General features: G+C 43.1%; 75 protein-coding genes, 1 tRNA gene and 1 riboswitch (1 of these 77 only partly in view). Of the genes, 56 read left to right on the forward strand and 20 right to left on the reverse strand.

Translation table 11 applies throughout. From position 1 onward, the window contains the following. The 4 genes in view from KHM83_RS05860 to KHM83_RS05875 are tightly spaced (at most 56 nt apart) and all read left to right on the forward strand, a layout consistent with a single transcriptional unit that may run on beyond the window. Positions 1 to 186 carry the 3' portion of an acetaldehyde dehydrogenase (acetylating) gene (locus KHM83_RS05860; protein ID WP_213235978.1) on the forward strand. It extends 699 nt beyond the left edge of the window, so only the last 186 of its 885 coding nucleotides appear in the window; its start codon lies beyond the left edge, outside the window; its stop codon occupies positions 184 to 186. After that, positions 186 to 1,187 (forward strand): 4-hydroxy-2-oxovalerate aldolase, encoded by a 1,002-nt coding sequence (dmpG, locus tag KHM83_RS05865; RefSeq protein ID WP_425513867.1) that lies wholly within the window; start codon positions 186 to 188, stop codon positions 1,185 to 1,187. The genes KHM83_RS05860 and dmpG overlap by 1 nt, the downstream gene beginning before the upstream one ends. A gap of 19 nt (positions 1,188 to 1,206) precedes the next feature. Further along, positions 1,207 to 1,992, forward strand: coding sequence for a 2-keto-4-pentenoate hydratase (locus KHM83_RS05870; RefSeq protein WP_213235980.1), 786 nt, complete (start codon positions 1,207 to 1,209; stop codon positions 1,990 to 1,992). A 56-nt stretch (positions 1,993 to 2,048) separates the two neighbouring features. Next, positions 2,049 to 2,825: an IclR family transcriptional regulator gene (locus KHM83_RS05875; RefSeq protein ID WP_213235981.1), complete on the forward strand. Its 777-nt coding sequence runs from the start codon at positions 2,049 to 2,051 to the stop codon at positions 2,823 to 2,825. 242 nt (positions 2,826 to 3,067) lie between these two features. On the opposite strand, the gene KHM83_RS05880 is transcribed toward KHM83_RS05875, so the two are convergent. The 3 genes from KHM83_RS05880 to KHM83_RS05890 form a co-directional block, all read right to left on the reverse strand. After that, the gene (locus KHM83_RS05880; protein ID WP_213235982.1) at positions 3,068 to 3,745 is read right to left on the reverse strand and encodes a GntR family transcriptional regulator; all 678 of its coding nucleotides are present in this window, start codon (positions 3,743 to 3,745) and stop codon (positions 3,068 to 3,070) included. Positions 3,746 to 4,175: 430 nt separating this feature from the next. After that, entirely contained in the window at positions 4,176 to 5,573 is a 1,398-nt protein-coding gene (gene gltA, locus KHM83_RS05885) for an NADPH-dependent glutamate synthase (protein WP_213235983.1), read from the reverse strand. Further along, positions 5,561 to 6,409: a sulfide/dihydroorotate dehydrogenase-like FAD/NAD-binding protein gene (locus KHM83_RS05890; RefSeq protein ID WP_213235984.1), complete on the reverse strand. Its 849-nt coding sequence runs from the start codon at positions 6,407 to 6,409 to the stop codon at positions 5,561 to 5,563. Before KHM83_RS05890 ends, gltA begins: the two co-directional genes overlap by 13 nt. Before the next feature lie 543 nt (positions 6,410 to 6,952). Between KHM83_RS05890 and KHM83_RS05895 the strand changes: the two genes are divergently transcribed. Together KHM83_RS05895 and KHM83_RS05900 are read left to right on the forward strand one after the other, a co-directional pair. Continuing rightward, a complete protein-coding gene (locus KHM83_RS05895) occupies positions 6,953 to 7,585 on the forward strand; it encodes a flavodoxin family protein (protein ID WP_213235985.1) in 633 nt (210 codons plus the stop codon). A 62-nt stretch (positions 7,586 to 7,647) separates the two neighbouring features. Beyond that, the gene (locus KHM83_RS05900) at positions 7,648 to 8,169 is read left to right on the forward strand and encodes a GNAT family N-acetyltransferase (RefSeq protein WP_213235986.1); all 522 of its coding nucleotides are present in this window, start codon (positions 7,648 to 7,650) and stop codon (positions 8,167 to 8,169) included. 72 nt (positions 8,170 to 8,241) lie between these two features. Here KHM83_RS05900 and KHM83_RS05905 read toward each other — a convergent pair whose 3' ends face one another. Further along, positions 8,242 to 8,637: a pyridoxamine 5'-phosphate oxidase family protein gene (locus KHM83_RS05905; protein ID WP_213235987.1), complete on the reverse strand. Its 396-nt coding sequence runs from the start codon at positions 8,635 to 8,637 to the stop codon at positions 8,242 to 8,244. 202 nt (positions 8,638 to 8,839) lie between these two features. Here KHM83_RS05905 and KHM83_RS05910 point away from each other — a divergent pair, with 202 nt between their 5' ends. Beyond that, the gene (locus KHM83_RS05910; RefSeq protein ID WP_213235988.1) at positions 8,840 to 9,175 is read left to right on the forward strand and encodes a winged helix-turn-helix transcriptional regulator; all 336 of its coding nucleotides are present in this window, start codon (positions 8,840 to 8,842) and stop codon (positions 9,173 to 9,175) included. Between the two features lie 48 nt (positions 9,176 to 9,223). Here KHM83_RS05910 and KHM83_RS05915 read toward each other — a convergent pair whose 3' ends face one another. The 3 genes from KHM83_RS05915 to KHM83_RS05925 all read right to left on the reverse strand — a co-directional run bounded on the left by KHM83_RS05915 (position 9,224) and on the right by KHM83_RS05925 (position 12,701). Next, a complete protein-coding gene (locus tag KHM83_RS05915; protein WP_213235989.1) occupies positions 9,224 to 10,414 on the reverse strand; it encodes a M20 metallopeptidase family protein in 1,191 nt (396 codons plus the stop codon). A gap of 9 nt (positions 10,415 to 10,423) precedes the next feature. Beyond that, complete coding sequence (locus tag KHM83_RS05920) at positions 10,424 to 11,122, reverse strand: cysteine hydrolase family protein (RefSeq protein ID WP_246542886.1); 699 nt, start codon at positions 11,120 to 11,122, stop codon at positions 10,424 to 10,426. Positions 11,123 to 11,459: 337 nt separating this feature from the next. Beyond that, on the reverse strand, positions 11,460 to 12,701 hold the full coding sequence (locus KHM83_RS05925) for a sigma-54 interaction domain-containing protein (RefSeq protein ID WP_213235990.1): 1,242 nt from the start codon (positions 12,699 to 12,701) through the stop codon (positions 11,460 to 11,462). Between the two features lie 451 nt (positions 12,702 to 13,152). On the opposite strand from KHM83_RS05925, the gene KHM83_RS05930 reads away from it, so the two are divergent. From KHM83_RS05930 to hprK, 5 genes are all read left to right on the forward strand, one after another. Beyond that, positions 13,153 to 14,154 (forward strand): MBL fold metallo-hydrolase, encoded by a 1,002-nt coding sequence (locus KHM83_RS05930; RefSeq protein ID WP_213235991.1) that lies wholly within the window; start codon positions 13,153 to 13,155, stop codon positions 14,152 to 14,154. A gap of 249 nt (positions 14,155 to 14,403) precedes the next feature. Then, the gene (locus KHM83_RS05935; RefSeq protein WP_213235992.1) at positions 14,404 to 15,420 is read left to right on the forward strand and encodes a zinc ribbon domain-containing protein; all 1,017 of its coding nucleotides are present in this window, start codon (positions 14,404 to 14,406) and stop codon (positions 15,418 to 15,420) included. Between the two features lie 354 nt (positions 15,421 to 15,774). Further along, the gene (locus tag KHM83_RS05940; protein ID WP_213235993.1) at positions 15,775 to 16,977 is read left to right on the forward strand and encodes a PAS domain-containing protein; all 1,203 of its coding nucleotides are present in this window, start codon (positions 15,775 to 15,777) and stop codon (positions 16,975 to 16,977) included. A gap of 156 nt (positions 16,978 to 17,133) precedes the next feature. Beyond that, the gene (locus KHM83_RS05945; RefSeq protein WP_213235994.1) at positions 17,134 to 18,522 is read left to right on the forward strand and encodes a serine hydrolase domain-containing protein; all 1,389 of its coding nucleotides are present in this window, start codon (positions 17,134 to 17,136) and stop codon (positions 18,520 to 18,522) included. Positions 18,523 to 18,547: 25 nt separating this feature from the next. Further along, positions 18,548 to 19,591: an HPr(Ser) kinase/phosphatase gene (hprK, locus tag KHM83_RS05950; RefSeq protein WP_213235995.1), complete on the forward strand. Its 1,044-nt coding sequence runs from the start codon at positions 18,548 to 18,550 to the stop codon at positions 19,589 to 19,591. A gap of 84 nt (positions 19,592 to 19,675) precedes the next feature. On the opposite strand, the gene KHM83_RS05955 is transcribed toward hprK, so the two are convergent. After that, complete coding sequence (locus KHM83_RS05955; protein WP_213235996.1) at positions 19,676 to 20,356, reverse strand: nucleotidyltransferase domain-containing protein; 681 nt, start codon at positions 20,354 to 20,356, stop codon at positions 19,676 to 19,678. A 203-nt stretch (positions 20,357 to 20,559) separates the two neighbouring features. Here KHM83_RS05955 and KHM83_RS05960 point away from each other — a divergent pair, with 203 nt between their 5' ends. From KHM83_RS05960 to KHM83_RS05995, 8 genes are all read left to right on the forward strand, one after another. Then, positions 20,560 to 21,837: a bifunctional folylpolyglutamate synthase/dihydrofolate synthase gene (locus KHM83_RS05960; protein ID WP_213235997.1), complete on the forward strand. Its 1,278-nt coding sequence runs from the start codon at positions 20,560 to 20,562 to the stop codon at positions 21,835 to 21,837. A 386-nt stretch (positions 21,838 to 22,223) separates the two neighbouring features. After that, a complete protein-coding gene (locus tag KHM83_RS05965; protein ID WP_213235998.1) occupies positions 22,224 to 22,898 on the forward strand; it encodes a response regulator transcription factor in 675 nt (224 codons plus the stop codon). A gap of 173 nt (positions 22,899 to 23,071) precedes the next feature. Then, positions 23,072 to 24,067, forward strand: a complete 996-nt coding sequence (locus KHM83_RS05970) for a HAMP domain-containing sensor histidine kinase (RefSeq protein WP_213235999.1) — start codon at positions 23,072 to 23,074, stop codon at positions 24,065 to 24,067. A 79-nt stretch (positions 24,068 to 24,146) separates the two neighbouring features. After that, positions 24,147 to 24,830 (forward strand): ABC transporter ATP-binding protein, encoded by a 684-nt coding sequence (locus KHM83_RS05975; protein ID WP_213236000.1) that lies wholly within the window; start codon positions 24,147 to 24,149, stop codon positions 24,828 to 24,830. 12 nt (positions 24,831 to 24,842) lie between these two features. Then, on the forward strand, positions 24,843 to 27,332 hold the full coding sequence (locus tag KHM83_RS05980) for an ABC transporter permease (RefSeq protein WP_213236001.1): 2,490 nt from the start codon (positions 24,843 to 24,845) through the stop codon (positions 27,330 to 27,332). 400 nt (positions 27,333 to 27,732) lie between these two features. Continuing rightward, entirely contained in the window at positions 27,733 to 28,002 is a 270-nt protein-coding gene (locus KHM83_RS05985) for a FeoA family protein (RefSeq protein ID WP_213236002.1), read from the forward strand. A 113-nt stretch (positions 28,003 to 28,115) separates the two neighbouring features. Continuing rightward, complete coding sequence (gene feoB / locus KHM83_RS05990) at positions 28,116 to 30,131, forward strand: ferrous iron transport protein B (protein WP_213236003.1); 2,016 nt, start codon at positions 28,116 to 28,118, stop codon at positions 30,129 to 30,131. A gap of 8 nt (positions 30,132 to 30,139) precedes the next feature. Beyond that, entirely contained in the window at positions 30,140 to 30,301 is a 162-nt protein-coding gene (locus KHM83_RS05995; protein WP_213236004.1) for a FeoB-associated Cys-rich membrane protein, read from the forward strand. 147 nt (positions 30,302 to 30,448) lie between these two features. Here KHM83_RS05995 and KHM83_RS06000 read toward each other — a convergent pair whose 3' ends face one another. Then, positions 30,449 to 30,646 (reverse strand): hypothetical protein, encoded by a 198-nt coding sequence (locus KHM83_RS06000; RefSeq protein ID WP_213236005.1) that lies wholly within the window; start codon positions 30,644 to 30,646, stop codon positions 30,449 to 30,451. A gap of 241 nt (positions 30,647 to 30,887) precedes the next feature. Here KHM83_RS06000 and KHM83_RS06005 point away from each other — a divergent pair, with 241 nt between their 5' ends. Beyond that, on the forward strand, positions 30,888 to 31,598 hold the full coding sequence (locus KHM83_RS06005; RefSeq protein WP_213236006.1) for a PrpR N-terminal domain-containing protein: 711 nt from the start codon (positions 30,888 to 30,890) through the stop codon (positions 31,596 to 31,598). Here KHM83_RS06005 and KHM83_RS06010 read toward each other — a convergent pair. Further along, a complete protein-coding gene (locus KHM83_RS06010; RefSeq protein ID WP_213236007.1) occupies positions 31,583 to 33,091 on the reverse strand; it encodes an amidase in 1,509 nt (502 codons plus the stop codon). The genes KHM83_RS06005 and KHM83_RS06010 overlap by 16 nt on opposite strands. Before the next feature lie 228 nt (positions 33,092 to 33,319). Here KHM83_RS06010 and KHM83_RS06015 point away from each other — a divergent pair, with 228 nt between their 5' ends. From KHM83_RS06015 to KHM83_RS06075, 13 genes are all read left to right on the forward strand, one after another. Further along, the gene (locus KHM83_RS06015) at positions 33,320 to 34,765 is read left to right on the forward strand and encodes a sigma-54 interaction domain-containing protein (protein ID WP_246542888.1); all 1,446 of its coding nucleotides are present in this window, start codon (positions 33,320 to 33,322) and stop codon (positions 34,763 to 34,765) included. 286 nt (positions 34,766 to 35,051) lie between these two features. After that, positions 35,052 to 36,506 carry a 4-hydroxyphenylacetate 3-hydroxylase family protein gene (locus tag KHM83_RS06020; protein WP_213236008.1) on the forward strand — a complete coding sequence of 485 codons (1,455 nt, stop codon included), beginning with the start codon at positions 35,052 to 35,054 and terminating at the stop codon, positions 36,504 to 36,506. A gap of 643 nt (positions 36,507 to 37,149) precedes the next feature. After that, on the forward strand, positions 37,150 to 38,346 hold the full coding sequence (locus KHM83_RS06025) for a quaternary amine ABC transporter ATP-binding protein (protein WP_213236009.1): 1,197 nt from the start codon (positions 37,150 to 37,152) through the stop codon (positions 38,344 to 38,346). After that, positions 38,339 to 39,178 (forward strand): ABC transporter permease, encoded by an 840-nt coding sequence (locus tag KHM83_RS06030; RefSeq protein WP_281415027.1) that lies wholly within the window; start codon positions 38,339 to 38,341, stop codon positions 39,176 to 39,178. The genes KHM83_RS06025 and KHM83_RS06030 overlap by 8 nt, the downstream gene beginning before the upstream one ends. A 126-nt stretch (positions 39,179 to 39,304) precedes the next feature. Then, entirely contained in the window at positions 39,305 to 40,258 is a 954-nt protein-coding gene (locus tag KHM83_RS06035) for a glycine betaine ABC transporter substrate-binding protein (protein ID WP_246542889.1), read from the forward strand. Positions 40,259 to 40,489: 231 nt separating this feature from the next. Continuing rightward, positions 40,490 to 42,394 carry a sigma 54-interacting transcriptional regulator gene (locus KHM83_RS06040; protein ID WP_213236010.1) on the forward strand — a complete coding sequence of 635 codons (1,905 nt, stop codon included), beginning with the start codon at positions 40,490 to 40,492 and terminating at the stop codon, positions 42,392 to 42,394. Positions 42,395 to 42,574: 180 nt separating this feature from the next. Further along, positions 42,575 to 43,693, forward strand: a complete 1,119-nt coding sequence (locus KHM83_RS06045) for a TRAP transporter substrate-binding protein (RefSeq protein WP_213236011.1) — start codon at positions 42,575 to 42,577, stop codon at positions 43,691 to 43,693. A gap of 10 nt (positions 43,694 to 43,703) precedes the next feature. Continuing rightward, positions 43,704 to 44,195: a TRAP transporter small permease gene (locus tag KHM83_RS06050; protein ID WP_213236012.1), complete on the forward strand. Its 492-nt coding sequence runs from the start codon at positions 43,704 to 43,706 to the stop codon at positions 44,193 to 44,195. Next, complete coding sequence (locus KHM83_RS06055) at positions 44,192 to 45,472, forward strand: TRAP transporter large permease (RefSeq protein WP_213236013.1); 1,281 nt, start codon at positions 44,192 to 44,194, stop codon at positions 45,470 to 45,472. The genes KHM83_RS06050 and KHM83_RS06055 overlap by 4 nt, the downstream gene beginning before the upstream one ends. Before the next feature lie 20 nt (positions 45,473 to 45,492). Then, entirely contained in the window at positions 45,493 to 45,966 is a 474-nt protein-coding gene (locus tag KHM83_RS06060; protein ID WP_213236014.1) for a VOC family protein, read from the forward strand. Beyond that, complete coding sequence (locus KHM83_RS06065) at positions 45,959 to 48,070, forward strand: acetate--CoA ligase family protein (protein WP_213236015.1); 2,112 nt, start codon at positions 45,959 to 45,961, stop codon at positions 48,068 to 48,070. Before KHM83_RS06060 ends, KHM83_RS06065 begins: the two co-directional genes overlap by 8 nt. Position 48,071: 1 nt before the next feature. Then, positions 48,072 to 48,842: a DUF169 domain-containing protein gene (locus tag KHM83_RS06070; RefSeq protein WP_213236016.1), complete on the forward strand. Its 771-nt coding sequence runs from the start codon at positions 48,072 to 48,074 to the stop codon at positions 48,840 to 48,842. Then, entirely contained in the window at positions 48,829 to 50,151 is a 1,323-nt protein-coding gene (locus KHM83_RS06075) for an acetyl-CoA hydrolase/transferase family protein (RefSeq protein ID WP_213236017.1), read from the forward strand. Before KHM83_RS06070 ends, KHM83_RS06075 begins: the two co-directional genes overlap by 14 nt. A gap of 171 nt (positions 50,152 to 50,322) precedes the next feature. Here KHM83_RS06075 and KHM83_RS06080 read toward each other — a convergent pair whose 3' ends face one another. From KHM83_RS06080 to KHM83_RS06095, 4 genes are all read right to left on the reverse strand, one after another. Further along, positions 50,323 to 50,550 carry a thioredoxin family protein gene (locus tag KHM83_RS06080; RefSeq protein WP_213236018.1) on the reverse strand — a complete coding sequence of 76 codons (228 nt, stop codon included), beginning with the start codon at positions 50,548 to 50,550 and terminating at the stop codon, positions 50,323 to 50,325. Between the two features lie 120 nt (positions 50,551 to 50,670). Next, on the reverse strand, positions 50,671 to 51,678 hold the full coding sequence (locus tag KHM83_RS06085) for a permease (RefSeq protein ID WP_213236019.1): 1,008 nt from the start codon (positions 51,676 to 51,678) through the stop codon (positions 50,671 to 50,673). A gap of 40 nt (positions 51,679 to 51,718) precedes the next feature. Then, positions 51,719 to 52,075, reverse strand: coding sequence for an ArsR/SmtB family transcription factor (locus KHM83_RS06090; RefSeq protein WP_213236020.1), 357 nt, complete (start codon positions 52,073 to 52,075; stop codon positions 51,719 to 51,721). A gap of 139 nt (positions 52,076 to 52,214) precedes the next feature. Further along, positions 52,215 to 53,114: a LysR family transcriptional regulator gene (locus tag KHM83_RS06095; protein WP_213236021.1), complete on the reverse strand. Its 900-nt coding sequence runs from the start codon at positions 53,112 to 53,114 to the stop codon at positions 52,215 to 52,217. Between the two features lie 259 nt (positions 53,115 to 53,373). Here KHM83_RS06095 and KHM83_RS06100 point away from each other — a divergent pair, with 259 nt between their 5' ends. Further along, a complete protein-coding gene (locus tag KHM83_RS06100) occupies positions 53,374 to 54,411 on the forward strand; it encodes a YeiH family protein (RefSeq protein WP_246542891.1) in 1,038 nt (345 codons plus the stop codon). A gap of 83 nt (positions 54,412 to 54,494) precedes the next feature. Here the strand turns inward: KHM83_RS06100 and KHM83_RS06105 are convergent, their stop codons facing one another. Together KHM83_RS06105 and KHM83_RS06110 are read right to left on the reverse strand one after the other, a co-directional pair. Then, a complete protein-coding gene (locus KHM83_RS06105; protein ID WP_213236023.1) occupies positions 54,495 to 55,811 on the reverse strand; it encodes a YibE/F family protein in 1,317 nt (438 codons plus the stop codon). A 237-nt stretch (positions 55,812 to 56,048) separates the two neighbouring features. Then, entirely contained in the window at positions 56,049 to 57,560 is a 1,512-nt protein-coding gene (locus tag KHM83_RS06110) for an alkaline phosphatase (protein ID WP_213236024.1), read from the reverse strand. Between the two features lie 248 nt (positions 57,561 to 57,808). Between KHM83_RS06110 and KHM83_RS06115 the strand changes: the two genes are divergently transcribed. After that, positions 57,809 to 58,282: a flavodoxin family protein gene (locus KHM83_RS06115; protein WP_213236025.1), complete on the forward strand. Its 474-nt coding sequence runs from the start codon at positions 57,809 to 57,811 to the stop codon at positions 58,280 to 58,282. Between the two features lie 199 nt (positions 58,283 to 58,481). Here the strand turns inward: KHM83_RS06115 and KHM83_RS06120 are convergent, their stop codons facing one another. From KHM83_RS06120 to KHM83_RS06130, 3 genes are all read right to left on the reverse strand, one after another. After that, on the reverse strand, positions 58,482 to 59,927 hold the full coding sequence (locus tag KHM83_RS06120; protein ID WP_213236026.1) for a CoA-acylating methylmalonate-semialdehyde dehydrogenase: 1,446 nt from the start codon (positions 59,925 to 59,927) through the stop codon (positions 58,482 to 58,484). Between the two features lie 44 nt (positions 59,928 to 59,971). Further along, positions 59,972 to 61,156, reverse strand: a complete 1,185-nt coding sequence (locus KHM83_RS06125) for an iron-containing alcohol dehydrogenase (RefSeq protein WP_213236027.1) — start codon at positions 61,154 to 61,156, stop codon at positions 59,972 to 59,974. A 448-nt stretch (positions 61,157 to 61,604) separates the two neighbouring features. After that, on the reverse strand, positions 61,605 to 63,401 hold the full coding sequence (locus KHM83_RS06130) for a sigma 54-interacting transcriptional regulator (RefSeq protein ID WP_213236028.1): 1,797 nt from the start codon (positions 63,399 to 63,401) through the stop codon (positions 61,605 to 61,607). Between the two features lie 356 nt (positions 63,402 to 63,757). Between KHM83_RS06130 and KHM83_RS06135 the strand changes: the two genes are divergently transcribed. The 16 genes from KHM83_RS06135 (at position 63,758) to KHM83_RS06210 (ending at position 82,717) form a co-directional block, all read left to right on the forward strand. Next, positions 63,758 to 64,645: a LysR family transcriptional regulator gene (locus KHM83_RS06135; protein WP_213236029.1), complete on the forward strand. Its 888-nt coding sequence runs from the start codon at positions 63,758 to 63,760 to the stop codon at positions 64,643 to 64,645. A gap of 120 nt (positions 64,646 to 64,765) precedes the next feature. Next, entirely contained in the window at positions 64,766 to 65,956 is a 1,191-nt protein-coding gene (locus tag KHM83_RS06140; RefSeq protein ID WP_213236030.1) for an aminotransferase-like domain-containing protein, read from the forward strand. A 234-nt stretch (positions 65,957 to 66,190) separates the two neighbouring features. Continuing rightward, a complete protein-coding gene (gene gloA / locus KHM83_RS06145; RefSeq protein ID WP_213236031.1) occupies positions 66,191 to 66,568 on the forward strand; it encodes a lactoylglutathione lyase in 378 nt (125 codons plus the stop codon). Between the two features lie 233 nt (positions 66,569 to 66,801). After that, on the forward strand, positions 66,802 to 67,380 hold the full coding sequence (locus KHM83_RS06150; RefSeq protein WP_213236032.1) for a TetR/AcrR family transcriptional regulator: 579 nt from the start codon (positions 66,802 to 66,804) through the stop codon (positions 67,378 to 67,380). Next, on the forward strand, positions 67,377 to 68,231 hold the full coding sequence (locus tag KHM83_RS06155) for a hypothetical protein (RefSeq protein ID WP_213236033.1): 855 nt from the start codon (positions 67,377 to 67,379) through the stop codon (positions 68,229 to 68,231). Before KHM83_RS06150 ends, KHM83_RS06155 begins: the two co-directional genes overlap by 4 nt. A 264-nt stretch (positions 68,232 to 68,495) precedes the next feature. Further along, positions 68,496 to 69,446 (forward strand): hypothetical protein, encoded by a 951-nt coding sequence (locus KHM83_RS06160; protein WP_213236034.1) that lies wholly within the window; start codon positions 68,496 to 68,498, stop codon positions 69,444 to 69,446. 702 nt (positions 69,447 to 70,148) lie between these two features. Then, positions 70,149 to 71,579 carry a nitrogenase iron-molybdenum cofactor biosynthesis protein NifE gene (gene nifE / locus KHM83_RS06165; RefSeq protein WP_213236035.1) on the forward strand — a complete coding sequence of 477 codons (1,431 nt, stop codon included), beginning with the start codon at positions 70,149 to 70,151 and terminating at the stop codon, positions 71,577 to 71,579. Positions 71,580 to 71,672: 93 nt separating this feature from the next. Beyond that, positions 71,673 to 73,070, forward strand: coding sequence for a nitrogenase component 1 (locus tag KHM83_RS06170; protein ID WP_246542893.1), 1,398 nt, complete (start codon positions 71,673 to 71,675; stop codon positions 73,068 to 73,070). Then, the gene (nifB, locus tag KHM83_RS06175; protein ID WP_213236037.1) at positions 73,060 to 73,986 is read left to right on the forward strand and encodes a nitrogenase cofactor biosynthesis protein NifB; all 927 of its coding nucleotides are present in this window, start codon (positions 73,060 to 73,062) and stop codon (positions 73,984 to 73,986) included. Before KHM83_RS06170 ends, nifB begins: the two co-directional genes overlap by 11 nt. A 31-nt stretch (positions 73,987 to 74,017) precedes the next feature. Continuing rightward, positions 74,018 to 74,965 carry a molybdate ABC transporter substrate-binding protein gene (gene modA / locus KHM83_RS06180; protein ID WP_213236038.1) on the forward strand — a complete coding sequence of 316 codons (948 nt, stop codon included), beginning with the start codon at positions 74,018 to 74,020 and terminating at the stop codon, positions 74,963 to 74,965. Positions 74,966 to 75,054: 89 nt separating this feature from the next. After that, entirely contained in the window at positions 75,055 to 75,879 is an 825-nt protein-coding gene (locus KHM83_RS06185) for a molybdate ABC transporter permease subunit (protein ID WP_213236039.1), read from the forward strand. A gap of 88 nt (positions 75,880 to 75,967) precedes the next feature. Further along, positions 75,968 to 77,089: a homocitrate synthase/isopropylmalate synthase family protein gene (locus KHM83_RS06190; protein ID WP_213236041.1), complete on the forward strand. Its 1,122-nt coding sequence runs from the start codon at positions 75,968 to 75,970 to the stop codon at positions 77,087 to 77,089. Between the two features lie 169 nt (positions 77,090 to 77,258). Next, positions 77,259 to 77,332: transfer RNA gene (locus KHM83_RS06195), tRNA-Gly, on the forward strand. A 79-nt stretch (positions 77,333 to 77,411) separates the two neighbouring features. Next, a complete protein-coding gene (locus tag KHM83_RS06200) occupies positions 77,412 to 79,049 on the forward strand; it encodes a histidine kinase N-terminal 7TM domain-containing diguanylate cyclase (RefSeq protein ID WP_213236043.1) in 1,638 nt (545 codons plus the stop codon). 152 nt (positions 79,050 to 79,201) lie between these two features. Then, entirely contained in the window at positions 79,202 to 80,074 is an 873-nt protein-coding gene (locus tag KHM83_RS06205) for a radical SAM protein (RefSeq protein ID WP_213236069.1), read from the forward strand. Between the two features lie 141 nt (positions 80,075 to 80,215). Beyond that, positions 80,216 to 82,717: a sensor histidine kinase gene (locus tag KHM83_RS06210; protein ID WP_213236044.1), complete on the forward strand. Its 2,502-nt coding sequence runs from the start codon at positions 80,216 to 80,218 to the stop codon at positions 82,715 to 82,717. A gap of 125 nt (positions 82,718 to 82,842) precedes the next feature. Here the strand turns inward: KHM83_RS06210 and KHM83_RS06215 are convergent, their stop codons facing one another. Then, the gene (locus KHM83_RS06215; protein ID WP_213236045.1) at positions 82,843 to 84,246 is read right to left on the reverse strand and encodes an NAD(P)/FAD-dependent oxidoreductase; all 1,404 of its coding nucleotides are present in this window, start codon (positions 84,244 to 84,246) and stop codon (positions 82,843 to 82,845) included. Positions 84,247 to 84,261: 15 nt separating this feature from the next. Further along, positions 84,262 to 84,360, reverse strand: a riboswitch (purine riboswitch). Positions 84,361 to 84,496: 136 nt separating this feature from the next. Between KHM83_RS06215 and KHM83_RS06220 the strand changes: the two genes are divergently transcribed. The 4 genes from KHM83_RS06220 (at position 84,497) to KHM83_RS06235 (ending at position 87,029) form a co-directional block, all read left to right on the forward strand. Continuing rightward, complete coding sequence (locus tag KHM83_RS06220) at positions 84,497 to 84,901, forward strand: fluoride efflux transporter FluC (RefSeq protein ID WP_213236047.1); 405 nt, start codon at positions 84,497 to 84,499, stop codon at positions 84,899 to 84,901. Then, positions 84,898 to 85,251, forward strand: coding sequence for a fluoride efflux transporter CrcB (gene crcB, locus KHM83_RS06225; protein WP_213236049.1), 354 nt, complete (start codon positions 84,898 to 84,900; stop codon positions 85,249 to 85,251). Before KHM83_RS06220 ends, crcB begins: the two co-directional genes overlap by 4 nt. Positions 85,252 to 85,307: 56 nt before the next feature. Continuing rightward, positions 85,308 to 85,658 (forward strand): DUF190 domain-containing protein, encoded by a 351-nt coding sequence (locus tag KHM83_RS06230; protein ID WP_213236052.1) that lies wholly within the window; start codon positions 85,308 to 85,310, stop codon positions 85,656 to 85,658. Between the two features lie 183 nt (positions 85,659 to 85,841). Beyond that, complete coding sequence (locus KHM83_RS06235; protein WP_213236053.1) at positions 85,842 to 87,029, forward strand: pyridoxal phosphate-dependent aminotransferase; 1,188 nt, start codon at positions 85,842 to 85,844, stop codon at positions 87,027 to 87,029. The last annotated feature ends 222 nt before the right edge of the window (positions 87,030 to 87,251 follow it).

The raw sequence follows: 87,251 nt of genomic DNA on the forward strand, positions 1-87,251 counted from the left end.
CCGGGATACCGAGTGAAAACCGGACCGATTTTCGATGGCGACCGCGTGACGGTTATGCTTGAAATTGAAGGCGCCGGTATGTATTTACCGAAGTATTCGGGCAATTTGGACATTATGACAGCGGCTGCAAAAGCGGTCGGTGAAAAAATAGCCCTTAATTTATTGAAAGAAAGAGGTGAGAGATGATGAAAAAGATTCGTTTAATTGACACAACCCTTAGAGATGGCATGCATGCCGTCAGTCATCAGTTCTCTACCGAAGATGTATCGGCAGTTGTAAAAGCACTGGACGATGCCGGTGTTGATACCATTGAAGTAAGCCATGGCGATGGCCTCGGCGGCTCTTCATTCCAATACGGTTTTTCAAAAGCAACGGAAGAAGCTTATCTGAAAGCGGCTGCCGGTGCCATGACAAACGCAAAACTCTGTGTATTGCTGCTCCCCGGTATCGGAACGCATAAAGAACTTGAGATGGCTGCAAACGCCGGTGCTAAAGTCGTGCGCGTTGCAACGCATGTGACGGAAGCGGACATTGGCGAGCAGCACATTAAAATTGCAAAATCACTTGGCATGGAGGCAATTGGCTTCTTGATGATGTCGCACATGGTAGACGTTGACAAGATCGTTGAACAGGCAAAATTGTTTGAGAGCTATGGTGCTGATGCCGTTTACGTTACAGACTCTGCCGGCGCGATGATCCCAACGCAAATCACAGAGCGCATTGCGGCGGTTAAAAAAGCCGTTAGCATCCCCGTTGGACACCATGCCCACGACAACATGGGACTTGCTATTGGCAACAGTATTGCCGCCATTCAAGCGGGGGCGGATATTGTGGACGGTACCTGTAGAGGTGCCGGCGCAGGTGCTGGCAATGCCATGACGGAAGTGCTCGTAGGTGTTCTCGATAAAATGGGTTATGCAACCGGCATCGATCTTTACAAAATAATGGATGCGGCAGACGATATTGTTATGCCAAGACTCCATCGACCGCCGATGATTACAAAAGAATCACTCAGCATTGGCTATGCGGGTGTTTATGGCAGCTTTCTGCTGCACGCTCTCAGAGCGGCTGATAAATTCAATGTCGATGCACGCGACATTCTCATTGAAATGGGACGCCGTAAAACTGTCGGCGGACAGGAAGATATGATTATCGATGTCGCATACGAACTGGCGAATCGTAAATAGACAAAGTGAGGAGTTCCTTATGGAGAGAGAGACGATTATCAAACTCGCAGCACTTTTAAAAGAAGCGGCTGAGACAAAATCACCCACCAAGGCCTTAACAGAATTGTATCCAAAAATCACCATTGAAGACGCCTACAAGATTCAATATGAAAATATTCAAAGTGCTGTGTTGGCCGGTCGGCAAATCGTCGGCAAAAAGATTGGTTTAACAAGCAAGGCAATGCAGAACATGCTGGGTGTCGGCAGCCCTGACTACGGCGTCTTAACCGACGATATGATTTTGGATGAAGAAACACCGGTCAGCCTTGACGGTTTTTTACAGCCAAAGATTGAAGCGGAGCTCGCCTTTATTCTCAAAGAAGATTTAAAAGGACCGGGTGTGACGCTTTCACGTGTATTGCAGGCGACAGAAGGTGTTATGGCGTCGTTTGAAATTATAGACAGCCGCATTGAGAACTGGAAAATAAAATTGCCGGATACCATTGCAGACAATGCTTCAAGCGGTGCGATAGTTCTGGGCAGCAAAATAGCGTCACTTGAAAATTTAGATTTAAAATATACGGGCCTCGTGTTTGAGAAAAATGGCGAAATTGTGGATACTGCTGCCGGCGCAGCTGTATTGGGACACCCGGCATATGCAGTTGCATGGCTGGCAAATGAGCTTGCGAAATATGATATTACACTGAAAAAAGGTGAAATCATCCTTGCAGGCGCTTTTACAAAAGCACTTGAAGCCAAAGCCGGCGACATCTTTGAAGCAACTTTTGACGGTATTGGCAAAGTTCGCGTTAAGTTTACGGCTTAAAAAGCGGTAAAGGCGAATAATCTGGAAGCTGCATCATGCAACCAAAGGGGGAGGCTATGGAGAAACGGCAAGGTACGATACAATCCGTTGACAGGGCATTGAGCATTATAGAACTGCTTTATGAACAGGATATGGAACTGGGCGTTACAGAAATCGCCGCGAGGAGCGGACTTCATAAGAGTACGGCATTTGGCTTGATTAGTACGCTGGATGCAAGAGGCTATATTACACAAAATCCTCAAACCGGCAAATATAAATTAGGGCTGAAATTTCTTGAGATCAGTTCAAAAATCGTTGACAGCATTGATGAAAGGCAGATAATCAGACCTTATTTGGAAGAACTTTCGAGGAAGTTTGGCGAGACTGTTCATTATGCTGTCGTCGATAATGACATGGTGGTTTATGTTGATAAAGTTGAGAGTCCGCGATCTCTCGTGATGAAATCCTATATTGGCAAACGAAATCCGCTTCACTGTACAGGGGTTGGCAAATGCATGCTAGCTTATATGGATGATGCTGTGCGAGACGAGATTATTGAAAGAGGGCTTGACAAGTATACGGAAAATACCATTACAGATCCGACACTATTGAGACGTGAACTGGATTTCATTAGACGCAACGGCTACAGCATTGATGATGAAGAAATAGAATTGGGGCTGAGATGTGTTGCGGCGCCGATACTGGATTTACGAGGAAATTTGATTGGTGGGATCAGTATTTCGGGTCCTGAAATGAGAATGAGCGAAGATCGCGTTCAGGCATTAATTGAAGCATTAAAACAGACGACAAAACGCGTTTCGAAAAATGTCGGCAAATTTCTAAATGTTCGTTAAATACGTTACCATCTCTTAAAATATTATTTCGGTTCATGCGAAATGATCCTAGCATGAACACGACAAAAATAGCGCTGTTTCCTTCGGCGCTATTTTTGTCGTTTACAAAATGTGATAGGCTGTTTTTTTGAGTGCAGCGTATATTTGCTTAGAGGCTCGATTGAAATATTTGCGCATGTGAAACATACTGCATCAACGATGTTGGCGATCTTTTAATGATGATGCCAATGTCGCTGATGCCGCTACCTGATGAAAATATGATCCGTATCATTGGCGATAAGCCATTCAACAGCTTCGATTGGTGATGCCATGTGATTTTCCAGCAATTTTCGAATGCCGTTTTCATCGCGTTCTGCCAGCAATTCGACTAATTTTAAATGATCATTACTGATTTTTTGATGTCTAGTCATTGGCGCTTTAACGAGGCTGTACATATAATAGGTAGCGCCAACGCTCCAATTGGACTGGTACATTTTTGTCAACTGTTCATTGTTCGCCAGCATGACGAAGAGTGTGTGAAATTTTGAATCGATTTCACTGGCTCGAGCGTACTCTGTTTCGCCAATGCTTGGAAATTCTTCCGCGAGCGCTCGCATTTTTGTGAGTGTGTCGGGAAAATAATCGAGGTTTTTAATCGCAAGCTTGATGGTAAACATCTCGATCATATAGCGAATCTCTAAGATGTTTTTGATTTTCTTAGGGCTGAGCTGTGCAACAAAAGTGCCTCTTCTTGGTGCAGATTCTGCCATACCTTCTGCAATCAGACGGTTGATGGCTTGTACAACAGGCGTTCTGCTGATGCCGAGAGAATCTGAGATTTCCTGTGTCACGAGTTTGTGACCAGGTGGATATGTACCGTTTTGAATTCTGGATCTTATTTCATCCAGTGCATAATCGAGTAAAGACGCCGGTTGTGACAAACGAATAACCTCCTTGGATTTTGAATTTATTGTGAATTCAAGCGTGCAGACACTTCGGCTTTGCGTAAAGCGCTGTCTGAACGCCTATATGCGGCTACAGACTATGTGTGAAAATAGGCTGTCTGTAGGACTGCTTTTTGATGAAATGCTTTTTTGCAATCGCATGATTGCACCGTTCGATAGATTAAACCTTTTATAAAGTCAGTAATTGATAAACAGGTTCATAAAACTAGGCGATCAGTAAAATCGTTTCATAAGTAAAAAGACACATAAATAAAAAGATACATAAGTAAAAGCATATATGAGTAAATAAGGAAACGATCAGTAATCAATCAGTAAATGAGCAAGCACATCGTTGTGTGTAAGCAATGGATCCTCATGAAGCGTAACGACAATTTAGGTGTTGATCGCTTCATGAGGTTTCCTCTTTTTATAATGATGACAAATTGCTGAGAAAAGCGTCAATCGCTTCGGCGCTTTTCTTTCCCGCCCCCATCGCTAAGATAACGGTTGCAGCGCCTGTAACGATATCACCGCCGGCAAAGACGCCGGGTCTCGATGTTTGACCAGTATTTTCATCTGCAACGATATTGCCTTTGGGCGTTAGATCAAGTCCGCTTGTCGACTGAGGGACGAGTGGATTAGGGCCTTGTCCGATTGCGACGACAACTGTATCGATTGGCATGGTAACAGTGTCACCGTGGATGGCAATCGGCTTGCGTCGGCCGGAAGCATCAGCTTCACCAAGTTCGTAGCGCTGAAGGATCATTTGGTTTAAATTGCCTGCTGCATCACCTTCATAGGCGATGGGACTGTTGAGCAACAGGAATTTTACCCCTTCTTCTGCAGCGTGTTCTATTTCTTCATGTCTGGCAGGCATTTCTGCCTCAGAACGTCTATAAACGATATAACTCTCTTCGGCACCAAGCCTTAGTGCGGTTCGTGCTGCATCCATCGCCACGTTGCCTGCACCGATGACGGCAACGCGTTTGCCGATTTTTATCGGGGTATGATAATTGACGTCGTATGCTTTCATCAAATTTGTTCGCGTTAGAAATTCGTTGGCGGCGTAGATTCCATTCAAGTTCTCGCCATCTATGCCCATGAAATTCGGCAGTCCTGCACCTGTGCCAATAAAGACAGCATCGAATCCGTCGTCGAGGAGTTCATCAACGCTGGATGATTTGCCAATAACGGCATTGACTTCAATTTTGACACCAAGGGATTTGATCATGTCAATTTCTTTTTGAACGATTGCTTTTGGCAGTCTAAACTCGGGGATCCCGTACATAAGGACGCCCCCCGGTGCATGGAGTGCTTCAAAAACAGTGACGTCATGTCCTCTTTTAGCGAGATCGGCAGCGGCTGTTAAGCCGGCAGGGCCTGCGCCAACGACGGCAACGCGTTTATGACTGACTGTTTCAGCGGTCCACGTCTTGGCTGGCTGCTTAAGATTCCAATCAGCGGTGTAACGTTCCAATCGACCGATGGCAACGGGTTCGCCTTTAATGCCAAGAATACATTGCGCCTCACATTGTGATTCCTGAGGGCAGACGCGTCCGCAAATAGCGGGTAAGTTATTCTTTCGCATCAGAACTTCAATTGCCGAAGACATGTCATCGGCGACAATTGCTTTTATAAAGCCCGGTATATCAACGCCGACAGGACAACCGCTCACACATTTTGGATTTTTACAGTCCAAACAGCGTGAGGCCTCTTCCTTTGCCATTTCTGCTGTATAGCCTAAAGCGACTTCGCTAAAATTGCTGCGTCTTCTTTCGGGATCTTGAACGGGCATTGCCATGCGGGTGCGTTTTAATGCTGACATAATCCGGCACCTCCGCACTTGCATTCATGCTGTTCAACCGCTTTTTTTTCATCCTCTTTATAAACAGCGGCACGGCGCATCGCCAAATCGAAATCGACGAGGTGACCATCAAATTCCGGCCCATCAACACATGCAAATTTCGTGTCAGTGCCAATTTGAACGCGACATCCACCGCACATGCCGGTACCGTCTACCATGATGGGATTTAAGCTGACCGTTGTTTTAATGTTAAAAGGGCGTGTTGTTTCTGAAACGGCTTTCATCATGACCATCGGGCCAATTGCCCAAAGATGATCAATGGATTCTTTTTGGATCACCTCTTGAAGAAGGTCGGTAACAAAGCCTTTGACACCGACACTGCCGTCGTCAGTGGCAATATAACAGACATCGCTGACAGACGCCATTTCTTTTTCCAAAAAAAGCAACTCTTCGTTTCGTGCACCAATGATGGCGATAACACGATTGCCGGCAGCTTTAAGCGCCTTTGCAATAGGATAAACAGGTGCGATACCAACACCGCCGCCGATACAGACAACCGTACCATACTGTTCAATTTCGGTTGGCATGCCAAGCGGTCCGACAACATCCAAAATTGTATTGCCTTCAGAAAGTGTCATCAGCGCCTGTGTTGAAAATCCCACAGCTTGAAAGACCAGTGTAATTGTACCTTTCTCTCGGTTATAATCGGCAATGGTCAGTGGAATGCGCTCAGCGAACTCATCCTGACGAACAATGATGAACTGTCCAGCGAGTGCTTTTGACGCGATTGAAGGTGCGTGAACGTCAATTTGAATGATTTGATTGCCTAAATTTTTTTTCTCGGTAATCTTATACAATAATTGCCTCCCTGATTATAAAATAGTTAGGCACCCATAGCAGTGATCATTGCTTAAATAAAGCAAGACCGGGTGCCAAACGATTGTAATTCAACACGGCAGGTTTTGTTATAAACTGTAATGCCGGCAAAGGGCAGAAATACTGCCGGTACAACAGACGGGACCGCTAGGGAACAACACAAGATTACAATTGAATTTTATCCAAAATAATGATATTATGCAATACAAAAATGGATTTGAAAAGTTCGTTAAAAACGTGACGAAAGCCTTTGGTTGCAATGGTTTGAAGGAGAAACTGCAGCAAAAATGTCCGATAATACCGCACGCCAATATCATCAGATGGATGTCTGCTGCATTTTATCGTCAAAAATGTATCCTCGCAGGGATCATATGACGAGGCAAATCGTTGATATTGATTGCCCGGCATTCACATTTTGCTTTGAATGACGTATACTGGTGGAAAGCATAGTGGCTTTATAAAAAACGTTATAACAGTAAATCAACAATGTGATGACATTATATGATGAGGAGAGAGAGGCGAAAATGAAAGTACTATTGGTGAATGGCAGTCCAAATGAAAAGGGATGTACTTACACGGCACTTACTGAGATTCAAGAGACTTTGACATCTGAAGGGATTGACAGCGAGATCTTTCAGCTTGGTAAAAAGCCGATTGCAGGTTGTATTGCATGCGGCAAGTGTTCGGGTACAGGGCAGTGTGTCTTTAATGACAAGGTTAACCAGTTTTTGGATTTGGCAGAGACGGCAGATGGATTCATATTCGGTTCACCTGTTCACTATGCAGCGGCGACAGGTGCGATTACTTCGTTTTTAGATCGTGTCTTTAGGACGGATTCCAGCGGTGGGAGAAATGCATTTTATCTGAAGCCGGGGGCGGCGATACTATCGGCCAGACGTGCGGGGACAGTCGCAGCACTAGATCAACTCAATAAATATTTTCTCATTTCTCAAATGCCCATCGTTTCTTCGCGATATTGGAACATGGTATACGGGAATAACCCTGAAGAAGTGAAACAAGATCTTGAAGGACTTCAAATGATGCGGATTCTCGCCAGAAATATGGCTTATATGTTAAAGTGTAAAGCAGCCGGTGAAGCGGCAGGCGTCAAAGTGCCAGAAGCAGAAGGGCGTGTTCGAACGAACTTTATAAAATAAGGCGAGGCGCACACTAAAGCAGGTTTATTCTGTAAATGCTGATATAGTATTCAGGAGGGATAATGGAAGATTATCAGTTTGTTCGCGGAACCGCATCTCTGGTGAGTGTTATTCAAATGCTTTCCATTGAGACATTTAGTGAAACGTTTGGCGATCAAAACCATGCAGCAGATTTGGCGCTGTTCTTAAAGAAAGCTTATGCAACTGAAAAACTGCTTCGCGAGCTTGCAGATTCAGATACGTTTTTTTACCTGCTTTACGTTGGCGAAGAAGCAGTCGGTTATTTGAAACTCAATGTGGATTCTGCACAGTCAGACATTCATGATCCTGCGGCTTTGGAGGTAGAACGCATTTATATGAAGCGTGCGTATCAAGGGCGTGGACTAGGACATTTGCTGATGAATAAAGCGATTGAAATTGCGAACGATCTTGAGAAATGTTACCTTTGGCTAGGTGTGTGGGAAAAGAATGAACATGCACTTGGTTATTATCGACATTATGATTTTTACCAGATTGGTATGCATGACTTTGTCGTCGGCAATGATGTACAGACAGATTTGCTCATGCGGAAAGATTTAGCATAGAATTTTTTAAAAGATGAATATGAGACAAGCCGCCGCAATCGTTTTGAATGATGTTGTGACGGCTTGAAACATTTAAAATGTCATGCGCTTTGTTTCGCCGGAAAAGGCACAAAAGTCAGCAGTTGCATTTTGAAGGTAGAATACTTCCATGAGCTGATCATCCACGTGATACATACTGCTGAGGACCTTTTCATTTGCCGTCATCATGGCAACACGTGCTTCGCGGCGCTCATCATGAATGGCTTCTGCTTCGAGACGAATCCAGGTGCCTTGGTACATACCGCTGATTTCAACCTTGGGGTGATGCTTCATTTGAGCAAAGACTTTCTTTTGATTATTGGTGACAATGTAAAGCTTACCGTCATATTCGGCGACGGCGCCAAACGGTCTGACGCGAGGTGTCTCACCATCCATCGTCGCCAAGTAAAAAGTGCCGCAGTTTTGCAGATACGTCAATACTTCTTTCATAAGCTTGTTCCCTTCTATATGTCATGATATAATAATTCACGTGTTTATTATAATTGGTAAGAACGATTATTCAAGTACGATATTTGACGATACTAGTATCGCAAATGATACTGTTGGGAATTGGTGGCTTGAGGATGCATGTTGGGATGCTTCTAGTAGCTGAAGGATCATGTGAAAAAATATTAAGAGGGAGGCTTATAAGGTGACGCCGATAGATTTATATGGGATATGTCCATTTGTAACGTCTCAAAAAGTATTGACGGGAAAATGGTCCATGTACATTATGTATTTGCTTCAGGACGGGCCAATACGGTTTAATGCGTTAAAGCGGAAAATGCCGGAAGAAATGACGCATACGACACTGTCGAGACAATTGAAATCCCTTGAACAAGAGGGGCTGGTTGTGAGAACAGCCTATACGCAGGTACCGCCAAAGGTAGAGTATGAACTCAGTGATATTGGCAGACAGTTTGAACCCGTTCTCAAGGCATTGGGCAATTGGGGCGAAGCGTATATTGAATACTTAAAAAAACAGTAGATCTAAGATCTGCTGTTTTTTAATAAAGGATACCATTTCCTTAAAGGATTAGCGTTTGTTTAACTTTAATGCTGTGTTGACAAAAACTTTGACGCCGCAGGCCAAGGCATCTTCATTTAAATTTAGAATGGGGCTGTGGAGTTCGCCACGGTCTTCACCCTCGGCGCCAACGCCGAGGAGAAAGATGACCCCCGGGATGACTTCCTGATAGTAAGAAAAATCTTCCGAACCGAGGTGCGGCATTTGAAGTTCTACAATGTGTTGTTCGCCGCCTAAAATTTCTGAGGCGGCATTTTTCAGCAGCTCGTTATAAGTGGGATCATTGTATACAGCCGGAAATCCTTCAATAAAATCGACATCCGCACTGCCGCCGAGTGCCATTGCCGCATGACTGCAAATGCGTTCAATGCGTTCACGATAAAGCAGTTTGTTTTGCCGATCAATGCAGCGTATCATCCCGGACATCTCCACTGTATCAGCGATGACGTTGTCTGCTTCGCCCCCCCTGATCTTGCAGATATCAAAGGTGGTGATGTCAAAAGGGCTGATACTGCTGGCCTTTATGGATTGTAGAGCCATCAGCATATTGGCAGCAATCATAATGGCATTGACGCCTTTTTCCGGTTCCGAAGAATGGGCGGCAATGCCGTGAACGTTGATGACGACAATATCATCCGTTGCAGAGAGGTAACCGCTTTTTATGCCGATGTTGCCAGCGGGAATTGCGGGCATAATGTGAAGCGCAAAAATAGCTTCGGCTTTTGGGTTTTCAAGGACATCGCCATCAATCATGCATTTGGCGCCGCCGTTGGCTTCTTCACCGGGCTGAAAAATGATTTTGATGATTCCCTTTAGTTCGTCTTTCATATCAGCCAGTATTTTAGCAGTACCGAGTAGAACGGCCATATGGGCATCGTGTCCGCAGGCGTGCATAATGCCGCAGCGCTTTGATTCGAATGAAAGGCCGGTCGCTTCAACCACGGGCAAAGCGTCCATGTCGGCGCGAAAAGCAATACAGGGTCCGCAATTGCCGGTATCAAGTGTTCCCAAAACACCGGTGCCGCCAATGCGCGTCTGCACATGATAACCGAATGATTCCAGCATTTCTGCAATATAGGCTGAGGTTTCGAATTCTTCAAAACTCAGTTCTGGATTTTCATGTAAATGTCTTCGCCATTTAATCATATCCGACTGTAAAGCTTCAATGCGATGGCTTAAATCACTTAATTGGTCCTTCATGAGATCTCCTTATAACATATTGTCCAGTCTGTTTAACAGGGCTTCAGTATTCTCTGAAGCGGCATATATTTTTCGAATGCCTTGAAGTGCGTATTCATGACGTTCTTTGCTGAGAGCGCCGATGGCATCGTCAATAATTTCTGTTGCATAGCCTAAGTCGGCGAGATCACGAACGGAAGAACTAACGCATTGGTCTGTATAAAAACCGACGACCAATACATTTTTCACGCCAAGATTTCTCAAGATTCGATCAATTGGTGTACCGACGTGTATACCTGAGCAGGTTTTTTTCAGAATGATTTCATCATCCAGCGGCTGCGCGACAGGTAGAAAGTTGCCTTCGCGCATACCGGGTGGATATTTCATACCAGCACAGGCGTGAAGTCTGCCGGTATCTGCTGCATCAGGAAGGTAAGCTTCGATTTTGATGTGTATTGGTCGAATACCTTTTTCGCGGCATTTTGTCAAGATTTTACCGATATTTTCAAGGGTGCCGCTGATATAGCTGTCGAGTTCTTCGAGAATTGGCTTTAGCATTTCTGGGTCAAAACCAAACTTTGGCCATGCTTCTTCATAATAATCCTTGGTTAAACAGTCTTGCACATCAATGAGTACCAATGCTGTCTCTTTAGCATCAAGTGGTACGGGTTTGTGAACCATGTCGCCGTAAGCGCCGTAATATTGTGCGGCAAATTCATTTAAATTCATAAATACCTCCATAATTAAGATGATACTTTTAATTAACGCAAATTGTGTGCCAACCCGATTGCGATCGCGGTCAATGATAAACGATAATTGCAATTGCAACTATTTGGGCTGTAGCATGCAATGGCGATGCGAAGAGTTCACTGTTTGAGGGTATCTCTTTTGCAAAAAATTGCAGCAATTTACCGCATGAAAGTGATATTAAGTCATTTGCTTTATTACATGAGAAAATATCATCACTCATTTTTTTATCCCTTCACCATGATATAGTCGGCCTTTGTGAGATGGCAACTCAAGAGATGCTGGTGAAGGATCAACGGAAGGCTATGATGCAATTGCCTTAAATACCTAATTTCTTACATTTGTAATAGAGTGTCCTAAGGGGGATGTCGAGGTCGTGAGCAGCACGGTTTTTATCGCCGCGGTGGCGTGCCAGAGCAGAAGAAATGCATTGTCGCTCAACATTTTCAATCGCATCGGAAAGCTTCGTTGGCACTGTGCCGGTCACAATGCTCGGATATGTTACAAGCGCTTGCGACGTTTGGACAAGATAGCGTTTTTCGAGGATTGTTGTTTCTTCCGGGAGGCGAATAAGCGCACGGGTCAGCACATTTTCAAGTTCTCTGACGTTTCCTCGCCAAGATTGCTTTTGCAGGTATTCAATTGCGGCAGGCGCAATTATTTTGACTTTTTTGGCATAAAGATCATTATATTGGTTAAGTAGATAGAGCAGCAGCGGTTCAATATCTTCAGGGCGTTCTCGAAGCGGCGGCAAATGGATAGGGATAACATTGAGGCGATAATATAAGTCTTCTCTGAAAAGGCCGTTTTCTACCATTGTTTCCAGTGGTTTGTTGGTAGCACTGATAATGCGAACGTCAACGGGTTCTGTTTCGGCACTGCCGACGCGCATGACTTCTTTTTCCTGCAGGACACGCAATAACTTGACTTGCATATTCGCGGAGATGTCGCCAATCTCATCTAAAAAGAGTGTGCCGCGGTGTGCTTCCTGAAACAAGCCTTTTCTGCCGCGTTTAAGTGCTCCGGTAAAAGCCCCTTCACTATAGCCGAAGAGTTCACTCTCCATTAAAGCTTCCGGAATTGAAGCGCAATTGACTTTGATGAATTTTTCATGTCGACGCATACTAGCGTTATGAATGGCATTGGCAAAGATTTCTTTTCCGGTACCGCTTTCACCGCGAATTAGAATAGTTGCGGTTGTCTTTGCAGCGCCTTGTGCAATTTTTTTGGTGTGCTGCAATGCAGGGCTGTTGCCAACGAAATCTTTAAAAGTGTATTTGGCTTGAATTTTACGTAATTTTTGATCGAGTTTATCCAATTCGCGTTTAAGGCGTGCAACATCTGAAACGTCATGGAAGACAGTGATACAGCCAAGCGACTGATCGTTGATAATGATATTTGAGGTGTCGGCAACGACATCGCTGCCCGAACGCCTTTGCATTATTTCAAATGCATTGTTTGTGTAGACTGTTTTTTGGTGATTGGATTCAATTTTAATGGCGAAGGACATCCCGTCGAGAACGGGGCGGATTTGATCGATAAGGGACTTAAGCGTGTGCAAGCGAACCTCCTTTCATAAGCGTTATAATCCACATCATAAGCATTCTTGTTTTCAAATGAAGTATTAGAATGCTAAATGCTAGTAAGATTGTGTTTTGCAATATATTGCAAAATGATCAAGGTGATCAAACGGAATGCAAAATATTGCAAAGCAATGGATGTTATCTATCATATCGCATTATTGCCATTCTGTCTGCATAAAATTCTAAATTTTCCGATAATTTCGTTTTTGTTTGGCGATGATTGCAATGTATGTTTTTTATTGCTATACTCATAAGCAACGTCGCCTTTTATTGACGGATGAACAACCAATATATGTTAAGGGAATAGAACAAAAGATCAAGCATAGCAAAAGCAGATTAATGATCGAACAGCAACACATTGATTCATACATAACTTAGATAGAAAGAATAAATTAAATAGAAAGAATAAATTAAAAAGAGGATAAAGACATGACCGCATTTGAAATGCCGATGGAAGTTATGCAGGATGTTTATCTCATCAAAATTCCATTGCCGGGCAATCCATTAAAAAATACAAATAGCTACTTTATTAAAGGCGAGCAGCGCAATCTGCTCATTGATACAGCATTTAACCGCAAAGAATGCTTGGAAGCGCTAAAGAGTGCCCTAGAAGTGCTTCAAGTGGATTTTAATAAAACGGATATTTTTTTAACGCATCTTCACAGTGATCACACGGGGCTGGCAGGTTCGATTGGCACACCTGAGACCGTTCGCTATATTGGTGCCAAGGATAAGGTTATTATGGACAAGCTCTTTAATGAAGATTATTGGGAAGAACTTGATGCACGCTATTACACATTGGGGTTTACCATGGAACAGCTTCATGACAACAGACAGAATAACCCCGCCGGTATTTATAATCCGGCCCCTATGAAGCTGACATCTGTCAATGATGGCGATCTTATTGATTTAGGTGATAAAGTGCTACAGTGCATTGAAACGCCGGGTCATACGCCAGGACATATGTGTCTGTATATGCAGACGGAGCAGGTGCTCTTTAGCGGCGATCATATTATCTTTGACATTACGCCCAATATCGCCATGTGGTCGCTAGAGGATCATTCGTTAGAGGACTATATGAAAAGTTTAGAAAAAATTCAAAACTTGTCAATTCGGCAAACATTCTCGGGTCACCGTAATGCACTGGGCGATTGTCATGCGCGCATTGATGCCCTGATGTCACATCACGCCGAAAGACTCGCTGAGGTACTTGCAATTTTAAAAACAGCATCCTCTGCAACGGTATATGAGGTTGCATCGCAAATGACGTGGTCAATACGTGCTAAAGACTGGTTGGATTTTCCAATGGCTCAGAAGTGGTTTGCCGTTAGCGAAGCGGGCAGTCATCTTGAGTTTCTGAGAGGCAGAGGGGTTGTAAGGCGAAAGATAATAGACGGATGGTATTACTACCAGCTGATAGAACGGAAATGACAATGATTAAGCAATATGTGCAATAAACTGAAAAAGCCGCCGTTGTTGATACGGCGGCTTTTTTATGGCGACTTAACGATTTATAGTTAAGTGATATGAATGTGGAGAAACTTTTGTGGAATAAAATTGATAACGGCTTCAAATTCCTGTAAAATATGAGTATGAATACGAATTGGTTTAAAGATGATTATTTCAACATTGCGTATAACCGCAGTCCATTATTGAGACTGTGCAGAGAAAGGACACCATATGAACTGTCATCGTTGCGGTCAGGAAATAAGCCGTTTTGCCAAGACTTGTAAATACTGCGGCGCTCCCGTTGTTAGGGCGGCAAATACGAGCGCTGATTATTATGCAACAAACACTGAGAATAACCGTTCGTCATCATTAGGCCGTCAAAGAGAGGCTGTTGATGCAGAAGAACGAGAACCAGAGCGATCAAGATCGCAGCAAACAAGACCGCAAACGCAAACAAAACCGCAAAGACAATCGAGACATACGAGGTCATCTGCGACAGATGTTTATAAAGTTCAGCGCAAGTGGAGCTGGGGCGCCTTTACATTCACTTGGATTTGGGGTCTATTCAATGGAACTTACATTGCGTTCTTGACACTGCTTCCGATGTTTGGCATTCTTTTTAAGATTTTTTTGGGTGTTAAGGGAAACACTTGGGCTTATCAAAATCGAAAATGGGAAAGCGATCAGCATTATGTTGATACGATGCATAAGTGGAACTTATTCGGTTTTATAGGATTCCTAGTGTGGTGTCTGATTATTGCAGGCTATGCTTTAATGATGTTTAATGGCGTCAGCGAAATACATCATTTTGAAACGACGGCGGTCACAGAAGTGCCTGCATATGAGGAAGCGTATGAAGATTGGGATTTATATGACGAAGGCAGCATGCGCAATGAAGATGCTTTTTTTGACAGTTACACCACTGAGGGGGTATTGATTAGCGATATCCTCATCTGGGGCTTTGATAACACGGCAATTAGTTTTATTGAGCCGGATTCTCTAGACGGAGGGACGGCGACGGTTCGCAGTGATATTGTCTATATGAATGTTCCAGCAGAGGCAACACTCGTCTTTGAACGCGAATCTGAAGATGTCTACCGTTGTACCGCTGTCTACTTAGATGATCTGCGATTGGATGAGGAAGCGCAAAAAACTTTTTTATCGGAGCTTTATGATGCCGTTCAATGGGATTATCCGGATACAGAATATGATTTGGATGAAGATGTGATGATTGAAAAGACACTGTGAGCATACGGTGTCGAGAGTATTTTAATAGAAATTGTGCATGGGCATGGTGTTGCGCTGTGCTAACGGTACGAACCAAAGGTGTCTGAGCAGTACAGATATTGCCGAACGATTTGTACAATGCTTTTAGATGATATAAAAAGGTATAGGCTGATATTGGCTAAGTTACATGCGGGTGTTTGTCAGATTGATGACTGCACCCGTTTTTTGATGTGAATTAGGGAATCATTTTGTAGGTATTATAGATAAACTTGTCGGTAAATAAAACAGAAAAATGGGTATATTTAAGAAATCATTGCAATTTGTCGATAGCAGTCTTATATTACTGTCCCAAGCAATGGATGAGAGGAGGATGAGATGTCATCACACAAGGAGAATCTAACCCAGTTTGTCGAGGGGTTAATCAATAAAGAGGACGTACAAAAGCTTTATCAAACCTATGAAGCCGATATTCAGGTTATTACGCCTATGGAAGTCTTTGAAATGATGTCGGCACGAATGCGTGCCGGAGAGACGCCGCAGGCATTGCTGCCTTTTGTTGATAAACTAATCAACGTTTTTTACATGCCGTTAAAGGGTTTCCAGTGGCAGAGGCCGGCGCCGGATACATTTTTAAATTATCTCATGTTGGAAAATGATGCGTTGATCGGTATTTTAGAAGCCTTTAAAAATGTGATTAAGTCTAGTCATCTCATTGATGAAAAGCCGGCGATTGCAAAATTGCTGAAACAATGTTTTGCCTATGAAAGTCATCTTCAGAAATTGGAGAATATTTTATTTCCCTATTTAGAAAAGCGCAATAACCATTTTGAAGGTCTTAAAATTATGTGGACGCTGCACGATGAGACGCGTCGCATTATGAAGACGATGGATGCCAACGTTTCGAGGCTGGATACAAATGAGGCGCTGCTGAAAGTTCAGCTTGGACAGCTCTATTTTAAACTTTACGGTTTGGTTCAAAAGCAGGATTTGCTGCTTTTTCCGGCAGCGACCAGCTGCTTGAGTGACGCTGATTTTCTGGCAATGCACATGCAGAGTTTTGACTATGTTTTCCCATATATTTCACGTCCTGAAAAACCTGATATAGCACTTGAAACGCTTCTTTATGAGCATGGCGGCGTCGCTTATGAGTATCAAGAAATGCTGGGAGATGAAAAATTAATTCAGACCGAGACCGGTATTATGACGATAACGCAAATGATTCAAATGCTCAATCATTTACCGGTCGATATTACTTTTGTCGATGCAGAGGACAAGGTTGCTTTTTTTACAAAGCCGAAGAAGCGCATTTTCCCAAGATCCCCTGCGGTTATTGGAAGAGATGTTCGCAACTGTCATCCTGCCGAAAGTGTCCATGTCGTTGAGCGCATATTGGAGGACTTTAGAAATGGGGTGCGAGATCAGGAGACCTTTTGGATTCAAATGAAGGAAATGTTCATACTCATTCAGTATTTTGCTGTCCGCGATGAATCCGGGCAATATATGGGGACTTTGGAAGTCAGTCAAGAAATAGGTGAGATCCGTCGACTGACGGGTGAAAAGCGTTTATTGTCTTCATAATCATTCGCTTTTAGACATTATTCGCGCTATAATGGTTTGTATATAAGGTAATGACACAATTTACCCAGATCATTTCAATCTAAAGGTATTTGCAAACCTTTTTAAAAGAGCTTACAAAAATTGAAGACGTTAGCGTGAAAACGGGAGGTCGAAGACGTGACAGCAATTAATCGTGAATATCAATTGGTCTTTGAGACATTCGTCTCGGAGATGATGACGGCATACAATGTGCAGGGGATTGGCATTGTTGGATTTGACAGAGAAAACGTCCTGTACGAGTATATAAATGGCTACCGAGATGTTGAACAAAAATTGCCGATTACACGTGATACGATCTTTGGCATTGCCTCAATTTCAAAATCATTCACGACGCTTGCACTGATGCAGCTCGTTTCAAAAGGCGTTATTGATTTAGATGCCAAAATAAATCAGTATTTGCCTGAAATTGAATTATCCGCAGCGCACATGCCGACAATCCGACAGCTTTTGAGCCATGCCGGCGGTTTTTTGCCGCAGGAGCGTTTCTTGATGTGTGATGTCCTTAAAACGCTGGCAGCCAGCGACAGTGAAGAACCCGCCTTTCATCAGACGCTTGCAGATGAGGGACTCGCGATGATTGTTAAGCGGATTAATGCGATGCAGGATTTTACCGGAGCACCTGGTCAATACCACAGTTACAGCAATTATAGTTTTGGCCTTATTACGGGTTTAATCCAGCGATATGGCGGCGAAAAGCACTATTCAACCTATATGATGGAACATATTTTTAAACCGTTGGGTCTTGAACGCACATTTTTAGCATTTAATGAAACTAAAAAATGCAATAATATTACAAAGCTTTACGAAAATGTATTAGGGCATCTTAATGCCTTGACGGATTACCGTGACCAAGGGTTTGTTCTGTTAGGCGGCGGTGCGATTAAATCGACTTTGAATGATCTGATGACGTATACGCGCTTATATCTTAATGACGGTAAAATAAATGGACAGCCAATAATTGATTCAGCGCTTATTAAGGCAATGGCCCTACCGCATGTTTCGGTTAAACCTTATGAGGGCTATGGTTATGGCCTAGTATCCGGCAGGTTTTCTGAGATTGATTATGCCGGACATAGTGGCGGACTGACAGGTGTGTCAAGTTTTTTTGGTTTTTCAAAAACAACTGGGAAGGGGATCGTCGTCTTGTGCAACACGAGTGATGTTCCTGCCTCAGCGATTGGTATTGCGGCACTTAAACTGATTAACGATGTGATACCGGATTGGCAGCTGGCGCATTTTGACGGCATGCTGTGGACGCCGGCGATAATTGATGCCACGGTAGGTGTTTACAAAAGTGAGGAAGGTGCGCACATAGAGCTTCACCCAGGTGATGGCACCGTAATTTGGCATCAAGGTGATGACGTTTTACGTGTATTGCCGGTTTCAACAGACGCTGCCATAGTATACCATAAAAAAACATGGTCCTATGCCCCGATTATTCGAGATGCTGACGGCAGGGCAATTGCTCTATACAGCGGTTCTCGAATGGTTCGCAGGCAGGCGTAACAATGGTGGTGAAAAGGGGGAGCCCATGGAAAATTATTATGTAACGATGAAAGATATTGCAGATAAAATGCATTTGGTACATTTGACGCCAAGTATTGATCTGTCTGATATACGTGTTTTTCAAACAGATATCAACCGCCCAGCGCTGCAATTAACAGGTTTCTTTGACTATTTTGATTCGGAGCGCGTTCAGGTCATTGGCAAAGTGGAGTATACGTATTTGATGTCTTTGACGGAGACAAAACGAAAAGCGGTGCTTCAAAAACTGTTTGAATGCAAAATTCCGTGTCTGATATTAACGCGAACCCAGCTCCCTTTTCCTGAAATGCTGCAAGATGCGACGCGATTTGGTGTTCCAATTTTGCAGACGAGCCGAGCAACCTCCTATTTTAATTCAGAGCTCAATCGCTATTTAAAAGTAGAATTGGCACCGAGGGTTACCAAGCACGGTGTCCTTGTCGATGTCTATGGTGAGGGTGTTTTAATCATGGGTGAGAGCGGCATTGGTAAATCTGAAGTTGCACTGGAATTGATTAAGCGCGGTCATCGATTAGTTGCCGATGATGCAGTCGATATCAAAAAGGTTTCTGACGAAACGCTGCTGGGTTCATCACCTCAAATGATACGTCATTTCATTGAAGTGCGCGGCATTGGTATTGTAGATTGCAAAATGCTCTTTGGTGTTGAATCCGTCAAAGATATTCATCCGATTGATTTGTGCATTCAGCTTGAAGAGTGGCAGTCGAAGAAAGATTACGATAGACTTGGTTTAGAAGATCACACCATTGAAATTTTGGGCAATCAAGTTGTTAATCACATACTACCGGTGCGGCCGGGACGTAATATTGCAATTATCGTTGAAGCGACGGCACTGAATTCCAGACAGAAAAAGATGGGTTACAATGCGGCTGTAGAACTGGACAATCGCTTGAAAGATCATTTGTTGAAAGTAGCTGCTTCCCGAAAGACGGCATCTGAACCGGATCGAGCTATGATTCACGCAGGTGATACAGCCGATCAGGGACAGATTACGCAGGCGCAAATCAATTATCGTGATGAAGACAATTAAATGAATCAACTGATTAATGGGGCGTGCTTTTATCACTAGGTTGAAAAATGAAGCTGAAAATAATAGTGAAGAGATCGGCGCTCATCAGATATCATTGCTATAAATCACAAGGGTATCTTTTGCCCAATTGAAGAGTAAGCCGGCATAATAATCAAATGATGTTTCAGCTAAGTTAGGATTTTCTTTAAATGCCAAGTCCGTTTTAAGGATAAATAGATCTGCTGCATCGACCTGCGTACACAGTTCGGCCTTGTGGCGGATATAGGTGGAGGTGCGATTATAATAAATGGCCTGCAAGATGAAAATCGCAGACTTGTATTGCGATTGCAATGCGGCAGCTTTTTTTTGGTGTACCATATTGTGTCCGCATAAATGATATAAGTTGCAAACACCGATTTGGATTGCACGTTGAACATCCGCGCGCTTGATAAGCGGTTTTAAAAAATCCAGATCACCGTACAAAGGGGTCGTATCGTGATAGAACTGGAATAAGTCAGAGCGATCCCAGTTCAATAATGATTTTTGATCGGCAATAAAACCGCAGGCCTTTTCGGGATAGGACAGACAGGCTACCATGTCGTGATAGGCGCTTAAGTCAACGGGAGATACATCGTCAAGAATGACGACGATATCGACATCGCTCGCTTCTGTTGCCTCATTTCTGGCATAACTTCCCTGTAAGCCGACAAAACGGATTCGTTTATTAAAAAGTGCCTTTAAGTTATGTAAAAAAGCTTCTAGCCAAAGGTGGATATCAAATGTCATTTGTGCCTCCTTTTATAATAAACAGCCTCGTGCCTCGTACTATTTTATGATGCGTAAGATAACCTGTCAATGCCAATATAAATCTTGTTGGTGTTTCGTGAAGACGTCTGTTATAATGTTTAAAGCATGATTGGCAACTGACTGTGGCTAACAGAATGACTTGTCAAAAACATTGTAACGGATAATGAATACGAGGTAGACACATGACACTTGAAGCGGCAATGGCTTATATTAACCAATGGAACTATACACAGATGCCAAGGGGGCTGATGCGCATTGAGCGCCTTTTAGAAGCGCTTGGTAATCCTCATAGAGCGTTGAAATTTATACATGTCGCCGGTACGAACGGCAAGGGATCAACAGTGGCGTTTATCAGTCATATATTACAAGAAGCGGATTACTGTGTCGGCATGTATACATCACCGGGGTTAATGCGCTACCACGAAAGAATCAGCGTCAATGGGGAAGAAATTGGCGATGATGCGCTGATCGGCTATGTTGAAATAATTAAGCAGGCAATCGGATCGGCATTTGAAAATGAACCGTATGAACCGAATTTTTTTGAAATAACGCTGGCCATTGCAATGCTTCACTATCAGGCCTGCGGCTGTGATTTTGTCGTCCTTGAGGTAGGGCTTGGCGGCACGCTTGATGCAACGAATGTTATTGACGCACCGGAAGTCGCTGTGATCATGACCATCGATTTTGATCATATGGCACAATTGGGGAATACGCTTGGTGAAATAGCAAGGGAAAAGGCGGGGATTATTAAAATGGGATCTGCTGTTGTCGTCTATCCGCAGCAGGACGAGGCGGCGGCTGTTATTGATGCTAAATGCCGTGAACAACAGGTGGTAAAACATACTGTAGATTTACAGAGTCTGAAGCCTTTAGGGCATACCCTCACGGCTCAATCTTTCAACTATAAAGCCTATCAAGCCCTCAACATTACCATGCTCGGGAACCATCAAATAAAGAATGCGGCGACGGCGATTGAAGTGACAGAGGCTCTGCGGCAAAAGGGATACAGTATTTCTGATGCCGCAATGCGCGACGGATTGATGAGAACCAAATGGCCTGCACGTTTTGAATGTGTGCACACTGAACCAACCGTTATTGTAGATGCAGCTCACAACCCCGAAGGTGCGGCACTTTTGGCAGCAAATATAGAACAATATTTTCCGAAGCGCCGCGTCTTTTTTATTATGGGTGTTATGGCAGATAAAGCATATGAAGAACTTGTACAGCGTGTTCTGGGCGTGGCGACAACTTTTTACTGTATAACGACTTATAGCGATCGAGCGCTGCATGCAGAAGAACTTGCCGACTGCATTCGGTCTGCCGGCGGCAATGCCGTTGTTTGCAAGTCGCCTGTTGAAGCGCTGGAACGCGCTATGACAGATGCTGATAATGAAACTGTTATCTGTGCCTTTGGTTCATTTTATTATATCGGGCATATTCGTGCTTATTTCGGAAGGTAATTGACATGACGGCACACGAAGCGCTGATTGATATGTATAACCGTGGCAAGGTGCTTATCAGAATGTGATCGGCTAAGTTGTATGTTGTAAGAGATGTATTTCAAGTGCATCAAGTACGAGAAAATAGTCGGTCATTCTGTATAACAACCTGTTACTGAACGAAAAACAATACTGCATTTACTTGAAACCGACGAAACGACAAATTGCAAGCCGAAGAAATGATTATTACGGAATTAATCTGCGGATGACGAATAGCGGGGGTACTTATAAGGTTCCCTCGCTATTTAACTTTTGATGTGTTTTGAAATTACCTATATAATAAACTTAAAAGCGTTGATAAAAAATAGAAAATTAAGCGATAGAATGAGGGAATGGAGGTGTGACGGATGCCCTTTAAGATATTAGTTGTCGACGATGAGGCGGATATTGTTGGCTTGCTTAGAGATTATTTTGAAATAAACGGTTATGAAGTCCTAACAGCTTTTAACGGCTTGGAAGCGTTGAAGCAAGTCGAAAAACTTCCCGATTTGATATTGCTGGATATTAATTTGCCTGATATAGATGGGCTGCAAATCTGCACGAAAATACGGCGTTTTGTTTCCTGCCCAATTCTGTTCTTGACTGCCAGAGTAGAGGATGCCGATAAAATCACCGGTTTTGGGGTTGGTGGCGACGATTATATTGTGAAGCCGTTTTCCATCGAAGAGCTTGGGGCGCGGGTATCGGCGCACCTTCGCCGTGAAAGAAGGCAGCATGAAGCTTCTAGAAAGAAATTTACAGGCGATTTGGTGATTGATTACAATGCGAGATCCGTGTATTTTGAGAATGAGCGGATTCAGTTCGCCAAAAAGGAATTTGATATTACCGAATTACTTTCTATAAACAGCGGTCAGGTCTTTGATAAGGAACGCATTTACGAACGCGTGTGGGGGTGGGACTGTGAAGGCGACAGTGGCGTAGTTGCAGAGCATATCCGAAGAATCCGCGTAAAGCTATCGGCGGTTAGCAATAAAAAATATATTGAAACGGTTTGGGGAATAGGTTATAAATGGGTAGGTTAAAAAGAGCGTTTCAGAATCTGTCGCTTAAAAAGTCCTTTATGCTATACATGCTGCTATTCTTACTGCTGGCAACGGCACTCAGTTCCATCAGCATCAATTTGGCAGACAGTGTACGGAATCAAATCAATTCTACGTATGTGGACACGGATAATCAATATCTGTTGCAGAACAGTATGCGCAATGTTGTGATATTTGCATCTCCACCTGAGTACACGCCAAAAGATCAGACCATCGTCAAGATTTGCAATGCTATTCAGATCGGTTCAATCCCTGTGTTCTTTGGCGTTTGCATTGTCTTGGCGGCTTTGCTTTTCTATCGTAATAAGCTGAAGAAGCCCATTGAACTGCTGAATGAAGCCTCTGATAAAATAGCGGCGGCCGACTTGGATTTTCACCTTTTCTATGACAGTAATGATGAAATGGGCCAGCTTTGCGCCTCTTTTGAAACCATGCGTGGCGCACTGGACGAAAATAACCGTACGATGTGGCGCGCCATGGAGGAGCGTAAGCGGCTTAACGCCACCTTTTCCCACGATTTGCGAACGCCGCTTACAGTACTGCGTGGATATACTGACTTTTTAAAAAACTATCTGCCTCAGGGAAAGGTTTCCAAAGAAAAACTGTTGTCCACGATTTCTACCATGTCCGGGCACATTGACAGATTGGAAAAATACACATGTCAGATGAGTGAAATTCAAAAGCTGGAGGATATCACATTCAATCCGCAGAATGTGGAAATCCATACTCTTGTCCGCCAGTTTAAAAGCACAGCAGAGCTTCTTTCTCAGAATACTGAGCTGATCCTGAGCTTTGCAGATGAAACTAAAGGGAGCCACATGATGCTGGATACAGCCCTTATCATGCGAGTTTATGAAAATTTAATTTCCAATGCCATCCGGTACGCAAAAAGTACCGTCAGCGTTGACATAAAGAGTGCGGATAGAATGCTTCTCATTGACATTGCTGATGATGGGCAGGGCTTTTCGGAGGAAGATTTGCAAATGGCGCTGAAACCCTATTATCAGCGAAAGTCCGGTGGCGCTGAACTTCATTTTGGACTTGGTCTGTATATCAGTAAGATACTGTGTGAAAAACATGGAGGAATAATAATCATTGGAAACACACAAAGCCGCGGCGCTACGGTGGCGGCAAGTTTTATGGCTAAATGAAAATTGAGATAAAGTTGAAAGAAAATAGAAGTTTGCGTTTTACACTCTCCTTGTTATCAAAAATAAGGAGGGTGTTTTTATGTTATCTAAAGAAAGTGAGATTGTCCTCCGGGCAAACGGATTAATGAAATACTATGGGGCTGAGCCAAACCTTGTAAAAGCTCTGGACGGGATTGATTTAACTGTCTCTAAGGGTGAATTTGTGTCGGTTGTGGGAACATCCGGCAGCGGGAAAACGACGCTGCTGCATATGCTTGGTGGCCTCGACGCTCCAACTGCCGGCAGCGTTGAAGTTGGTGGTAAAGAACTGTCAAAGATGAATGACGAGGCGCTCGCTGTATTCCGGCGCAGAAACGTCGGCTTCATCTTCCAGAATTATAATTTGGTGCCCGTACTCAATGTCTATGAAAATATTACGCTTCCTGTTGAATTGGATGGTAAGACACCGGACCGGGCGTTTATAGACGAGGTTATACAAATGCTTGGCCTCACCAAAAAACTTCAAAATCTTCCAAACAACTTATCCGGCGGTCAGCAGCAGCGTGTTGCCATTGCTAGAGCGCTTTCGGCTAAACCAGCCGTCATTCTCGCGGATGAACCCACCGGAAATCTGGACAGCGGAACCAGCCGCGACGTTATGGCACTTCTGAAATCCACCAGCGAAAAATTCAATCAGACAATTGTGATGATTACCCACAATCAGGAGATTGCTCGGCTTGCAGACCGGAGCATCCATATCGAGGACGGCAGAATTGTCGCGTAGGAGATGAACTTGATGAAGCAGAAAAACAACATTGTAAAAAAACTGACTCGGCGCACGCTGGTGGCTAACCGCCCACGAAATAGAACGATCATAGCGGCCATTGTACTGACAACCCTGTTGCTTTCCTCCGTGTTCAGTGTCGGCATGAGTTATCTAGAATCTGTTCAGGCGCAGCAGGTGCGCTTAATGGGCACGACGGCACAGGTCGCGGTAACCCATGCCACGACGGAACAGGTGGAAAAGTTGCAAAATCTGTCTTATGTTCAATCCGTCGGTCTTCAGCACAATGTCGGTGCGTTGAAAATAACATCCGACATGAAAGATATGACAATCTCTCTGCACTGGTACGATCAGACGGAGTGGGAAACGTTTCGTAAGCCAGCTTATGCTAACGTCATGGGAAACTATCCGGAGCAGGAAAATGAAATCATGGTTCCGCTGTGGATTCTTCAGAACATGGGAATTGACAATCCGCAGATCGGCATGGAAATGCCACTGGCGTTTTACCTTGGCGATGAAAGAGGCGTTTCTCAAACAAAGACCTTTGTGCTGTCCGGATATTGCACGGATTATTCCCATATTCGCACAGGGAACATTGGTTCCATTTTGGTTTCAGAAACATTCGCAGAGCAAAGCGGAAATACTGTCGAAAAGGACGGAGCCGCTTCTGTTACTTATAACGACAGTAAAAATATTGATCGATACAACGAGCGGTTAAAGCAGGATTTGGTCATTACAGAAGATCAGCAGGTGAGGACTGTTCCGATGTATGACGCCTCCGGCAAGAGTGGCTTCATAACAGCACTTGCCTTTACGGCTGTGATTTTATTCCTGATGCTGACCGGCTATCTGCTGATCTATAATGTTTTTTATATTTCCGTATCAAAGGACATCCGTTTCTATGGCCTTCTAAAAATAGTTGGTACAGCTCCGCGGCAGCTGCGAAAAATGGTCATTGGGCAGGCACTTTTACTGGCAGCGATCGGAATCCCTGCTGGACTTGCTGTGGGGGCAGCCATGTCTTTTGCCGCTGTCCCCATGGCGCTCAACATGGCCAATCTCGAAACGGGCGTTATTGTTTCCTTTCATCCTGCTATTTTTATAGGCGCCGCCCTTTTTGCACTGATCACGACGGTGTTGGGAGCGGCCAAGTCCGCTCGGACTGCTGCAAAAATCTCTCCTGTGGAGGCTCTGCGCTACACGGGCGCACATAGCCGCAGGATACGGCAACACGGGACGAGCGGCGGAAGTCCTTTATGGATGGCATGGCGTAATATTTTTCGGGATCGCAAGCGCACGGCAATCGTTCTCCTGTCCCTCTTCTTGGGGATTACGACGTTTATGGTGGTGACCACTCTGGTTTCTAGCATGAACACGGATCATTATATTGCATCTTATGTTCAAAACGACTTTATTCTGAAGAACAATACGCTGGAATCCATCGCAACGGCTTACGGAAAAGCTGAAAAGCAAAAATTTGATGCGCCACTTCTTGCTAAGCTGAAGAATATAAGCGGGATCACCAACTTTCATACCACCAGTATAGAAAAGATGTGTATGACCTATGACTCTGCGAAATTATCCAAGCATATAAACTGGTTCTGTAAAAAATTCAATGTTGAGGAAGAACTAACGGATCAGCAAATTCAGGATAATTTCTGGGGCTATCTCATTGGGCTGGATAGCTCCTATATAGAAGCATTTAACCAGACCAGCGACATGACGATTGATGTCGATGCCTTCGAGGATGGCGATATCGCCCTGATCGGAACGAATGATCCGGAGCTTTATACAGATGTGACGGAAATGGATATTTTTATTTCTTCCGCAGGGACCAGCAAGCAATTTGCGCTTGGCGGCTTTGCACCGTTTGGATTTCAATATGCCGGAGGCGGCATGGCGCCGAACATTTACGTATCCGAAGCCGCGCTCCAGGCGCTTGTGTCCGTTCCAAAGATCTACAAAGTCAATATTGACGTGGAGGACGGACAGGAAGAACAGGCGCTCGAAGAAATTAAAACGCTTATGGATGGCGACAATGAGATTTCAAGAACGTCTAAGCTGGAACAGCAGGAAGCGATGATGGACGTCAAGCTGATGTTGTACATTCTGGGTGGTGGGATTGCACTGGTTCTTGCTTTCATAGGCGTTCTGAATTTTACCAACGTTATGGTGACGGGTGTCATGGCCCGTAAGCGGGAGCTTGCCATGCTGGAGAGCGTTGGTATGACGAAGCGGCAGATACGACAAATGCTGATCGCAGAGGGAGTGGGATACGGCGTTATTTCGATGCTGTCGATTGGAACGCTGGGAAGCGCTTTGACCTACGGGATTTTTACACTGTTTCGACAGCAGGCGGATTACGCCGTTTTCACCTTTCCGATTATACAGATGCTTGTTGCAGTTACGGTAGTACTGATCATGTGCATTGTCACACCTTGGCTAGCTTATCTTTTTCTTCATCACGATAGCCTTGTTGAAAGACTCCACAAAGCTGAGTGAATAAATTTTTTATGGAAGTATTCCGCACATTAGGTAAAAGGCAATATTCACATTCCTCCAGACTTGCGGGTTTGGAGGGATTTTCTATGCACATTCAAAATGCTAGGAGTCTCAGGCGACCGCGTACCGGATGGGCTAAAATATGCGGCGGTTAGAAAGCGCGGCAAACACTCCCCGTTTCGCAGTTATCGGAGGTACGAAAGTTGCGGTTGTTAAATAGAGTCTCTGATCACAGATGCTGCGGCATTGATTATAGATAAAACTTGTCAATAATGTAGACAATAATAGAATTGATTGCTATAATCAATTGACAATGATTATCATTCGTGATAATATTTTTGTGTAATTATTATCAATTAGTGCATAATACGGCATGTTCAATATCGAATGGGAGGCGACAATGGTAGGATTGTTTGCAAATGCATTTGGACTTAAAACGAGGTCAGAAAGACCGACATCATTGGAGAGCGCAGCTATTGGCGAAACCTATACAATCAATTCAATTGAGACGACAGATAGCGAAATGAAGCATTTTTTGTTCACACTTGGCTGTTTTGAAGGCGAGCGTGTAACGCTGGTATCTGTTTTATCTGATTTATATGTGATTTCAGTGAAAGATGCACGCTACAGCATCGATCGAGAACTGGCAAGTGCAATCGGTATTGATTAAGTCGGCAGGATTATTTTTTTAAATTATTAATGAGAATGATTATCGAAATCATCAAATCGCTTATTTTTTAAATCATTCTATGAGAACACTTGAAATGGAACTAGGAGGAAATTATGAAAATTGCATTGGCGGGAAATCCGAACAGTGGGAAAACGACGCTTTTCAATGCGTTGACTGGGAGCCAAGAGAAAGTAGGCAACTGGGCGGGGGTGACCATTGAGAAGAAATTTGGCACACTAAAATCGAAGTACAATCCGACGAAAGAAGCGATTGAAATTGTCGATTTGCCGGGTGCGTATTCAATGTCGCCTTTTACATCAGAAGAAAGTATTACACGTGCTTTTGTCGTGGATGAACATCCTGATGTCATTATCAATATTGTCGATGCAACCAATCTGAGCCGATCGCTCTTTTTTACAACGCAGTTATTGGACTTGGGCATTCCCGTTGTCGTCGCATTAAATAAAACGGATTTGCTGACGCGTGATCAGACGGTATTGGATATCAAAGGATTGACTAATCGCATGAAGTGTACATTTGTCAAGACGATTGCAACCAAGACACAGGAAAATGGGCTGGACGCGCTTATTAAAGAAGCAATGGCCAAAGGCGGCCAAAAGCAAGCAACGCCTTTTCAAGTGCCGGATGAAGCACTGAAAGCAGCTCAATATGATGCGAAGATTGCAGAAACGCAGGATCGCGCGCGTTATGATTTTGTTAAAGAAGTTGTTAGGAGTGTTGAAAAGAGACAGGTCGAAAACAGACGTGAAACAATGCAGGACAAAGTGGATCGAATCGTTGCGCATCGGTGGCTGGGCATTCCGATATTTGGCGCAGTCATGTGGCTGGTCTTTTCAGTTTCTCAAACCCATTTAGGACCATTCCTAGCAGATACATTTGTTGGTTGGATAGATGCTTTTTACGGTGTTGTTGAAGGCGCGATGGGAGACAGTGTTTCACCACTCTTATCATCGCTGCTGCTCGATGGCGTCATCGGTGGTGTTGGCGCAGTCGTCGGTTTCTTGCCGCTGATTATGGTGCTGTTCTTTATGCTGGCATTGCTTGAAGACTGTGGCTATATGGCACGTGTTGCCGTGGTCATGGATCGCTTTTTAAAACGCGTTGGCCTATCAGGTAAATCGATCATCCCAATGGTGATTGGAACAGGATGTGCGATTCCCGGTATTATGGCGACGCGTACCATTAAAAATGAAAGACAGCGTCGAACGACGGCGATGCTCACGCCATTTATGCCATGCGGCGCAAAACTGCCGGTAATCGCATTGTTCTCAGGTGCTTTTTTCAGTGATGCGGCATGGGTGGGGACAACCATGTACTTTATGGGTATTGCACTTATTATTTTCGGTGCAATGATCGTCGTGAGAATTACAGGTGAGAAGAACAAACGGACTTATTTTATCATGGAATTACCGGAATATCGTTTTCCGAGTATAAAACGTGCAACACTGTCAATGCTGGATCGCGGAAAAGCGTTTATTATTAAAGCAGGAACGATTATTTTACTCTGTAACGCGCTTGTGCAGGTTATGCAGACGTTCAACTGGCAATTCCAAGTTGTTGAAGAAGGCATGGAAAGCACCAGTATTTTAGCATCAATTGCTTCACCGTTTGCGGTACTTTTGATTCCGCTTGGATTTGGTGCATGGCAGCTTGCAGCAGCTGCTATAACCGGCTTTATTGCAAAAGAGAATGTCGTTGGAACACTTGCAGTCGTCTACGGGATTACAAACTTTATTGATACCGATGCACTGGAACTCGTCAGCGGCAGCAGCAGTGTTGCTGAAATCATGGGATTGACATCGGCAGCTGCATTAGCGTATCTTGTCTTTAATCTGTTTACACCGCCTTGTTTTGCAGCAATTGGTGCAATGAATGCCGAAATGGAAAATAAAAAGTGGCTCTTTGGCGGCATTGCCTTTCAATTAGGAACGGGTTATGTGACTGCATTTATTGTTTATCAAGTAGGAACCTTGTTGACAACAGGTTCTGTTGGAACCGGTTTTATACCTGGCATCATTGTTGTCGGTGTCATGATCGTGGCTGTCATTGCAATGATGCGCCGCGGTGATCGCATGGCGGTGCCAAAACCGGAGGCTCATTTGGCCTAGGAGATAAAATGGCAAATATAATTGTCTTTGGTATTCTGGTTTTATTGTTTGGTTCGGCAATTGTCTATATTGTCAAAGCTAAGCGAAGCGGTGTAAAATGCATTGGCTGTCCGCACAGCGGCAAAAGCCAGTGCAGCTGTGACGACCAGGTTGTCAATTTTAAACTTTAAGGGTGTCCTGGCGAACCTCAATGTATTGGACACACATTGTATACAAAAATGTGTATGCAAAAATGTAAAAGGCCGTATGCAACGAAGAAATCGTTAGCATACGGCCTTCTTAATGCTTTAATATGAATGTCGTTATCAATATTATGTTTAATCATAAATCGCACACTGCGGACAATACCACCGTTCGACCATTTCCGTTTCAGCGCCTTCGATTTCCGTATGGTTTGTTGGATCTTCTCCTGGACAAGGTGCATCCGGAAATTCTGCTGTATTGACACAGTAATTGATCGGAACGACTCTGGTTATCATGGCTTCGCCGCATTCTGGACATTTGTGAGTTGACATGTCAAAGTCTCCTTTCTTTTATCGTTTTAAGGAATAACATTTAAATGATCGACTTGTATACAAGTAGAAAAACAAGTATATGCAAAATTTAAATGAAAAACGTTATCATTTACTTGGATATCTGATGACTATATACCCCTTTTCATGTATAGCAAACAGACATGTGTCAGAATGTTCATTGCATCTCAAAAGCGCTTACAGTAAAATGAGAGAAGGTAAGTCTACGAAAGGATATATGGAAATGATGAATGATATTGTATTGATTTCTCCGTTTGACGGGTTAAATGCAATGGCGAAAAAGTTAATCGAAACTGTACCCTATCAAGACGTTGAAGTCGTTGGCGGCGATTTGATGCAAGGTGTTCACGAGGCGCGAAAAGCTGTGTCACGAGGCGCGGAAGTGATTATTTCAAGGGGTGGCACATACTCAAAAATTCTTGAAATTGTGAATATTCCCGTTGTCGAAATAAAACTTACGGCTTTTGATGTATTTAACAGCTTTAAAGAAATAAGACATATTTCAGCCCCTATAGCCATCGTCGGTTATGAAAATGTCATTCAGGGATATGATATTATTGAAGACTTACTGACGGTGCAAAATATTGTTAAGCTAACCCTTGATGACACCGAATCGGTTGATTCGCAGATTAAAAAGCTAATGGCGCAAGGGATTGAAGTCTTTGTTGGTGATACAATTGTCAATTCGGTTGCTAAGAAGTATGGCTGTAAAAGCTATATGATCGAATCGGGCGAAACGGCTATTGCCAATGCCATTGACGAAGCGATACGCATTTTAAATGCTATAAAATCCGATCGAGAGCGCATGAAGCGCTATATGGCTGTTATTGATAATACCAGTATTGTAATAAACCTCACAAGTGAAATAACCGCGGCCCACTCCCTAAGGCTGCGGTTGTTTCTTTTTTGTCAGTGTATTTATTTCGCTTCTTGAGGCGCACGACGGTAATGCGTCAATTGTTCAAAGGCATAGGCGATAGCGATGAGTTCAGCTTCATCATAAGGCCTGCCTAAAAATTCAACGCCGATTGGAACGCCAATTGGTGCTTCTAAAGAAGGTGAAGAAAAACCTGCGGGGACAGTGACGGCAGGAAATCCGGAAATAGCACTCAAAACACCATTGCGATCCAGTTGACGTTCACCGACTTTACAGACGAGCCTTTGCTGATGGGGATAGACGAGTGCATCCAGTTTTAGCCGATCAAAAAGAGCCGTGAGCGATAAACGCAGCGCCTCTGATGTTGCTTTTCGTCGTGCAAAAGCTGCGGAATGCTGGTCGTAGCGAAGCGCTTCTTTAAGATGTGACTCTATATTGGGATGATATAGTTTCTTCTCAATAATTTCCGATAAGCTTTGAACGGTAGTGGCATCGCAATGTGCCTTTAAAAATGAATTGAGATCATCTTTGAATGCATAGAGATGAAGACTTACATTTTCAACAAGCCAATGAGCGTCAAACGGCATGGTGATTTCATTGTTCGTCGAAAGCTCATTTGAATGCACATCAACGGTTGATGCTGCCGACAATGAAGTGACGTCAATGCAAGTAACGCCGTTTATTTTTAGTAGTTCTAAGACAGATGCCATTTGAGCGTTGACGGCATCATGAATGGGTGCAGTCCCCCAAAAAGGTGTTAGAATGCCTATGCGTTTCCCGCTGAGACTAGCATGATGGATGGCGTTTTGGTAGACGGAAACACGCGACTGCATTCCACGAAAATCATCGGCGTTTCCGGCGATAATTGCCAATGTAACGGCGGCATCTGTGACTGTCCTGCAAATGGGACCGGCTGTATCCTGACAGCGTGCATAAGGAACAATACCTGCGTCATTGATAAGGCCGTGCGTTGGTCGAATGCCTACCAGCGCATTTGCGGAGGCGGGAGATCGGACAGAATTTACAGTATCCGTGCCAATGCCTAAGACGGCAAAATTAGAGGCAATCGCGGCGCCTGTTCCACCAGATGAACCGCCCGGTGTTCGGGAAAAGTCATAGGGATTATATGTTTGGCCTTTGATTGAACTGATGGTTTCACCCCATATTGCGAATTCGTGAAGATTGGTCTTGCCGAGTATAATGGCACCGGCACGCCGCAGTGCACGAATCAGTGGCGCATCTTCAGCAGGACGATAATTCTGAAGTGCGATAGAGCCGGCAGTTGTTGGCATACCGGCGGTTTCAATATTATCCTTAACGAGGACGGGAATGCCCATTAAAGGCGCTGTGATACCATTTTGACGTATTTTGGCATCACAGGCATCTGCTTCGGCAAGCGCCTGAGGGTTGATGGTGATGATGCTGTTAATAATGGCGTCATATTTGTCAATGCGATTAAGATACCACTGGATCAATGTACGGCAAGTGCAGAGACCGTCTTGGTAAGCGTTATGTATACGATCAATGGTTGCTTCTTCAAAAGAATGCATTGATTACCTCCTTTCATATTTTTATCTTATAGGATCAATACCGACAATGCAATGACTGTCTTTTCAAGGGCCAACATGGTATAATGACAAAAATGACCACGCTTTGAATAATATGCGAACACAGCTATAATCATACTGGATGAGGACATTGAGCTTCGATGAGGCATACCAATGTATCTCAGATGATGCGTGATGTGGATGAAATAATCATGAAAGCGAGGCACGCGTATGATGTACAGTGTGCGGCCACTGATAGAAAAGTATATCAATATTGAACCGGAAGCATACCTCGATATCGTTATTGAGCATTCTTATGATGGCATTTTTATTACCGATGGTGATGCCAATACGTTGACGATCAACGAAGCTTATGAGCGTATCACTGGTCTTTCCAGAAGTGAGATGCTAAATAGGAATATGCGCGATCTCGTTGCAGAAGGGTATATTTCTGAATCGGGGTCACTCAAAGCTATTGAAGCAAAACAAACCATATCGCTGAGCCAAACTTTTCGTACTGGCAAGAAGGCGCTGATTACCAGTAAGCCCGTTATGAATGAAACGGGTGATGTTATCGTCGTCATAACAAATGTCAGGGATATTACCGAATTGACAGAGGTCAAAGATCGCCTAGAAATGCAGGAACGATTGGCAGAAAAGTATTTGGCAGAAGCTGATGCACTTAAAAAGCAGCTGCTGGATACCTCTGATCTGATCGTCGAAGACAAAAAGATGATTGATGTGCTCTATACGGCGCAAAAAGTGGCCATGACGGATTTTACGGTGATGATTACCGGCGAAAGCGGTGTTGGCAAGGAAGTGTTGGCAAAGTTTCTGCATAACAACAGCCATCGAAGTGACGGTAATTTTATTAAAGTCAATTGTGGCGCCATTCCAGAAAACCTCATTGAATCAGAACTCTTCGGCTATGAAGGCGGCGCTTTTACAGGTGCCAGCACTGGCGGCAAACCAGGTCTTTTTGAAATTGCACACGGCGGGACGATTTTTTTGGATGAAATTGGCGAACTGCCTTATAATATGCAGGTTAAACTGCTAAGAGTGCTCCAAGAAGGCGAATTCACGAGAGTCGGCGGTGTTCTCCCTAAAAAGACGGATATACGCGTTGTGGCTGCAACGCATCGCAATCTTGAACAAATGGTGCAGTCGCATGTATTTCGAGAGGATTTGTATTATCGCCTCAATGTTATTCCGATTCTCGTACCGCCGCTTAGGGAACGACCAGAGGATATTCTGGCGCTGATCCGCTATTTTCTTGAAGCGATCAATACGAAGTATCACTGGCAGAAACGGTTTGGACGTGATGCATTGGATGCGATGCATGACTATTACTGGCCGGGGAATATTAGAGAATTAAAGAATGTCGTGGAACGCGTCGTTGCCATGAGTCGGGATGATGTGATTGCCTGTGATGATTTGCCCAATAAAATTGTCACGGCTAATCGCGAAAATGTCATGCGTTATTTAACCGATATCGTACCATTGGAAGAAGCCGTCATCGGCGTTGAAGAAGCATTGCTGTCGAAGGCGTTTGAAAAGTACGGCAATGTGAGAGGTGCTGCAAAAGCGCTGGGGATTGATGCGTCAACATTTGTTCGCAAACGTCAGCGCATTCAAAAATATCGGGCGACATCCGAAGGGGAGAAGGCCAGTCGTTAAGATGACTAACAAACGCTTGGTGCAATAATGCACCGATGTTTCGTGTTTGCAACAATACTTGAGTTGACTTGTTTTAAAGGAAAAAGTTCATATGGATAAATTGAAAATCAAATTTTGTTGCATAAGTGCAATCGAATTTGATTTTTTATATTTTTGAAGAAACGCTTAAAAGGAACTTATTTGAAGGGCTAATAGTGTTTGATAGTTTTGGCACGTGAATTGCATTAAAATTAAGCAGACAGAAGAAAGATTCAAATGTTTTCAGGATAAGTATAAGGAGGCCGTTATGGCAATTAAAACAAAGGAAGATTACATTGAAAGCTTAAGAAAGCTCAACACGAAGGTTTATATGTTTGGCGAGCTGGTTGAGAATCCAGTTGACCATCCGATTATCAGACCGTCGATCAACTCGGTGGCTATGACTTATGAGCTGGCAAATAACCCGGAATACGAGGATTTAATGACCGTAACGTCGCACTTGACGGGTGAAAAAATCAATCGTTTTTGCCATATTCACCAGAGTACCGAAGACCTTGTTAAAAAAGTGAAGATGCAGCGCCTCTTAGGACAGAAGACCGGTGCTTGTTTTCAAAGATGTGTTGGCATGGATGCGTTTAATGCCATCTACAGTACAACTTTTGAAGTCGATGAAAAATATGGTACAAAGTATCATGAACAGTTTAAAGCCTATATGAAAATGGTACAGGAGAACGATTGGACGGTTGATGGTGCGATGACAGATCCTAAAGGTGATCGGAGTTTATCGCCGAGCAAACAGGAAGATCCCGATTTGTTTATGCATGTTGTGGAGAGACGTCCTGATGGGATCGTCGTACGCGGTGCAAAAGCACATCAGACTGGATGCATCAACTCGCATGAGCATTTGATTATGCCGACGATTGCCATGGGGCCGGAAGACAAAGACTATGCGATTTCTTTTGCCGTTCCGACTGATACGGAAGGCGTTTTCATGATTTACGGCAGACAGTCATGCGATACGCGAAAACTCGAAGAAAATGCTTCACTGGATCTCGGGAACAGTGAGTTTGGGGGTCAGGAAGCACTCGTGGTATTCAACGATGTATTTGTACCAAATGATCGTATATTCTTAAATGGTGAGACCGATTTTGCTGGAATGCTGGTTGAAAGGTTTGCCGGTTATCACAGACAGAGTTACGGCGGCTGCAAGGTCGGGGTGGGCGATGTGCTCATTGGCGCGGCAGCTGTTGCGGCAGAATTTAATGGCGTACCAAAAGCTTCACATATTAAAGATAAACTTATTGAAATGATCCATCTAAATGAAACCCTTTACTGCAGCGGCATTGCCTGTTCATCAGAGGGGTATCCAACGGCATCGGGGAATTACCAGATTGACTTGCTGCTGGCAAATGTCTGTAAACAGAATGTTACGCGTTTTCCATATGAGATTACACGCCTTGCGGAAGATATTGCCGGGGGGCTTATGGTGACCATGCCATCTGAAAAAGATTTCAATGCGCCGGAGATCGGAGACATCTGTAAAAAATACTTTAAAGGCGTTGCCAGTGTTCCGACGATGGACCGTATGAAAATACTGAGACTGGTTGAAAATTTAACACTTGGTACAGCAGCGGTGGGATATCGTACAGAATCGCTCCACGGTGCGGGATCACCTCAAGCACAGCGTGTGATGATTTGGCGACAAGGCAATATCGAGCATAAAAAAGCATTGGCTAAAAAAATTGCGAAAGTTGAATCGTAAACGACAATATTTTCACTTGTAAAACTATGTTTTACAATGATTTTACAAAAGGTTGCAGCGCCGTGCGATGTGCTAAAATTGACATAAGTATACAAATCATGGTATAATGTCCCATACAATTAAATGTTGAAGTAAGGAATATGAGTAGTTTTGTCGTCGAGCAGGGATATGTTCTCGTGAATAGATCAATGTGAGGCGACATTGAGCGTCAAGTGCCTTTAACCACACAACAGGTGTATTATTGACGAAAGTATGACTGAAAAAACAAGGTTTTAGAACTGGGGTCTGCACAGGCTCAAATGGGAATGTGCTATACTATCATATGGTGGTATAATGTGAGTCATTTACGGCGAAGCTTAGACACTCTAACTCTATTGAAAAATAGGGTTGGGGTGTCTTTTTATTTAAATTAAAGACTTGAATGTCAAGTGCCTTTACGGATGGTCCAACCGTGAAAATATGAATGAGAAAATCTTATTAAAAATTGACCTCAGTGTACGGTATATCTTAAAACGAAAAAAACGCTAAGCTGACTGTGATTCACGTCGAATGGGCGACGCGAATCTTTTTGCATGTCAAGAATTGTTATTTGTCCCCATATAAAAAATACAGTAAAAAATAATAGAAAATAAAGGAGGTATTTATGGCGAAAGTCACAGTAAAGTCGCTTTATAAAATTTATGGACCAAGACCTCAAAAGGCACTTCCGCTCGTAAAACAGGGTATATCAAAAGATGAACTTCTGAAAAAGACGGGAAATGGTATTGGCATAAACGACGCTAGTTTTGATGTACAAGAAGGTGAGATCTTTGTCGTCATGGGATTATCAGGCAGTGGTAAATCGACGCTGATCAGGTGTCTTAATCGATTAATCGAACCGACTGCCGGTGAAATTCACATTGATGGTCAAAATATTGTTGGATGTTCCGACGATGTTTTGCTGCAAGTCAGACGCAAGAAAGTGGCAATGGTGTTTCAGCATTTTGCGCTCTTTCCACATCGAACAGTAGCAGAGAATGTCGCTTATGGACTTGAAGTTCAAAAAGTGCCGCCAGAAGAAAGAATTAAAAAAGCATATGAGGCACTTGAAATGGTGGGACTGAGCGGCTACGAAGAATCTTTTCCAAGTGAACTCAGCGGCGGTATGCAACAGCGTGTAGGTCTTGCAAGAGCTTTGGCGACAGAAGCGGATATCTTATTGATGGATGAAGCATTTAGTGCGTTGGACCCGCTTATCCGGACAGAAATGCAGGATGAACTCATTGCACTTCAAGAACGAATGAAAAAGACAATCATTTTTATTACCCATGATTTAGATGAGGCGCTTAAAATCGGTGATCGCATTGCAATTATGAAAGAAGGCGTCGTCGTCCAAATCGGAACGCCGGAAGAAATTCTAGATCATCCAGCAGATGATTATGTTCGAGCATTTATCAAAGATGTCAATCGTGCAAAAGTGCTGACTGCCTCTGCCGTCATGAAAAAACCCGATGGTGTCGTTACGCTCAAAGACGGTATTCGCGTCGCCATGCGGAAAATGGAAGAAGTGGGGATATCCAGTATCTTTGTCGTTGACAAGGCCCGAATTTTGCAGGGGATTGTTACCATTGATGATGCTATTGATGCACTGAAGCGCGGCGAGACATCATTGCAGGCTATTATAAATAATGATATTGAAACCACAGATGGCGATACGCCGCTGCTTGATCTCATGCCGATAGCGATCAAAACGAAATACCCGATTGCAGTCATTAACGATTCGAATAAACTCTTGGGCATTATTGTCAGGGTATCAGTACTCGCTGGTATTTTAGGAGAGGAGGCTGAAAGTAATGATTAGACTGCCATTAGGTGAATATTTTGAAGCATTTATTGATTTGTTAAAAGATAATTTTGATCCATTCTTTAAGGGCATGAAAAAAGGTGTGCTCTCAATTATTGATCACATTGAGGATTTCTTGCATTTTATACCGTGGTGGCTGTTGATTATTCTGGTAGCTATATTGGCATGGCGATTATCAGGTAAGAAACTAGGCATTCTGTCTGCAATTGGACTTTACATTATCTACTCGATCGATCTCTGGTCTGAAATGATTGATACGCTGTCACTGGTGTTTAGTGCGACGTTTTTGGCGCTGGTCATCGGCATCCCACTTGGTATTTGGATGGCGAAAAAGGATATGGTCGAGCGCATTGTTAAGCCAATCCTCGATTTCATGCAGACGATGCCTGCGTTTGTCTATTTGATTCCCTCCGTTATATTCTTTGGACTCGGGAAGATGCCAGGCGCTATTGCGACGATTATTTTTGCAATGCCGCCGGTGGTGCGCTTGACCAATTTAGGAATCCGCCAAGTACCGGAAGATGTTGTGGAAGCGGCAACCTCGTTTGGTTCCACTTCAGGTCAGATGCTTTTAAAAGTACAGATACCACTAGCGATGCCGACGATACTTGCTGGTGTCAATCAAACCATAATGCTCTCACTTTCAATGGTCGTTATATCGGCTATGATTGGTGCCAGAGGGCTTGGTGAAGTCGTCTTAAGCGGTGTCACGCAAATGCAGATCGGCGATGGTTTTGAAGGCGGGATTGCCGTTGTTATACTCGCCATCGTACTTGACCGTATTACACAAGCTGTTGGAACGCGAACGAACGCTAAAAAAACGTCATAAGAAAGTGCTGGAACATGTAAAGTGTACTGCAAAGCCAGTTGACATGAGCGTTCAGCAACAAGCTTCATAAAATTATCGGTAAATCACTTACCATAGATCAACCAACGTATTTAATAAGGAGGTAACATGAGAAAAGGAAATATGAAATGGGTAGCATTGATATTAACACTCTTATTGAGTTTAATGATGCTGGCTGGCTGTTCAGAGACTGCACCAGAAACCAGTGGCAGCACTAGCGGCAGTGAATCCGAGGCGGCATCATCAGATGATCAGTCGACAGATGAAACACCTGATACTGAAAAGGGGACGGTAAAGCTCGTTTATGTTAACTGGTCTGAAGGCGTTGCGATGACTAATCTGGCAAAAGCCATTCTCGAAGACAAAATGGGATACACTGTTGAAATAACAATGGCCGATGTTGCACCGATCTTTACATCACTGGCCAATGGTGACCAAGATGCATTTATGGATGCATGGCTCCCAACAACTCATGCAAGTTACATGGATGAATACGGTGATGATTTAGATGATTTGGGCAATAACTTTGAAGATGCCAAAATTGGCTTAGTCGTACCATCTTACGTTGCCATTAATAGTCTTGATGAACTTAATGATGTTGCAGATGATTTTAATCATGAACTCATTGGGATTGATTCAGGCGCTGGTATTATGAAGGCGACTGATGCTGCTATTGAAGCTTACGGTTTGGATTACGAATTGATACCAGGTAGTGGTCCGGCGATGACAGCAGCACTTGCTACGGCGATTGAAGATAACGAAGCAATTGCTGTAACAGGCTGGGCGCCACACTGGAAATTTGCACGATGGGATCTTAAATTCTTAGAAGATCCACAAGGTGTCTACGGTGGTTCGGAAAACATTCATACCATAACACGTAAAGGTTTTAGCGATGATATGCCGGATGTAGCTGCATTCTTGACGAATTTCTATATGGACGGTCAACAACTCGGTGACTTAATGGGCGCCATTGCAGACAGTGATGATGATCCTGTCGATGTTGCAAGAGTTTGGATGGCAGACAATGAAGAACTTATAAATTCGTGGATTCCTGCAGAATAACCAGCGACGAGAGAATATAATCAAAAAAAATAAAACAGCAATTCGTCATTGAATGATAGCATTCTTTGTCGGATTGCTTTTTTTTTGCAGAAAATGGGATTAAAAATATTTTTTTAACGCCAAGACAAGTTAAATGCTATGTTTTAATGTATGACTATTCGTACAATGATGTTGTAGTGAAGCGGTTTTAGTGTTACGCTAGGTTCAAATAGCATGATGGGAGGTTAACAAATGGCTAAAATTGGGGTTGTCTGGCATTATATCAAATATGAGGAATACTTTCGAATCATTGCAGAATCCATAGGAGAAACGATCTATTTCAAACTCGGCAATCTATATGATGGCATACGAGCGGCTAAAGCACTCATTGAAGAAGCAGACGTCGAGGTTATTATTGCTCGAGGCTACACGGGAGAATTGATAAGAGAATCTGTAGAAATCCCCGTTGTCGTTATGGAAAACTCTAACTTTGACTTGATCAATGCTGTTCACAAAGCGCATGAACTTGGGGAAAAGATTGCATTTGTGGATTATCAGCGTAATAAACAGTTTTATGATTTTGAACTGATTAAGCGATTGCTCGATATTGATTTTGACTATTTTACCTTTAATGAAATTCATGAAATCGAAGGTAAGACGCATGAGATTGCAAAAAAAGGATATGATGTCGTCATTGGTACGGGATCCTGTGTCTTTCGAAATGCCTTTAAATCTGGGATAGACAGTGTGTTGCTAGAAACAAGCCGTGAGGATTTTATTTCAGCGATTAACCGCGCAAAGGCAACGGTGGAAATCAGACGCCGCGAGACAGAGAAAAATAAATGGATGAAGGCGATCTACGACAATGCTAAAGAAGGTTATATGCTGGTGACAGGTGAAGGCAAAATAACGGTTTTCAATGAAATCATGTCTGAAATTTTTAATGTGGAAAGTGAATCGATTATTGGTAAAGAGATGTCTGAAGCGATGAAGGTTGCCACAGATATCCGTAAGGTTTATGCCAAGACGGCGATTAGTGGTGAACTCATCGATGTTAATCGAAACCGTGTCATTGTCAATCGATTTCCCATTGATGAAGAAGACCAGACGGATTGTGTATTGATCAATTTACAAAAAGCGTCGAATATTCATGACTTGGATGCAAAACTGCGTCATGATTATGTGAAAAAGGGGTTTGTATCCAAAACACACTTTGATGATATAATCACGAAAAATACAGAAATGCTGGAACTCATTCAAAAGGCAAAGCTCTATGCCAAATCAAAATCCAATATCCTAATCTATGGCGAAAGCGGTACGGGGAAAGAATTGTTTGCCCAGAGTATTCATCGTGAAAGTACATGTGCTGCAGGACCTTTCGTTGCGATAAACTGTGCCTCTCTACCTGAAAATCTTTTGGAGAGTGAGCTCTTTGGCTATGAAGAAGGGGCTTTTACCGGTGCCCGAAAAGGCGGCAAGCTCGGTATATTTGAACTGGCACACAAGGGCACGATTTTTTTAGATGAAATTGGCGAAATGAGTATTCAGCTACAGTCGCGGTTTTTACGCGTGCTGCAGGAGCGGGAAGTTATCCGGTTAGGCGGTGATCGCGTCATTCCAGTTGATGTGCGCATTATTTGCGCGACGAATAAAAATCTCTTTAACCTCGTCGTCGATGGCAAGTTTAGAGAGGATCTCTATTATCGCATTAACATTTTAAAATTGAGCGTGCCGCCGCTTCGGCAACGAAAAGATGATATCTGGTGTATTTTTAAGTATTTTTTAAATCACAAAGGCTATGTCAACACAGATGAGCTTGCTTTTTTGGAGCCGTTGATGATTCGCTATGACTGGCCGGGAAACGTGCGAGAGCTTCAGGCTTTTGGGGAAAGACTGATGGCGATGCGCGATTCGCTCGATGCAGTAACGGCAAAGGCACTTTTCAGCGAATGCGTTCACGACGGTGATTCTGATGACAGGCGCTATAAGCGACTTGACGATAAAGTGATACAAATCAATCTTGCGTCGATGAATGAAATGGAAAATCAGATCATACAGCTTCTTTATGAGCACCTTGGTGGCGATAAAGACGAAATGGCAAACATCCTCAATATTTCAAAGACGACACTTTGGCGTAAACTTAAAGAAATTAACTAATCCAATTTCATCCAAGTGATTTCATTTTGAAATTCAAATTTAAATTTGCAATAAAAATATTGCAAATTTTTTTTGCTAAGAGTTTAGTAAATTGAGGATTTTCAATGTCTTGAGAGATTTTAAAAAAGATGGCACGGGTTTTGCTTTATATATAAGCAACGAAATTAAAGGAGGTTCTAAATGAACAAGAGGGTTAATGGTTATAAGCGTTTTTGGGGACTAGTACTGATAATTTGCATGATCGTATCCTTGACGGCATGCAGCGGAAGCAAAACACAGACGAATGCACAGACTGACACGGGCAGTGAGACGAACAGTGAGACGATGACATCAACTGAAACAGCGCCGGAAACGATCAAGCTGAAAGTGGCAGATATTTATCCAGGAACGCATTATGTGCCGGCCAACAGTTTAATGGTATGGACAGAGCGCGTGACGGAACTGACGAATAATCAAGTTCAGTTCGATATTTATCCTTCACAGCAAATGGGCAGCAGTGCTGATATGCTGGATATCATGAGCAAGGGCATCGCAGATATTGGCTATGTACCATTTCCGTACTTTAGCAGCAGAATGCCGTTGATCACAGGCGCAGGCGCTATTTCGGGTACATGGGCAAACTGTAGTACAGGCAATCCCGCTGTATGGTCAGTAGCGACAGCATCGCCGGTTCTTGAAAATGATTTTCTAAGCAATGACATCAGGCCGATCCTGCCTTTTGCCAATCAGACCTTTCAGCTATTAACGAATAAAGTGCTCGTTACTTCATTGGATGAAATTAAAGGATTAAAAATAAGGAGCAGCGGTGGCGTCATGGATAAGATTATCACGTCGCTCGGCGCCATCCCCGTTCAAATTCCGGTGACAGAACTCTATGAAGCCATGGCGCGTGGAACAGTTGACGGCACACTGATTTCATGTATCGCAGCGGATTCAAATAAGATCAACGAAGCGTCGAAATACGTGACGACAGGTGTTAATGTTTCCGGCGGTGTCTTTGGCTATGTCATCAATGAAGACGTTTGGCAGTCATTGCCGCAAAATGTTCGGGATGCTATGAATCAGGCGAGTACAGAGGCATTGACGCAACTTGGCGAAACAATGGATAAATTAGAGTTGGAAGCGTTGGAGGCCTTTAAAAGCGGAGGGCTCGAAGTTCATGAATTATCGCAGGATGAACAGAAAAAATGGATACTGGCTCAGGCAAATGTTGAAGCGGACTGGATCAGTGATATGGATGGCAAAGGACTACCCGGTGCGCAAGTACTGCAAAGTCTAAGAGATCATATTGAGCCTTAAGGAGTGTGTCATGAAAAGAATTTTCGAAAAATTGGATGACATTATTATTAAGATCAGCAGTGCCATTCTTTTCATTATGATGATTTGGGTATTTTCTGATGCAGTTGGGCGGTATGTCTTTAATCACCCGCTACCGGGAACACTGGAAATAACAGAAGAGTATTTGATGGTTTGTATTGTTTTTTTATCTATCAGTTATGCACAAAAGCACAAGGCGCATGTACGTGTTGATTTGTTTATCCACTATATTCCCGAGCACATCTTAAAAGTGACAGATGTAATCATGCAGCTCTTCATGCTCTTTTATGCCGTGCTGCTGACAAGGCAAGCTTTTGCGCAGGCGCTATGGTGTATTGAAGTCAACAGCACGTCGAGAGGATCGTTGGGGTATCCGTTGGCACCGGCCTATTTCTTGATGGGGTTGGGACTGTTGATGACATCGGTGAGAATACTCTTTGAGCTCGTTGAAGGTGCAAGGGTCATCAAAGGAGGGCAATCGTGATCATCGGATTGATTTTATTACTCATATTTTTATTTCTTGGCATGCCGATCGGATTTTGTCTGGGGGCAGCAGGCATCATCGGACTAACATATGTCCAAGGGTTTGATTTAGCTGTCAATATATTGATGACGACACCATTTAGAAGTGTTGCAAGTTATACCCTTGTGACGATACCGCTATTTGTTCTAATGGCTGAATTTCTCGATGTAACGGGATTGGCGAAGAAGTCTTATATTGCCGCGTATAAATGGATTGGTCATCTTCGAGGCGGTCTAGGAATTGCTACCATTATCGGCGGTGCCGCATTTGGTGCATGTTCGGGGTCGAGTTCGGCATCAACAGCAACATTTGGTGCCATCGCCATTCCGGAAATGAAAAAATGCAATTACAGTGATGAACTAAGCGCTGGAACGGTTGCCATTGCCGGTACGCTTGCGGCGATTATTCCGCCGAGCATATTGCTGGTCGTCTATGGATCACAAGCCAATGTTTCAATCGGTAAAGTTTTAATCGCAGGGATTATACCAGGGGCTATGATGGCTTTACTCTATGCTTTTGGGGTTTGGCTCATTGTCAAGATTTGGCCGAAACATGCCCCGCCGGTTGAACCCTATAGCTGGTCTGAGCGCTTTAAAGCACTGTGGGATATTTGGCCAATGGTGATTATAGCGCTTATGATTTTAATTTTTCTCTATTCCGGCATTACCACACCGACGGAGACTGCCGCTTTTGGTGCGATTGTGACACTGTTGTTAGGCATATTGACAAAGTCAATTACATTACCAGAGGTGATTCAATCATTAAAAAATACGTTGAAGACGACGGCGATGATGTTTACCATCATCATTGGCGCTCAGATTTTCACATACTATTTGACGCTGACGGGGTTGACGCAAGCTGCGATTACAGCGATCAGCGGACTTGATGTTTCAAATGCGGTTATTATGCTGCTCATCGTCATCGTCTACTTGTTCTTAGGCATGTTCCTGCCATCTATGGGAACGATGCTGCTGACATTGCCATTGGTACTGCCGCTTATGATTGAGATGGGTTATGATCCTATCTGGTTTGGTGTTGTCTTGGTAATGTTGCTCGAGGTTGGTCTTATTACACCGCCCGTCGGATTAAATTGTTTTATCGCCAGCGGCACTAGTGGGATTCCATTATCAAAAGTTTTTAAAGGAGCGATGCCGCTTTTGGCTATGGCGATGTTTGGTATTTTTCTGATGATCATGTTTCCTCAAATTGTACTGTGGTTACCGACAATGATGAAATAAAATTAAAGGAGAAACAACATATGATAAAAAAATTAGATCACATGACTTTTGCGGTGCATGATCGCGCAACAGTAGGTGCGCGGATTGAAAAAGTTTACGGCGGCAATTTTCTGATGACTGTTAAGAGTGAACCGAAGCAGTACGTCTGTGACATGTATATGATTGAAGGTGACATCATACTGGGGCTCTTGGAGCCGACCTCACCAGATAGCTTTGTTGCTAAACATCTTGAGAAATTCGGCGAAAGCCTACAGCATATTGGTGTCGATGTGGACAATTTGGACAATGCCATTCAGATATTCGATGAGAATGCCATTAAGTATGGCCTTTACGAAGAAGTTGAAAACATACGTCGTGAAGTGATCGTTTCGCCAAAATATACATTTGGTACTGTTATGCAGGTGATGGAGTGGTTTGATGACTATAAGACAAAGTCATCAGAAGAACGTATGCGCATTGTATGGAATGAAATTGAAGGAGCTGACAATGAGTAATCAGCAATTGATGAAACATTTGATGGCGCCTGACAGCATTGCCGTTTTAGGTGCCTCTAATCGCCCTGAAAGTATTGGCGGCAGACCAATTAAGTTTTTAAAGGATTATGGTTTCAAGGGCGCAGTTTATCCAATCAATCCAAAATATGAAACCATACAAGGGCTGCCGTGTTACAAGGACATCAGCAGCATTCCCCAAAAAGCTGATTTATTGATCATCATCACGAAGCCCAATAGCATCCTGCAGGCAATGCGTGATGCAAAAGCTCGGAAAATTCCAGCCGTTATGATTATAACGTCAGGGTTTTCCGAGTCGGGTGATGATGGCAAAAAGCTTGAAGAGGCACTCGTTACGTATGCCAGAGATAATGAGATGCTCGTCATGGGCCCCAATTGTCAGGGATTTGTCAATTTTGACAAGAAAGTGACGGCAACTTTTACGGGTGCTTTGAGTCGCGGGAATCTGCAGCAGGGCAACATTTGTCTTATATCTCAGAGCGGCGCCATGAGCGGCATGCTCTATGCTATGGCCGTGGATCTCGGCATTGGTTTTTCTTATCTGATCAGCGGCGGCAACGAATCTATTGTTACCACATCGCATTTTATTGACTATGCGGTGGATGATGATCGAACAGATGCTATTTGCGTTTACATGGAAGGGATTAAAGATGCGCCGCTATTGAAAGCTGCGGCTAGAAAAGCAGTTGAACAAGACAAACCCATTGTTGCGATGAAAGTGGGAAAATCGGAAGCTGGCAGCAAGGCGGCGTCTTCTCACACCGGTGCATTAGCATCCTCTGATGCCATCGTGGACAGCTTTATGAAACAATCTGGCATTTTGCGTGTTGAAACGACAGATGATCTCTTTGACGCGATGAAAGTGTTCTCAAATGGCAAACGATCTGATGGTAATCGCATAGGTGTCGTGTCAATCTCCGGAGGTGCTGGCGTCGTCATGGCAGATGCCTGTGAAAAATATCAGATGACACTGCCAAAACTCTCGGGAGAGACCGAAAAAGAACTCAGTGCAAATATCCCCGCATTTGGTTCACCGCATAATCCAGTCGATTTAACGGCACAGGTTTTAACAGCTTATGAGAAATTCTATCATTGTATTGAAACGGTTGCAGCAGATGAAAGCGTAGATGCAGTGGTCATATTCATCGGTTTACTGGAGCATTTGAAAGATAATCTCTTAAAGGCGATTGAAGATCTGAATGCTGTAACGCAGAAACCAATTTTGGTAACTTGGCTTGCGGCGACGCCTGAAATAAAATCATGGTTCTATGAAAAGAAAATACCGCTCTTTGAAGATTCGGATCGCTGCATATTTGGCGCTTCGCTGCTTTGGCGCTATACAGCACTAAAGCGGGAAGTCATGTTGCCAATAGAAAGAACCGGTGATGATTTGACTGCGTCAGTGCATGAAATGTACAAAGGCATAAATGGATTTTTAAATGAATGGGACTCAAAACAGATGATTGCTGCAGCAGGCGTGATGACTGATTCGCCAATCGTTGCAGCGGATGCAGCCGCACTGGCATCAATTGCGGAAAAGTTAAATTACCCAGTTGCCGTAAAAGTATTATCGCAGTCAATTTTGCACAAGTCAGATATTGGCGGTGTCGTACTAAATGTTGGCGATAAAACGGCATTATTAAATGCTTATACCTCTATTCTCGACAATGTTGAGGCAAATGGTTTGGCTTCAGCTTTTGAGGGGGTTATTGTCTCACCAATGCGGCCAAAAGGAACGGAGATGATCGTTGGTATTAAAAAGGATCCGCATCTTGGGACAGCTGTTGTATTGGGGATGGGCGGCACGATGGTAGAGATCTTGAAGGATTCGGTTATGCAGCTTATTCCCATCGATAAACGTAATGCAGTCAAAATGATTGATTCCCTTAAAAGTAGAAAAATGCTGTATGGCTATCGGGACATTGCGCGAAAGGATATTGATGCATTAGCGGCGATTATTGTCCGCGTCAGCGACTTATGTATGGCACGTCCGGATATTCAAGAAATGGACATCAACCCGATCTTTGTCTACGATGAAGGACAGGGGGCGGTCGCCCTTGATGCTTTGATTAAACTGGAGGTTTAAAATGCGTGATTCAAAATTGTTAATGGATGCTCTGGCTAGATTTATAAAGCCTTTGACCATGCCGGTGGCAGTGATGCGACCGACTGATAAAACGGCAATCACTGACAAATTCATTCAGCCCAGCGTGAAGTTTGAACGGAAACTCGCGCTTTGTCAAGGGGTTGCAGCAGCACGGCGATATGGCTGGACACTGCTGTTTGAAGAAGCTGATCACGGATGCCCGGCATCATATGCTTATTTGGGTTTTAAAGAATCAGCTTATTTTAAAGAAGGTGGCATTGTCTATCCTGGTTATGCCAACGATATGGCCATTGCAAAAAAAATTGAACAGGGCAATAGTTTCTTTGAGGTGCCGCCAACCTATTTATTGATGGGAGCACTTGAAAAGGTCGATTTTGAACCGGAACTTGTGCTTGTCTATGGGAACTCCGCACAGATTGCGCGCATTGCACAGGGCATTAATTATTATTATGGCGACGGTGTCAAGAGTACGACTTTTGGACGTGCAGCTTGTGCCTCTTACATTGTGAAAGCGCTTAAGTGCAATGAGCCGCTCATTGTCATTCCAAGCGGCGGCGAGCGTATTTTCGCCAGCACACAGGATGATGAACTCATTGTTGCGATTCCTAGAGCCTACTTTTTAGATACGGCTAAAGGGATTGAGCGTGTTCATAAAGAAGGGCTTTCCAGATTCCCGACGATCTTCCATGGCGTGCTGAGCACACCGGACTTCCCGGCGAAATATTGGGAGGTTATCAATGACGGCAGATAAGGCAATTTTAAAACAGTATGGTACAAAACATGTTTCGGCAGATGAGGCGGTGGCCTGTGTCAAATCTGGTGACTGGATTGAATTTGGTTTTTTTGCCAATCTGCCGCTGACGCTGGATGTGGCATTGGCAAAGCGGATACGAGATCAGAGGCTGTTCGACATTAAACTTCGCGGCGGCGTGTTGATGCAAAGGCTTCAATCATTGGAAAGTGACAATGCAATATGGTATTCCTATCATTTTGGCGGTCTCGAGAGAGCATTGGCAAAAGAGGGTAAAGCCTATCACATTCCGATAAAGTATTCTGAAGTGCCAGTTTACTTGAGAGAGAATCTGACGACAAATGTGGTGATGATACAGACAACACCAATGGATGAAGAAGGCTATTTTAACTTTGGTGTCACTTTTTCACACTTTAAGGCGGCCATTGAAAAGGCAGATACTGTCATTGTTGAAATCAATACCAACCTTCCCAAAGTACACGGCGGCTTTGATCACGCTGTTCACATTGATGATGTCCACTACATTGTCGAAGGTGGGAATAATCCGATCTTTGAATTGCCAAGTGCTTCACCAAGTGAAACTGATTTAAAGATTGCAAGTTATGTCATGCCGGAAATCAATGATGGCGCGTGCTTACAACTCGGCATTGGTGGGCTTCCCAATGCGCTTGGCAAGCTCATTGCAAAGTCGGAACTAAAGGACCTAAGCGTTCACAGCGAAATGTTGGCAGATGCATTTGTCGACTTGGTCGAAGCGGGAAAGATCACAGGCAAGTACAAGGAACTGGATAACGGCAAAATTGTGTTCACTTTTGCGGCAGGCTCACAGAAACTATATGATTTTATGCATGATAATCCTATGCTGGCGGCATATCCTGTTGACTATGTCAACAATGTGCTCGTCACATCAAAGATCAATCACTTTATCTCGATCAACGGGGCTTTGGAAATTGATTTGACAGGGCAAGTATGCTCTGAATCCATGGGGTATAAACAGTTTACCGGTGCCGGTGGTCAGCTCGATTTTGTTGAAGGTGCCTACCTTTCAGAGGGAGGAAAAACATTTATTTGCTTGCCGGCGACCTTTAAAAATAAATCGGGTGTGCTTCATTCGAGAATTAATCCGATGCTGACACCCGGCGCTGTTGTGACAACCCCCAGAAACGCCGTTCAGTATGTGGTAACAGAGTATGGATGTATTAATCTTAAGGGATTGTCGACAAGAGAACGTGCAGAAAAATTAGCCAGTATTGCACACCCGGATTTTCGAGACGGTTTAAAAAAGGCTGCAGAGAAGATGGGATTATAGAAACATAGTATTATTAAGATGACTAAGGAAGAAAGCATCGCCGCAGGCGGTGCTTTCTGCTTGCAAAGCGATTGCTAACATAAAAAGCCGGCGTCTCCATCAAAGGGATGGAGAGCTGGCTTTTATGAAGCTGTGCTTTAATGATTCATAAGCTTTGTTGTTGAAAACTGATTACAAATACTTTTCGAGCTCTTTTGCAGAGGGAACACGACCGTAGAATTTAACGACTTCATCGACGACGAGTGCTGGTGTCTGCATAACGCCGTATGCCATGATTGCTTTGAAATCCTCTACCTTTTCGACTGTAGCATCAATGCCCATTGCATCAACCGCCGCTTTGACATTTGCTTCGAGCTTTTTGCAATTGGCGCATCCTGAACCCAATACTTTAATAATCATAATTGCCTCCTAAAAATAATTTAAAAAGTTGATATTCTAAAATTTGAAAGAAAAAGATGTTTTTACACCCAATAAATGTTAGTGGGAGCTGTGTAGTTTCCTAAAAATTAATGGTTTAGCTTAAGTAATCAATAAGTAGCCAAATGCGTTAAAGGTAAATCCGATGATCAGAATGCCAACTGTGACAATTCCGGCGAATATTACGAGCAGTTTTGTTTTAACCACATTTTTAAGCAGGATCATTGACGGCAGTGACAAGGCTGTGACGGCCATCATAAAAGCGAGTGCTGTTCCGATGCCAACGCCTTTAAGGACGAGTGCTTCTGCGATCGGCAATGTACCGAAGATATCAGCATACATTGGAACACCGACAATGGTTGCCAGTGGTACGGAATACCATTTATCCTGTCCGAGTACAGCAGAGATGACGCTTGCCGGAATCCAGTTGTGGATAGCGGCGCCAATACCGACGCCAATTAAGATATAGAGCCATACTTTCTTAATGATATCAAGTACCTGTTGTTTTGCAAAGGCTAATCGATCGGCCGTGGTAAGTGACTCTTCCGGTAAATCGACGAGTTTATTGCTGAATACAAAAGGCTCCACATATTTCTCCAGTTTAGCTTTGCTGATAATTGTGCCGCCAATAACAGCCAGCACAAGCCCTACAACAACGTAAGCAAGTGCGATACGCCAGTTGAAAATGCTCGCCAGCAGCAGGACGGATGCAAGATCCACAAGCGGTGAGGAAATGAGAAATGAAAAAGTGACCCCGATGGGAAGGCCGGCGCTGGTGAAGCCGATAAACAGCGGAATTGATGAACATGAACAAAATGGTGTGACTGTTCCAAGCAGGGCACCGAGAATATTGGCAGTAATGCCGTTAAATCTTCCGAGTATTTCCCTTGTTCGCTCTGGTGGGAAGAAGCTTTGAATATAGGAGATTGCAAAAATAAGGACTGATAATAAAATAAATATCTTGATGACGTCGTAAAGATAGAAATGAACACTGCCGCCGAGTCGTGAATGAATATCCAATCCAAATACGCCGGTGACGAGTTTTTCTATCAGATTGGACAGCCAATTCATTTTGAGGACTTCATCATTAAGCCATTGAAATATAAACATCCTTCTAAATCCTTTCCTGTCAAATTAATAATTTTACCTATTAATAATTTGGTACATTAATCTGACATTGGTTTAAATATTGTTCTTTAGCGTCAAGGCGCTGGTAATCGGTTTCAAACATTGCATATTGATCAATATCATCACTCAATGTGGTCAGTACTTGCATCAGCAATGGATTTTCTCTTTTTAAGGCATAGAATACAAATTTTTCACGCCTCTCATCTTCAACGAGGCCTAGATCGCGCAATTTTGCCAGATTCTTTGAAATGCGCGGTTGAGGAACCTCTAAGATGCCAACGAGTTCGCAGACGCATAGGGGTTCCCGATACAGAAGCATTAAGATGCGTAGTCTGGTTTCATCGGATAACAGTTTGAAAACGCTTGTTGGTTGTTGCATAAAATAACCTCACAGTTAAAATAGGGGATCAATAACGAATTCTCATATACTCATATGGGAATGTGTAAATTTTACAATGAATTCTTTTCAATGTCAAGGTCTGATGAGAATCTTTTTAAAAGGAAGTGTGGTGAGAGGATCAACGCGTTGATGAAACGGATTTTTGGCTATAGTGCAGGCAAAAGTCTTTAAAACACAATAATGATTTTGTGAGGTATTTGTGTTTATGAAAGGCGATTCTAAATGTGCGGTTAAATTGAACGCCACGAACGGTAAAGGCAGCCAATTTGTTTGATTCAACGTAATCTGCAACGGCGCGTTCTGAGATAACGGTAAGGCCCAAGTTGAGTGCAACGGCATTTTTGATTGTGTCAGCATTATTGCAGGTCCAGGATGTCTGCCAAGGCTGCTGTGCAGCACGCATGGTATCTTCAAACTTTTTCCTTGTGCCGCTTCCGATTTCACGGAGAATAAAATTTTCGCCGTCTAGCTTTTCAGGTGACAAATTCTGTTTTCCGGCGAAAGGATGGTCAGGGGAACAGATGAAGACTAAATGATCAGACATAAAGGGCAATTCTAAGAGATCGGAAGTTGTGATCTCGCCTTCAATTAAACCAATATCCAACTGATCGTTCATGAGCAGCTGTTCAATGGCTGCTGTATTGTCTTCTGTGATGGTGATATTAATATTGGGGTATGCCTTTTGAAAAGAGACGATAAGTATTGGTAGAACACATGTTGCAACAGTTACGCTGGCACCGATTCGTATCGCTGCATTTTGTTCATAGGCTTTCATTTCAGCTTCAATATCTTCATAAAGTCTTAAGACATGACGCGCATAGCTGAGTAGGCTTTCGCCGGCTGATGTCAAATAAAGTTTACGAGAAAGCCTTTCGAAAAAACGGACGCCATACTGGCTTTCGAGTTCTTGTATCGCTTGGCTGACTGCCGACTGTGAAATGTAAAGCGTCTTTGCGGCCAATGTCATGTTCATGTTGTCACAAACTGCCGTGAAAATTTGAAAGTGCCTGCGTGTCATAGGATCCTCCTGTTATAAAACTGTGTGATGCATACAATAGCGTACAGAACTGTACTTTGATAACCAAAATAGTAAGAAATCAATGAAGTAAATAGAGTTCAATAAGTAAAAGATTATTAAAACAATAAGATAATAATATTATACTTATTTGTATTGGTAAAGTATAATAAGAAAATCAAATGGCAAAATGAGTGAGTAAATGAGTGTGTCAGTCATATGGCAGGCTTCATCAAAATCGTTATCAATAAGGAGGCAAGATTTGGAGATAATCAGAAAAAGGAGTCCCGGTATTTTATTGGCATTTATAATTGCCGCTATTGCATGGCAACTTGGGAAATGGGCGCCAATTGTCGGCAGTCCTGTTTTTGGCATTTTAATCGGCATGATAATTGCGACGTGGCAGCGTCCGAAATACTTTGATGCAGGGATTAATTATACATCGAAAAAGCTTCTCAAGCTTGCTATAATTCTCATTGGTTTTAATATGAATCTCGTCCATGTGCTCGCAGTAGGCAGACAGACGCTGGTGTTAATGTTCTTTACGCTTTCTGCAACGTTTTTAACAGCTTATTTAGCAGGGCGATGGCTTAAAATTGAACGTAATGCCAATATTCTCATTGGGGTTGGTACGGCGATCTGCGGCGGATCGGCAATTGCGGCAACAGCACCTGTTATTGATGCCGATGATAGTGAAGTCGCCAGTGCCATTTCGACGATCTTTCTCTTTAATGTAATTGCAGCTTTTGCTTTCCCGGCGATGGGGCACTTTTTTGGGATGACGGATCACTTTTTCGGCTTATGGGCGGGAACGGCTATCAACGATACATCTTCAGTAGTTGCAGCGGGCTATGCCTACAGCAGTACAGCGGGCGATTTGGCTGTTATTGTAAAATTAACGCGCACATTGATGATTATCCCTGTGACATTGGTGCTTGCGATTTACCAATCAAAAAAAGACGCAGCAAGTCACAAAATCAGTGTTAAAGGTATCGAAACGGAGATGCACAGCGGCAGTTATCATCTTGTATCAATTTTTCCTTGGTTTGTACTGGGGTTTTTAGCTGCGGCATTTCTCAATACGGTGGTTGAACCCATGTGGGAGGGATGGATTCCGGCAGCGCATCAATTGGCGGTTCTTGGTAAATTCATGATTGTCATGGCGATGGCAGCCATCGGTCTCAATACACATTTGGGCAAGCTCGTACGAAATGGCATCAGACCATTGATACTAGGCTTTACAACCTGGGTAGTTCTAGCCGTAGTGTCTATCTTAGTGCAGGTGACTTTGCAGTTCTAATCATTTGTTTTACCTGACCTCTTATGACTTTTAATACAGATTTTAATAACAGATGAGAGATATAAAAAACGGGGCAATTGTTTTTAAAGCAATCGCCCCGTTTTTATATGGTAAGAACGAGGGGGATTAGGTGCTGCAAGAGGTGTTGGCATTTGCTGTGTAAATGGCGGCGTTTTTGCGAAATGAATTTCCGAATTGATTGTAATTGTTTCAAGAGCAGCTTTGTTTGCATTTTCTTCGAAATGATCATTAGAGCGTTTATCGGCATTGTGATGATCATGCTTGTCAGGATGTGCTAAAAGGAAGCCGCTGGTGAGTGCAGTAAAAGGTGCGACAGTAACGAGACCGATACTGCCGATCACAGTATGGAGGATTTCTGAAGAGATATATTTAAGATTTAAAATATTGATAAGTGGTGTTCCCTGTGCCATAAAGACCATCAAAAGCGATATGAATCCACCTGAATAAGCCAGCAGCAACGTCGTGGTCATCGTTCCCATGATGGCACGGCCGATGGCAAAACCGGATTGAATTAGTTTTCGACGGCTCAAATCAGGTGCTGAAATAATGAGTTCGTGCATAGCGGAAGTAATATCCACAGAGACATCCATCATGGCACCAGAGCTGGCAATAAAGATGCTGGCGATGAAGATTTGCGTTAAATCCAAATAAGCATAGCCGGCATACATCAAGCTTTCGGCATAGGGCATGACAGCACCGTGAATATTGAAGGCGCCAACTAAATACATCGCAATAAAAGCAGTCAGCAGCGTCCCTAGTGACGAACCGAGAATGGCAGAAAGGGATCGTGTATCGAGGCCGTATACTAATAAGATGATAAGGGATGTCAAAGCGAGCGTACAGCCGAGACCAATGAGAATGGGATTAAAGCCGTTGAGAAAAGCAGGAACGAGTATCTTCCAGATGACGAGAACAGTCATCATAAAGGAAATAATCGATCTAAAACCCGTCCACCCCGCAAACGCGATCAGCAATATGATAAATGCGGCGACGAGGACGATGGTTTTGGTCAAGCGATAATGATCCACGAGATTGATATAATGAATGCCATCATCGGTGTAGTCTATAACAGCAAGGGCTTTATCACCTGGCACGTAGAGTTTGTCTTGTTCCAATGATCCGAGCATCAGGTTGACGGCGGGCGCTGTTTGTCCTTTATACTGCCCGCCAAGTACTTCAACGCTGCAATTTTGTTCGCCTTGCTTTACGAGGCCGATCTGATGAACGCTGTCATTATCGACGGTGAGAATTGACACGGGGACACGTTCGGTGTTTGGAAAGATTTTTTGTGTATACTGAGATGGTAAAAGCCAGAGCATTATACACAGGATAAGTGTAATAATCGTTGGAACAGCAATATGGTATTGTGCACGAATCATAGAATGCGCACTCCTTTCAGCAGAATGAGATAAAGAATAACTTGGTAAATTCATGCGATTAAACGCAAGCGACAGATTTAGATCGATTTTTATGGATGACTTTTTACAGCAGTTTTTTTATTAAGAAAAAGCAAAAGGAAGTTGGACACTTCCTTTTGCCATATTCATAAGAAGATGCTGTTTAGATAGTTGCATTGTCATGTCAATTCATAAAAGCGTCTTTCTCTGTGAGGGCGTTTATTTGACGTGTGTCAGTGTCGCCATTTTTGTAAAGAGATCCGTATTGTCATAAGCGCCTGAAAATAATGAAGCACCAACGCCTTCGGCATAAACAGCTGTTGGCAGGCCAGTATGAGAATATGAAGTCCAGCCTATTCCCGACTTATTGTTAAGCAAGTGTGTAATCGTGACAGAAAGGGGTTCATAGCCACCGTAGAGCAAGTAATCTTCTTCTGAAAGATTACGCGCATCTGGATCAATCATACTGAGTGTATACGCTTTTTCTAACTTGCTGAGTTCTAAATCACTGAGAACCATGTTTGGATACGCTGTTGCAGAAGCATTTACCTCTGTAACCAGACCAAAATTATCTTGGATGTCGAGGAGGACGGTATCAAAGCTTGCACTTTGCGCACGGAATGTATCTACTTTTTCATTATATGCTTCAAATGACATTGTTTGTGCATCAAGTTGGTTGAGATAGGTGCTGTATTTGGTACCTGCATAGCCAATGGTCAGACCGCCGGTTTCATGGTCGCCGGTTACGATGATGAGTGTTTCATCTGGGTATTTGTTATAGAATTTGATTGCTTCTTGAACAGCTTCATCAAAGGCGATGGTATCATCAATGGATGCTTTTGCGTCATTGGCATGACAAGCCCAGTCAATTTTACCGCCTTCAACCATCATAAAGAACCCTCTGTCATTATTCAGAACATCGATTCCCTTACGCGTAAAGTCTGCCAGTGAAAGGTCGCCGCTTTTACGATCAAGTTCATATGGCAATGCACCGCCAACTAATGTTGGATTGATTGCAATGACTTTATCATTGGTTTTGCTGAGGTTCAAAATGCTTTTGGTATCATTGTATACTTTGTAGCCGCTGTCTTTTGCGACTTCTAGTACTTCTTTTTGATCGCCATTTTTACCGGTGCTGACCAACAGACCGCCACCGCCAAAGTAATCAAAGCCGCTATCAATCATTTCAAGGCCAATTTCATAATAATTGCTTCTCGTCGGTTGGTGTGCATAAAATGCAGCTGGCGTTGCATGGTTTAATGGTACAGATGAGATAATACCGATTTTGTAGCCAAACTGTTTTTTCAATTTTTCTGCGATCGTTTCATAAGCAATCGTTTTTTGCTCATCCATGTTGATAACGCCGCTGAGTGTTTTAAAGCCAGTTGAAATAGAGGTTGCCGTCGAAGCGGAATCTGGACAGAATGAAGTTGAATCAAATGTCGTTGCATTGCCGGCGACTGAGAAATTCATAAATGCCAATGGATCATTTTCCACTTTTTTGCCTTCATAAGCGACGGCACCAAGATAATCACTTGCCGCTGTCAGCTGAGGGAAAGTCATACCGTCTCCGATAAACAAGAAGACGTATTTCGGCGCATCGCCTTGCCAAGTGCTGCTTTCCGTAGAGGCAACGCTAGGTGACGAAATCTGTGAGGCAAAGACTAAGCCTGAAACGACGAGTGTCAGTGCCATAAATGCTGTTAACAAGCGTTTTAATTTTGTTTTCATGAGTTCCTCCAAATTTATTATGATATAGCAGTTGTACTCATGATAATCATTTTACGTTAAATGGAAATGTGAAGGTTGTAAAAAAAATGTTATGAGAATGTCAAATGTGGCAAAGTTGAAACAGACAAGAAAATTTTGATATGCTTGACATTGTTTGCCGTTGAGGTAATGAAATTGTTAATATTGCGACAAGTGGGTATAAATAGAAAGATACAAAAACACGTCGTGGGCGTTTAAAGGAGGACGTTATGAAGGTAGGAATCATATTATACTCACAAACAGGCAATACCAGATCCGTTGCAAATCGTCTCGAAACGGCTCTCGCCAACGCAGGACATGATGTTATGTTGATGGAGGTTATGGTTAGCGGCAATGCGCCTCATCTCGAAATTGTTGAGAAGCCTGACCCGTCGCCATTTGATCTTGTCATTTTTGGTGGACCGGTCCAGGGGTTCAACATTAGTCTCCCAATGAAGCAGTACTTGACAACAATGCCCAATATAACGGGTAAGCGCTTTATTTGTTTTGCAACGCAGCAGCTTCCATTTAAGTGGATGGGCGGGGAGCGGTCGATCCGAAGTATGCGTGAGATTGTCGAAGAGAAGGGTGGTCATTTTGTTGGACACGGTGTTATCAACTGGTCTCGAACAGATCGTGAAGCCAGAATAGAGCGCATGCTGGCGCATATGATGCGGATGCTGGAAATTGATTTAATGGATTAAATGCGGTGTAATGGAATGATTACATTATGCTTATGATTAAAAGACGCTGCCGAAATATCGGCAACGTCTTTTTGATTGGAATACTCTGTTGATTGAATGTGAATACTGCTTCTAGGGAAAGCATTTCATAGCCTCTAATCTGCTTACATATTTCAGATTTTACACTGAAGATCGTCTATGGATACATTTGATTTGTGATTTAGAGATAAGTGGCCGTCATCATTTTTTTACGCGTATAGAATTCAACACCGTCTTTACCATTGGCGTGAAGATCACCATAAAATGAACTTTTGTAGCCGGAGAATGGGAAGAATGCCATTGGTGCCGGTACGCCCAGGTTAATGCCCAGCATGCCTGCATCAATAGTGTCGCGGAATTCTCTCACCGCATTAGCGCTGTTTGTGAAAAGACAGGCGCCATTGGCAAACGCAGACTGATTAGTAATGGCAATCGCCTCGGTTAATGTCTCTGCTCTGACAATGGATAAGACTGGTGCAAAAATCTCATCTGTCCATATTTTCATTCCCGGCTTGACATCATCAAAAATTGTTGCCCCTAGGAAGTATCCGACACCTTTGCATGCATCGTCCAAACGACCATCTCTAACCAGTGTTGCGCCCTCTTGAATGCCTGTTTCGATATAGTTAAGGGTTTTGGCTTTATGCGCTTCCCGAATGACTGGTCCCAAGAAAACACCATCATCAAGACCGTTGCCGATCACGATGGCATCAGCCGCTGTTTTGAGTGCTGCGACGAGTTCATCGGCAACGGTACCAACTGCGACGACAACGGAGCAGGCCATGCAGCGTTCACCGGCAGAACCAAATGCAGCACCAATAATATTTTTGACTGCATTTTGCAGGTTAGCATCTGGGAGCACAATGGTGTGATTTTTTGCACCCGCAAGCGCCTGAACGCGTTTGCCGTTTGCGGCAGCGGTTTTATAGATGTATTCTGCAACAGGCTGAGAGCCGACGAAAGAGACGGCTTTAACATCCGGATGTTCTAAAATGCCGTTGACGACATCGTGAGCACCGTGAACAATATTGAAAACACCATCTGGGAATCCAGCTTCCTTTGTGAGTTCGGCGAGTCTGTTGGCAAGCAGCGGTGTCCGTTCGGAAGGTTTTAAAATAAATGTGTTGCCACAGGCGACGGCGAGCGGAAACATCCAGCACGGAACCATCATTGGGAAGTTAAAAGGCGTAATGCCGCCAATGACGCCGATTGGATAGCGCCACATACCAGATTCGACATTAGTGGCAATATCGGGAAGCTGGGAGCCCATCATCAGCGTGGGCGCACCGCAGGCAAATTCGACGCATTCGATGCCGCGTTGAACTTCACCCATGGCTTCTCCGACGCTTTTGCCGTTTTCTTTTGTAATTAAGATTGCGAGTTCTTCCCAGTGTTCGACGAGCAGTTGCTGGTATTTAAAGAGGATACGCGCTCGGCGCGGCACTGCTGTCTTTGACCATGCTGGAAAGGCATTTTTTGCTGCTGTGACTGCTTTTTCAAAATCAGTTCTATTTGAAATGGGGACGTGAATAAGGACTTCACCAGTTGCAGGATTTGGGACCACTTCTGTTTTGTCGGATTCAGCAGCGATCCATTCGCCGTTAATATAATTTTTGGATATGTTCATTTTTATCACCTCATCAGTAGATTGGATTATCGTTTGGAATGTCGCTATTTGGCAGCATAATCGTAGTGGTAACATGTTCTATAGAGCTCAATGATTTCCGCATGCGTTGGAACGACAGGATTATAATTAGGGCTGCCGCTTGCCAACGCATCAGTTGCCATTTTATCAAGTACTTCATTAAATTTTGCTTCATCAATGCCCCAGCCTTTTAAATTTGGAATATTGAGATCGTGACAAAGTCCCTTGATAACGGCAATGGCATGATCGGCCCAATCGCTGTCACTGTTGCAGGCAGCATCAGGATCAATTAATCTGCCAATAACGGCTAATTGCGGCGTTGCGGCCTCTTTGCTGAACGACAGACAGGCGGGCAGCAGCATGGCATTTGATATGCCGTGCGGGACGTGAAACAATGCGCCAATGGGTCTGGACATCCCATGAATTAACGTTACTGAAGCGTTGGAAAAGGCTACACCCGCCTGCATTGCTGCGAGAGACATTTTTTCGCGGGCATCAACATCGTCGCCATGCTCATAGACGCGTTTAATGTTTTTAGTAATGAGCTCAATCGCTGAAAGTGCGAAAGAATCGGTCATAGGGTGGGCACTTTTTGAAAAATAAGCTTCAATGGCGTGGCACAGTGCATCAAGGCCGGTTGCCGAGGTAACATTTTTAGGTGTTGTCAATGTAAGGAACGGGTCAACAATTGACATTCGCGGTAAAAAAGCACTTTGCTTAATCATCATTTTGACATCTTTTTCAAGGTTTGTGATGACAGCGACATTGGTTACCTCTGAACCGGTGCCGGCAGTGGTTGGTATGGCAATCACGGGCAGCGGTACGGTTTCTGCAATGCGTTTGCCGCCCATGAACTCGCCAATATACCCCTTGTTGGTGGCGACGACGGAAACGGCTTTTGCGGTGTCGATACAGCTGCCGCCGCCAATGGCGACAATGATATCGCAAGATTCAGCTTCACAAATGCGAAGGGCATCCTGTACAAAGGCATCAGAAGGCTCGCTGTTGGCATCTAAATAGTAGGCACATGAAATGCCTTTCGCGTTCAGCAAGACGGTACATTTTTCCACATAGCCTACTTTTTCCATAATTCGATCACTGACAATCAGCGCTTTTTGCCCCAATGAAGCAGCCAATTCACCCAGTTGACTCAGAGAATCACGGCCATAAAGCAGTTTTTGCGGCATTTCAAAGTTTGAAAAAGATTGCATCTTCATTCCCCCTTAGATTATTTACATCAAATGTGTAACCGTTGTAGGATTGCAGCACTAGAGACAGTAAACACAGTATAAATCTCTTTGCGTAAACCGTTCAACGGTCATTGAGCACGTCGACGAAACGACGTATTGAATGTTCTCAGGTGCGCCACCTGCTTTATAACATTGCAAAGATGATGCCAAATAGAAAGTTTATACGAAAAAAAGCAGTTAATAGCTATCACGTCGTTGGAAAGACTGGTTCGACGTGCAGCGCAAAGATATAGGAGAAGAAGTGTTGTAATGCAATGCATAAGGGCATTGCTTCGAAATGTTCAAAAAATCATACATATCTTAACGGATACTGTTTTTATTTTCGAACAGTTTCAAAAATGTAACAGTGAACACATCGTTTTTTGGTTTTTACTGGAAAAAAAGAAGGTGCTTTGAAAACGCACCTTCTTTACTGTAGATTATGTTTTTTCATTTTCATATAAAGGGTTGAACGCTGAATGTTCAATAATCTGGCAGCTGCGGCTTTATTACCGCTCGTCTGCTTCAAAGTTTCTAAGATCAACAGTTTTTCCTGCTGATCCATTACGGCTTTAATATTGCTTTCGACTTCATCGACACTGAGCTGATGTGCAGCTGCGACTTTGTGTCTTATGTTTTTGGGGAGATCTTCAGGTGATATCTCTGCCTGTTCTGTTAGACAGACCAGCATTTCACATAGGTTGATGATCTCACGAACATTGCCGTGCCAATTGTAGGCCTGAAGGATGAGCATGGCGGCTTTCGAGACTTTTTTTTCAGCGATTCCAAAGGCAGAACTGTATTGATGAATAAAATGATTAATCAATTTTGGAATATCTTCAGTTCGTTCTCTGAGTGGTGGCAAATGCAGGCGAATAATATTGATTCGATAATACAGGTCTTCCCGAAATTGACCGGATTCTACCATAGATTCCATGTCGCGGTTTGTTGCGGCGATAATTCGGACGTTAATTTTTTTCCGATTGGTGCCGCCGACGCGTTCGACAACGCGTTCTTGGAGGACGCGAAGAATTTTTGCCTGCATGAGGAGCGGCATGTCGCCGATTTCGTCTAAAAAGATCGTACCGTTGTCAGCCTGTTCAAAACGGCCGGGTTTACCACCGCGTCGTGCATCGGTGAAAGCGCCCTCTTCATAACCAAAGAGTTCTGTTTCAAGCAGGTTTTCAGGAATGGCGGCACAGTTGACACTGATGAGCGGGCCATCTGAAAAAGCGCTCATGTCGTGGATTGCTTGAGCAAAAACTTCTTTTCCCGTACCGCTTTCACCGGTGATCAAAACAGTGGCGGGTGTTACTGCCGCTTTTTTTGCAAGGCGCTTTGCGCTGAGCATTGCCGCACTGGTGCCGATAATTTTGTTGAGATGATAGAGATCGCGCTCTGAAAAGACAAATTCATTTTCGCTCGGTTTTTGTCTGGCATCATGGACGCGTCCCAAAATATGATAAAGCTGTGTAACATCCTGAAAAATGAGCATACCAATTGCGCCGACAACTTTCTTGCCATTAAAAATTGGGATACGATGGACGATCATATCGTGTCCTTGAATGCGCTGAATAAAACCTCGTTCTTCAGTGCCGTTTTTGACAACAATGTGAAGTCTTGTGTTTTCGATAACCTCTCGAACATCTTTGCCGATAATGGCATCCCGGCTCTTGCCGACAAATCGACAGTAAGCTTCGTTGAATTCGATGATTTTACAAGTTTGATCAATGACGACAACGCCTTCGTAGGCCGAATTGAGGACGAGTTTTAAGATTTCCACATGATCAATTGTATCGCGAAAGTACTGTAGGTAGAAGGCGTTAGCTTTTAGAATATCAGTACGAGTGATAATGCCGAGCAGTTTTTTATCAGAATCGACGACGGGCAGACAGCCGTCGCGCATTTGAATGGCTTTGTCAATTTTGTCTTTCGGCGATATCGTCGCAAATTCAGTTTCCATAACATATGACACAGGTGTTTCAAGGTTGCAGCTTTTAAAAAAAGCTTGGATCAGTGTTGATTTGGTAATTAATCCGAGCAGCGTACGTTGGTCAGAGACAACGGGAACGCTGTAAATATGATGTGCATTGAGTAAATCTGTCGCTTCTTTAAGTGTCTGATACGGATGGACAACATAGGGCTCGGGTGTCATCCATTTTTCTACGGGGGTATCGATATGCAAATGATCGAAGGGCAAGTGATCAAATGCCTCGTAGTTCAGCATGGCGGCCTCCTTCTAACACACGTCAAATGTTTGAATTTTTATTACAAACATTATAGCATTACTATATGTGATAAATCAAAAAATAATTTTTCAATCATTTGCATTACAACCCCTCTGGTTGTTGAAATAAGGAAAACTCACGCTGTTCCATTTATCTTTTCAATGACATTTTAAACGTTGCAATTTATACTAAGTATCAAAAAGAGTTATATATAATAAAATAATACTAATGTGTATACCAAACGCACAGCGATTACATACCGAATTCGTGCGGATGAATTACTGGTAATATCTTCATGGCTGTTAGTCATGATATAATGAGATATAGTTTTTAAAACAATCGGGAGATGTTGAAAATGACCTTATTAAATTTTGAAATATTTAACATGGTAGTTCGCTGTCAAAGTTTTCAGAAAGCGGCAGAGCATTTAAATTTAACGCCTTCAGCCGTTAGTCATGCCATTACAAAGTTCGAAACAGAAATTGGTCTCAAACTTTTTGTACGGCATCGCAGCGGTGTTGAACTGACAGATGCCGGTTATATTTTATTGCCGTATATTCGTACGGTTATTAACGACGTGGCTCAGCTTGAACAAGTCGTGTCGCGAATTAAGGGGCTTGAGACGGGCTGTGTAAAAGTGGGCATGTTTAACAGCGTATGCGTGAACTGGATTCCAAATATCATTAAAGGGTATGCTAATGCACACCCCAATATTGATATTCAGATTTTTCAAGGTGGTTATGAGGATGTAGCAGCATGGATTGAAAATGCAACGATTGACATGGGGTTTGTTTCGTTATCAAGTGATTATCCGTTTGAAATTCAGCCGCTCTACAGAGATCCGCTTGTATGCATTGTGCCAAAGGGCTTTCAGTGCAAGTCGCCGGGCATTGTGACAATAGAAGATTTAAAAGAACAGTATCTCGTCCATCAGAGCGAGGGCAATGATGCGGAGACGAGCAATTATTTGAAATGCCATGATGTATCGGTGTCGGCACCGTTCCAAATTGAAGATGATCAATCACTGCTTGCGATTGTAGAAAGCGGTCTTGGGATTTGTCTTGTTCCCGAACTCGTCATTAAAAACGGCAATCACAATGTGGATGCTTATCCTATTTCACCAGAAGCCTATCGCGTTATTGGTCTTGCAGCGAGAGATGAAAAGAGTCTTTCACCTGTTGCAAGAAGCTTTTATGACTTTGTTTTACAATATATGAAGGCAGAAGGCATCTATAATGTATGATGAAAAAAATTCATCTTAAAGTTGATTAAAATTAATTTTACTTAATATAAAAAATGTAATACACTAATCTCATAATAGAGATAAAGACAGTACTATCAAGAAATTTACGTGGAGGTACACATGGCAAAGTATCAATTTGCAAAGCGCGTTGAAGGCATTCAGCCATCGGCGATTAAGGAACTTCTGGCGCTTGGCGCCGACCCTGAAGTGATCTCCTTTGGCGGCGGTTATCCTGACCCGGATTTATTTCCGCTGGATAAGCTAAGCGGTGTTTATCAGGAAGTGATTTTAGAAGAAGGAAAACAAGCGCTTCAATACTCGACAACAGAGGGGTTGCCGGCATTGCGCGAAAAAATAATTAAGCGGATGGCCCATATCGGTATTGAGTGCACAATGGATGAAGTGATGATGATTTCAGGTGGACAGCAAGGGTTGGACTTGGTGTCAAAGCTCTTTATCAACGAAGGGGATGCCATTATATGTGAGAGTCCAACCTTTTTAGGAGCTTTGCTGTCTTTTAAGCCATATGGTCCGAAATTTGTTTCTGTTCCGCTTGAAGCCGATGGTATATCTATTGACCATTTGGAAGCCGCATTGAAAGAAAATCCCAATACAAAGTTTATTTATACAATACCGGAATTTCAAAATCCAACTGGCGTCACGATGTCGCTTGAAAAGCGCAAAGCACTGCTGTCGCTGGCAAGTCAGCACAATGTGCTGATTTTAGAGGATAGTCCTTATCGTGAACTGCGTTATGAAGGTGATGTTTTGCCTTCTATTAAAAGTCTTGATACAGAAGGGCGCGTTATTCACTTAGGCAGTTTTTCAAAAATACTATGTCCCGGTTTGCGACTGGGCTGGGTGGTTGCACCTGCGGAGGTCATTGGCAAAATCAGCATGTTAAAACTGGCTTCTGATACGCAGAACTCCACGCTGAACATGCATGCCGTCAATCGATTTATGGACAAATACGATATTGATTCACATATTGAAGTACTAAAGCAAACGTACAAACGTAAAAAGGATTTGATGGTTGAAAACATGCGGACAAGTTTTCCGGATGCCGTTCAGTACACGAATCCTGAAGGGGGTCTATTCTCGTGGATTACATTTCCAGAGCGCGTAGACACCGTTAAACTGATGCGTGAAACCCTGGCAGAGGCCAAAGTTGCCTATGTTCCGGGGCTGTCATTTTTCCCCACTAAAGTTGAGAATAATCACTGCCGTATCAACTATTCCTATATGCCGGATGAAAAAATTGAATTTGGCATTCAGGCGATTGGCCGTATTGTTCAAAATTACTTTAAGTAACCGTTATGTGAAGGTTGCAGCTCACATAACGTCTCTGGCGCCTTTGAGGCGCTTTTTTTAATGCAATTGTTGAAGAAGCATACTTTTCAATTGTATGCAAATGCGTTATAATGCTACTGAAACGCTGTAAACGAGATTAATGTGTTGCCATAACGATGCCGTTAAGGCGATTGAGTGACATGAAAATCGGCGGGTTCGTTGTTATTTTCCCTATAGAAGAAATAGAGGTGAGGTATGTACCAAATTGTTCATATGTGTATCCGCGTAATGGATTTAGAAAAATCGTTGGCTTTTTACCGCGACGCGTTTGGCTTTGAAGAGACGCGCCGAAAAGAATTTCCAGAAGATGCATTTTCTCTGGTCTTTATATCGGATGCCGACCGCAATTTTGAAATTGAATTAACCTATAATTATAATCCTGAAAAGCCTTATGAACTCGGCAATGGCTACTCTCATTTGGGGATCGTTGTTGAAGATCTCGAAGCAAGTCATGCACGCCATCAGGCGATGGGTTATGAAGTGACGAAATTAATGGGGCTGCCTAATCAGGCACCAAGATTTTATTTTATTGATGACCCTGACGGCTATAGCATTGAGGTTATCAGAAAATAGCGACGATGAACCGCGCTGTTGTAAAAATATAAACTATTCAAGTACAAATACTGAGTAAAGAAAATTAAATCGATTGTAAAATCAATAAAAATGCTTTGACACAAGGACTGTCTCTTCAGAGGGACAGTCTTTTTTAATAGGGAGTGCTGTACTTTTAAATGCTGATTGACGATGCGTTAAAAAGTGTATAAAATAAAACTACCAATGGTAGTTTTTGAAGGAGAAAGTTGATTATGAGACATCAGTATTTAACAGAATCACGTATTTTATCTGTAACACTGGCGATGATCGAATCAAATAATGGTACACAGCATTTGAATCTCAGAGCGATTGCGCGGGCGCTAACATGTGCGCATCAAAGTATTTACCGCTATTATGCAAATTATGATTTGCTGTTGGAAGCAGTGGCGGCCTATGGTGTTGGAAAGATGCGAACAGAATTGGCAGAACGGATACAGCCGGCGATTAATCTCTGGGATGCGATGCAGATTATCTTCGTGTATTTTATGGCACATGAGGGACTATTTCGTTTTTTATGGCTTGAAAAACATGCTTTTACTGAAAAACGCGTTTTAGGTATAGAAGGGAATCCTTCGGAATGGCTGAGGTCGTTATTAAAGACCGTAAAGACACCTGCAAATGAAGCAGTGCTTATAAAACAGCTAGATATTGCACATACTTATATGATAGGACGCCTTGCAAAATATTTCAATCATACGGATCGGCAGCAGTCGTCAGCGGAATTACTGAAAGAAGCGGGAGAAGCTCTAAGGATGATCGTTATTATTGAAATGGGAGAGGAGGATATATGATAAAAGACAGGCAATATAATATTGGATTGGTTAGCATCATGGCATTGCTCACATGTCTGACAATTGGAGCGGCATTTATAGGAGAAAGCACACAAGATTTGCAGACATTTGTTTCGCTGCGAGGTGAAACCGTTTTGCTATACGGTAAAGGCATTTACGCTAAAGAAGCAGTTGATTATGCACTGCAGGCGATTGCGCAGGATATTGTAACACTATTGGTGGGAATTCCCATGTTGGTTTATGGTGCTGTTTCTAAATCGCTTAGAGGGCGTGCTGTATTAGTAGGAGGACTAGCTTATTTTTTATATACGTATGTTTCTTACTGCTTTTTACTTCAATACAATCAGCTTTTTCTCGTTTATGTTTCACTCATGTCTTTGAGTTTTTTTGGACTTTGGCACAATCTGCCCTATCTTAAAGGAGAGCTGGTAAAGACCATGCTGGAACCTGTACTTAACAGAAAGTCCTATATCATATTTCAATGGCTGCTGGCACTGATGCTGTCTGCAATGTGGCTTGCACGCATTATCCCCACTTTTTGGGGAGATTTCAGCAAAATTCAGTTAGCACATTATAACACAGCTGTCATTCAGGTTCTTGATCTTGGCATTATTGTACCGCTTGCTTGTATTTCTGGGTACTATTTATGGCGAAAAACACCGACGGGTTACTTGTTAACGCTCATACTGATGATTAAGGGGGCGGCACTTGGCACGGCGCTCTTAGCGATGATTGTAATGCTTATTTTAAAGGGGAGTGCTGTCAGTATTGTGGAATGTATTGTTTTTACCGTTATGATTGGCAGTATTGATCTGTTGGCCATCCGGCTATTTATGAAATTGCCTGCATGAGCAGCGTCATGGCGTGAAAGACGCCGTTTTGATCGAAAACATTGATTATTCAGTGTTTATAGAAAGAATTTATCATTTGCTGAATAGGATTATTTGCATCTGTAAGATGACTGCGGTATAATGCATATAATTTTACCTGAAGTGATCTTTGTTTGGAAAAACGATCGTTTGATGATGGATGATGGCAGTCAAAGAATGGCGAATTGACACGTGATAACGATAAGCTGACATATGAAGACGACGATAAGCCGTAGGAGGTGATGAATGATGCAAGAAGCTGTAAACAGAATGACAATCGCAGCATTTAAGGATCAATTTATGGTAACAAAAGCGTATCCCAACGGTGATGCTTGGGATGCCATTGCAAAGAAGCCGCTTGTAATCCATACACCGTATGGTACTTTTACACCGCGCTTCAAGCGTGAGGAATCGCGTCAGAAGTTTTCAAAATCAATTTCATTTCACCAATCAGGAGCGTTGAAAAGCATTGTGCCACAAGAACAAACAAGCGTCATGACGCCTATTGGCATGTATCCAGCTGAACTCGTAACGTTTCACAAAAACGGTATGGTATACCGTGTTTTTCCATTAAACGGTCAGATCGATGGTTTTTGGACAGAAGCAGACGAGGCGAAATTGGCAGAAGCTTATGACTTTGATCTCCAAATTGGAACATTTACAGCAAAAATTATTTCAATACAGTTTTATGATAATGGTGCACTAAAAGGTGTTCTGCTTTGGCCCGGCGAAGTGATTGAGATTATGACCCCTCAGGGATTGATGCCATGCCGCATAGGGTTTAACCTTTATCCAGACGGTTCATTAAAATCTTTTGAACCGGCGAAACCCGTTTCAATACAGTCAGTAATAGGAGTGATCAGTGCCTTTGATTACGAAGCGTTAGGTATTCATGCTGACAGCAACGCAGTCGTTTTTTCGCAAGAAGGCGAACTGATCAGTGTTTTAACGCCGCTGACGACTATTGTCGCATCGCAAGGCGGGCAGATACGCCGGATTGCACCGAGGACGACCGTTAATCCGGTTGATGGTGAAAGTCTTATGGTTGTTGCAATAAAAATTGAATTTGATACGGAGACTGTCAAGATTAATGGTGAGCGATTTAGTCGAAATGAGACAATGTTGAAAACCCATACGATGACAGTGTTGGGCGCTTCTTCGAAAAGTGCAGAAAAAGTCATTTTTAACATTACCTAGATAAGGGGTATATCATGGATCATGAGAGATTAGAGGCATCAGAGATTTCTGAAAACATGATCGAATGGACGCGCAATTGATGCCCCCTGCCGACAGCGGGAACAAGAGCTGATTTTAACTTTATGACGGTGATACGCATCACATATATTGGGAAAATTCTAGCGTCATATCACTAAGAATAGAAGATTATTCGTATTTTGTCAGATACAATCATTGAATATTTCAATCAATAGTATTGATAGCCTTGAAGGCGTGACCATTACAGTTGTTGAGGCGAACAAAATTGATAGGAAAGAGCTGAAAATTCAGAAAAATCAAATTTTTACTTGACGATTTTCTATACGCTGTATACAATGTACCTAATATTTTTAATCAAATAGGATTTAAATAATAAGGCCAATAGCGCAAATGTTGAATGGGCAACATCAAATAAGAATAGTTATCGCAGCAGGGCATTGCAGCATATTAAATACCGTGCTCAAGAAAAGAAACTAAAAAATGAATAGTACATTAATTAAAAGGATAACTTACGTAGGTTATCTTTTTTGCATTTAAGCATCATTGCATCAGCGTTTGTAAACCAGCTTTAAATGATCGCGTACAAATTGACCATACAAAAGCAGGAGGTGTTCCTCCAAAAATCAAAAGGCAAAAAATAGAAAACGATCGCCATTAAAAAAAGATGACAAGGAGGTATTGAAGATGGGAAAACAACAATCCAGTGTATTGGAAGAACGTCAGGACTTTATTATTTACAACAAGAAAAACACAAAGAAACAGGCAACCTTTCAATGTGACCAGCAGAGTACCTCTGGTGCAGTGAGTCAGCGTGCCTGCGTCTACTGCGGGGCAAGAGTTGTACTCAATCCGATCACAGATGCCGTACACATTATTCATGGCCCCATTGGCTGTGCAAGCTATACATGGGATATACGCGGCAGTTTGAGCAGTGACAAAGAGTTCTATCGAAACAGCTTTTCAACAGATCTCAGAGAACGCGACATTATCTTTGGCGGTGAAAAGAAACTTTCAGCAGCAATTGATGAGATCATGGCAACGCATGATCCAAAAGTGATTTTTGTCTATGCGACATGTGTCGTGGGTGTTATTGGCGATGATCTCGGCGCAGTGGCCAGACAGGCAGAGGCCAAATATGGCATTCGCGTTATTCCCGTTCAATCATCTGGATTTGCAGGTAATAAATCCAGTGGTTACAAAGCGGCGTGTGACGCTATACTGGATCTTATGTCGTCTGCTGATTCAACGAGACCGCCGGTGACAGCGAAAGATCCAAAGGCATTTAATTTCCTTGGTGATTTTAATCTCGCAGGGGAAACCTGGCTCGTCAAACGCTATTTTGAAGAAATGGGTGTCAAGATGATTACGGCAATTACAGGTGATTCGACCTGTGAGGCACTTCAAAATGCCCCAAATGCTTCGTTTAACATCGTTCAATGTGCAGGGTCCATGCATTATTTGGCGAATCATATGAAAGAGACCTATGGGATACCATTTGCGAAAATAAGCTTTTACGGCATTGAAGATATTGTGGATTCACTTAGAACCATCGCAGCACTTACCAGAGATGATGACGTTATTCGGCGTACAGAGGCGCTTATACAGCGTGAAGCTGAAAAAACGGCATTTGCATTGAATGCTTATAAAAAGCGCATTGCCGGCAAAACGGTAGCCATTTATGTTGGCGGAGGCTTTAAAGCCATTTCACTGATTAAGCAGTTTAACGATCTCGGTCTAAAATCTGTAATGGTTGGTACGCAAACAGGACAGAAGGATGAATACGAAGTGATTCAGGATTTAGCAGAAGAGGGAACGGTTATCTTAGATGATGCCAATCCAACGGAACTCGAAAACTTTATCAAGGAAAAAGGTGCCGATTTACTGGTTGGCGGTGTCAAGGAACGACCGCTGGCCTATAAGTTAGGTGTTGCATTTATTGATCACAATCATGAGCGGAAACATCCGCTATGTGGATTTGAGGGCGCGTTAAATTTTGCAAAAGAAGTGGATCTTACCTTGAACAGCCCTGTTTGGCAATATCTCAAACAGTCAGATAAATCAGATGCAGACCATGGGAATATTAAGTCAATTGAGCCAATTGAGAAATTCGCATAGGCGATATGACTGCAAATAAAACATGACGAGTAAGCGATGCAATTTTTTTAGCTGAAAATCTAAACGAAGTATGAACAAAAAGAGGAGGGCATGATGAATAGAAACTACGTAAATTTAAACACGAATCCATGTAAAATGTGCATGCCCATTGGCGGATGCCTCGCATTAAAGGGAATCGAACAGACCATGGTAATGATGCATGGTTCACAAGGGTGTTCGACCTATATGAGACGGCATATTTCAACGCATTACAATGAGCCTGTTGATATTGCATCATCTGCACTCAATGAAAAAGAAACGGTTTACGGCGGAGAGAAAAACCTGAAAAAAGGGCTTGCCAATGTGATTAAGATGTATGAACCAAAAGTTATCGGTGTTTTAACCACTTGTCTGGCTGAAACCATTGGTGAAGACATTCGCGCCATTTCAGAATCGTTTAAGACGGAGAACAACGTCAGTGATCTCGATATTGTAACCATCGCGACTCCTGGTTATGGTGCATCACAGTATGAAGGGTATTTTGCAGCGCTTAAAGCGCTGGTAACCTATTTTGCAAAAGACGCAAACCCCAGCAGTCACATCAATGTCATAACGACGCTGATGACACCTGCCGATCAAAGACTGCTTAAAGAAATGCTAAGTGATTTTGGCCTCTCGTTCGTGTTGTTGCCGGATATTTCAGAAACGCTGGATGCGCCGTATGAAACACAATACCATAAAATTCCCAAAGACGGTACGAAACGGGAAGACATCGCCAAAATGGGCGGGGCGATAGCGACCATTGAAATTGGTCAACTGGTATACGATGAAATATCACCGGGATATGCGCTTTACGCAACGCATGGCGTTCCGATGCATAGGTTGCCAATGCCCATTGGCATTACGCAGACGGATGCATTGCTCGATCTCTTGTCAAAACTCTCGGGAAACGCTATTCCTGAAAAATACGTCAAACAGCGCGGCAGAATGCTTGACGCTATGGTTGATTCCCATAAGTACAACGGGGAGGGGCGCGCTGCAATTTTTGGCGATCCTGAAATCGTTTTGGCGACGACAGCACTTTGCGCAGAAAATGGCATTAAGCCAGAAATTATTGCCACGGGCACGCAAAGCAAAACGTTTAAGCAATTCGTGGAGACACTGTCATTTAGCGGTAAGGAATCAGCGGCAATCTTAGACGACACTGATTTTGATACCATTCAAAAACTGGTTCGCGAAAGGGGTGTTAATCTGCTCATTGGCAATTCAGATGGCAAATTCGTCATGGAAAAAGAAGGGGTACCGCTGGTGCGTATAGGATTTCCCATTCACGATCAAGTGGGCGCGCAGCGCAAGTGCTACATTGGCTACGAAGGGAGCCTGCGCTTTTTAGATGATTTGACCAATACTATTTTAGACCATAAACACATGCATTATCGCAGAAATGTGATTAATACTTATTTTAAACCGACCGAGGCGGTCGAGAAAGGAGCAATTGACTATGATGCATAAATCACTGTTTGAAATGTCAAAACTAGATTTTGATCTGCCTGCCAATACAACGGCAGACGTCGCAGAAAAGACACTGAAACATCCTTGTTTCAACGGGAACGCAAAAGAATATGCCAGAATGCATTTGCCGATTGCACCGCGCTGTAACATCAAATGCAATTACTGCAATCGAAAATTTGATTGTGCCAATGAGAGCAGGCCGGGTGTTGCCAGCGAAATTATGTCGCCTCAGCGAGCGCTCAGTCGTTTTTTAGAGGTGAAGCAGCAATACGAAAAGCTGTCGGTTATTGGCATTGCTGGGCCGGGTGATGCACTTGCGAATTATAAAAATACGCGGGAAACTTTAATGTTGATTCGCGAACATGATTCAGAAGTTGCTTTTTGTATCTCAACGAATGGTCTCATGCTGTATGAATATGCAGATGCGCTTCATGAACTTGGTGTTTCGCATGTAACAGTAACCATGAATGCACTCGATCCTGAGATTGGCGCCATTATTTACGATCACATTCGCTATAAAGGCGAGATACACAGAGGCGTAGCCGCTGCGAAAATATTGATAGAGAAACAGTTATTAGGTATAAAAAAAGCCGCTGATCTCGGCATGCTCGTCAAAATCAATACCGTTGCGATTACGGGTGTCAACGACCATCACATCGTAGAAGTTGTCAAAAAAGCAACTGAACTCGGCGCAGCACTTTCAAATATTATTCCGCTGATTCCCGTTGTTGGAACCGCATTTGAAGAGAATACCCCAATTGATGATGAAGCACTTGGCGTATTGCGAACAGAAGCGGGGAAATACCTTTCACAAATGCTTCACTGCCGCCAGTGTCGTGCGGATGCCGTTGGCAGACTGGGTGATTCAGGCGATAAGGGGCATGCGGGAGGTTGCCGAAAACTAAACGTGGGATAAACTGAATAACGTGATATGAGGAGGTAAGATCATGAAACAAACGATGGGCAATAAAGGAAGTCGTATCCAGGGTCACTATCGCCTATTGATTATTTTGACACTCATGATGACATTACTCGCTTCCGGATGCAGCACAAAAAATACAGAGACAAGTGCTGCATTGGCTGGGACAACGGCTGGGTCAACGACGCAGACAGAAACTTCGACTTCTGAGACAGCTGAACCTGCAGCGGCGGCAGAGGCTGAAACAGAGCCGGCGTCGGTAGAAAAGACAGAAATAATCGTTATGGCTGCAGCGAGTTTAACAGAAATGTTTACAGAAGTTGAAGGTATCTATGAAGCAGAACATCCGGATATCGATCTGCTCTTTAGCTTTGCCGGAAGTCAATCATTGGCAACACAAATTCAAGAGGGGGTTGAAGCAGATGTCTTTGCATCGGCCAATAAAAAGTACATGACTTTGCTGGAAGATGAATCCTTTGTCGAATCGAGCGATGCTGCGCTTTTTGCAAAAAACAAATTGGCAGTCATTGCCGGAAAATCTGTAACAGCGCTTGACAGCTATGATGATTTAGATGATGGCGGCTACAAAATCGTCATCGCCGATGAAACGGTTCCCGTAGGAAAATATACAGTGACTTTCCTGTCAAATGTAGAAGCGTCAATACCGGGATTTACAGATGCTTTTAATGCTCAGGTCGTCTCAAAAGAGACGAATGTAAAGCTTGTTGCCTCTAAGGTTGAATTGGGTGAGGCGGACTGTGGAATCGTTTACACAACCGATTTGACAGCAGCAAATAAAGATGTACTCAATATCATTGACATTCCCAACGACGTCAACGTCATTGCAGAATACCCTATTGCCAAATTAAAGGATTCGGCACATCCGGAATTAGCACAGTCCTTTGTCGATTACATGCTTTCTGAAGAGGGCAAGGCAGTGCTTGTGAAATACGGTTTTAGTATTGAAGGGTTATAGCACATTTACGCAATAGACGTATGATAGTAGCGTTGACAAAGATGGTGGGGGATAAGGCCATCTTTGTCAACTGTTGAAGGGAGGTTGCGATGGATAATAGCGTATCTCAAGTTCTCAGCAAGACGAAGCGATCGCGCCAAAAGCCGAAAAGCATGCTGAACGGCGCCATTACCATACTGATTGCAATTAATGTCATGGCAATTATCCTTGTAATTCTCTCACTTTTTATAAAAACATCACCAGCGGCCATTCAGTCGATGATTACATCCTTTAAAGTGAAAAGTGCCATTAGCATCAGTGTATGCTCAATTATCTTGTCGTTGGGGATCGTCATGCTCTTGGGAACACCGATTGCGTATGGACTGAGCCAGAAAAAAGGCGGTTTTTATGCATTGATTGAAGGTGTTTTTTCAATTCCAATTGTACTGCCGCCTTCTGTGACGGGACTTGCGCTGCTGATGACTTACGGTAGACGAGGGCTAATTGGAACATGGCTTAATGAATTAGGCGTTACATTGCCGTTTAGTTTTATTGCGATTGTCATTGTTCAGGTATTTGTGACAATGCCGTATTATATACAGATTGTTAAAAATGGTTTTGCCAATGTTGATAAAAGCATTGCAGAGGCGGCGAGGACTTTTGGTGCTTCTGAGCTTGAAGTGCTGCTCTTGATTTATATGCCGATGACTTTCAAGGCAATGCTTTCAGCACTTATTCTCTGTGCATTCAGAGCGGCTGGTGAATTTGGCGCTACGATTATGTTTGCCGGCAATCTCGAAGGAAAGACCCAGACGATTACAACGCGGATTTATACACTTTATCAAATGGATTTGACACAATCTGTCAGTCTGGCCGTTGTTCAAATTGTGGTCTTTATATTGCCGTTGCTGTTTTTAAAGATAAAACTGGACTAGTGTGTTCATGCCATATTTTGGTACAAGCGAACCATCGGGCAGATCAATGAGACAATTGCATCATAAACATAAAAAGGGAGGCGGCGCAATGCAAAAGCTTTATATTGTCGATACGACGCTGAGAGACGGCGAACAGGCGCCGGGTGTTGCCTTTACGAGGGCGGAAAAAATTGAGATTGCAAAGGGCCTTGATTTATTAGGCGTTGATATGATTGAAGTAGGGATCGCCGCACTAGGTGAAGATGAGATTGATGCGATCAGAGCTATCCAACAAATGGATCGGAATGCAGCATTGCTCATTTGGAATCGTATGCATTTGAAGGATATTGATATGTCTCTTCAAACTGGGGTTGAGAATGTGCATATTACAGTACCTGGATCTGATATTCACATTGATAAGAAACTGGGACTTTCCCGTGAAACGGTGATTCAACGCATGCAGTCAACCATAGCCTACGCGCGTTCACACGGACTACATGTCTCAGTCGGTGCGGAGGATGCTTCTCGCGCTGATTTTAACTTTTTGAAAGCACTTTATCAGTCGGCCGAGGCAGCAGGTGCTGAACGCGTTCGTTATGCTGATACTGTCGGCATTTTAAACCCTTTTGATACGCATGCACAAATCAGTGCACTCATCGATGTGTTGAGCGTGCCGATAGATTTTCACGGTCATAATGATCTCGGCATGGGAACGGCCAATGCATTTGCGGCATTTAAAGCGGGTGCGGCATGGATTAGCTGCAGTGTCAACGGGCTGGGTGAACGTGCCGGGAATACACCGCTGGAAGAAATCGTTGCTGCAATAACTTTCGACGGTAGTGTAACGTCTAGAATTGATAAAAAGCGGTTAAATGCTATTTCTTCATTAGTGGCAAAGTATTCTGGTAAGGCGATCTGCGATTTAAAACCAATTGTTGGTAAACAGATTTTCTCACATGAATCAGGAATCCACGTTGATGGCCTTATAAAGGATTCAAGTGTTTATGAAGCGGTTTTGCCGGAAGATTACGGCAGAGCACGTGAAATCGTCCTCGGAAAGTTTTCAGGTCGGCGTGCCGTTCGCTATCAGCTCAAATTATGGGGAGTTGAAATCGATGATTTGAAAGCGCAGGAAATTGTAAATATTATTCGAAAAGCCAGCTATGAGCAAAAGCTCGATCGTGTTCAGATGGATGCAATGATTCGAAAACTGTCAATGTGTGTTCAATAGCCAATATGATGGCATGGGCTGATACCCGTTATTCGAATGCATTAATACGACTTTTGTCAAGACCTTTCCTTGGTTAAAGGAAACGAAAAAATGCATATTTAAATCGACTTATACCAAACAGGCATTCACAAGAAACGTTATTTATGCTAAAATAACACTGTGAATGTACGCGGGTGTAGCTTAGTGGTAGAGTTCTGGCTTCCCAAGCCAGCTGTGTGGGTTCGATTCCCATCACCCGCTCCATAATCAGATTTTACGGGCATCTCGAAGGAGGTGCTTTTTTGATATTAACGACAGGTCTACGCTAGTGGATGGTGGTAACATGTTAGATTTATTAACCGTATATTTTTTTGCAGCCACAGTACTGACAGCTTTTGCTTCTGCCTACTTGTATGCGCGCGGCAAAGCAAAACAAGCGATACCGGTATTAGCACTCAGTATGAGTATTTGCTTTTATGTCTTTGGCTACAATATTGAATTGCATATGAATACAATTCAGACAAAGCTGTTTTGGAATTATTTTCAGTATATTGGCATTCCCTTTGTTTCTGCATTTTGGCTTCTGACGGCGCTAATATATACACATCGACTGAAACGTCATAAATGGCTTAAATACGCATATGTCTTTGGGATTCCGCTGTTGACATTCATATTTCGCTTTACCAATGCATGGCATCATTTGTACTTTACACATTACTGGTTGGTAGAAGATAGTGGGATATTTTTCTTGGCTAAGGGCAAAGGGCCTTGGTTTTATGTTCAGAGTCTGCATTCGATGTCCATGGTGCTTATGGCGCTCATCATTTATATTATCAGTTATAAAAGGCGTGAAAAGTTTGAGGGAAACAGTGTCTCTTACATGCTCGGTGCGTCGTTGATTGCCTGTGGTGGACTCATTGTGAATATTTTAGGGCTGGGGCTGGATGAAATTGATCATATGGTCGTTTTTTTGCCGCTGACGATCCCCGTAGTGCTTATGGCGGTTATTAAAGAAAACTTTTGGGAAATTCGGACGCGTGTGCGCGATATGATCTTTGAAGACAATGCCGACGCATTGGTCCTTTTTAACAAGGCAAGGCTTGTTGTCGATTTTAACTGGGAAGCACAGCGTTTGTTTAAGACGCAGAATATTGTGCTTAAAACAGGTGAAACACATATTCAGCAATTACAGAAAACGCCGTTTGCGCCCATTGCAGATTCTCTGCTTCAGGAAAGTGAACACCGCGCTATTATTGCGCTGCATTATGCTGAGGAGATGCATTACTATGAATTTAAGCTATTGACCCTTAATAAGCATCGCCTCGAAACAGAATCCTTTCTCTTGTCGCTGCAAAACGTGACAGAACGTGAGCGTTTTCAACAAATGCTTCAATTTCAGGCATCAACGGATTCACTCAGTGGTTTGCTTAATCGAAGAGCTTTTTTTGAGCGCGTTGGCCAGTGTGGCTACTTGATATCAGATGACAGAATGGATGTACCAATGGTTGCTATCAACAGTTTGTCTAATTCAGTGTCGAATTTTGATGGTATGACAGGCCAAGCGCAAACACAGAAACGTTGCTATTTATTAATGCTGGATATTGATCATTTTAAGCGAATTAACGATACGTATGGTCACGCCGTAGGCGATATTGTTATTACGGAGATTGGCAAAATACTAAAAAGTTATTTTCATTCGGCTGACGTTGTCGGAAGAATCGGCGGAGAAGAGTTTGCCGTTTTCTATGCTGCCATTGAGCACGAAAAGCTGTTGCAGCTTATTACAGCGTTTATGGATGCACTAAAGCATATTGAATCCGCTTCGCTGCCATCTGTATCCGCTTCGATTGGCGTTGCGGAGACGGATGGTAAACGACCGGTAGAAATACTGATGAAAGAAGCCGATAAAGCACTTTATTATGCAAAAGAAACTGGGCGCAATAAAGCGGTCTTTTACAATGCGATTGCTAAAAGCATTTAAACTTTAAATGGTCTATTTAATAAGAATTCAGTATCTTAAAGATACCTTGTTTCCAAACTGTGCGTACTTGTCATCTCTGCAATAGCATAGTATGATGGAACAAATAGATTTCAATGGATTGCTTTATCCGACATAACCAAAGGAGATTAATGATGCGATATGAAGGCGCTGTCTATCGTCCGCCGAGTGAAGCGAGGAGTTTAATCATTCAGACGACGATTGGATGTTCTCACAACCAATGTACCTTTTGCTATATGTATAAGGAGAAAAAATTCAGAGTTCGAAAGATGGAAGCAATACTCGCTGATTTACAGGACGTTAAAGCACAATACGGCGATATTACCAATAATTTTTTTCTGGCAGATGGGAATGCGCTCTGTTTAGGAACTGACAAGCTGATCACGATATTAAAAACGATTAAAACGCTTTTTCCAAGCAGTGGGCGTATTGGCATTTATGCGGCACCAAAAGATATTTTGAACAAGACACCTGAAGATTTGTCGCTTTTGAAAGCCAATGGCATTGAAATTGCTTATCTTGGCATAGAATCCGGCAGCGATAAAGTCTTGAAAGATGTAAATAAAGGGGTCACACAACAGGAAATGGTTGAAGCCGGACAAAAGTTAAAGGCTTCAGGCATTAAGCTTTCTACAATGGTCATTTCAGGTTTAGGCGGCAGTGCAGATTGGGAATTGCATGCTGAAGAATCGGCGAAAGTGGTTAATGCCATACAACCGGATTATTTGGCACTGCTCACGTTGTTGACGCCAGAGGGAACCCCGCTCTATGACAGTATTCAAAATGGCACTTTTAAATTGCTGGATCCTACGGACGTGCTTGTTGAAACAAGACGAATGCTTGAGAAAATTGAACTGAATGACTGCGTTTTTAGAAGCAATCACGTGTCGAATTATCTGTCGCTGGCAGGTCACTTTCCGGAAGATAAGCCAAAATTACTGGATGCGATAGACCATTCACTTGGCGATCAGCGCCATTTAAGAGATGAATGGATGCGGCAATTATAATTTTTATGATGAAAATGGGCACATTGGGGTAGTATATAAATACCGCTAATGTGTCTTTATTTTTATATAAAATGAGACTTTCATGAATAAAGCAAGAACATTGGGTTTGAGGCATAACATCGCAGCTGTAACGGAGGGGTTATGAAAAATAGGGGGAAGGGACAGACGAGTTTGTCCCGATGGATTTGGCTTTCATTTTTTAAAATAGCATTGTTACCGCTCGTCGTCATAGGCGTCGTTTTTGTCATAATCTATTTTATGACGAATATGTGGAGTCTGAGAACTTTTACTGCCTATATGGATGAAAGTATTGCCAATGAAACCATTATCATTGCCGATTCTGAATCGGGGACGATTTCAGAGCAGCTCGACAGTATTACAGAATCGGTTGATTTATATGCAAAACAATTACAAAGGGCTTATGAAGGGCCGATAAAACTTGCAGCTGAAGATGCGTCGAGACTCAAATGGCGTGATGATGGCATCTATTATACAGAATCGGATTCAAAAACTGGCGGCGCTGCAGTATTTTACAGCGGTTATGTGCCGGTAGGCGAGCTGGAAAAGGACAAGACTGCAAAACTTTTGACGACGCAGTACTTGATGAAGGATATGCAGCAGTCAAATCCATTGATTGCATCGATCTATATCAATACATTTGATTCACTCAATATTATCTATCCTTACTTTGACGTGCTGTCACAATACCCGCTCTATATGGATATTCCAAGTTATAACTTTTATTATGAAGCGGATGAAGCGCATAATCCGGAACGCAAAACGGTTTGGACAGATTCTTACCTCGATCCCGCAGGTCATGGCTGGATGACATCAGCAATCAAACCAATTTACCGAAACGGCAAACTGGAAGGTGTTGCAGGCATTGATATTACAATCAACACAATTGTTCAGCGCGTCCTCAATCTCTCAATCCCTTATGGCGGGTACTGTATGCTCGTCGGAAGCGACGGCATGCTTCTCGCAATACCAGCCGCTGGAGAAGCGGATTGGGGTGTGAATGAATTAACCGATCATCATTATCAAGAGGCAATTTTACAGGATACTTTTAAGCCGGATGCGTTTAATTTGCTTCAGCGTTCAGATATTACAGATTTTACGAAAACATTGTTTGAAGAAGAATCTGGCGCTACACGGCTTATGCTGTCAGGGGATAATCATGAAGTCGCTTGGTCAACCATTGATGGAATCGACTGGAAACTGTTGATTGTATTGCCAACCGCCAATATCTATTCAGATGCCGATCGCATCCGAAGTCAAATTACAGAAACTGGGATCCTGATCATTGCAGGCTTTTTGGTAATCTATATTATCTACTATAGTGTACTTTTCAGAAGAGCCTACCATATTACAGAAGAGATTGGAACGCCGCTGCGAGAAATTAACGATGTGGTGCTCAAAATTGGAGAAGGTGAATATTTCCATTCATCGCCTGTCTATATGGTAACTGAGTTGGCAGAAACTTCAGAAGGTATAGTCAGAATGGGCGAGCATCTAGGCGAAGCGAATGAACAGCTCATGTCGACGCAGCGACAGCTTCTTCAGAGTCAGCGAGACCTTGAAGCATTGGTTGTTGCGCTTGAAGATATTGTGATTGAGTGTGACGCAGATGGCAGCATTCTCAATCTTTGGTCAGATAAAATGAGCTTGCTTCAAGAATATGAAAAAGATGAAAGGGGCTATACCATCAATACGTTTTTTGGTCGTGAAATAGGTGAGCGCATCACGAATCAGTTTCTGAAAGTAGCGCGGGAAGGAACGGCTAGTCAGATTGAGTTTAAGTTAAGAGATCACGATGGCGAGCACTGGTATCAGGCAAAGATTGCACAAATTGCAAAAGCTTCAAACGCTTTTGCCGTGAGCGCACGGGAAGTTACCGAAAGAATAATGATGGAACAGAGCGTCATTGCTTCGAAAGAAATTGCTGAAAAGGCAAATCTTTCAAAGACAGAGTTTATTTCTCAGCTCAGTAATGAGCTTAGAACGTCGCTAAATGCCGTGTTGGGCTTTGCACAGGTTCTGAAATATGATGAGGAATCCCTAGATCAAAACCAATTGGAAGCGGTATCGGAAATCATTAATGCCGGAACACACTTGCTGTCGCAGACCAATATGATTTTTAATTACAGCCGTGTTGAGGGCGGCGTGATTGACTTAAATATCGAATCAATCAAGATGGCAGATCTGTTTGAGGAAATCAATTCCATTGTACGGCATCTATCGAGTCAAACGAGTGTACAGGTTAAAATCAAGGCATCAGCATGTTCTGAACGCCAAATACTGGCGGATCGACTCAGATTAAAACAAATCCTCATTAACTTATTGAGCAATGCGATTAATTATAATAGACCCGACGGTGAGGTTAATGTCTATTGTGAAGTGCACGATACATTGATGCGTTTTCATGTCGTCGATACAGGCTACGGCATTCCTGAAACTGAAATTGAGAATATTTTTAAACCGTTTTACCGAATACAGCAAAAGGGCAATACAACGGATGGGAGCGGGATTGGCCTTTCCGTCTCGAAAGAACTCATTGAGGCAATGTCGGGAGAGATGGGAGCTGAAAGCACCATTGATGAAGGCAGTCATTTCTGGTTTGACTTAAAGTTAAGTGATTTATAGTAAAAAGGCGTTTGCACTGGTGAGATAACCCGTGCAAACGCCTTTTATTTTATGATTTCGTAAGAGCATGCTTAACCATTTAGAATAAAATGATAAAAGATGCAGCAGCATATCACTGAGAGAAACTATTTTGCGAGGCTTTCCCCCATCATAACTCCCATGGCACTGGCCATCATAAGACCACGTGTCCAACCGCTGGCATCACCCAGAGCATACAAGCCATTAACGCTGGTTTCAAACTGTTTGGTCAGTGTCAGCTTATTGGAATAAAACTTGATTTCCGGTCCGTACAACAAGGTTTCGCCAGAAGCAAACCCTGGCACAACTTTATCTAGCGCTTCAATAAAATTGAGAATATTCGTCATCGTTCGATAGGGCATCGCAGATGTCAGATCACCAGCAACAGCATCTTTTAGTGTTGGCACAACATTGGAGCGTTCCAGTTCTTTTTGCCATGTTCGCTTGCCATTGAGAATATCTTCATAACGCTGAACGATGATTTGACCGTCGCCGAGCATATTCATAAGGTGTGACACCATCTTACCGTATTTGGTTGGTTCATTGAAAGGTTCTGAAAAATGATGTGAACTCAGGATGGCGAGGTTGGTATTGTTCGACTTTTTATCTTTATAAGAGTGACCGTTAACGATGGCAATGCCCTCATCGTAGTTTTCCTGTGAGACATAGCCGCCCGGATTTTGGCAAAAAGTTCGGACTTTATCTTTATAGGGCTTTGGATAGCCAATAAGTTTTGATTCATATAAGACTTCATTGATGCTTTCCATAACTTCATTGCGCACTTCAACGCGTACGCCGAGGTCTATATAGCCTGATCGCTGACTGATTTGATGCTTTTTGCACATTTCAAAAAGCCAGTCAGATCCCTTTCGACCACCGGCAATGACGACTTTATCAGCCGTGTAAGTCGTTTCAGGCCCCTTTTTAAAAGCATCAGAGGTGATAACGCCCTTTATGGCGTTGTTATCAATAATAAGATCGTCGACAACTGTATGAAAATGGATAGTAACGCCGTTCTCGACGAGATAATTTTGAATCTTTAAATAAATAGCCTGTGCTTTTTCTGTTCCGAGATGGCGAATCGGGCAGTCCACCAGTTTGAGATCGGCAATAATGGCTTTGCGGCGAATTTCTTTAATGGCTTCTGTATCTTCAACGCCTTCGACTTTTTCATCGGCGCCAAATTCGAGGTAAACGCCGTCGGTATAATCAATATAATTTTGAACATGTGCAGCGCCAACGAGTTCGGGCAGATCCCCGCCGACGTCAGTATTCAATGAGAGCTTGCCGTCGGAAAATGCACCGGCACCTGAAAAACCGGTTGTGATGTGGCAATAGGGTTTGCAGTTGACACAGATTCCCGTTTGGTCTTTTGGACAGTGTCGCTTTTCAATGCGTGCACCCATTTCCAAAATACCTATTTTCCCTTGATACTGCTTTCGAATTAGCTCAAAAGCTGTAAAAATCCCTGATGGTCCGGCACCTACGATCAGGATATCATAATGACTCATGTTAACCTCCGTCAGTAAAAGATGCGCCCCATTTATAGTCTAACATTTACGGTGTTAGGTAGAAACTCTTGACCCATATTGCCAAATTATATAAATGAACGATTATTATAAAATTCCATAAAATATTCGACTACAACAAGTATTTTATATGTCAATGCAGAAAAAATCAATGAAAAATCGATGAAAATGATGAAATTTAATGCTAAAGGTGGTAGACTAATGCCAGAATAATCTTTATTTTGGGGAGGTGGTGTCGATTAAAAAATATATCTATATAGCCATTGGCGGCGCTGTTGGTGCCGTTATAAGGGTTGCCGTCAAGAGTATCCCATTTGCAGCGCCCGGTGGTATTGCCATCTTTAATACATTGCTCGTGAATCTCGTGGGGAGTTTTGCACTGGCACTCTTCTTGGGATTGGCATTGGAAGTCCTCAATTTGGATGCCGAACTGCGTATGGGAATTGGTACGGGCTTTATGGGTGGTTTAACGACTTTCTCGACACTTTGTAAAGAGGGGAATCTACTCTTTATGGCAATGAAGCCGCAGATTGCCTTAGGTTACCTAACGGGATCCATTGTTTTGGGGCTGTTCTGTGCTTTGGCGGGAACCACTGTCGCAAGGCGATGGATTGTTCACCGTGAGGTGGGACTATGAGCTTGATATGGGTGGCTGTTGGCGGTGCTTTTGGCAGTATCAGCCGCTTTCAGATGGGAAAGATCATTGCAGAAAATACCACAGATCGTTTTCCTTTCGGGACATTTTGCGTGAATATTCTAGGCGCTTTTTTATTGGGGATTGTAAGCAATGCGCAATTAGGCGGGGCGGCATATGCACTGTTTGGCGATGGTTTTTTAGGTGCCTTTACTACTTTTTCGACTTTTATGTTTGACGGCTTTAACTTATTTGAAGACAATGAGCTGCTGAATGCCGTTGCCTATATGATCCTGACAGTGATTCTAGGTGTTATCAGTTACCATTTGGGCTATTGGGTGATGACGCATTAGCGATTGATCTCATTGCTATATAAATCGACCATGAGCATGAAAGGGGGCGAGAAAAGATGAATTTTAATGAAAAGTGCAGAATTCTAAAAGTGTACATCAGTGAAGATTCAAAATACCAAGGTCATAATCTGTATCATGCCATTGTTCAGAAAATGCACGAAATGGATATGGCGGGCGTCACCGTAACACGAGGCATTGAAGGTTATGGGCAAGGGAAGCGAATCCACAGTGCCAGAGTATTGGAGCTCTCATTAAAATTGCCAGTCATTGTTGAAATCATTGACACTGTCAATAAAATTGAACAGGCGATCCCCGTACTTGAAAACATGGTAAACGAAGGATTGATACTGACGACAGAAGTTGATGTGATCAAATACGGTAAAGAATCAAAACACGCTGAACCTTAACGAATGGGATGAATCAAGCAATGCAAAAAATGTGAGCGTTGTTTAAAAAGACCGCTGTCATTTTAGCACGAAACCAGATAGATAAAATAGTACCTTATATTGTCATCCTACAAGATTTAGGATAAACTGTGTATAAACATAAAAAAATTGTAATATTCATATCATTTGCATGGAGGATAATCAATGTATTCGGATAAAATGTACGAACTCGGCAGCAAGAGCTCTGTGATTAGAGAAATATTTGAATTTGGACTTAAACGCAAAGCGGAAATTGGCGATGAAAACGTCTATGATTTTAGCATTGGCAATCCAAATGTACCTGCGCCGGATTGTGTAAAAGAAGCGATTGTCTCACTTTTGGAAAATGAAACGTCAACCTATGTCCATGGCTATACATCAGCTCAGGGCGATATGAAAGTAAGAGAAGCAATTGCCGCATCGCTGAACGAACGTTTTGATACGCAGTTCAAGGCGACGAATCTTTATATGACCGTGGGTGCGGCAGCGTCTATAAGCCTTTGCATTAAGGCAACTGTTACAGCTGAAACAGATGAGTTTATTACCTTCGCACCATTTTTCACAGAATACAAAGTTTGGACGGAAGCAGCAGGGGCGAAGCTGAAAGTGGTGCCGGCCAATTTAGAGACTTTCCAAATCGACTTTGAGAAGTTTGAAGCCATCCTGTCACCTCAGACAAAAGGTGTTATCGTCAATTCGCCGAATAACCCTTCAGGCGTAGTCTATAGTGAAGCAACGATTTTAAAACTTTGTGAGATTCTCAAGCAAAAATCAGAAGCGTATGGTCATCCGATTTATCTTATTGCCGATGAACCATACCGCGAAATCGTTTACGGAGATCTCGAAGTACCATTTTTGACAAAATATTACGACAATACTTTTGTCTGTTACTCATACAGCAAAACCTTATCCTTGCCAGGTGAGCGTATTGGCTATGTACTCGTTCCGGATGCCATGGCAGATTCTAAAAAAATCTATGCGGCCATTTGCGGCGCTGGGCGTGCACTGGGTTATGTCTGTGCACCGAGTCTATTCCAGAAAGTCGTTATGAAATGTATTGGTCAGACATCTGATATTAGCATTTATAAGAAAAATCGCGATTTGATCTATGAAGGATTGACGGCACTCGGTTATGACTGCGTTATGCCGCAAGGTGCATTTTATTTATTTGTAAAGGCACTGGAAGAAGATGCAAACAAATTCTGTGAACGTGCACGCGATTATGATCTGCTTATTGTGCCAAGCGATGACTTTGGTGTCAAGGGGTATGTTCGCATTTCGTACTGTGTCAGTACAGCACAGATTGAAAAGTCTTTGCCAGCATTTGCAAAGCTGGCAGAATCTTATCGCTAAAGCATGCGATACAGTGGTCTAGAGCCAATAGCACGCTGAAAAAGTTTATAAAAGTAATCCAAACAGCATTTGACGATTTAATCGTGTGGATGCTGTTTTTTTGGTGTGCCCGGTATGGGCGTAATCTAACGGGTGAGAGTCCCTAACACACCCTGGTAGTGGGAAGTGTATAGCTTAAGGCAAGGGTGTCCTTGGCGACGAGGAATCTGAAGAAAGCCGGCG

Origin of the sequence: Fusibacter paucivorans, from assembly GCF_018390735.1 — a bacterium.
Lineage (GTDB): Bacteria > Bacillota > Clostridia > Peptostreptococcales > Acidaminobacteraceae > Fusibacter > Fusibacter paucivorans.

What these genes read in the sequence shown, in the direction of transcription:
- dmpG (WP_425513867.1), top strand. Translation starts at nt 186, where the DNA reads ATGAAAAAGATTCGTTTAATTGACACAACCCTTAGAGATGGCATGCAT.
- KHM83_RS05870 (WP_213235980.1), top strand. Translation starts at nt 1,207, where the DNA reads ATGGAGAGAGAGACGATTATCAAACTCGCAGCACTTTTAAAAGAAGCG.
- KHM83_RS05875 (WP_213235981.1), top strand. Translation starts at nt 2,049, where the DNA reads ATGGAGAAACGGCAAGGTACGATACAATCCGTTGACAGGGCATTGAGC.
- gltA (WP_213235983.1), bottom strand. Translation starts at nt 5,573, where the DNA reads ATGTCAGCATTAAAACGCACCCGCATGGCAATGCCCGTTCAAGATCCC.
- KHM83_RS05895 (WP_213235985.1), top strand. Translation starts at nt 6,953, where the DNA reads ATGAAAGTACTATTGGTGAATGGCAGTCCAAATGAAAAGGGATGTACT.
- KHM83_RS05900 (WP_213235986.1), top strand. Translation starts at nt 7,648, where the DNA reads ATGGAAGATTATCAGTTTGTTCGCGGAACCGCATCTCTGGTGAGTGTT.
- KHM83_RS05905 (WP_213235987.1), bottom strand. Translation starts at nt 8,637, where the DNA reads ATGAAAGAAGTATTGACGTATCTGCAAAACTGCGGCACTTTTTACTTG.
- KHM83_RS05915 (WP_213235989.1), bottom strand. Translation starts at nt 10,414, where the DNA reads ATGAAGGACCAATTAAGTGATTTAAGCCATCGCATTGAAGCTTTACAG.
- KHM83_RS05920 (WP_246542886.1), bottom strand. Translation starts at nt 11,122, where the DNA reads ATGAATTTAAATGAATTTGCCGCACAATATTACGGCGCTTACGGCGAC.
- KHM83_RS05930 (WP_213235991.1), top strand. Translation starts at nt 13,153, where the DNA reads ATGACCGCATTTGAAATGCCGATGGAAGTTATGCAGGATGTTTATCTC.
- KHM83_RS05935 (WP_213235992.1), top strand. Translation starts at nt 14,404, where the DNA reads ATGAACTGTCATCGTTGCGGTCAGGAAATAAGCCGTTTTGCCAAGACT.
- KHM83_RS05940 (WP_213235993.1), top strand. Translation starts at nt 15,775, where the DNA reads ATGTCATCACACAAGGAGAATCTAACCCAGTTTGTCGAGGGGTTAATC.
- hprK (WP_213235995.1), top strand. Translation starts at nt 18,548, where the DNA reads ATGGAAAATTATTATGTAACGATGAAAGATATTGCAGATAAAATGCAT.
- KHM83_RS05955 (WP_213235996.1), bottom strand. Translation starts at nt 20,356, where the DNA reads ATGACATTTGATATCCACCTTTGGCTAGAAGCTTTTTTACATAACTTA.
- KHM83_RS05960 (WP_213235997.1), top strand. Translation starts at nt 20,560, where the DNA reads ATGACACTTGAAGCGGCAATGGCTTATATTAACCAATGGAACTATACA.
- KHM83_RS05965 (WP_213235998.1), top strand. Translation starts at nt 22,224, where the DNA reads ATGCCCTTTAAGATATTAGTTGTCGACGATGAGGCGGATATTGTTGGC.
- KHM83_RS05970 (WP_213235999.1), top strand. Translation starts at nt 23,072, where the DNA reads ATGCGCAATGTTGTGATATTTGCATCTCCACCTGAGTACACGCCAAAA.
- KHM83_RS05975 (WP_213236000.1), top strand. Translation starts at nt 24,147, where the DNA reads ATGTTATCTAAAGAAAGTGAGATTGTCCTCCGGGCAAACGGATTAATG.
- KHM83_RS05980 (WP_213236001.1), top strand. Translation starts at nt 24,843, where the DNA reads ATGAAGCAGAAAAACAACATTGTAAAAAAACTGACTCGGCGCACGCTG.
- KHM83_RS05985 (WP_213236002.1), top strand. Translation starts at nt 27,733, where the DNA reads ATGGTAGGATTGTTTGCAAATGCATTTGGACTTAAAACGAGGTCAGAA.
- feoB (WP_213236003.1), top strand. Translation starts at nt 28,116, where the DNA reads ATGAAAATTGCATTGGCGGGAAATCCGAACAGTGGGAAAACGACGCTT.
- KHM83_RS05995 (WP_213236004.1), top strand. Translation starts at nt 30,140, where the DNA reads ATGGCAAATATAATTGTCTTTGGTATTCTGGTTTTATTGTTTGGTTCG.
- KHM83_RS06000 (WP_213236005.1), bottom strand. Translation starts at nt 30,646, where the DNA reads ATGTCAACTCACAAATGTCCAGAATGCGGCGAAGCCATGATAACCAGA.
- KHM83_RS06005 (WP_213236006.1), top strand. Translation starts at nt 30,888, where the DNA reads ATGATGAATGATATTGTATTGATTTCTCCGTTTGACGGGTTAAATGCA.
- KHM83_RS06010 (WP_213236007.1), bottom strand. Translation starts at nt 33,091, where the DNA reads ATGCATTCTTTTGAAGAAGCAACCATTGATCGTATACATAACGCTTAC.
- KHM83_RS06015 (WP_246542888.1), top strand. Translation starts at nt 33,320, where the DNA reads ATGATGTACAGTGTGCGGCCACTGATAGAAAAGTATATCAATATTGAA.
- KHM83_RS06020 (WP_213236008.1), top strand. Translation starts at nt 35,052, where the DNA reads ATGGCAATTAAAACAAAGGAAGATTACATTGAAAGCTTAAGAAAGCTC.
- KHM83_RS06025 (WP_213236009.1), top strand. Translation starts at nt 37,150, where the DNA reads ATGGCGAAAGTCACAGTAAAGTCGCTTTATAAAATTTATGGACCAAGA.
- KHM83_RS06030 (WP_281415027.1), top strand. Translation starts at nt 38,339, where the DNA reads ATGATTAGACTGCCATTAGGTGAATATTTTGAAGCATTTATTGATTTG.
- KHM83_RS06035 (WP_246542889.1), top strand. Translation starts at nt 39,305, where the DNA reads ATGAGAAAAGGAAATATGAAATGGGTAGCATTGATATTAACACTCTTA.
- KHM83_RS06040 (WP_213236010.1), top strand. Translation starts at nt 40,490, where the DNA reads ATGGCTAAAATTGGGGTTGTCTGGCATTATATCAAATATGAGGAATAC.
- KHM83_RS06045 (WP_213236011.1), top strand. Translation starts at nt 42,575, where the DNA reads ATGAACAAGAGGGTTAATGGTTATAAGCGTTTTTGGGGACTAGTACTG.
- KHM83_RS06050 (WP_213236012.1), top strand. Translation starts at nt 43,704, where the DNA reads ATGAAAAGAATTTTCGAAAAATTGGATGACATTATTATTAAGATCAGC.
- KHM83_RS06060 (WP_213236014.1), top strand. Translation starts at nt 45,493, where the DNA reads ATGATAAAAAAATTAGATCACATGACTTTTGCGGTGCATGATCGCGCA.
- KHM83_RS06065 (WP_213236015.1), top strand. Translation starts at nt 45,959, where the DNA reads ATGAGTAATCAGCAATTGATGAAACATTTGATGGCGCCTGACAGCATT.
- KHM83_RS06070 (WP_213236016.1), top strand. Translation starts at nt 48,072, where the DNA reads ATGCGTGATTCAAAATTGTTAATGGATGCTCTGGCTAGATTTATAAAG.
- KHM83_RS06075 (WP_213236017.1), top strand. Translation starts at nt 48,829, where the DNA reads ATGACGGCAGATAAGGCAATTTTAAAACAGTATGGTACAAAACATGTT.
- KHM83_RS06080 (WP_213236018.1), bottom strand. Translation starts at nt 50,550, where the DNA reads ATGATTATTAAAGTATTGGGTTCAGGATGCGCCAATTGCAAAAAGCTC.
- KHM83_RS06085 (WP_213236019.1), bottom strand. Translation starts at nt 51,678, where the DNA reads ATGTTTATATTTCAATGGCTTAATGATGAAGTCCTCAAAATGAATTGG.
- KHM83_RS06090 (WP_213236020.1), bottom strand. Translation starts at nt 52,075, where the DNA reads ATGCAACAACCAACAAGCGTTTTCAAACTGTTATCCGATGAAACCAGA.
- KHM83_RS06095 (WP_213236021.1), bottom strand. Translation starts at nt 53,114, where the DNA reads ATGACACGCAGGCACTTTCAAATTTTCACGGCAGTTTGTGACAACATG.
- KHM83_RS06105 (WP_213236023.1), bottom strand. Translation starts at nt 55,811, where the DNA reads ATGATTCGTGCACAATACCATATTGCTGTTCCAACGATTATTACACTT.
- KHM83_RS06110 (WP_213236024.1), bottom strand. Translation starts at nt 57,560, where the DNA reads ATGAAAACAAAATTAAAACGCTTGTTAACAGCATTTATGGCACTGACA.
- KHM83_RS06115 (WP_213236025.1), top strand. Translation starts at nt 57,809, where the DNA reads ATGAAGGTAGGAATCATATTATACTCACAAACAGGCAATACCAGATCC.
- KHM83_RS06120 (WP_213236026.1), bottom strand. Translation starts at nt 59,927, where the DNA reads ATGAACATATCCAAAAATTATATTAACGGCGAATGGATCGCTGCTGAA.
- KHM83_RS06125 (WP_213236027.1), bottom strand. Translation starts at nt 61,156, where the DNA reads ATGCAATCTTTTTCAAACTTTGAAATGCCGCAAAAACTGCTTTATGGC.
- KHM83_RS06130 (WP_213236028.1), bottom strand. Translation starts at nt 63,401, where the DNA reads ATGCTGAACTACGAGGCATTTGATCACTTGCCCTTCGATCATTTGCAT.
- KHM83_RS06135 (WP_213236029.1), top strand. Translation starts at nt 63,758, where the DNA reads ATGACCTTATTAAATTTTGAAATATTTAACATGGTAGTTCGCTGTCAA.
- KHM83_RS06140 (WP_213236030.1), top strand. Translation starts at nt 64,766, where the DNA reads ATGGCAAAGTATCAATTTGCAAAGCGCGTTGAAGGCATTCAGCCATCG.
- gloA (WP_213236031.1), top strand. Translation starts at nt 66,191, where the DNA reads ATGTACCAAATTGTTCATATGTGTATCCGCGTAATGGATTTAGAAAAA.
- KHM83_RS06150 (WP_213236032.1), top strand. Translation starts at nt 66,802, where the DNA reads ATGAGACATCAGTATTTAACAGAATCACGTATTTTATCTGTAACACTG.
- KHM83_RS06155 (WP_213236033.1), top strand. Translation starts at nt 67,377, where the DNA reads ATGATAAAAGACAGGCAATATAATATTGGATTGGTTAGCATCATGGCA.
- KHM83_RS06160 (WP_213236034.1), top strand. Translation starts at nt 68,496, where the DNA reads ATGATGCAAGAAGCTGTAAACAGAATGACAATCGCAGCATTTAAGGAT.
- nifE (WP_213236035.1), top strand. Translation starts at nt 70,149, where the DNA reads ATGGGAAAACAACAATCCAGTGTATTGGAAGAACGTCAGGACTTTATT.
- KHM83_RS06170 (WP_246542893.1), top strand. Translation starts at nt 71,673, where the DNA reads ATGAATAGAAACTACGTAAATTTAAACACGAATCCATGTAAAATGTGC.
- nifB (WP_213236037.1), top strand. Translation starts at nt 73,060, where the DNA reads ATGATGCATAAATCACTGTTTGAAATGTCAAAACTAGATTTTGATCTG.
- modA (WP_213236038.1), top strand. Translation starts at nt 74,018, where the DNA reads ATGAAACAAACGATGGGCAATAAAGGAAGTCGTATCCAGGGTCACTAT.
- KHM83_RS06185 (WP_213236039.1), top strand. Translation starts at nt 75,055, where the DNA reads ATGGATAATAGCGTATCTCAAGTTCTCAGCAAGACGAAGCGATCGCGC.
- KHM83_RS06190 (WP_213236041.1), top strand. Translation starts at nt 75,968, where the DNA reads ATGCAAAAGCTTTATATTGTCGATACGACGCTGAGAGACGGCGAACAG.
- KHM83_RS06200 (WP_213236043.1), top strand. Translation starts at nt 77,412, where the DNA reads ATGTTAGATTTATTAACCGTATATTTTTTTGCAGCCACAGTACTGACA.
- KHM83_RS06205 (WP_213236069.1), top strand. Translation starts at nt 79,202, where the DNA reads ATGCGATATGAAGGCGCTGTCTATCGTCCGCCGAGTGAAGCGAGGAGT.
- KHM83_RS06210 (WP_213236044.1), top strand. Translation starts at nt 80,216, where the DNA reads ATGAAAAATAGGGGGAAGGGACAGACGAGTTTGTCCCGATGGATTTGG.
- KHM83_RS06215 (WP_213236045.1), bottom strand. Translation starts at nt 84,246, where the DNA reads ATGAGTCATTATGATATCCTGATCGTAGGTGCCGGACCATCAGGGATT.
- crcB (WP_213236049.1), top strand. Translation starts at nt 84,898, where the DNA reads ATGAGCTTGATATGGGTGGCTGTTGGCGGTGCTTTTGGCAGTATCAGC.
- KHM83_RS06230 (WP_213236052.1), top strand. Translation starts at nt 85,308, where the DNA reads ATGAATTTTAATGAAAAGTGCAGAATTCTAAAAGTGTACATCAGTGAA.
- KHM83_RS06235 (WP_213236053.1), top strand. Translation starts at nt 85,842, where the DNA reads ATGTATTCGGATAAAATGTACGAACTCGGCAGCAAGAGCTCTGTGATT.